The 115,343-nt window shown below is 57.7% G+C and carries 90 protein-coding genes and 1 pseudogene; 54 read left to right on the top strand and 37 right to left on the bottom strand.

The genetic code is table 11. The features are described 5' to 3' along the window. Positions 1 to 205 precede the first annotated feature (205 nt). On the top strand, positions 206 to 1,711 hold the full coding sequence (proP, locus tag ACIOWE_RS00725) for a glycine betaine/L-proline transporter ProP (RefSeq protein ID WP_401386050.1): 1,506 nt from the start codon (positions 206 to 208) through the stop codon (positions 1,709 to 1,711). 137 nt (positions 1,712 to 1,848) lie between these two features. Here proP and ACIOWE_RS00720 read toward each other — a convergent pair whose 3' ends face one another. After that, positions 1,849 to 2,445 (bottom strand): nucleotidyltransferase domain-containing protein, encoded by a 597-nt coding sequence (locus tag ACIOWE_RS00720; protein ID WP_401386047.1) that lies wholly within the window; start codon positions 2,443 to 2,445, stop codon positions 1,849 to 1,851. A gap of 117 nt (positions 2,446 to 2,562) precedes the next feature. On the opposite strand from ACIOWE_RS00720, the gene ACIOWE_RS00715 reads away from it, so the two are divergent. Continuing rightward, positions 2,563 to 3,156, top strand: coding sequence for a hypothetical protein (locus ACIOWE_RS00715; protein WP_401386044.1), 594 nt, complete (start codon positions 2,563 to 2,565; stop codon positions 3,154 to 3,156). A 125-nt stretch (positions 3,157 to 3,281) separates the two neighbouring features. On the opposite strand, the gene ACIOWE_RS00710 is transcribed toward ACIOWE_RS00715, so the two are convergent. Further along, positions 3,282 to 3,890, bottom strand: a complete 609-nt coding sequence (locus tag ACIOWE_RS00710) for a TetR/AcrR family transcriptional regulator (protein WP_401386041.1) — start codon at positions 3,888 to 3,890, stop codon at positions 3,282 to 3,284. A 157-nt stretch (positions 3,891 to 4,047) separates the two neighbouring features. Here ACIOWE_RS00710 and ACIOWE_RS00705 point away from each other — a divergent pair, with 157 nt between their 5' ends. From ACIOWE_RS00705 to ACIOWE_RS00695, 3 genes are all read left to right on the top strand, one after another. Continuing rightward, positions 4,048 to 5,430 (top strand): aspartate aminotransferase family protein, encoded by a 1,383-nt coding sequence (locus tag ACIOWE_RS00705; RefSeq protein ID WP_401386038.1) that lies wholly within the window; start codon positions 4,048 to 4,050, stop codon positions 5,428 to 5,430. A gap of 290 nt (positions 5,431 to 5,720) precedes the next feature. Continuing rightward, positions 5,721 to 7,424 carry an amidase gene (locus ACIOWE_RS00700; RefSeq protein WP_401386035.1) on the top strand — a complete coding sequence of 568 codons (1,704 nt, stop codon included), beginning with the start codon at positions 5,721 to 5,723 and terminating at the stop codon, positions 7,422 to 7,424. A gap of 182 nt (positions 7,425 to 7,606) precedes the next feature. Then, on the top strand, positions 7,607 to 8,902 hold the full coding sequence (locus ACIOWE_RS00695; protein WP_401386465.1) for an OprD family porin: 1,296 nt from the start codon (positions 7,607 to 7,609) through the stop codon (positions 8,900 to 8,902). Positions 8,903 to 8,915: 13 nt separating this feature from the next. On the opposite strand, the gene ACIOWE_RS00690 is transcribed toward ACIOWE_RS00695, so the two are convergent. The 15 genes from ACIOWE_RS00690 to ACIOWE_RS00620 form a co-directional block, all read right to left on the bottom strand. Further along, the gene (locus ACIOWE_RS00690) at positions 8,916 to 9,389 is read right to left on the bottom strand and encodes a hypothetical protein (RefSeq protein WP_401386032.1); all 474 of its coding nucleotides are present in this window, start codon (positions 9,387 to 9,389) and stop codon (positions 8,916 to 8,918) included. A 109-nt stretch (positions 9,390 to 9,498) separates the two neighbouring features. Beyond that, on the bottom strand, positions 9,499 to 9,873 hold the full coding sequence (locus ACIOWE_RS00685; RefSeq protein ID WP_401386029.1) for a hypothetical protein: 375 nt from the start codon (positions 9,871 to 9,873) through the stop codon (positions 9,499 to 9,501). Positions 9,874 to 10,048: 175 nt separating this feature from the next. After that, a complete protein-coding gene (locus ACIOWE_RS00680; RefSeq protein ID WP_401386026.1) occupies positions 10,049 to 11,902 on the bottom strand; it encodes a polyurethanase in 1,854 nt (617 codons plus the stop codon). A gap of 196 nt (positions 11,903 to 12,098) precedes the next feature. Then, positions 12,099 to 13,787, bottom strand: coding sequence for a polyurethanase (locus tag ACIOWE_RS00675; protein WP_401386023.1), 1,689 nt, complete (start codon positions 13,785 to 13,787; stop codon positions 12,099 to 12,101). A 64-nt stretch (positions 13,788 to 13,851) separates the two neighbouring features. Then, positions 13,852 to 16,929 (bottom strand): autotransporter domain-containing protein, encoded by a 3,078-nt coding sequence (locus tag ACIOWE_RS00670; protein ID WP_401386020.1) that lies wholly within the window; start codon positions 16,927 to 16,929, stop codon positions 13,852 to 13,854. A 216-nt stretch (positions 16,930 to 17,145) separates the two neighbouring features. Further along, entirely contained in the window at positions 17,146 to 20,097 is a 2,952-nt protein-coding gene (locus tag ACIOWE_RS00665; RefSeq protein ID WP_401386017.1) for an autotransporter domain-containing protein, read from the bottom strand. A gap of 180 nt (positions 20,098 to 20,277) precedes the next feature. Further along, a complete protein-coding gene (locus ACIOWE_RS00660) occupies positions 20,278 to 21,645 on the bottom strand; it encodes a TolC family outer membrane protein (RefSeq protein ID WP_401386014.1) in 1,368 nt (455 codons plus the stop codon). A gap of 2 nt (positions 21,646 to 21,647) precedes the next feature. Further along, positions 21,648 to 22,997 (bottom strand): HlyD family type I secretion periplasmic adaptor subunit, encoded by a 1,350-nt coding sequence (locus tag ACIOWE_RS00655; RefSeq protein ID WP_401386011.1) that lies wholly within the window; start codon positions 22,995 to 22,997, stop codon positions 21,648 to 21,650. Next, positions 22,994 to 24,772: a type I secretion system permease/ATPase gene (locus ACIOWE_RS00650; RefSeq protein WP_401386008.1), complete on the bottom strand. Its 1,779-nt coding sequence runs from the start codon at positions 24,770 to 24,772 to the stop codon at positions 22,994 to 22,996. Before ACIOWE_RS00650 ends, ACIOWE_RS00655 begins: the two co-directional genes overlap by 4 nt. A 218-nt stretch (positions 24,773 to 24,990) precedes the next feature. Then, entirely contained in the window at positions 24,991 to 25,404 is a 414-nt protein-coding gene (locus ACIOWE_RS00645) for an AprI/Inh family metalloprotease inhibitor (protein WP_401386005.1), read from the bottom strand. A 93-nt stretch (positions 25,405 to 25,497) separates the two neighbouring features. Beyond that, complete coding sequence (locus ACIOWE_RS00640) at positions 25,498 to 26,961, bottom strand: serralysin family metalloprotease (RefSeq protein WP_401386002.1); 1,464 nt, start codon at positions 26,959 to 26,961, stop codon at positions 25,498 to 25,500. A 462-nt stretch (positions 26,962 to 27,423) separates the two neighbouring features. Beyond that, the gene (locus tag ACIOWE_RS00635) at positions 27,424 to 28,509 is read right to left on the bottom strand and encodes a polyamine ABC transporter substrate-binding protein (RefSeq protein ID WP_401385999.1); all 1,086 of its coding nucleotides are present in this window, start codon (positions 28,507 to 28,509) and stop codon (positions 27,424 to 27,426) included. Between the two features lie 54 nt (positions 28,510 to 28,563). After that, a complete protein-coding gene (locus tag ACIOWE_RS00630; RefSeq protein WP_201238101.1) occupies positions 28,564 to 28,908 on the bottom strand; it encodes a cupin domain-containing protein in 345 nt (114 codons plus the stop codon). A 30-nt stretch (positions 28,909 to 28,938) separates the two neighbouring features. Next, positions 28,939 to 30,345 carry an NAD(P)/FAD-dependent oxidoreductase gene (locus ACIOWE_RS00625; protein ID WP_401385996.1) on the bottom strand — a complete coding sequence of 469 codons (1,407 nt, stop codon included), beginning with the start codon at positions 30,343 to 30,345 and terminating at the stop codon, positions 28,939 to 28,941. A gap of 52 nt (positions 30,346 to 30,397) precedes the next feature. Then, positions 30,398 to 31,213: a nuclear transport factor 2 family protein gene (locus ACIOWE_RS00620; protein ID WP_201238099.1), complete on the bottom strand. Its 816-nt coding sequence runs from the start codon at positions 31,211 to 31,213 to the stop codon at positions 30,398 to 30,400. Positions 31,214 to 31,476: 263 nt separating this feature from the next. Here ACIOWE_RS00620 and ACIOWE_RS00615 point away from each other — a divergent pair, with 263 nt between their 5' ends. After that, positions 31,477 to 31,749: a DUF1652 domain-containing protein gene (locus tag ACIOWE_RS00615; protein ID WP_034154176.1), complete on the top strand. Its 273-nt coding sequence runs from the start codon at positions 31,477 to 31,479 to the stop codon at positions 31,747 to 31,749. Between the two features lie 53 nt (positions 31,750 to 31,802). On the opposite strand, the gene ACIOWE_RS00610 is transcribed toward ACIOWE_RS00615, so the two are convergent. Next, a complete protein-coding gene (locus ACIOWE_RS00610; RefSeq protein ID WP_401385993.1) occupies positions 31,803 to 34,277 on the bottom strand; it encodes a UvrD-helicase domain-containing protein in 2,475 nt (824 codons plus the stop codon). Between the two features lie 278 nt (positions 34,278 to 34,555). On the opposite strand from ACIOWE_RS00610, the gene ACIOWE_RS00605 reads away from it, so the two are divergent. Then, on the top strand, positions 34,556 to 35,251 hold the full coding sequence (locus tag ACIOWE_RS00605) for a pirin family protein (RefSeq protein WP_401385990.1): 696 nt from the start codon (positions 34,556 to 34,558) through the stop codon (positions 35,249 to 35,251). Positions 35,252 to 35,325: 74 nt separating this feature from the next. Here the strand turns inward: ACIOWE_RS00605 and pgm are convergent, their stop codons facing one another. The 4 genes from pgm to ACIOWE_RS00585 all read right to left on the bottom strand — a co-directional run bounded on the left by pgm (position 35,326) and on the right by ACIOWE_RS00585 (position 41,568). Then, positions 35,326 to 36,972: a phosphoglucomutase (alpha-D-glucose-1,6-bisphosphate-dependent) gene (gene pgm, locus ACIOWE_RS00600; RefSeq protein ID WP_401385987.1), complete on the bottom strand. Its 1,647-nt coding sequence runs from the start codon at positions 36,970 to 36,972 to the stop codon at positions 35,326 to 35,328. 105 nt (positions 36,973 to 37,077) lie between these two features. Continuing rightward, positions 37,078 to 38,478, bottom strand: coding sequence for a PLP-dependent aminotransferase family protein (locus ACIOWE_RS00595; RefSeq protein ID WP_401385984.1), 1,401 nt, complete (start codon positions 38,476 to 38,478; stop codon positions 37,078 to 37,080). 49 nt (positions 38,479 to 38,527) lie between these two features. Next, the gene (locus ACIOWE_RS00590; RefSeq protein ID WP_401385982.1) at positions 38,528 to 39,994 is read right to left on the bottom strand and encodes a hypothetical protein; all 1,467 of its coding nucleotides are present in this window, start codon (positions 39,992 to 39,994) and stop codon (positions 38,528 to 38,530) included. A 551-nt stretch (positions 39,995 to 40,545) separates the two neighbouring features. Continuing rightward, entirely contained in the window at positions 40,546 to 41,568 is a 1,023-nt protein-coding gene (locus tag ACIOWE_RS00585; protein WP_201238093.1) for a zinc-dependent alcohol dehydrogenase family protein, read from the bottom strand. A 270-nt stretch (positions 41,569 to 41,838) separates the two neighbouring features. On the opposite strand from ACIOWE_RS00585, the gene ACIOWE_RS00580 reads away from it, so the two are divergent. From ACIOWE_RS00580 to ACIOWE_RS00560, 5 genes are all read left to right on the top strand, one after another. Further along, the gene (locus ACIOWE_RS00580) at positions 41,839 to 42,753 is read left to right on the top strand and encodes a LysR family transcriptional regulator (protein ID WP_242489501.1); all 915 of its coding nucleotides are present in this window, start codon (positions 41,839 to 41,841) and stop codon (positions 42,751 to 42,753) included. A 232-nt stretch (positions 42,754 to 42,985) separates the two neighbouring features. Then, a complete protein-coding gene (locus ACIOWE_RS00575; protein WP_401385978.1) occupies positions 42,986 to 44,725 on the top strand; it encodes a dipeptidase in 1,740 nt (579 codons plus the stop codon). Positions 44,726 to 44,998: 273 nt separating this feature from the next. After that, a complete protein-coding gene (mexE, locus tag ACIOWE_RS00570) occupies positions 44,999 to 46,252 on the top strand; it encodes a multidrug efflux RND transporter periplasmic adaptor subunit MexE (RefSeq protein WP_201238089.1) in 1,254 nt (417 codons plus the stop codon). Positions 46,253 to 46,267: 15 nt separating this feature from the next. Beyond that, entirely contained in the window at positions 46,268 to 49,447 is a 3,180-nt protein-coding gene (locus ACIOWE_RS00565) for an efflux RND transporter permease subunit (protein ID WP_401385974.1), read from the top strand. Then, positions 49,444 to 50,865, top strand: coding sequence for an efflux transporter outer membrane subunit (locus ACIOWE_RS00560; RefSeq protein WP_201238087.1), 1,422 nt, complete (start codon positions 49,444 to 49,446; stop codon positions 50,863 to 50,865). The genes ACIOWE_RS00565 and ACIOWE_RS00560 overlap by 4 nt, the downstream gene beginning before the upstream one ends. A 114-nt stretch (positions 50,866 to 50,979) precedes the next feature. Here the strand turns inward: ACIOWE_RS00560 and ACIOWE_RS00555 are convergent, their stop codons facing one another. Genes ACIOWE_RS00555 through ACIOWE_RS00545 form a run of 3 tightly spaced genes read right to left on the bottom strand, consistent with a single transcriptional unit; the run spans position 50,980 to position 54,263 of the window. Then, positions 50,980 to 51,921 (bottom strand): biotin/lipoyl-binding protein, encoded by a 942-nt coding sequence (locus ACIOWE_RS00555; RefSeq protein WP_401385971.1) that lies wholly within the window; start codon positions 51,919 to 51,921, stop codon positions 50,980 to 50,982. Positions 51,922 to 51,925: 4 nt separating this feature from the next. Next, positions 51,926 to 52,126, bottom strand: coding sequence for a DUF1656 domain-containing protein (locus ACIOWE_RS00550; RefSeq protein WP_401385968.1), 201 nt, complete (start codon positions 52,124 to 52,126; stop codon positions 51,926 to 51,928). Further along, complete coding sequence (locus ACIOWE_RS00545; RefSeq protein WP_401385965.1) at positions 52,116 to 54,263, bottom strand: FUSC family protein; 2,148 nt, start codon at positions 54,261 to 54,263, stop codon at positions 52,116 to 52,118. Before ACIOWE_RS00545 ends, ACIOWE_RS00550 begins: the two co-directional genes overlap by 11 nt. 160 nt (positions 54,264 to 54,423) lie before the next feature. Between ACIOWE_RS00545 and ACIOWE_RS00540 the strand changes: the two genes are divergently transcribed. The 3 genes from ACIOWE_RS00540 to ACIOWE_RS00530 all read left to right on the top strand — a co-directional run bounded on the left by ACIOWE_RS00540 (position 54,424) and on the right by ACIOWE_RS00530 (position 58,861). Continuing rightward, positions 54,424 to 55,479: a tetratricopeptide repeat protein gene (locus ACIOWE_RS00540; RefSeq protein ID WP_401385962.1), complete on the top strand. Its 1,056-nt coding sequence runs from the start codon at positions 54,424 to 54,426 to the stop codon at positions 55,477 to 55,479. A 212-nt stretch (positions 55,480 to 55,691) separates the two neighbouring features. Continuing rightward, entirely contained in the window at positions 55,692 to 57,194 is a 1,503-nt protein-coding gene (locus ACIOWE_RS00535; protein ID WP_401385959.1) for an ATPase domain-containing protein, read from the top strand. Continuing rightward, positions 57,191 to 58,861 carry an ATP-binding protein gene (locus ACIOWE_RS00530; protein ID WP_401385956.1) on the top strand — a complete coding sequence of 557 codons (1,671 nt, stop codon included), beginning with the start codon at positions 57,191 to 57,193 and terminating at the stop codon, positions 58,859 to 58,861. Before ACIOWE_RS00535 ends, ACIOWE_RS00530 begins: the two co-directional genes overlap by 4 nt. Positions 58,862 to 58,939: 78 nt before the next feature. Here ACIOWE_RS00530 and ACIOWE_RS00525 read toward each other — a convergent pair whose 3' ends face one another. The 5 genes from ACIOWE_RS00525 to ACIOWE_RS00505 are packed head-to-tail and all read right to left on the bottom strand — an operon-like array spanning position 58,940 to position 65,484. Then, entirely contained in the window at positions 58,940 to 59,317 is a 378-nt protein-coding gene (locus ACIOWE_RS00525; RefSeq protein WP_401385954.1) for a response regulator, read from the bottom strand. Between the two features lie 44 nt (positions 59,318 to 59,361). Then, a complete protein-coding gene (locus ACIOWE_RS00520) occupies positions 59,362 to 60,576 on the bottom strand; it encodes an ATP-binding protein (protein ID WP_401385951.1) in 1,215 nt (404 codons plus the stop codon). Then, complete coding sequence (locus ACIOWE_RS00515; RefSeq protein ID WP_401385948.1) at positions 60,570 to 61,163, bottom strand: chemotaxis protein CheB; 594 nt, start codon at positions 61,161 to 61,163, stop codon at positions 60,570 to 60,572. The genes ACIOWE_RS00520 and ACIOWE_RS00515 overlap by 7 nt, the downstream gene beginning before the upstream one ends. Beyond that, the gene (locus tag ACIOWE_RS00510; protein ID WP_401385945.1) at positions 61,160 to 61,993 is read right to left on the bottom strand and encodes a CheR family methyltransferase; all 834 of its coding nucleotides are present in this window, start codon (positions 61,991 to 61,993) and stop codon (positions 61,160 to 61,162) included. The genes ACIOWE_RS00515 and ACIOWE_RS00510 overlap by 4 nt, the downstream gene beginning before the upstream one ends. Continuing rightward, positions 61,993 to 65,484, bottom strand: coding sequence for a response regulator (locus ACIOWE_RS00505; RefSeq protein WP_401385942.1), 3,492 nt, complete (start codon positions 65,482 to 65,484; stop codon positions 61,993 to 61,995). The genes ACIOWE_RS00510 and ACIOWE_RS00505 overlap by 1 nt, the downstream gene beginning before the upstream one ends. A gap of 265 nt (positions 65,485 to 65,749) precedes the next feature. Here ACIOWE_RS00505 and ACIOWE_RS00500 point away from each other — a divergent pair, with 265 nt between their 5' ends. The 14 genes from ACIOWE_RS00500 (at position 65,750) to ACIOWE_RS00435 (ending at position 84,492) form a co-directional block, all read left to right on the top strand. Beyond that, positions 65,750 to 66,109: a response regulator gene (locus ACIOWE_RS00500; protein WP_401386463.1), complete on the top strand. Its 360-nt coding sequence runs from the start codon at positions 65,750 to 65,752 to the stop codon at positions 66,107 to 66,109. Between the two features lie 175 nt (positions 66,110 to 66,284). Continuing rightward, a complete protein-coding gene (locus tag ACIOWE_RS00495) occupies positions 66,285 to 70,100 on the top strand; it encodes a hypothetical protein (RefSeq protein WP_401385939.1) in 3,816 nt (1,271 codons plus the stop codon). A 96-nt stretch (positions 70,101 to 70,196) separates the two neighbouring features. Next, positions 70,197 to 71,489 (top strand): glycosyltransferase, encoded by a 1,293-nt coding sequence (locus ACIOWE_RS00490; protein WP_401386460.1) that lies wholly within the window; start codon positions 70,197 to 70,199, stop codon positions 71,487 to 71,489. A gap of 134 nt (positions 71,490 to 71,623) precedes the next feature. Beyond that, positions 71,624 to 72,490, top strand: coding sequence for a phospholipase (locus tag ACIOWE_RS00485; protein ID WP_401385936.1), 867 nt, complete (start codon positions 71,624 to 71,626; stop codon positions 72,488 to 72,490). Positions 72,491 to 72,608: 118 nt separating this feature from the next. Then, the gene (locus ACIOWE_RS00480; protein ID WP_401385933.1) at positions 72,609 to 73,514 is read left to right on the top strand and encodes an AraC family transcriptional regulator; all 906 of its coding nucleotides are present in this window, start codon (positions 72,609 to 72,611) and stop codon (positions 73,512 to 73,514) included. A gap of 342 nt (positions 73,515 to 73,856) precedes the next feature. After that, entirely contained in the window at positions 73,857 to 75,167 is a 1,311-nt protein-coding gene (locus ACIOWE_RS00475; RefSeq protein WP_401385930.1) for an ABC transporter substrate-binding protein, read from the top strand. Between the two features lie 186 nt (positions 75,168 to 75,353). After that, positions 75,354 to 76,280 (top strand): carbohydrate ABC transporter permease, encoded by a 927-nt coding sequence (locus ACIOWE_RS00470; protein ID WP_201238073.1) that lies wholly within the window; start codon positions 75,354 to 75,356, stop codon positions 76,278 to 76,280. Between the two features lie 8 nt (positions 76,281 to 76,288). Then, positions 76,289 to 77,119 (top strand): carbohydrate ABC transporter permease, encoded by an 831-nt coding sequence (locus ACIOWE_RS00465; protein WP_003225143.1) that lies wholly within the window; start codon positions 76,289 to 76,291, stop codon positions 77,117 to 77,119. 166 nt (positions 77,120 to 77,285) lie between these two features. After that, complete coding sequence (locus ACIOWE_RS00460) at positions 77,286 to 78,389, top strand: ABC transporter ATP-binding protein (RefSeq protein WP_401385927.1); 1,104 nt, start codon at positions 77,286 to 77,288, stop codon at positions 78,387 to 78,389. 18 nt (positions 78,390 to 78,407) lie between these two features. Beyond that, positions 78,408 to 79,880, top strand: a complete 1,473-nt coding sequence (locus ACIOWE_RS00455; protein WP_401385924.1) for a mannitol dehydrogenase family protein — start codon at positions 78,408 to 78,410, stop codon at positions 79,878 to 79,880. Between the two features lie 132 nt (positions 79,881 to 80,012). Further along, positions 80,013 to 81,509, top strand: a complete 1,497-nt coding sequence (gene xylB, locus ACIOWE_RS00450; RefSeq protein ID WP_401385921.1) for a xylulokinase — start codon at positions 80,013 to 80,015, stop codon at positions 81,507 to 81,509. 13 nt (positions 81,510 to 81,522) lie between these two features. Continuing rightward, entirely contained in the window at positions 81,523 to 82,461 is a 939-nt protein-coding gene (locus tag ACIOWE_RS00445) for a carbohydrate kinase (RefSeq protein ID WP_401385918.1), read from the top strand. Positions 82,462 to 82,508: 47 nt separating this feature from the next. Further along, entirely contained in the window at positions 82,509 to 83,129 is a 621-nt protein-coding gene (locus ACIOWE_RS00440; RefSeq protein WP_103305000.1) for a hypothetical protein, read from the top strand. 160 nt (positions 83,130 to 83,289) lie between these two features. Then, positions 83,290 to 84,492 (top strand): hypothetical protein, encoded by a 1,203-nt coding sequence (locus ACIOWE_RS00435; protein WP_401385915.1) that lies wholly within the window; start codon positions 83,290 to 83,292, stop codon positions 84,490 to 84,492. 173 nt (positions 84,493 to 84,665) lie between these two features. Here ACIOWE_RS00435 and ACIOWE_RS00430 read toward each other — a convergent pair whose 3' ends face one another. Beyond that, positions 84,666 to 85,967, bottom strand: coding sequence for an OprD family porin (locus tag ACIOWE_RS00430; protein ID WP_401385912.1), 1,302 nt, complete (start codon positions 85,965 to 85,967; stop codon positions 84,666 to 84,668). A 374-nt stretch (positions 85,968 to 86,341) separates the two neighbouring features. On the opposite strand from ACIOWE_RS00430, the gene tssI reads away from it, so the two are divergent. From tssI to ACIOWE_RS00365, 13 genes are all read left to right on the top strand, one after another. Then, positions 86,342 to 88,582, top strand: coding sequence for a type VI secretion system tip protein TssI/VgrG (tssI, locus tag ACIOWE_RS00425; protein ID WP_401385909.1), 2,241 nt, complete (start codon positions 86,342 to 86,344; stop codon positions 88,580 to 88,582). A gap of 3 nt (positions 88,583 to 88,585) precedes the next feature. Then, on the top strand, positions 88,586 to 89,872 hold the full coding sequence (locus ACIOWE_RS00420; RefSeq protein WP_401385906.1) for a VRR-NUC domain-containing protein: 1,287 nt from the start codon (positions 88,586 to 88,588) through the stop codon (positions 89,870 to 89,872). Between the two features lie 31 nt (positions 89,873 to 89,903). Further along, positions 89,904 to 91,016 carry a type VI immunity family protein gene (locus tag ACIOWE_RS00415; RefSeq protein ID WP_401385904.1) on the top strand — a complete coding sequence of 371 codons (1,113 nt, stop codon included), beginning with the start codon at positions 89,904 to 89,906 and terminating at the stop codon, positions 91,014 to 91,016. Between the two features lie 174 nt (positions 91,017 to 91,190). Then, positions 91,191 to 92,279 carry a DUF3396 domain-containing protein gene (locus tag ACIOWE_RS00410; RefSeq protein WP_401385901.1) on the top strand — a complete coding sequence of 363 codons (1,089 nt, stop codon included), beginning with the start codon at positions 91,191 to 91,193 and terminating at the stop codon, positions 92,277 to 92,279. Between the two features lie 245 nt (positions 92,280 to 92,524). Beyond that, complete coding sequence (locus ACIOWE_RS00405) at positions 92,525 to 93,304, top strand: PoNe immunity protein domain-containing protein (RefSeq protein WP_401385898.1); 780 nt, start codon at positions 92,525 to 92,527, stop codon at positions 93,302 to 93,304. An 8-nt stretch (positions 93,305 to 93,312) separates the two neighbouring features. After that, entirely contained in the window at positions 93,313 to 94,260 is a 948-nt protein-coding gene (locus ACIOWE_RS00400) for a PoNe immunity protein domain-containing protein (RefSeq protein ID WP_401385896.1), read from the top strand. 8 nt (positions 94,261 to 94,268) lie between these two features. Next, positions 94,269 to 95,207 (top strand): type VI immunity family protein, encoded by a 939-nt coding sequence (locus tag ACIOWE_RS00395; RefSeq protein WP_401385893.1) that lies wholly within the window; start codon positions 94,269 to 94,271, stop codon positions 95,205 to 95,207. A 55-nt stretch (positions 95,208 to 95,262) separates the two neighbouring features. Continuing rightward, a complete protein-coding gene (locus ACIOWE_RS00390) occupies positions 95,263 to 96,036 on the top strand; it encodes a PoNe immunity protein domain-containing protein (protein WP_401385890.1) in 774 nt (257 codons plus the stop codon). Between the two features lie 70 nt (positions 96,037 to 96,106). Continuing rightward, positions 96,107 to 96,877, top strand: coding sequence for a PoNe immunity protein domain-containing protein (locus tag ACIOWE_RS00385; protein ID WP_401385887.1), 771 nt, complete (start codon positions 96,107 to 96,109; stop codon positions 96,875 to 96,877). 40 nt (positions 96,878 to 96,917) lie between these two features. Then, complete coding sequence (locus ACIOWE_RS00380) at positions 96,918 to 97,577, top strand: hypothetical protein (protein WP_401385884.1); 660 nt, start codon at positions 96,918 to 96,920, stop codon at positions 97,575 to 97,577. Between the two features lie 73 nt (positions 97,578 to 97,650). Next, a complete protein-coding gene (locus ACIOWE_RS00375; RefSeq protein WP_401385881.1) occupies positions 97,651 to 98,424 on the top strand; it encodes a PoNe immunity protein domain-containing protein in 774 nt (257 codons plus the stop codon). 33 nt (positions 98,425 to 98,457) lie between these two features. Beyond that, positions 98,458 to 99,264, top strand: a complete 807-nt coding sequence (locus ACIOWE_RS00370) for a PoNe immunity protein domain-containing protein (protein WP_401385878.1) — start codon at positions 98,458 to 98,460, stop codon at positions 99,262 to 99,264. Further along, positions 99,261 to 99,794 (top strand): hypothetical protein, encoded by a 534-nt coding sequence (locus tag ACIOWE_RS00365; RefSeq protein WP_401385875.1) that lies wholly within the window; start codon positions 99,261 to 99,263, stop codon positions 99,792 to 99,794. The genes ACIOWE_RS00370 and ACIOWE_RS00365 overlap by 4 nt, the downstream gene beginning before the upstream one ends. Before the next feature lie 81 nt (positions 99,795 to 99,875). Here the strand turns inward: ACIOWE_RS00365 and ACIOWE_RS00360 are convergent, their stop codons facing one another. After that, entirely contained in the window at positions 99,876 to 100,172 is a 297-nt protein-coding gene (locus ACIOWE_RS00360; RefSeq protein WP_401385872.1) for a hypothetical protein, read from the bottom strand. A gap of 490 nt (positions 100,173 to 100,662) precedes the next feature. Between ACIOWE_RS00360 and ACIOWE_RS00355 the strand changes: the two genes are divergently transcribed. Together ACIOWE_RS00355 and ACIOWE_RS00350 are read left to right on the top strand one after the other, a co-directional pair. Next, the gene (locus tag ACIOWE_RS00355; RefSeq protein ID WP_401385869.1) at positions 100,663 to 100,932 is read left to right on the top strand and encodes a DUF2790 domain-containing protein; all 270 of its coding nucleotides are present in this window, start codon (positions 100,663 to 100,665) and stop codon (positions 100,930 to 100,932) included. A 90-nt stretch (positions 100,933 to 101,022) separates the two neighbouring features. Next, positions 101,023 to 101,421 carry a hypothetical protein gene (locus ACIOWE_RS00350; protein ID WP_401385866.1) on the top strand — a complete coding sequence of 133 codons (399 nt, stop codon included), beginning with the start codon at positions 101,023 to 101,025 and terminating at the stop codon, positions 101,419 to 101,421. Here ACIOWE_RS00350 and ACIOWE_RS00345 read toward each other — a convergent pair. Continuing rightward, positions 101,418 to 101,687 carry a DUF1652 domain-containing protein gene (locus ACIOWE_RS00345; protein WP_401385863.1) on the bottom strand — a complete coding sequence of 90 codons (270 nt, stop codon included), beginning with the start codon at positions 101,685 to 101,687 and terminating at the stop codon, positions 101,418 to 101,420. The two genes, ACIOWE_RS00350 and ACIOWE_RS00345, sit on opposite strands and share 4 nt — an antisense overlap. A 371-nt stretch (positions 101,688 to 102,058) precedes the next feature. On the opposite strand from ACIOWE_RS00345, the gene eco reads away from it, so the two are divergent. Together eco and ACIOWE_RS00335 are read left to right on the top strand one after the other, a co-directional pair. After that, positions 102,059 to 102,544, top strand: coding sequence for a serine protease inhibitor ecotin (gene eco / locus ACIOWE_RS00340; RefSeq protein WP_401385860.1), 486 nt, complete (start codon positions 102,059 to 102,061; stop codon positions 102,542 to 102,544). A 21-nt stretch (positions 102,545 to 102,565) separates the two neighbouring features. Continuing rightward, a complete protein-coding gene (locus ACIOWE_RS00335; protein ID WP_201238059.1) occupies positions 102,566 to 102,871 on the top strand; it encodes an NIPSNAP family protein in 306 nt (101 codons plus the stop codon). Positions 102,872 to 102,901: 30 nt separating this feature from the next. On the opposite strand, the pseudogene ilvA reads toward ACIOWE_RS00335, so the two are convergent. Beyond that, a pseudogene (gene ilvA, locus ACIOWE_RS00330) lies at positions 102,902 to 103,935 on the bottom strand (threonine ammonia-lyase, biosynthetic); the annotation flags it as partial. A gap of 208 nt (positions 103,936 to 104,143) precedes the next feature. Between ilvA and ACIOWE_RS00325 the strand changes: the two are divergent. Then, positions 104,144 to 104,479, top strand: coding sequence for a DUF2834 domain-containing protein (locus tag ACIOWE_RS00325; protein ID WP_401385857.1), 336 nt, complete (start codon positions 104,144 to 104,146; stop codon positions 104,477 to 104,479). Positions 104,480 to 104,692: 213 nt separating this feature from the next. After that, positions 104,693 to 105,166 (top strand): hypothetical protein, encoded by a 474-nt coding sequence (locus tag ACIOWE_RS00320; RefSeq protein ID WP_401385854.1) that lies wholly within the window; start codon positions 104,693 to 104,695, stop codon positions 105,164 to 105,166. Between the two features lie 45 nt (positions 105,167 to 105,211). Here the strand turns inward: ACIOWE_RS00320 and ACIOWE_RS00315 are convergent, their stop codons facing one another. Beyond that, complete coding sequence (locus ACIOWE_RS00315) at positions 105,212 to 105,985, bottom strand: class I SAM-dependent methyltransferase (RefSeq protein WP_401385851.1); 774 nt, start codon at positions 105,983 to 105,985, stop codon at positions 105,212 to 105,214. Positions 105,986 to 106,144: 159 nt separating this feature from the next. Here ACIOWE_RS00315 and ACIOWE_RS00310 point away from each other — a divergent pair, with 159 nt between their 5' ends. The 4 genes from ACIOWE_RS00310 (at position 106,145) to pncA (ending at position 108,659) form a co-directional block, all read left to right on the top strand. Further along, positions 106,145 to 106,678: a tetratricopeptide repeat protein gene (locus ACIOWE_RS00310; RefSeq protein WP_401385849.1), complete on the top strand. Its 534-nt coding sequence runs from the start codon at positions 106,145 to 106,147 to the stop codon at positions 106,676 to 106,678. 64 nt (positions 106,679 to 106,742) lie between these two features. Continuing rightward, positions 106,743 to 107,225, top strand: a complete 483-nt coding sequence (locus ACIOWE_RS00305) for a sigma-70 family RNA polymerase sigma factor (RefSeq protein ID WP_401386457.1) — start codon at positions 106,743 to 106,745, stop codon at positions 107,223 to 107,225. Further along, entirely contained in the window at positions 107,225 to 107,983 is a 759-nt protein-coding gene (locus tag ACIOWE_RS00300; protein WP_401385846.1) for a transcriptional regulator, read from the top strand. The genes ACIOWE_RS00305 and ACIOWE_RS00300 overlap by 1 nt, the downstream gene beginning before the upstream one ends. A 49-nt stretch (positions 107,984 to 108,032) precedes the next feature. Further along, positions 108,033 to 108,659, top strand: coding sequence for a bifunctional nicotinamidase/pyrazinamidase (gene pncA / locus ACIOWE_RS00295; protein WP_401385843.1), 627 nt, complete (start codon positions 108,033 to 108,035; stop codon positions 108,657 to 108,659). Positions 108,660 to 108,797: 138 nt separating this feature from the next. On the opposite strand, the gene ACIOWE_RS00290 is transcribed toward pncA, so the two are convergent. Next, positions 108,798 to 110,099, bottom strand: a complete 1,302-nt coding sequence (locus tag ACIOWE_RS00290; protein ID WP_401385840.1) for an ATP-binding protein — start codon at positions 110,097 to 110,099, stop codon at positions 108,798 to 108,800. A 4-nt stretch (positions 110,100 to 110,103) separates the two neighbouring features. Continuing rightward, positions 110,104 to 110,805 carry a response regulator transcription factor gene (locus ACIOWE_RS00285; RefSeq protein WP_103305035.1) on the bottom strand — a complete coding sequence of 234 codons (702 nt, stop codon included), beginning with the start codon at positions 110,803 to 110,805 and terminating at the stop codon, positions 110,104 to 110,106. A gap of 265 nt (positions 110,806 to 111,070) precedes the next feature. On the opposite strand from ACIOWE_RS00285, the gene ACIOWE_RS00280 reads away from it, so the two are divergent. After that, positions 111,071 to 112,228, top strand: coding sequence for an efflux RND transporter periplasmic adaptor subunit (locus ACIOWE_RS00280; protein ID WP_401385837.1), 1,158 nt, complete (start codon positions 111,071 to 111,073; stop codon positions 112,226 to 112,228). A 15-nt stretch (positions 112,229 to 112,243) separates the two neighbouring features. Beyond that, a complete protein-coding gene (locus ACIOWE_RS00275; protein ID WP_401385834.1) occupies positions 112,244 to 115,342 on the top strand; it encodes a multidrug efflux RND transporter permease subunit in 3,099 nt (1,032 codons plus the stop codon). Position 115,343: the final 1 nt, after the last annotated feature.

Below are 115,343 nucleotides of genomic sequence, written 5' to 3'. Positions count from 1 at the left end.
GCGATCCCTTTCAATCGGGATCGCGGGTTTTGTCGTTTTCGCCAGGCAAGATCAACAGATCGCAGCCTTCGGCAGCTCCTACACGGGGAAAAAAAGCAGTTAGCGGTGAATTATTTCGTGTCCGCATGTATCTGACCCAAAGAGCACGCGCCATCAAATAGATGGCATCGAAGCGGCAAATGGATCAGCAACAGAGAAAACCCGGATGAAATCACGTAAAAACAGCGTCAAACCGATCGGCCTGAAAGACATCACCATCGTCGACGACGTCAAGATGCGCAAAGCCATCACGGCTGCGGCCCTCGGCAATGCCATGGAATGGTTCGACTTTGGTGTGTACGGCTTCGTCGCCTATGCGCTCGGCAAAATCTTCTTCCCCGGCGCAGACCCTGGCGTGCAAATGATCGCTGCACTGGCGACCTTCTCGGTGCCCTTCCTGATTCGGCCATTGGGTGGCCTGTTCTTTGGTGCATTGGGCGACAAGTACGGACGACAGAAAGTTCTCGCGGCGACCATCGTGATCATGTCGCTGAGCACCTTTGCCATCGGCCTGATTCCGTCGTATGACTCGATCGGCATTTGGGCGCCAATCCTGTTGTTGCTGGCGAAAATGGCCCAGGGTTTCTCGGTCGGTGGCGAGTACACCGGCGCCTCGATCTTCGTTGCCGAGTACGCGCCGGACCGTAAGCGTGGTTTCCTCGGCAGTTGGCTCGACTTCGGCTCGATTGCCGGTTTCGTATTGGGCGCCGGCGTGGTGGTGCTGATTTCCACCATCATCGGTGAAGAGAAGTTTCTCGAATGGGGCTGGCGTCTGCCGTTCTTCCTCGCCCTGCCCCTCGGCATGATCGGCCTGTATCTGCGTCACGCCCTCGAAGAAACCCCGGCATTCCAGCAGCACGTGGAAAAACTTGAACAGGGCGACCGCGAAGGTCTGGCCGGCGGCCCGAAAGTCTCGTTCAAGGAAGTCGCGACCAAACACTGGCGCAGCCTGATGACTTGCGTCGGCGTGGTGGCGGTGACCAACGTCACCTATTACATGCTGCTCACCTACATGCCGAGCTACCTCTCGCACAACCTGCACTACAGCGAAAACCGTGGTGTGCTGATCATCATCGCGATAATGGTCGGCATGTTGTTCGTGCAGCCGGCGATTGGTTTTATCAGCGACAAGATCGGCCGCAAACCTTTCATCGTCGTCGGCAGTATTGGCCTGTTCATTCTGGCGATTCCGGCGTTCATGTTGATCAACAGCGGCAAGATCGGCCTGATCTTCTCCGGGTTGCTGATGCTCGCGGTGTTGCTGAACTTCTTCATCGGCGTGATGGCTTCGACGCTGCCGGCGATGTTCCCCACCCACATTCGTTACAGCGCACTGGCGGCGTCCTTCAACATTTCGGTGCTGATCGCCGGTCTGACCCCGACCGTGGTGGCGTGGCTGGTGGAAAGCACCAACGACCTGTACATGCCGGCGTATTACCTGATGGTGATTGCCGTGGTCGGGCTGATCACTGGCGTGACCATGAAAGAAACCGCGAACAAACCATTGCGTGGCGCGGCGCCGGCGGCTTCCGACCTGGAGGAAGCTAAGGAACTGCTGCAAGAGCATCACGACAACATTGAGCAGAAGATCGAAGACATCGACGCTGAAATTGCTGAGCTGGAAGCCAAACGCAAAAACCTGGTTCAGCAGCATCCGCGAATCAACGAGTAAACATTTCATCACCTTGTGGCGAGGGAGCTTGTCGAATCGTCGCACCGTCCCGCTGGAGTGCGCAGCGGTCCTGCTTTTTGGGGGCCGCTACGCGTCCAGCGGGAGCAAGCTCCCTCGCCACAATGTCATTCGGCGTTTTAAAGCCTGTTTGTCCATTCATGGTCCGGGTGCAGTAGCGCCAGGTGTCGAGCCAACCATTGCCGATCTTCGAAAGGCAGATTCGGCAATGCCTGGTTGAAGTCGATTTGATCCTTGGGCCGGGTATGTTTGGCCTTGAACAGCAGTATGGCCGCAGGTTTCAGATACGGAATACCTGTGGCGCTCAGGGCGACCATTGCCGCACGCGGGTAAACCAGCGACGTGTCTCTTTTGTAGACCCAGATGTCCGACGTGCCGAACTCCAGCATCACGTCCACCCGCCAGGCATTGGCGGCGGCGTCGAAACCCCAGACCTGAAATATCTCCTCGCCGGGCATCCGCTCTACCGGCAGCAACGCAAACGTGCCGTCTCTGACGGTGTAGAACTGCAAGGGCGCCAGCGCTTGCCTGAACAGCAGGAAATCATCACGCAGGACGGTGAACTCCAGATCACCGTGATCGCGAGTCTGTCTGCCCAGCCACAGATCCAGCGCCCATCCGCCCACCACGCTCCAGGGGCGTGAGACCTGTCTCAGGCGTTGCGCCAACTCCTCCGGCGTCCACGGTTGCCATGCTTGCTGATCCGGTACCGTCATGTGCCCTGCTCCTTGTTAAGCGCATCCGGCCGCCATGGTGCCATGAGTTTCATCGCGCACCTGCCCCGGGATTTTTATCAGCTAGCCTTGATTGCTGATCGTCATCAAGGAGCTGTCATGTTCAAGTTCATCAAAACCACCGTGATCGGTGGACTGCTGTTTATTCTGCCGTTGGTGCTGATCTTCATCCTGATCGAGAAAGCCATTCATCTGCTGCGCGGGCCGATGCAAAAGCTGCTGCCGATGTTCGAGGGTCATGATGTGGCGGGCGTGACAGTGGTGACGTTGGCCACGTTGGCTGGCTTGATCGTCCTGTGTTTTCTGGCAGGACTTCTGGCCAAAACTTCGGCGGCAGCCCGGGCGATTGAGGCGACTGAAGACAAAGTGCTGAGCAATCTGCCGGGTTATCAGTTGCTCAAGGACACCACGGCGCGGTTTGCCGGCATGGAGCACGCCGAGGAGACGAAGGTCGGCATGATCGCCGAGGAGCAAGGCTGGCGCCTGTGTCTGGTGGTAGAGAGTGTCGGCGACTGGATGACGGTTTACATGCCTGATGGCGGGACTGCCGGCGGCACGGCTGGGGAAGTTCGCTTGCTGCGCGCCTGCGAAGTGATCATGACCGACCTGTCATGGCTGAGCCTGGCGGCAGGATTGCGTCGGGGCGGACGTGGTTTGCTCGAGCAGATGCAACCGTGGTTGCCGAAAACCTGATTTCTGAATGTTGAAGGCCCCTGTGGCGAGGGAGCTTGCTCCCGCTGGGTCGCGAAGCGGCCCCTGTTTTTAAAAGAAGGCCTGCTGCGCAGTCCAGCGGGAGCAAGCTCCCTCGCCACAGTTGATCACCCCAGGCTCAGAATGCCGTGGCAGATCAGCCCGAGCACGCTGCGCATATGCCCGGCATGCGCTTCTCGATCTGGCGCCACTTCCGTCGCCAGACGGATGAACGCCATGTTCGCGTACTGGTTGAACAGCGTAGCCACCACGTCGATATCGATCGATTCACGCACTTTGCCCTGGTGCTGAAAATGCACCAGCAACGCTTTGGTCTCTTCGATCACCGCCGCGTTCCACGGACTCAACGCCTGCGCCAGCTCACCGGTGAGTAGAAACGGCGCCAGTTCACGCCACAACGAGGCGGGCATGGCTTGCAGTTGGTAATCGGTCATCAGGCCTTCGAACTCGCACAGCGCCTCCAGTGGATCGCTGTCATCGTCGAGGTTTGCCCGCGCGTCGCGCATGGCCTGCTCGTCCGGTTGCTTGAGCAGTGCCAGCAAAATCTCCTGTTTGCCGCCGAAGTAGTTGGTCACCGTTGGCGCGGAAACCGCGGCGGCATTGGCGATCTGTTCAAGCGTGGTCGCGCCGAAGCCGTTGCTGATAAACAGCTCCAGTGCTGCCTGCGCAATGACTTCCCTGCGCTGTTCCTTTTGCCGTTCTCTGAGTCCGCTCATGTCATGCCTGCTGTGCCTTGCCAATGCCGCTCAGCGTACGGATATCTTTTTCCATCGACAAATATTTTCTTTACAAAAATATTTTTAAGTGACAAATATTAGCCGTGCACCGCTGGAATGAACGCACTCACTTGCCCAATTCTTTTGGAGATCAGTCATGTCCGCCGAACTCGATCCGACCCGCAGCACCCGTGATTTTCAAGCCGCCGATGCCGCTCACCACATTCACGCGTTTGTCGATCAGAAGGCGCTCAACGAAGAAGGCCCACGGGTGATGGTCAGCGGTGATCGCCTGGCGTTGTGGGACAACGACGGCAATCGCTATCTCGACGGCATGTCCGGCCTGTGGTGCACCAACCTCGGCTACGGGCGCAAGGATCTGGCCGCCGCCGCGACCGCGCAACTGGAGCAACTGCCCTACTACAACATGTTCTTCCACACCACTCACCCGGCCGTGATCGAACTGTCCGAGCTGCTGTTCAGCCTGCTGCCGAAGCACTACAGCCACGCGATCTATACCAACTCCGGCTCTGAGGCCAACGAAGTGCTGATCCGCACCGTGCGCAAGTTCTGGCAGGTAATGGGCAAGCCCGAGAAGAAAATCATGATAGGCCGCTGGAACGGCTACCACGGCTCGACCCTCGCGGCGACGGCGCTGGGCGGCATGAAGTTCATGCATGAGATGGGCGGCACCATTCCCGATGTGGCGCACATTGATGAACCGTACTGGTTTGCCCACGAAGGTGATCTCAGCCCTGAAGAATTTGGTCTGAAAGCCGCTCGCCAACTCGAAGAAAAGATCCTCGAACTGGGTGCCGACAAGGTCGCAGCCTTCGTCGCCGAACCGTTCCAGGGCGCTGGCGGGATGATCATTCCGCCCGCCACTTACTGGCCGGAAATCCAGCGCATCTGCCGTAAGTACGATGTGCTGCTGTGTGCAGACGAAGTGATCGGCGGGTTTGGTCGCACCGGTGAATGGTTCGCCCACCAGACGTTCGGTTTCGAGCCCGACACGCTGTCGATCGCCAAAGGCCTGACCTCCGGTTACATCCCCATGGGGGGATTGATCCTGTCGCGGCGCATGGCCGAGGCGCTGGTGGAAAAGGGTGGCGTGTTTGCTCACGGTCTGACTTATTCCGGGCACCCGGTCGCAGCGGCGGTGGCGATTGCCAACCTCAAGGCCTTGCGTGATGAAGGTGTGGTCACTCAGGTGAAAACCGACACTGGGCCTTATCTGCAGAACTGCCTGCGCGAAGTGTTCGGCAACCATCCGCTGGTGGGTGAGATTCAGGGTGTCGGGCTGGTGGCGGCGTTGCAGTTCGCTGAAGACAAGGCGACTCGCAAGCGTTTCGCCGACGAGAACGACATCGCCTGGCGCTGCCGCACGATCGGTTTTGAGGAGGGTTTGATCATTCGTTCGACGTTGGGGCGGATGATCATGGCTCCTGCCCTGATTGCCAACCGCACAGAGCTTGATGAGCTGATCGACAAGACGCGGATTGCGGTGGATCGCACAGCCCGGGAGTTTGGTGTCCTGTGATCGACTGAGCATCACCCGTCCTTGTGGGAGCTGGCTTGCCAGCGAAGAGGCCAGCACAATCGATATTGAATTGACTGACCCACCGCCATCGCTGGCAAGCCAGCTCCCACAGGGGATTGCGTTTCACCCACAAAAATTTGGCGGGGTATCGATCCACCGATTACTCCGCGCCCGGCATGGTGTTAAATAGGCGCCAGTCTTAACCTTGTCGCTTAAAGCCGTGCCACGAGAACCGCTATGAACACCCATTCCAAAAAGAACGCCGCCCCACTGCAAACGGCGGTGACCGCATGATCGAAGTCACCGAAGTTTCCATTGCCCAACTGCGCGCCGCACTTGAATCCGGCCAGACCACCTCGGTGGAACTGGTGCAGGCCTATCTCGCTCGCATCGATGCCTACGACGGCGCCGACACGCCGACCGCACTGAACGCGGTGGTCGTGCGCAATCCGCAAGCCCTGAGCGAAGCACAAGCCTCTGACGCACGCCGCGCCAAAGGCGAAATCCTCAGCCCGCTTGACGGCATCCCTTACACCGCCAAGGACAGTTATCTGGTCAAAGGTCTGACCGCAGCGTCCGGCAGCCCGGCCTTCGCCGATCTTGTCGCCTACCGCGATGCGTTCACCATCGAGCGCCTGCGTGCGGCCGGGGCGATCTGCCTGGGTAAAACCAACATGCCGCCGATGGCCAATGGCGGGATGCAACGCGGGGTGTATGGCCGCGCTGAAAGCCCGTACAACGCCAACTACCTTACCGCGCCGTTCGCTTCCGGCTCGTCGAATGGCGCCGGCACCGCCACCGCCGCCAGTTTCGCCGCGTTCGGTCTGGCAGAAGAAACCTGGTCGAGTGGTCGCGGACCTGCGTCGAACAATGGCCTGTGCGCCTACACCCCTTCGCGTGGGGTGATCTCGGTGCGCGGCAACTGGCCGCTGACGCCGACCATGGACGTGGTCGTGCCTTACGCACGCACCATGGCCGACCTGCTTGAGGTCCTCGACATTGTCGTCGCCGAAGACCCGGACACCCGTGGCGACCTCTGGCGCCTGCAACCGTGGGTGCCGATCCCCAGCGTCAGCTCCGTGCGCCCCGCCGCTTACGCCGAACTCGCGGCCGACCGCAGTGCACTGGCCGGCAAGCGTTTCGCCGTGCCGCGCATGTTCATCAACGCCGACCCTGAAGCGGGCACCAGCGAAGCGCCGGGCATCGGTGGCCCGACCGGTCAGCGCATCAACACTCGCGCTTCGGTGATCGATTTGTGGAAACAGGCGCGCGAGGCCCTCGAAGCGGCTGGCGCTGAGGTCATCGAGACTGACTTCCCGCTGGTGTCCAATTGCGAAGGCGATCGCCCCGGCGCGCCGACTGTGTTCACCCGAGGGCTGGTATCGAAAGAGTTCCTTCACCATGAACTGTGGGATCTGACCGCCTGGGCGTTCGACGACTTCCTGCAAGCCAACGGCGATCCGAAGCTCAATCGTCTGGTCGATGTCGACGGGCCGAAAATCTTCCCGCACGACCCGGGCACTCTGCCGAACCGTGAAGGCGACCTCGCCGCCGGCATGGACGAATACGTGCGCATGGCCGAGCGCGGCATCACGCCGTGGAACGAAATTTCCACGGTGCCAGATGGCCTGCGCGGCCTGGAGCAGACCCGGCGCATCGATCTGGAAGACTGGATGGACAAGCTCGGCCTCGACGCCGTGCTGTTCCCGACGGTCGCCGACGTCGGCCCGGCGGACGCAGACGTAAACCCGCAGTCAGCCGATATCGCCTGGAGCAACGGCATCTGGGTCGCCAACGGCAACCTCGCCATCCGTCACCTCGGCGTGCCGACCGTCACCGTGCCCATGGGCGTGATGGCCGACATCGGCATGCCGGTCGGCCTGACCTTCGCCGGTCGCGCCTACGACGACTCGAGCCTGCTGCGCCTGGCCGCAGCGTTCGAATCGACGGGCAGCAAACGCCAGATCCCGCCACGCACCCCGCCGCTGCCGTAACGGCGATCTCAATGTAGGAGCTGCGGCACGCTGCGATCTTTTGATCCAGATCTTTAAAATCAAAAGATCGCAGCGTGCCGCAGCTCCTACACGGATTGGTGTTCGGCACAGCACATAACCTCAATCCCTTCGCACAGAATCCACTGATCATCAGCGTCAACTCATTATGTTGGCCACCGACGATGACCGAATCCGCGACTGCGCGTTTCACCCTGTTATTGCTGCTCTGCGGGCTGACCGAAACGGCTGTCGCCGACGGTTTTTTCGACGATGCCAAGTCGCAGGTTCTGAATCGCAACTTCTACCTGAGCAACGATTACCGCTCACCCTCGTCCACCGGAAAAAACTACAAACAGGAATGGGCGCAAGGGTTGATCGGCACTTTCTCATCTGGATTCACCCCGGGAACTGTCGGGTTTGGTATCGATGCTCACGCCTTCGCCGGCCTGAAACTCGATGGTGGCAAAGGTCACTCCGGCACCGGCCTGTTGCCGGTCGACAGCGATGGCCGCAGCGCCAACAACTATTCCAGTGCCGGTGGTGCCTTGAAACTGAAGGCCTCGCGCAGCACGTTGGCGTTTGGCGAAATGACCGTGGAAACCCCGGTGTTCGACACCAGCGACAAACGCCTGCAACCGGAGTACGCCACGGGACTTCTGCTCACCAGTCGGGAAATCGACAACCTCACGCTCCAGGCCGGGCATTTCACGGCGTTCAAGAATCAGGACAGTGCTTCCGGCAAGGGTGATTTCTACGGTTACGGCGCCAACACCGAGGCGCAAGCCATCAGTTTCCTCGGTGCCGACCTGTTCGGCGACAGTCCGTTGGGCGGTGCTGTCTATGCCTCCGAGCTGACGGACACCTGGCATCAGTACTACGGCAACCTGCACTTCAAGCAGTCGGGCGTGTTGCTCGATGCCAACCTCTATCACACCCGCGATACCGGCCGGGCGCTGGCCGGTGCGATCGACAACACCGCGTTCAGTCTGTCGGGCAAGTACGCCTTCGGCCCACATGCGGTAATGCTCGGCTGGCAGCGGATCGACGGTGACACGCCTTTCGATTTCGTCGGCGGCGACTCGATCTACCTCGCCAATTCGATCAAATACGCCGACTTCAACGGCGCCGGCGAACGTTCGTGGCAAGCGCGCTACGACCTCGACCTCGGCGCGTTCGGTATTCCCGGTCTGAACTTCATGACCCGCTACGTCAGCGGCGATCACATCGACGGCACCCACGCACCCAAGGGCGGCGCCTACAACCCGTTCGATGCCGACAGCGGCGAGTTCCAGCCGCAGCAAGGCAATGGCGGCAAGCATTGGGAGCGCGACATCGATTTGAAATACGTCGTCCAGTCGGGCGCAGCAAAGGATTTGTCGGTGCAGGTGTCGCATGTTTCGCACCGGGCGAACAGCGCTCAGGCGGGGGATGACATTGACCGGATCTACGTAGTGGTTCAGTACCCGCTGGGGTTCTGATTACAGCCGGCCTTCACTCCGGCATCGACTGGATGATCTCGGTCAGATCTGCTCTGGTCATTTCGTTGGCTTTGATCGCCGCCGCGATATCGCTTCTGGACAAGGGGAAGCGCTTGAAGACGTCTTTCAACGTATCGGCGTCGATGGTTTCCAGCCACAGCGGATCAATCAGGGAGCCGCGATATTTGGGCTCCATCGTGACGGTCTCGTGCTCGATCGGACCTTTGTGATTGAAGTACACCAGATAACGGGTAAACCCTTCCGGGTAGCTCTTATCTTCATAGAGCGTGGTGCCCATCGGCAGCACGTAGCTGTGCTCATCACCGTTACGCCCGCCGATGAGCATGGGCTCCTTGGTTCTGATCATTGGCATGCCACGCGTCACTGAAGCGTAAGTGACCACGTAGTAAAGCCAGGCCAATGCGCCTGCGTTCGCAGCTATCAGCAACGTTGCGCAAAGCACGATCAGTCGAGTGGTCTTTCTCAAGGGGGCACCGCCAGTCCATTGTCAGGGTGAGCGGATATTACAGGGCTGAAGGCTGTTGGAGATCAAAAGATCACAGCCTTCGGCAGTTGCTGGAGTGAATTCGAGTGGGTTACTGGTCCAGGGTCATGCCCGGGATGCTGTTGTCGCAGCTCAGGTATTGACCGCCACGCCGGGCCAGCTCGCCTTGCAGGCGCTGACAACGTTCCCGCTCCTGTTGCGCCATGCGGTCGATGCTCAGGTTGCCGGTGGCTTGCGGCTGTTTGCCGTCACCGAGGCGAATCGTCACGAACGGTTGTTCGGGCTGGATCTGAAAACGGCTTTTTTCTTCGACCGGTTCGATCACTGCGCTTTTGCTCGGGCTGGGCAATTGCTCAGTGGTGATTCCGTAGCGGCTCAGAATCGAGCTTTGAGGCAGATCGGCACTGGCATTGGCCGATAACAGCGCCAGCCCTGCAACCCCGATAAACCTCTTGAAACCTTTCACGTTTGAATCTCCTGTACTCATGGGCGGCTAGCTATAGAACGTGCGCACACGCGCAGGCTTTAGGCCGCATTTCCTGTTTTGCACAGAGTTTGAGTCAGGGAGTGGTTAATGAGTCACTTCGAATACCGATTTGTGGCGAGGGAGCTTGCTCCCTCGCCACACGTTAGCGGTTGCTTCAGGCGATAACGATGCCGTCAGCGTTCAGGCTGTTAAGTGCCACGCCGACCAATGTCACCGAATCGCCGCCGAACTTCAGCACGGTATCCTGCCCCACCGCCGTGGCATGGGCGCGGAAGTCGTCGCCGGGCAACACGCCCTGCACGCCGAGGAACACCAGTTTGTCGTTGGACGTGAAACCCACCACCCGATCCTGCCCGAACGCGCCGTTGAACAGGAACGTATCCGCCCCGCCCCCCGACTCCATCAGGTCATTACCGGCGCCGCCGACAAATACGTCATTGCCCGCGCCGCCGATCAAGTGATCATTGCCATCGAGCCCGAACAACCAGTCACCGCTGGCATGTGCCTTCAATGTATCGACGCCATTGCTGCCTTTGACGCTGGATTCGTAGGCGGTGACATTGTTGCCAACCTTCAAGCCGCTGGCCGTGACGCTGTGGGTCACATCGTCCTTGAACAGCCCCCAGAGGAAGCCCGGCTCCTTGGTGACAATCGCGCCGATGTCGCGGGTGATGCTGATCCCGCCGTTGGCATCGCGGATGTACAGATTGCCCGCGCCGTCATTGGCAAAGTCGAAGGTATTCACCGACTTCTGCAAGTCGAGGGTGTTGCTGCCCTGCCCGCCAAGAATGATGTTGTAACCGCCGCTGTCGCGGAACGTGTCGTTGCCGGCGCGGCCCTCAAGGTAGTCGTTGCCGCTGCCGCCCTGGATCAGGTCGTTGCCATCGCTGCCAATGATGAACGTGCTGCCCTTGTGGGTTTCGGCGTTGCGGTTGAGGTCCTGCACCCAGGTATTGGCGCGCGCAGGGTCCGACAGGTTGGCGACGATAATCGTCGAGTCCTTGCTGGTCAGGTCGTAGAACTTCGACTCGATCACCCGGTTCATGCCATCGCCATAGGCCGTGGGCAAATGCGAGATCCACGTCGGAATATTGAGGATCGAGTACGGCAGCAGATTCCACGCGGTCGATGCGTAGTGATCGTTGAAGCTGACGATATTGTCGGTGGCCGATTCCTTCGGCGCATCGTGCACGCCGATCGAGGCGCCGGTGAAGGTCGAGCCATCCAGGGCGCGGAACACCGGGTCGTTTTCGTAGCCGACGTTGAGCACCTTGTCGGTGCTGCTTTGGGTCGGTGAGGCGTAGGCGATGTAGTTGGAGTCCTTGAAGAACCCGCCCCACTTGCCGCCGCTCAAATCCGCCATGCTGTTGACCGCCAGCCCGCCGAGGCTGTGGCCGCTGACCAGCACGTCCTTGCCGGTGAGGCCATTGGCCTTGGCAAACGCGACCACGTCATTGAGCAGATTGCCGAACGCTTCGCCGACGTAGTTTTTCGCGTAATCCTTGGGACCGAACGCCGCGAGTAAATCGTTGATGACGTCGCCGATGGAATCGACGATCAGGTTCTCGCGCGGGCCGCTGGTGCCGCGAAAAGCAATGCCGATTTCCGTGAGGTGGCCCTGGGCGTCGTACTTGCCGAGAATCTCGACCTGAGCCGTGGTGTAACCGGCCTTCTCGCCAAAGAAGGTTCCGCGTGCGTCGGTCTTGCCGTCATAGCCCAGTTGCGAGGCGGTGATCGGCGTCCAACCGGCCTTTTTCACGGCGTCGAGCGCGAGTTTTTCTGAATCGGGGTTCCATGGAATGCCGGGAATGACGCCTTGGGAATCGGTCCCCCCCAGCAACGCCGTGACCAGCGTCGCGGGCAGGCCAATGCCGAAGCCATTGTGCTGATAACCGGCGGCAAAGCCGTTATCGAGGTTGTGGTAGGAATACAGCGTGATCGCCATGGCATCGCTGAACAGCGCCTTGGAATCGGCTGTAGTGAAGTTTTTGTAGTCATACACACCCATTGCTATTGCCTCTCTTTTGTTGGAATTGTCAGAGATAGCTCACAGCCAGGGCGCCCCACGGGGACGCCCCGGAGCATTTCAAAACTACTTGCTGCTTTAACTGTGGGAGCGAGCCTGCTCGCGAAAGCGGTGTGTCAGCTACAAAAATGTTGGCTGACATGCCCTCTTCGCGAGCAGGCTCGCTCCCACATTGGATCTATGCGAAGACGAAACTCGAGTCCGACAGGTTAGCCACGCCAACCCCGACCAGCGTCACGGCATACTCGCCAATCTTCAGCACGGTATCGCTGCCGGACTGCGACGCATGCTGCTTATAGTTGTAGCCCTGCCCCGCGCCTTCGACGCCCATGAACACCAGTTTGTCGCTGCCCTGATAGCCGTTGATGGCATCGAAACCGAACGCGCCGCTGAACAGGAAGGTGTTGTTGCCCCCCACCGCCGTCATCACGTCGTTGCCGGCGCCACCGACGAAGGTCACATGGCCCTTGTCGCTGATCAGCTTGTCGTCGCCGCCCAGGCCAAACAACCAGTCACCGTCGGCGCTGGCGTGCAACGCATTGCCGTAGCCATCGCCGCTCAGCGAATGGTTGTATTGCGTCAGCTCGCTGCCATTGGTCAAACCCTTGGCCGTGACGCCCCAGGTGATTTCCTTGCTGCCCCACCACGAACCCGACTCCTTGCTCACCAGCGCGCCGATGTCGCGGGTCAGGCTGATGCCGCCGTAGGCGTCGCGCACGTACAGCGTGCCGTCACCGTCGTTGGCGAAGCTGAAGTTCTGCAACGGTTTCTGCAATTCAAAGGTGTTGTGGCCCTGACCACCGAGCAGGATGTTGTAGCCGCCGTCATCGCGGAAACGGTCATCACCGCCCAGGCCTTCAAGGAAGTCGTTGCCCGCCCCGCCCTTGAGCCAGTCGCTGCTCTGCGTGCCGATGATGAAGGTGCTGCCCGTGTGCGGCTCGCCGCTGCGGCCCAAGTCCTCAACCCAGGTCTTGCCCCGGGACGCCTCTTCAAGGTTGGAGACGATGATCGTCGAGTCCTTGTGGGTGAGGCCGTAGAACTTCGAATCGATCACCCGATTCAAGCCGTCGGCATAGCCCAGCGAGCTGTGCGCCGACCAGTTCAGCGGGTTGACGATGCTGAACGGCACGAGGTTCTGCGCGGTCGACGCATAGTTGTCGTTGAAATTGACGATGTTGTCGGTGGTCGAGTCGTGCGGTTTGTCGTGTTTGCCCATCGAGGCGGTACTGAACGTGGTGCCGTCGAGCACGCGGAACACCGGATCGTTCTCGTAACCGATGTTCAGTACGTTGGTGCCGGTGCTGCTCTGGGTCGGCGAAGCAAAGGACACGTAGTTGGCGTCCTTGAAGAATCCGCCCCAGTTGCTCGCGCTCAACTCGGCCACGCTGTTGACCCCGAGACCGCCGAGGCTGTGGCCGCTGATCAACACGTCCTTGGCCGCGATGCCGTGAGCAATGGAAAACGCCGCGACAGCCTTGAGCAAATTGTCGAAGGCGTTTTTCGCATATTGGGTCGCGTAATCCGACGGCCCGATGGCCGCCAGCAAATTGTTCTTCATGTCACCGAAGGTGTCGCTGTAGCCCAGCCCACCGGTGCCACGAAAGGCAACGCCGATGCCGATCAACTTGCCAGCGGCGTCGTACTTGCCGAGCACTTCGGCTTCAGCACTGGTAAAACCGTCCTTCTCGCCGAAGAACGTGCCCTGCGCACCGACCTTGCCCTGATAGCCCAGCGCCGTCGCACTGACCGGCTTCCACGCGGTGCCCGGCAACGCTTGCCCAGTCGGCGTGTAGGCATACAGCGTGAGGGCGATGGCATCGCTGTACAACGCTTTGCCATCGGCATTTTTGTAATCAAACAGTCCCATGTTGTGCTCTCTCCTCCTTCAAATCAGTGCCGGCAGTCCCCTCCGGAACTGCCAGCACACGCCTTTAGAACTGCCAGTCGAGAGTCAGACCTACACCGTGGTCCTTCTCGTTGTTACCGATCAGTCCGTTGTAATCCAGGTTGACCCGGACATCGCGATTGAGCGCCAGCCCGGCACGTACGCCGACCACGGCAGCATCGCGATCCATCGACACACTCTGCACAGTGAACGCGCTGTTGCCATTGGCGAACGCCAGGTGGCTGTCAGCATCGACGCTGCTCAGGTTGTGCTGCCAGCCGAGGCTTGCGCCCAGTTCCAGCTGATGTTTTTCCGACAGCGCGAAGCTGCGCTTGGCGCGCACGCCAAGGGTCGACAGCACCACATCACGATTGTCTTCACCGCCCTTGAGCGCCGCCGCATCACCCTTTTCGGTGAAGCTTTCGGTGTTCAAATGCACGTACGACAAATTGGCGAACGGTTCCAGGTTCATTGGTTGCAAGCGCAGATCGTAAGCCGCTTCGGTGAACACTTGGGTCGTCGCGGCATCGTGCTTGGTCTTTTGTTTACTGCCGATGTCCCCAATCTGCAGGTCACGCTTCACATCCACGCGGTGCCAGCTGTAAGCCGCACCGGCGGTCAGGCGCAGGGCATCAACTTGATGCCCCAGATACGCACCCAAGTGGTAGCTGTCGACGGACGCCGACGAATGCGTGCCGCTGCCCATGCTCACCGAGCTGTCGCTATAACCGGTAACGAAACCCAGACGCGTATCTTCAGCAATCAAGCCGTCAACACCGGCCAGCAAGCCACCGATGGAGCTGTTGGAGTCGGCATTGTCATGCCCGCCATCGCTCTTGCCCCAGGCGCCCAGCACCTTGACCCAGGCGTTGCTGCGATCATCCGTCGGCGCACCGGCATCGAACAGATCACGCTCGCGCAGACGCTCGCCCACCGCTTCACGCAGATAACGGCTCTCGTTGATCAGCATCGTGCCGATGGCCGGATGAATCTCGCCGGACAATTGCTGGAAGGCTTGCTGCGCCGACGCCGCGTTTGGCGACAGCAGCAGGGTTTCGAACAGCGCATTGCCTGCGCCCAGACGCTCGGCAGCAGCACCGACGGCGCGCTGGTTCGGCGTCAGGCCGACGCTGGCGAACGACGCTTCGTTGCGCCCCACCGCCAGTTGAATGCCGCTCGCCGAGTACGCCAGCGTACCGCCGAGGAACGCGTAATCCGGCAGCACCTGACCGAAGCGCCCTTCTATGCCGCCCGCCGCTTGCAGGATGTTGTACTGGGTGCCGAGCAGGCTTTTGACTTCGCCAGTGGTGAGCAGCGTCGGGCTGTTTTCCAGCGACATGGTGACGGTCGCGCCTTCAATGACTGCCTTACCGGTGGCGATGATCTGGTCGCTGCTGGTCGGCGACAGTTCTACCGCGTAGGTCGAGCCCGGCGCGAAAGTCACGTCACCGGCCACGTTCATCGTGCCGATCGAATTGCCCGGGGCCACGGTGCCGCCCTTGCTCACCGACAGCGCGCCGATATGGCCGTTGCCGCCGAGGATACCGCCGTCATTTACGGTGACCGCCGAGGCCAGCGAACCGTTGATTGCCAGCCGTCCCTGATTGACCAGGGTCGGGCCGCTGTAAGTGTTATTGCCGGTCAGCACCAGGGTGCCGAGACCTTGCTTGGTCAGGCCGCCGTGTCCGGAAATGTCGTTGCGCCAGGTGTCGAGGCCGCAGGTGATGTCGGTGCACACGCGTTCGGTCGGTTTGCCCTGATCGATGATCGCGCCGATGCCCGGCAGATCCGCGACAAACTGGCCGGAGCCGTAAGCGCCCTGAATACGAAACTCTTCAGGAATGTCCTGCTCGGTGACGAACATCGACGGGCCATTAATGCCCTTGCGCAGGTTGATCATGCCCCAGCCGTACAAGGCGTCGACACCCGGTGCGCCGAGGTCGGTAGCGGTTGTGCGCAAGACGCTGGCGACCTGATCGCCGCTCATGTACGGGAAGCGTTCCATCAGCACTGCCATGGAACCGGCCACATGCGGTGCGGCCATCGAGGTGCCGTTGTAATTCTTGTAGCCGGTGGTCAGGTTGTCGGCGTTGGTGCCTTCGATGATCGAGCTGTAGATTTTCGTCCCCGGCGCCGAGACGCAGAAGCTCGCGGTGTAACCGCAACGCGAGGAGAACGTGCTCATGATGTACGGATTGCCGCTGGCCAGATCCGGGTTCTGCTGCAACGCGGCGACGGTGATCCAGTTCGGCGCGATGTCCGGCACGAAATAGCCGAGGCCGGCGATGGCGTCCGGGTTGTTGAGGTTGTAGTCGTTGCCGGCGGCGAAAATGGTGACGATGCCGCTGCGCGCTGCAGCGATTGCACCGTCATAGGCACCGCCGGGTTTGGTGCCGAGCAGTGTGCGAATCTCGTTGAACTGCACCTGCGCGTCGTTGACGGTGAAGTGCGGGTACGCCGGGTTGCGGCCGCCGAGGTCGAAACGGTCAGTGATGCCGATGCCCCAGCTGTTGTTGATGATCCGCGCACCGCTGGCGATCAGCGCATCCCAACCGGCCTTGTACACCGCGCCGTCGTTACCGCGGACGATGCCATCTTCCGGGCCCGGGTCGCCGTTGTCGGCGCTGATGATTTGCGCGCCGAACGCCACACCGTGCATCGGCCCGCCGTCACGACTGCCCGCCGCGATACCGCCGACGTGGGTGCCGTGGGCGCCGAGTTTGCCGTCGGAGCCGACCGAGGGCGAGCCGTCATAACGGAACGCATCCCCAGCTTTGACCGGGATGTAGGGGTCGGTGTATTCGCGGATACCGCTGGTGACCAGGGTGATGACCTTGTTGCTGCCGGAAAACTCCGGGTGTGCGGCGTACACCGGTTGATCGAAGATCCCCAGTTTCACGCCTTTACCGGTGTAACCGGCGGCGTAAGCGTGATCAGCGCCAATCGCGCCCAAACCCCAGTCGGCCTTGAATTCGGCGCTGCGCCAACTCGACGGATCGCCAGTGCGACCGTTCTCCACGTAAGGCGCAGCGTGCGCCGTACCGATTGCACACAGCACGGCGAGCGTGAGCGTTTTCAGGGCAAAGCGGCCACCCGTTTGCGCGGGGGTTTTATTCTTATTCATCCAGCGACCTTCCTTAGTGATGTTGCGAAAAATCCGTATCTCTCAAAAGCTGAAAACACTTCCTGTGGCGAGGGAGCTTGCTCCCGCTCGGCTGCGCAGCAGTCGCAAGACCTGCACATGCGGTTCCACTGGAAAAATGTAGGGGGCCGCTTCGCGCCCCAGCGGGAGCAAGCTCCCTCGCCACAGATAAAGCACCTCCTACAAGGTGGTGATCGGTTAAAACTGCCAGTTCAGGCTCAGCCCGACGCCGTGGCTCTTCTCGCGGCTGGCCAGTTGTCCGTTGTAATCAAGGTTCACCCGCACGTCTTTGCTCAAGGCCAGGCTGGCCTGCACGCCGACCAGCGCGGCATCGCGCACCAGCGCTGAACTCTCAACGCTGTAAGGCGTGCCACCGCTGGCAAAGCGCAGGTGCTGCTCGGAGTCGATGTTGCTCAAGCTGTGCTGCCAGCCGAGGTGGCCGCTGACATCCAGTGATTGCCGAGTCGACAGGTTGAACGTCTTGAGCGCCCGCACACCGAGCGTGCTCAGCACGGCGTCACGCTGATCGCCCGAGCTTTTCAGCGCCGCCGCGTCGCCCTTCTCCGTGAGCCCTTCAGTGTCCAGATGCACATAGGCCAGATTGGCGAACGGCTCAAGCGCCACCGGTTGCAGGTGCAGTCGATAGGCCGCTTCGCCAAACACTTGGGTGGTGGCGGCATCGACCTTGGCTTTCTGTTTGGCGCTGACGTTGGCGTATTGCAGATCACGCTTCACATCGGCGCGATGCCAGCTGTACGCCGCGCCGGTGCTCACGCGCCAGGCACCGATTTCATGCCCGGCGTAAGCGCCTAGGTGGTAACTGTCGACCTTGGCGGACGAGTGCGTGCCCGAGCCCATGCTCAATGAACTGTCGCTGTAACCGGTGACCAGACCGATGCGTGTCTGCTCGTCGAGCGCGCCATCGACACCGGCCAGCAAGCCGCCAAGCGAAGTGCTGTAACCCGCCGTGTCATGGCTCGAATCGGTCGTGCCCCAGGCACCCAGTGCCTTGATCCAGCCGTTGTTTTGTGTCGCCGAAGCATCGTGCAGGCGCTCGCCCACGGCATCGCGCAACTGGCGGCTGTCGTTGATCAGCATCGAACCGAGGGCCGGGTAAATCTCGCCACTCAGTTGCTGTAAAGCTTGTTGCGCGGAAGCAGCATCTGCCGACAGCAGCACGCTTTCGTAGACTGAATTGCCGGCCCCCAGACCCTCAACGGCGGCGGCCACCGAGCGCTGATTCGGGGTCTGGCCGACGCTGGCAAACGTGCTCGCGTTGCGCTCGATGTCGAGTTGGATGCCGTTGGCGGTGTAGTCGAGATTGCCGCCGATGAACAGGTAGTTCGGCAGCACGGCGCCGAACTGGCCCTGAATGCCTCCGGCCGCTTGCAGGATGTTGTACTGACGCCCCAGCAGGCTTTGCGTCTCGGTGGTGCTGAGCAAGGTCGGGCTGTTTTCCAGCGACAGACTGACCGTGGCGCCGCTGACGGTTGCTGTACCACCGGCAACGATACGGTCGCTGCTGCTCGGTGACAGCTCAACGGCGTAGGTCGAGCCCGGCGCGAAGGTAACGTCGCCCGCCACGTTCAAGGTGCCGATCGAATTGCCCGGCGCGACGCGACCGCCACTGTTGGCCGTCAATGCCGCGATCCGCCCGGAACCACCCAGCGTGCCGCCGTCATTGACGGTGACCGCCGACGCCAGCGAACCATTGACGCTCAACAGGCCGCCATTGACCGTGGTCGGGCCACGGAAGCTGTTGTCGCCGGTAAGCAACAAGCGCCCGGCGCCGGATTTGATCAGACTGCCCTGATAAACCCGCGTTGCGGCTGCCGCATCACGCGCCGTGCCGATGGCGTAATCGGTCTGATCCTGCTGACTGGCGCCCGCCGCAACGCCGTTCTGCCAGCCCTTGTCTTGCAGGGTCTGCTGCCAGGCCGAGTGTTCGGCGAGGTCTTCGCTGTGGCGCTGAAGCAGCGCCTTGTCGGAGATGTCATTGCTCCAGACATCGCTCTGCCCGGCGGCCAGATTGGCGTCAAACGCACCGAGCAATTGTCCCGGCCCGCGCATCGCCCGATTCAGGTTGGCCACGCCCCAGCCAACACGTTCGGTGGGCGCCTCAGTGACTGAACCGTCGAGTTGCGTGGCGGTGGTCAGCAGGGTTTCGAGCGCCTGCTGATTGTTCATGTACGGGTAACGCTCCATCACCAGCGCCAGCGCGCCGGTCGCGTGCGGCGCCGACATCGAGGTGCCGGACTTGATCGCGTAGCCACCGTCGGGGATGGTGCTGTCGATCTTCGCCCCCGGCGTGGTAATGCACCAGTATTTGGCGAGGCCGCACTGATTGTACTTCTGCTGGTTGCTCTGATCGAGGCCGGACACCGCCAGCCAGTGACCTTCAAGATCCGGCTGAAAGTACGGCAGCGCCGAGCGCACGCTGGCATTCGGATAACCACTGTTGCCGGCGCTGAACACGTTGATCACGCCGCGCCGCGACACGTCCGCCGCCGCATCAAGCCAGGTGCCTTTGTTCCAGTGTTGGGCGTAGGCCGCGTGCAGATCGGCCATTGTGCGATAGCTGACATCCGGCGGCTGACTGCCCCAGCTGTTGTTGATGGCGCGCACGCCGGCATCGGCCAGCGCGTCGTACGCCGCTTTGAAATAGCGCGGATCGGGGTTGGGGCCGAACAGGAAACTGTCGTTCTTGTTGGTGTTGCCGACGTAGATCTGCGCGTTGTACGCGACACCATGCATGCCCGTGCCATCGCGGGACGCGCCCATGGTGCCGACGACGTGGGTGCCGTGGGAATCGTTGTTGGAATTGAGGGTGCCATCGACGTTGAACGGCGAACCATCGACATAACTTCCGCTGGTCAACACCGGGTGATAACGGTCAGTGGCGAACTCGGGGTGGGCGGCGTAAAAACCGGAATCGAGGGCGCCGATCTTCACGCCTTTGCCGGTGATCCCGGCGGCGTAGGCCTGGTCGGCCTGCATGCGTTGCAGACCCCAGTCACGCAGGAACTCGGCGCTGCGCCAACTGGCGGGATCACCGGGTTTGCCGGTTTCCAGGTACTGCGCCTGGGCCTGCGCCACAGAAACTGCGAGCAACAGCGTGCCGACCGAAATCGGCTTGATGCGTACGTCCATGTTCACCACTCACTTTCTTATTGTTGTGCAGGAGCTGCCGTTAGCTGAAATCCGAAAAGACAGATCAAGAGATCGCAGCCTTCGGCAGCTCCTGCAGGAGTTATTTGCTGCCGGAAATGTCACTGTCCCGCTTCATGTAGGAGCTGCCGAAGGCTGCGATCTTTTGATCCTGACCTCTGGTCAGCGGGTTTTCGGGCCTTGGCCGAAGGCCTCATCCACCCGCGCCAGATCCTGTTCATTCAGGGTCCCGGCGTAGTAATGCAATTTCGTCCATGCCATCAGATAGTCGTACCGCGCCTGCGCCAGATCGCGGCGGGTGGTGAACAGTTGTTGTTCGGCGTTCAACGCGTCGAGGTTGGTCCGTTCACCGCCGAGGATGCTTTGCTTGGTCGACACCACCAGCGCTTCCGCCGAGGTCAGCGCTTTCTGGTAAGCGCGCAGTTTGTTGACACCGGACAGGCAGGCGCTGAACTGGCGACGCAGTTCTATCAGCGTCTCGCGGGTCTTGCCGTCCAGTTCATATTCAGCCTGTTCCATGGTGCGGCTGGCTTGCCGAGTCGACGCAGACACCCCGCCGCCGGCATACAACGGCACGCTCACTTCGAGGCCGATGGTGTTGGTTTCGTAACGCTGGTTGTAGGTGTTGCCGCTTTCCGATTCGTTCTGGCGCATCGAGGCATAGGCGTTGACCTTCGGCAGATGCCCGGCACGGTTGCGCTCGACTTCGTAACGAGCCACTTCCACGGCCTGGCGTTGCGAAGCCAGATTGGGGTTATTGCTGATCGCCATTTCGTGCCAGGTGTCGTAATTGGCCGGCATCAGTGCGAAGGTCTGGAAGTTCTGAGCCAGCGGCGCCAGATCAGCGATATCCACCGCCGGCACACCGACCAGCGCACCCAATTCACGCAGCGCCGCGTCTTGTTCGTTGCGCGCTTCGATCTCCTCGGCCGTCGCCAGCTCATAGCGCGATTCGGCTTCAAGGATATCGGTGCGCGTGCCCTCGCCTTGCTTGAACATGTGCTCGTTCTGCTGGAACTGCTGCTCGTAGGCCTTCTTCTTCGCCTGGGCGATGTCGATCTGGTCCTGGGCAAACAAGGCTTTGGTGTAGTTGTCGAGCACCCGCACCAGCAGTTCCTGGCTCTTGCCGCGAAAGTTTTCGTCGGCGAACAACGACTGCGCGACACCCTTGCGATACGCCGCATAGGCTTCGTAATCGAGCAGCGGTTGTTGCAGGGTCAGCGCCGAGCCGTAACTGCTGTAGTTGCGGTCTTCAGTCCGATTGCGGGCGCGGTCATCGAGGGACGTCGCCTTCGAGGTGTTGCGGCCCTTGTTGTAGGTGTAACCGATTCGCGGCAACAACCCGGCGCGACCGATGGCGCGGTTTTCCAGGCCAGCGTCGCGCTCCTTGATCGCCCCGAGGAACACCGGGTCATTGCGCAACGCCTGTTCGTAAATCTCGAACGGCCCCATGGCCGCCACTGCCGAGTGACTCGCGAGCAGCATCAATGCCGCCCCGAGCATGGAAAGCTTATTCATACAGCCGGACATCCTTATTCTTCGGTCAACGCAGAGCCGGCCCGGTCGAGCAGCGGTTTGAACAGATAGTTGAGGAGTGAACGTTCGCCAGTGCGCACGAACATTTCTGCCGGCATGCCGGGCTTGATCACCAGACCGTTGAGTTTTTCCATGGCCTGGTCGCTGACGCTGCTGCGCAACACGTAGTACGGCACGCCGGTTTTTTCGTCGACCATCTGGTCGGCGGAAATCAGGCTGACTTCACCCGGTACACGCGGGGTTTTGCTCTGGTTGAACGCGGTAAACAGGATGTCCACCGGCAAGTGCGGACCGACCTTGTCGATCAGATTGATCGGCAAGTGCCCTTCGACTTCCAGGGTGGTGCCTTGCGGAACAATCTCCAGCAGGGTTTCGCCCTGACGGACCACGGCACCTTCGGTGTGCACGCCGAGGTTGACCGCCACACCGTCAGCGGTGGCGACGATCTCGCTGTGTTGCAGGTCGAAACCGGCGGAGGTCAGTTGTTCGGACAGGGTGACGCTCTTCAACTGCGCGTCGGCCAGTTGCGTGCGCACTTCCTTCTGATATTCCTCGCCGTGTTGTTGCAGCTTCAGGCGCGACTCAAGAATGCCCTGCTCGACACGACCGCTTTCACCGGTGTTTTCCGCCAGTTGCTGCTGCACTTGCGAGAGTTGGCGCTGATATTCCATCAAGCGGTTGCGCGGGATGTAGCCGTTGTCGGCCAGCGGTTGCAGGTTGCTCAACTGTTGTTGCAACGAGTCCGCCTGAGCATTGAGGTCGGTGCGTGCACGGCGCATGCCGGCCAGTTGCGCGGTGGCGCCTTCGATGCTGGCGCGCAACCCGGCCTGCTCGCGGTAATACGCTTCGCGGCGGCTACTGAACAACTGCCGCTGACCTTCCAGCACCAGCGCCAGACGCGGGTCCGGGTCATTGCTCAACTCGGCGGGAAAGGTCACTTGCTTGAGGTTGTCGCGCTCGGCCTGCCAGCGCGCCAGGCTCGCCCACGCCATGCGGTACTGCGCTTGCAGCGACTGCACATCGGCGGCAACTTGCGTCTGATCGAGTCGGAACAGTGGCTGGCCCTGCTTCACGATCTCGCCTTCGCGCACCAGAATCCGGCTGACCACACCGCTGCTCATCGACTGCACGGCTTTACGTTTGCCCGAGACCACCACGGTGCCCTGCACCGGAATGCCCTGATCGAGCGGCGCCAATGCCGCCCAGGTGAAGAAACTGCCGGCGCCGACAATCGCCAGAATCCAGCCCATGCGGGCGAAAAATTTCGCATCGCGCTCTGGGCGTTCGGTGACGTACGCGTGTTCCATGCTCGCTTCGTTTTCAGTGTTCATGCTTGCGCTGGTCATACACCCGAATTCCTTGTCGTGGGCTGGTACTGCCGGCTCATGCTGAGCCCACCCGGTGCTTGCGCAGGTTTCTCGCGTTGCTGCTCATTGGCGGCGCCGGACAGCGCCTTGAGCACGTCCTGACTGGCGCCGAAGGCTTGCAGACGACCGTCGTTGAGCACCAGCAATTTATCCGCCTGGGCCAGCACCGAAGAACGGTGCGTCACCAGCACCACCGTGGTGCCCTGGGCCTTGAGCTGCGCGATGGCGCTGGCCAATGCCGCTTCGCCGACGGTGTCGAGGTTGGAGTTGGGTTCATCCAGCACCACCAGACTTGGCGTGCCGTACATGGCGCGGGCCAGTGCCACGCGCTGCTTCTGGCCACCGGACAAGCCGCTGCCGTCCTCGCCCAATTGCGTGTCGTAACCTTGCGGCAGGCGCAGGATCATTTCGTGGACGCCGGCCTGTTGCGCGGCGGCAACGACTTTCTGCGGATCGGCCTCGCTGAAACGCGCGATGTTCTCGGCGATGCTGCCGCTGAACAGCTCGATGTCTTGCGGCAGGTAGCCAATGTACGGGCCGAGCTGATCGCGATTCCAGCGATGAATATCGGCGCCATCCAGACGCACGGTGCCGCCAAGGGTTGGCCACACGCCGACCAACACGCGAGCCAGCGTCGACTTGCCGGAACCGGAAGCACCGAGTACGCCCAGCACTTCACCGGCGCCCAGGTTGAAATTGACCATGTGCAAGGTTGCCGCGCGTTGCCCCGGTGGGCCGGCGCTGACCTGTTCAAAGGTGATCTGGCCTTTCGGCGCCGGCAGCGCCATGGCGTCATCGCTCGGCGGGAAAGCTTGCAGCAGCGCGTCGAGACGACGGTAAGCCAGTTTCGCCCCGCTCCACTGTTTCCATACGGCAATCAACTGATCGATCGGGCTCAACACCCGGCCCATCAGGATCGAACCGGCGATCATCATCCCGGCGGTCATGTCGCCCTTGATCACCAGCAATGCACCGAGCCCCAGCACCAGCGATTGCAGGCACAGGCGCAGGGTTTTGCTCAGCGAGCTGATTACCGCACCAGTGTCACTGGCCTGATTCTGCAGGCCAAGAAAGCGCGAATGTACCTGGAACCAGCGTTTGCGCAACGAACCGAGCATGCCCATCGCCTGAATGGTTTCGGCGTTGTGCAGGTGGCTGGTGGCCAACTGGCTGGACTTCTGCGAGAAACCGGCGGCTTCGCCCAGCGGCTTCTTGGTCATGTATTCGTTGAGGCAGGCCAAGGCAATCAGCAACAGCGCACCCGCCGTCGCCAGCACGCCAAGCCAGACGTTGAACAGATAGATCACGAACAGATACACCGGGAACCACGGCGCATCGAAAAACGCGAACAGCGCGGGACCGGTGACGAATTGGCGAATGTGGGTCAAGTCGCCCAGCGATTGCCCGGCGTTACCCTCGCCCTTGAACAGGTTACGTTCGAATGCTGCCTGATAGACCCGCAGGTTGAAACGGCGCTCCAGTTGGCTACCGATCCGGATCACGATGAAGCTGCGCACCACCTCCAGCAGGCCGATAAAGGCGAAGAAACCGACGACCATCAGCGACAACATCGCCAGGGTGGTTTCGTTCTGCGAGGACAGTACCCGGTCGTAGACTTGCAGCATATAAATCGACGGCACCAGCATCAGCACGTTTATCAGTGCAGTAAAGCAACCGACGCTGATCAGAATGCTTTTATAGTCAGCCAAGGCCTTGAATAAGGGAGCGGTGGCTGGGGCCTTCGCCATCTTCATTGATTCTTCCTGAAAAATATCTCTCGTCGATCTTTGACGAGACTTCAAATGAGTTATCCGAGCAATGCCGGAATTTGCTTTTTTTGTGGGCGCTTACAAATTCATAACAACTTTCGCGATTTAATGCGGTGCAGTTGTTATCGAGAAAGCTGCTTATAACCACACAGCGCTACCTTATATAAGCCTTGTCGGCTACTTGATAATTACGACTATGGCGCCTAACGCTCCAAAGTAATGACCAGGCCCGACTTCAAAGTAGCAAGGTAATGCTCGTCACGCTGTCGGCTGAAGAACAGGATTCTTGAGCCGTCTTTGCCGGTGATGGAAATACCGTCCGGTTCGGGAAACCAGCCGATAGGCGTTTCTTCGAGCCAGGCTGCAAGGCAATCGGCACCCTTCCCGACAGTCTGGTTCAGCGCCAGCTCTACAGCGCAGGTATTGGATGGTTTGTCCTGCAGCTTTTGCGCTTCAATGGTGTCTTCGCGAGTGTTCAGCGTCGCCCGCCATTGACCGGCAAATACCGAGGGTTCTTCGAGTCTGAGGCTGCTTGCCATGCTTGCTTCTCCGGTAACCATCATCAGCGTCGCCATCAGCCACGCCAGCGTCTTGTAGGTAAAAACGTTTCGACTCATAGGAAATTTCACTCCGGCGCGTAGCCTTGCCCACCGGGCCTAACGATGCAAGCGAAGAAAGCGGCGCATCACGCGCCGCCCTCCTGTTTCACATCAAGCCACGATGTCGCTGGTCGCTGCCTGGCCAACGGTGCTGACCTGGAAGTCGGCCACGCCATGCCCGGAGAAGTCCACCGAGAGCAGGCTATTGCCGCCCGACGACGTCAGCACTGCATCACCGGCTGCACCGGTGAAGGCGTTGACGAAGTGCAGGCCGGCGCCTTTGGTGATGCCGGTCAGATCGATTTTGTCCAGACCGCTGACGAAATCGAGGATCTGATCGATCGCACCCGGCTTGGAGTCCGAACTGGCTGCGAACACAAAGGTGTCCGAACCCGCACCGCCCCAAAGCTTGTCGGCACCGCCAGCCCCGTAGAGGATGTCGTTGCCGGCACCGCCCTTCAGTTCGTTGGCCACGCTGTTGCCGATCAGCAGGTCGTTGCCCGAACCGCCGATAGCGTTCTCGATGATCGCGCCCTTGGCGATGGACACGTTGCCCACCAGGCCGCCAACGTCGGAGAACGAGGCGTCATTGAGGTTGATCTTCTGGTTCTGGGTGAAACCCGAGAAGTCCAGAGTGTCCTTGCCGCCCGCATCCCACACCGAGAACACCACTTTGTCACTCGACGACGAAGCGCTGAGGAAATCACGACCGGTGTTGGAGTTGAAACCGTAGGTGGTGTCACCGGTACGGGTGGTGGTGTTGGCACCGTAAAGTTTCTGGATGGCTGCGATATCGTCCATCAGCGGGCCGGAGGAATACGCTTCCACACCGCCCTTGCTGAAGTTCTGGCTGGTATTGCTTTCGCTCCAGTAGCTCATGACGCTGTAGCCGCGGGTGTCTTGGCCGTAGGTCGCGTCATTGTAGGTCGGGTTGCCATTACCGGCGTTGTAGTCGCCAGGGTGAGCAAGGCCCAGGGTGTGGCCGATTTCGTGAGTCAGGGTCTGACGACCGTAGTTGTTCAGATCCGGCGTCTTGTTCGGCGTATAGCTGCTGTTGGTCAGGTACCACGAGGTGCCGTCATAACCGGCGCCAGTCCCTGGCAGATAAGCGAATGCCGCTGCACCGTCGACGCCGCCGCTGTAGTTGGCGAAGGTCATATGCGCGTCACCACCCGTAGCCTTCTCGGTGAAGGTCACGTTGGCCACATCGGCCCAGGATTGCATGGCGAGCTTGGCCTGGGCTTGTTGTTGCGCATTGAACTGGCTGAACCCGGTGATCCCGTGCTTGTTCATCGTGCTCGACGATGCCGAAGTCAGGAACGTATAGGTGAGTTCAATCTTGCCGCTGCCGTCCTTGTCCTGGTAGGCAGCGCCGTCGCGCAGCAACTGGGTTGCGGCTTGATCGACGGAGTAAGAAGGTTTGCCATTGACCGTGAGGTTGCCGCCACGATCGTACTGGTGGCTGAAGCTATTGATCTGGTTCCAGGCAGAGCTGGTTGCAGCCAGAGGTTGCGCCGCCGACAGCAGAAAAGCCTGTTCGGCGGTATCAATAGCATTAGCTTTAACTTTCGACATAAACACACTTCCTTGTTTAGCAATGGAACAGTTTTTGTCCGATAGCGACAACCCCTGGCGAGATTGTCCTATCACTCGCCCAATGAAGGCATCAGAAACCTGACACAATTTGAAATCTGACGTAAAGCATTTTTTTTAGATCAAATTGAACTGTTCCGGGAAACTCCCGTAAACAAAGCATGCGGGGTCGAAAGAATGTTTTAGATGGCGATTTCTCGCCTAATTGTCTGACGATTTTCTATTTAATTATTAAATATCGGTAAGTTGTTTTTTGTTAGATGCGTCTCACTTTTCTGCACTTTATTAGTGCGATGACATTGAATTGATATCAGCCATTAACCTGTCACCGAGAACAAATGTGGGAGCGAGCCTGCTCGCGAAAGCGCCGTGTCAATCAACATCAAGTTAACTGAAAAGACGCCTTCGCGAGCAGGCTCGCTCCCACAGGGAATTACATACAAATCAGCTTCCAGTGCGGATCTTGTTCCATACGCGCGTGCGAATCCGGTCAATATTCAGCGGCATCGCCTCCAGCGCGAACAACTTGCCCATCATCTCCGGGCTCGGGTAAACCTTGGTGTCGTTCTTGATCGCCGGGTCGATCAGGCTGTCGGCCTGTTCGTTGCCGTTGGCGTAGTGCACCGAGTTGCTGATGTCGGCCATCACGTCGGGGCGCAGCAGGTAGTTCATGAATGCGTAGCCGGCCTTCTCGTCTGGTGCGTCGTTAGGCATGGCAACCATGTCGAACCAGATCGCCGCACCTTCCTTGGGAATCGCATAACCGATTTCGATGCCGTTCTTCGCTTCTTTGGCGCGGCTCTCGGCTTGCAGGATGTCGCCGGAGAAACCCACGGCTACGCAGATATCGCCGTTGGCCAGATCACTGGTGTACTTCGAGGAATGGAAGTAGCTGACGTACGGCCGAACTTTCATCAGCAGCGCTTCGGCCTTCTTGTAGTCCTCGGGATTCTTGCTGTGGTGCGGCAGGCCCAGATAGTTGAGCGCCGCCGGGAGCAATTCCGGGCCGTTGTCGAGGATTGCCACGCCGCACTTCTGCAGTTTTTCCATGTATTCGGGTTTGAAGATCAGATCCCAGGAATCCACCGGTGCGTCGTCGCCCAGTACCGCTTTGATCTTGGCGACGTTGTAGCCGATGCCGGTGCTGCCCCACAGGTACGGGAAGCCGTGCTCGTTGCCCGGGTCATTGGTTTGCAGAGCCTTGAGCAACACCGGGTTGAGATTCTTCCAGTTCGGCAACTGACTCTTGTCGAGTTTTTTCAGCGCCCCGCCTTGAATCTGCCGGGCCATGAAATGGTTGGACGGGAACACCACGTCGTAACCGGAGTTGCCGGTCATCAACTTGCCGTCAAGGGTTTCGTTGCTGTCGTAGACGTCATAGGTGACGCCGATGCCGGTCTCTTTCTGAAAGTTCTTGGTGGTGTCCGGGGCAATGTAACTGGACCAGTTGTAGACCTTGACCGTCTCGGCGGCATGACTGATGGAGGCAGCCAGCAACAGCGGCGCCAAAGCGAGGGTTTTCTGGATCATGGGTCGATTCCTGTAGAGGCTATTGTTGTTGGCAGGCAATCAAAGGATCAAAAATCAGAAAATCAGTACGTAGGTCTTGCGCACGGTCTCGTGGATATCCCAGATACCGAGGGTGTTGGCCGGCAACATCAGTGCGTCGCCACCTTGTATGTGCAGGGTTTCACCGCCGTCGTCCGGGGTGAACGTGCAGCGCCCGGAGATGAAATGGCAAAACTCCTGAGCGGTGATCTGCCGGCGCCAACGACCGGGCGTGCATTCCCAGACGCCGGTTTCCACGCCGTCGTCGCGCTCGACACTGGTGGTCGAGGCAATGGCGACGGGTTCGCCGAGGGGCACGGCAACCGGGTTGGATTCGTCGAGTGTCAGCGTCGCGGTGTTTTTGAACTGGGTGATGCTCATGGCGTTACCTGTCTTTGAAATAAACAACGTTCAGTGCATGAAACCTTCCATGAAACCGGCCACCTGGCTGGCGAGCTTGCGCCGCCATGGCGCTGTCGCCGGATTAGCCAGGGTCTGGTCTTCATGGACGAAGCTTTTGATGATCGCGTTGTAACCGAGCCAGCGGCACGGCTCCGGCTCCCAGGCGCGCAGTGCGTGAATGCCACCGTCGGGCAGCACCCATGGCTGGTTAACCAATTCGCTGTCGCGCTCAAGAATCAGATCCGCCAGGGTGCGGCCGCCGAGGTTGCTGGCACCGACCCCCTCCCCGCCATAACCGCCGGACAACGCGATGCCGTTGGCACGGTCGCAGAGCATGTGCGGCTTGAAGTGCCGGGACATGCCGAGATTGCCGCCCCAGGCGTGAGTGATTTGCACGTTTTTCAGTTGCGGGAACAGTTCGCCGAACAGATAACGGCGTAGCTCGACCTCATCGCGGGTCAGGTCGAAGTTGTGGCGCAGCTTGCCGGCAAACTGATAACCGCCACGTGCACCGAAGATCAAACGGTTGTCGGCGCTGCGCTGGCCGTAGGTGACCTGGCGGCTGAATTCACTGAAAGCCTGGCCGCGACTGAGGCCGATCTCGTCCCAAGTGGCGGCGGACAATGGCTCGGTGGCGACGATCAGGCTTTGTACCGGCAACTGATAGCGGCCCAATGGCGGCAATGTCACCGAATAACCTTCCACGGCCGGGACGATCCAGCGACTGCGCACACTGGCCTTGGCCGTGCGCAAGCTACCCGACTGCCAGTGGGTGACCGGGCTGTTTTCGTAGATCTTCACACCCATGCCCTGCACGGTGCGCGCCAGACCACGCACCAGTTTGGCCGGGTGAATGGTCGCCACGTGCGGCGCATAAATGCCGCCGTATGGCTTGGCAACACGGATCTGCTGCGCCAGTTGCTCGGGGCTGAGCCAGCGGTAATCGTCGTCGGTCAGTCCTTGGGCGTGCAACTCCGCCAGGTAGCGGCGAAGACTGGCTTCCTGCTCCGGGTAACGCGCCGCGCAGTACAAGACCCCACCCTTGCGGTAGTCACAGGCAATGCCTTCGCGCTCGAGGACGACTTCCACTTCATCGGGGATGCTGTGCAGCAGGTCAAACGAAGCGCGGCGCTGTTCTGGAGACAAACCGGCGAGCAAACGGTCCTCGCCGAGCAGATTACCCATCAGCCAACCGCCGTTACGACCGGAGGCGCCGAACCCGGCGGTTTGCGCCTCGATGATGGCGATGTCCAGGCCCGGGGCAAGTTTCTTCAGGTAGTACGCCGTCCACAGCCCGGTGTAACCAGCGCCGATAATCGCCACATCGACGTCCAGATCCCGCTCAAGCTCGGGCCGCGCGGTCAGCGGCTCGTCGAGTTGATCCATCCATAAACTGATAGTGCGCCATGCTGGCATGCAAGACTCCGCCACTGAAAACCTTCGATGGCGTCGATCCTAGTGCGCCAGCTCAGGGGATGTCTTGCGCGCGTGTCCGCAAAGAAATTTGTTTGGCGTAAGCCTTCGGCGACTGCCCGGTGTGCTGACGAAAACAGCTGTAAAACGCCGACAGCGAGTTGAAACCGGCCGCGAAGGCCAACTCATCGATGCGCACAGGCGGCGTGGCCGCATCGAGGGACTTGAGCAAATGCTGCAGGCGCGCCTGATTGACGTAGCGATAGAAGCTTTGCCCCAGCACTTGATTAAGCAGGTAGGAAATCTGATTGCGGCTGTACCCGCACTCCTTCGCCACCCGTTGCAGATCGAGCTCGGGATCGAGATACGGTTGCTGCCGTTCGAAATATTGCTGCAGATCGTCGGCCATAAAGCTCAATTGACGGGGTGACAGCCCCAAACGACTGACTGCCGGGCGCTGACTGGCTTTCTCGTTGTCGCCACTTTGCGCGCGCACCAGCGAGGCGTATTCGTTGACTCGCCAGATCAGCCCGTCCTTGACGGTGATCGCCTCGCTGGAACGGAACGACACCAGCCCGTCACCACCGCGCAGCGTCACTTCGTATTGAATGAACGCGGTATTGCCATCCACGCGAATCCGGTCGCAATGCTCAAGCGCTTCGTCGGATTCCCTGGGCATGCTGACCCGCACGTACTCGCGCAACTCGTCGAGACCCAGCACGCGGTTCTGAAAGAAATCGTTGTACTGAATGTCCGGGTGATACAGCGCCATGACGCTGTCGAGGTCACGGTGTTTCCAGCTCAAGTGGTAGCGCATGACCGTGGCGGCCGTGGCCTGAGTCTGTTCTGGGCCGTCATCGTCGGCGTGCATAAAGGGCTCGGCGCAAAAGAATCGAGCTTGCCCAAGTTCGCCACGGGCAGCAATCACTAATCCATAGTGGCACTTTGGCGACAAAGACGTAGGCCGTGACTTACATCAAAAAATGCGAAGCAATCGCAAAACGAACTGAAAAATCTCACAGGAATTTCACATCCAGATGCTACTTTTAATGGCAGTCACTGGTTGAGCCAATGAAGGCTCTTCCCACCTAACGTGAGCAAAAGGAAGCGCTCGATGAAGAAGGCGGGCAACACATGAATAAAGGGTCAAGCAAAGTCACGTTCCCCAATGCATGCCAACTGATGCGCTGGCATTTTCATCCCATGGGTTTCGAAGCGACGATGGACGCACCGGGCAGCATGATCGCCCGCCTGTTTGATCGCGCCAGCGGCGAAACCATGATCGCCATCGCCGGCATCCCGTGCGCCACGGTGATGAATGCGGCGGACGTCGAGCGAATTATCGAGGCTGTGGAGGATGAGCTGGAAGCATTCATTCCTCCAGAGTCTCTCAGGAGTTACGCATAACCTTTTGATTTACAACAAAAAAGCCCGCAGCGATGCGGGCTTTTTTTTGTGGCTCATGCCATTTTCTTTTCGGGCCGGTGATCGGCGAAGAACGGCTTGCCCTTTGTCACCCGATCAGACGCACGGGGCATGTTCACCGCCTGAACCTCCTGCGGCTCGACGTACCAGTAACAGTGGCTGACTGCACGAGTGATGCCGACGTAAGCGAGGCGCAAAATTTCGTCCTTCTGCGCGCTGTCATACGGCTCGCTGTCGCCACTTTTACCCAACCCGGCCATGCGGTAGACCTGATTCTTGTACGGTGAACTGGTCAGATGCTGACAGTCACCAAGAAGAAACACCGCGTCAGCCTGCAAGCCCTTGGCGCTGTGATAGGTCAGTTGTTTGATGCGCCTGGCTTCGTACGGCAAGCTCGAATCAACATTAACTACCGACTGAATATGCTCCTCAATCAATGACTTATCGCTGCTTTTTCGATAAAGCATCAAGATTGAATGGCCTTGCCGATAGTGTTCGGCGAGCCGTAGCCCCAAGGCCTGGTCGTCGCGCTCCAGCACATTGACGGGCTGTAACGGCTTCGGGTCGCCGCAGGCCTTGGCCTTCTTCCCCGGGATCGCCGGCGCTGCCCGCACGATGTGCTCGGCCGCGTCGATGATGTGTTGATGACTGCGGTAGTTGTCGCTGAGCATGACCCGAGTGGTGCTCGGCGACGGGAATTCCTTGGTGAACTCCATGAAGTAACTCGGCGAACTGCCGCGCCAGCCGTAAATCGACTGCCAGTCATCGCCCACGCACAGCAGCGACGAACGCTGCGCACCCCGGCCGACATGCATGGCCGGCCCACGACTACGGATTTCGCTGAGACTGGCGCGAATCCACGAGACGATCTGTGGCGACACATCCTGAAATTCATCGATCATCAGGTGCGACATCGGTCGCAGCAGCTCATCGCTGAGCAGCTTGAGATTTTCCGGCGAATGCTCGCTGAACAGCGCAAACATGCGGTTGTAGGTCATGACCGGCGGTTTCTGATCGAGCAAATGATCTTCCAGTGCGCGCCAGAACAGACTCAATGCCTCGAAGAAAAACCGGTCCGGGTCATCCTTGGCGAAACTCATGCGGCCGACGGCGTCTGGCACGTCCAGCCCCAGGTTCTCGATGAAGCCTGCCGCAGCAACAAAACAGTCGAGCAATGGCGCTGAAGCCAGCTCGCCTTTGACTTTGTAATCGAAGCCGGGGCCAGCGCTTGCATCACCCGCCAAAGCAGTCAGAACGCGCTTTGATGATTCGTAACTATCTATCCAGATCAATGGCTTACGACAGAAAGCTTGAAACAGGGTGCGCTTTACTGCCCACTCTGCGCGCACGGAAAGCTTGGCATTGGGCCGGTTGAGTTGCGGGTTTTCTCGCGGATCGAAACCAAGCACCACCCAGGCATCGAGGCTGGGAATGTAGCCATGACCGTGGAATTTCGCGCCATTGATCTCGAAAGTCTGGCGATTCGGTTCGATGCCCTTGATCGGCCAGGCACCGGCACGAAACCACTGATCTTCGATGACATCGCAAAGTTCTTCGTCGCGCTTGGCCGCCAGTTCGGTAACGGCCATGCGCTTTTGCACATCCGGGTGATCGCGTTCCAGCTCCTTGAGCTGCAACCCCACTTTGGCCATTGGCTGAATCAACTGGCGAAAGCGCTCGTCCTGAGTGAATAACCGGTGATAACAGGCATTGAGCTGCTGGCGTTGCGCATCATTAATGCGCAGGTCGAACGGATTACTGTCGACCTCCTCATCAGCACCCTGCGCGCGATGGCTGAGGTTCTCGAATGCCTGCAAACGCTCGAAGCCCGGCAGGCTGCGGACCATTGGCAAAATGCGCGAGTGAAAGGTTCGCACCAGTTCCCGCGCCTGTTTCAAGCTCAGCGCATGGCCCCAGAGCGCGAACAGCTCGATCAGTTTATTGATGAAATCCTTGCGCGACTCGCGGGTGAATGTCACCACGGTCATCGAATCGAGCTCAAAGCCCAGATAATGGCTCAGCAACAGAATTCGCAACACCAGCGTGGTCGACTTGCCCGCTCCGGCGCCGGCGACCACGGAGGTTGAGGGTGTCTCGCTGAAAATCATCTTCCACTGCGCAGCGCTCGGCTGAGCCTGCGCGGGCAGCAAACGGGCGACATCGGTTTTGATGCGTTTCTTCAGTTCAGGCGTCAGCGGCAGACGCCAGTCATCGAACAAGTGATTATCGATGCTCGGCGGACGATGCTCGGTGCTGCGGCTGTCGCGTATCAACAAGACCTGTCGGCCTTCCTCCAGACCTTCGAGCTTGCCCTCGTTATAGCCGTACTCAACGCCTGCCGTGTGCCCACTGCGAAAACCGTCAGCCTGACCATGCAGCCAGGAGGCGCGATGCTGAGCGCGCAAGCGAGTCAAACCGTGGCCGAAGAAGCGTGCGGCCAGGCGCTTGAACCATGGCATCTCGGCCAATGGACGAAGTTCGGGAGGAAGATCGGGGGTGTGTTGCGCCACGCTGACGGGCTCCAGTGTGTAAGGCTGTTGAGGGCTATGGTGTCTGTATTTACCGTCGAGTTCTAGCGAAATGCTTACAGGTCATTGGTTTAGGCGATGAATTGAAGGTGGGATGAGATCGTTTCGACGTGAAATCCAATCAAGTTATTCGATACCGATACCGCAGTTTTTACGCTTTTTATCGATGATCGCCTGATAGATGATCGCCGTCATACACCACCGGACTTGCGCCAGATGCGGCCATCGCATCCCGCGACGAGCCTTTTCAGGAGACGATCATGCTTGAACTCAGACCTTTCAGCTCGCTGGGCGGCGCCCATCATGGCTGGTTGGATGCCCATCACCATTTTTCGTTCGCCGAGTACTACGATCCGCAACGCATGAACTGGGGCAACCTGCGGGTTTGGAATGATGATGTGATTGCTGCCGGTACCGGTTTCCCGCAACACCCGCATCGCGACATGGAAATCATCACGTATGTGCGTGAAGGTGCGATTACCCACCAGGACAACCTCGGCAACAAGGGCCGCACTGAAGCCGGCGACGTACAAGTGATGAGCGCCGGCACCGGCATTGCTCACAGCGAATACAACCTGGAAGCGCAGGACGCGAAGATTTTCCAGATCTGGATTCTGCCGACCGAAACCGGTGCCCCGCCATCGTGGGGTGCGAAACCGTTTCCGAAAGGTCAGCGCGAAGGTTTTGTGACCCTCGCCAGCGGCAAGGACGGCGACGACCAGAGCCTGCGCATTCGCGCCGATGCACGCTTGGTTGCGGCGAATATCAAGGCTGGAGAAACCGCCGAATATCATCTGGATGCGGGCCGTCGTGCGTATCTGGTGCCGGCCACAGGTGTGATTGAAGTCAACGGGCTGCGTGCACAAGCTCGAGACGGTGTGGCGATTGCACATGAGCAGGTGCTGACGGTCACCGCGATTGAAGACAGTGAGATTGTCTTGGTGGACCTCGCCTGATTGCATCAATGGCAGGCAAAAAAAGGGGCAACCGCAATGGTTGCCCCTTTTTTATGGCGCGTATTCGCTGAACATCATTTGCTGGCGATAGCACCATCCACCAGAGTCTGCGCTTCGGCCACCAGTTGCTTGAGGTGATCATCGCTGATGAAGCTTTCGGCGTAGATCTTGTAAATGTCTTCGGTGCCCGAAGGGCGTGCTGCAAACCAGCCGTTCTCGGTCATCACTTTCAGACCGCCAATCGCTTGGTCATTGCCTGGCGCGTGGCTGAGAATGCTCTGAATTTTCTCGCCCGCCAGTTCGGTCGAGGTGACTTGTGCCGGCGACAGCTTGCTCAGCAGCGCTTTCTGTTCCGGGTTGGCCTTGGCGTCAACGCGTACCGAGAACGGCTCGCCCAGTTCATCAGTCAGTGCGCGATAAGCCTGGCTCGGATCACGACCGGTGCGCGCAGTCATTTCAGCCGCGAGCAATGCCGGGATCAAACCGTCCTTGTCGGTGCTCCATACACCGCCATCCTTGCGCAGGAACGATGCACCAGCGCTTTCCTCGCCACCGAAACCCAACGAGCCGTCGAACAGACCGTCAGCAAACCATTTGAAACCGACCGGCACTTCATACAGGCGACGACCCAGACGCTTGGCAACGCGGTCGATCAAGCCACTGCTGACCACGGTTTTACCCACGGCTGCATCGGCACGCCACTGCGGGCGGTTCTGGAACAGGTAGTCGATAGAGACGGCCAGATAGTTGTTCGGCGCGAGCAAACCACCGGAGGGCGTGACGATGCCGTGGCGATCATGATCCGGGTCGCAGGCAAACGCGACGTCGAAACGCTCTCTCAGGCCGATCAAACCTTGCATTGCATGGCTGGACGATGGGTCCATGCGAATCTGACCATCCCAATCAACGGTCATGAAACGGAAAGTCGAATCGACTTCCTTGTTCACCACGTCCAGGTCCAGACGATAGTGCTCGGCGATGGCCGACCAGTAACGCACCCCTGCTCCGCCCAACGGGTCGACACCCAGATGCAGTTTGGCATCACGAATGGCATCGAAATCGATCACGTTGATCAGATCGGCAACGTAGGTATTAACGTAGTCGTGGCGATGAGTGGTGCTGGCCTTGAGCGCCTGTTCATAGCTGATGCGTTTCACACCGGCCAGTTTGTTGGCCAGCAGTTCGTTGGCCTTGGCTTCGATCCACTTGGTGATGTGGGTGTCGGCCGGGCCGCCATTGGTCGGGTTGTATTTGTAGCCACCACTTTGTGGCGGGTTGTGCGACGGCGTGATGACGATGCCATCGGCCAGGCCCGAAGTACGGCCACGGTTGTAGCAGAGAATGGCATGGGAAATGGCAGGAGTCGGCGTGTATTCATCACCTTCGGCGATCATCACGGTCACACCGTTGGCCGCGAGGACTTCCAGAGCACTGGCTCCGGCCGGTGTCGACAGCGCATGAGTGTCGATGCCAACGAACAACGGGCCGGTAATTCCCTGGGCTTCACGGTACAGGCAGATCGCCTGGCTGATCGCCAGAACGTGCCACTCATTGAAACTCAAGTCGAAGGAACTGCCGCGATGACCGGAAGTGCCGAACGCCACGCGCTGCGTGGAAATGGAAGCGTCAGGCTGGCCGGTGTAATAAGCCGTTACCAGTCGCGGGATATCGACCAACAATTCTGCCGGTGCCGGTTTGCCCGCAAAAGGACTGAGAGTCATGCAAAACCTCTGAAATAGAGTGGTTCAGGAATAGAGCGCAGTTTACTGGCAGTTTGACCGCAGTGCGATGGGATCTATCCGGAACACTCCCGATGTTTTTTAACGTTAGTCATCGGGCGCCAGGCGCAATGCATCGCCCAACAACCCGACGACATCCGCCAGATCGTGCTCACCATGGGTCAGCGAGCTCAGTCGCAGATGGTGCTCATGCAGGCCCTGCAGACTGAACAACTCCCCAGGCGCAATCACGATTTGCTGCTGGAGCAGACGCTGAAACACGTTGCCCATGTTCACCGGTCGCAACGAGCGCACCCAGACAGTCGCCCCGCCCTGTGACTCGTCAATCGCCAACGCATCGCCCAGCCGCTCGCGCAATAACTGGATCAATTGCGTGCGCCGCTCCTTGAGCATTCGGCGTAGCACGGACAAGTGCTGATCCAGCCGACCGCCGCCCAGCAGCCTGGCAATTGCCTTCTGGCGGATCGGCGACAAGCGGAACGCGCGCAGCAGGAAATGCCGTTGCAACTCACTCCGCCAATGGTGCGACAGCACAAAACCGAAAGGCGCCTCCGTACCGACGAACTTCTCGAACGTGGAAAACACCAGCAAACGATCAGGATCAAGCCAGTCGCGCAAGCGATGGGATTCGTTGCCTTCATCGAGTTCGCTATAGCAGTCGTTTTCCAGCACCCAGGTGCCATGGCATCCGAGCAGATGCGCGATCGCCTGTCGATTGGCCCGCGACAGCGGGCTGCCCTGAGGCATGCTCAGCGCCGAAGACAACAGGATCAAGCGCACCGGCTCACTCTTGAGCAATGACTCCAGACGCTGGGGATCAATCACGCCCCCCGCCAACAGCGGCAGCTCGATAACACGCACTTCGGCAGCGTCCAGCAAACGCAGGATCACCCAGTCACACGGAGATTCGACCACCACGGTGGCCCGTCGCAGCTCAAGCACCGAGATCAATATTTCCAACACCCCGCGCAGATCCGCACCGATATAGACGTCATCGGCATGCCAGCAATTCACCGTTGACGAGGTATAACGCGCGGCCAGTACCGTACGCAGTTCCAGCTCGCCGCAAGGCTGCGCCAGTAGTTGCGGCTGGCGCGGATATTGGCGCAGCAGTTCGCGTTCAAGTGTCAGCAACGGGCTGTCCAACGGTTGCAGTGAGGCCGGGTCGTCGGCGCTCAATACACACATGCCGGGGCGCCTGGCGTTGACATACACGGTTTCAAGCAAGTCGCTGCCGCTACGGGGCGACTCCAGGGCAGACTGCGCTTGCGCGTAGTAACCGGACTTTGCTATCGAATAGACCCGACCTTCTTTTTCCAGTAGCGAATAGGCGTACTGGACGGTCGATATGGACACATTCAGTCGATCAGCCAATTGCCGCAATGAGGGCAAGCGTACTGCCGGACCGGCCCCCGATTCGTCGATCAGCAGTGTCAGATAGCGATACACCGCCTGATAAACGAAGTCGTTTTCCCGTGATGCTTTCACAAGTCCGCACCCGTGGGCATGGATTCATGCTCTGGCAAATGGCTCACGCTTAGCCTTCCGCCGATCGATCGACTGGCGCGCCAGTACCCGCCTCGCCTGGACTTGCAGTCTGCGATGCTGGCTCGCCGGGGGCGGGTATGCGGATCGGCCCCATGGCGTAAAGACGCACAATCAATTTGACCGGCAAGCCACTGACATCCGTCATCCATTTCAAAACCTGATCCGACGCATGCAGCCCCTGCATCGCCCGGTGCAGGTCCGGCATTGCCACCAACATGCCCGGATGACAATTGCGCAGAAATCTTTCAAGTCCGGCACCGGCATCGATAAACGGTGCAAACATCAGGCACACCAACTGGATCTCGTTGAGATCAAAGTTTTCCAACAGGCAGGCTTCCGCGTGCTGGCGCAGTTGATCGGGGTCCTGCAGATTGCCGAAACTGGCGAGCAATTGTTCGCAAACCGGCTCTGGCACCTGCTTGCGGCGCATCGTCAGCAAGCAGCTTTGAAGGTAATCGCTGATTCCGGCCTCATAGGTTCGGCCCTCGATGAAGCGCGCCTGCAAGCCTCGTAAATGGGCGACCACCAAAGGATCTGCGAACTCGTCGTCACCTTGATAAAGCGTCAGTTCATCTGCCTGAAATCCAAGAAAGTCACTGAGCAAGGGCCAGCGTTCTTCGAGTTTGCCGACAATCATGTCGTTGATGTTGATGAAGCCGGTGCGTCGACAGGCTTCGAATTGACCTTCGGGGCGCCACGCTACCCGCTCTTCGTCCGTATAGAACTCGCGGTAGTAATCCCCCCCAAGCCCGTCAAGCAGCGGAAACAGCGCTTCGTAGCCTGCGGTAGTCACCAACGGATCGGCAATGGCCGCTTTTTGTACGGCGCGACTCAAGCCATCAAGGAAATGAATCTGGCGGCTCGCGCATTCACTACCGATCATTGCATCGACGCCGTTGTCCCAGCGGGCGACCTGCCCGTAGAACTCGGCGGTGGCCAGATAGGCGTCATCCCACAATTCGAGCGCCTCGCTAAAGCTGCGACGATGACCAATGAGCAGGAGGTTGACCCGATTGGCTTCCCGCCCCTCGTCACAGACCGGCGCCTGATGGTCGAATGGCAGTACCTGACGATGATCCACCATCAGCAACTCGACACGGGGATCGTCGTAAAGGAACAGCGCGCCGTAGCTGCGGTGCATGTTCTGCAGTGCCATATGGCTGTTGCCGTTCCAGCGTAAATTGGCGACCCGCAATTGGAAGGTGGCGGGGGCACGCCCGGCGATGCTCAACTGCGCCGCCCGGAGCAGGGCCAGTGTGTAACAGCTGTCGCGTGAACCGGTCTGGATCACCATCACCTTGAAATGACCGATGTTCTCCATGCCGCCCGCCGCCACGGCCAATCGCTGGATCAACAACTGCAATGCCGTGCGTTCCGCGCGGGAGAAGAAACTCAGCAATCGCTGCAATACTTGCTGATAGACATAGTTCATTGCCTGATCATGGATCGTGCTCATCGGTATTTACCCGGTATAAAAAGTTTCATGACGCACAGACCAATATCTCGGCCGTACGGCAATTCATCAATAAGTAATAGACGCTCAAATGCTAACACTTACGAATCTGTAGTTATTTGAAACACTTGAGCTTTGAAAAGCCAAGTATTCACTGACAGACCGCCTCAAGCACCTGTAATTACTGAGATTTTTCTAAAATTTATTATTCCTAGGAAACTTCCCACAACGTCCCACGACAAGTGAGTACAAGAAAAAGAGAAGCAGTTTGCGAATAGCCCTACAACAATTAAACAGAAGTTTTCTCGACAAGCAGTTCCAGCCGCCTGATATTGCGCGGAACAAATTGAATGCACAGCCATGGCTCATTCCTTGAGATGAAAGTAATCATTCAATTATCAGGGCTTATATTGCGATTAGAAGATACAGATCGAGGGTAAAAACCAGTTCAGTTGCTGAACAGGCTCGGTTGCAGGCAGCGAGATCGGTTTTTCAGAGGGGGGATAAACACAGAAGAGTCCGTGGTGCCACGGACTCTGATGGAGGGGAGATTCTTATGCCGGTTCGACTTGCAGAGCCACCCGTTCGCGGCATGGGCATTCGTCCATGTAGCGATGCGCTTCGACGAACTCGTTGAACGGGAATACACGAGTCTTGAGCGGCACCAGCACACGATCAGCAGTCAACTGGTTGATGTCACGCAAGGCACGTTGCAGAGCGACGTGATCCTGGGTGATGCCCAGTTCCGGTTTGCCGGTGAAATTACCAATGCAGTGCACGAAGAACTGGATATTCTTCTGGAACGCTGCGCAGGCCGGGAACGGCGTCTGGTTGCCACCTTGCAGGCCGTACAACACCAGGCTGCCACGCGGCGCCAGCACATCGCCGAGCAGCGACATCTGCGGGCCACCGAGACCGTCGAAAACCACGTCGACACCACGGTTGTCGGTGATCTTGTTGATTCGCATCAACAGATCTTCCTCTTCGGTGACAATCACCTTCTCCGCGCCGAGAGACAGCAGGTATTCGCGCTCCTCCGCGTCCTTGGTCGCGGCAATCACCCGCACACCCATGGCCTTGCCCAGTTGGACAAAGGAAGGGCCGGCGCAGTGACTGGCATCAGTGACCAACGCAAACTGACCGGGTTTGACCCGCGCCAGATCGGCATAAGCGAAGTAGGCGATCAGCAGCGGTGTGTAATGCACACTGGCTTCGATCGGGCTGAGTATGTCCGGATACCGAGTCAGCGCGGTACGCGGCAGTACGATCGATTCGCCATAGACCGGATAGTCGTTTGGACTCTCGGCCGGAAAACTCGCGACCTTGTCACCCACGGACAAATCTTCGACATCGGCGCCGACCGCCGTGACCACACCGGCCATTTCATGGCCAAGGCCCGACGGCAGGCGTGCCTGGGACGAGGCCAGGTTCTGACGCCAGAGCGTGTCGTACCAGCTGATGCCGATCGCCTCGACACGCACCTGCACTTCGCCAGGACCTGGCTGAGCGGCCGCATGCTCTTCGCATTTGAGCACCTCGGCCGGACCAAACTTGTGAAAACGGATCGTGCGGGACATCGCAAACCTCGTCAAAGTAACCTCTAATGCCATGAACTCTATCTGGGCTTTTGACCCAAGACTATCAGTGGCTATTAATAGTCGACATGCCTGTCATTGATTCCGCAGTATGGGCGGCATGGGCAAAATCCATGAAAAAACTCTTGCCACCGTGTGAGTAAAGCTGAATTTTCCGGTGCAGAGTACCAGCCTTTCCCCGTAAGATTCATGCCGGCCATTGTTCTCATATGGCCGCCCTCGTCAAGCTTGATGACTCTGCCAGGACTCCAGATGAATCGTAATGACCTGCGTCGTGTCGACCTGAACCTGTTGATCGTATTCGAAACATTGATGCACGAACGCAGTGTGACCCGTGCCGCCGAGAAGCTTTTCCTCGGTCAGCCGGCAATCAGTGCAGCGCTCTCGCGTCTGCGTAGCCTGTTCGATGACCCCTTGTTCGTGCGCACCGGTCGGAGCATGGAACCGTCCGCCCGCGCGGTGGAAATCTTCGCCCTGCTCTCGCCTGCCCTCGACTCGATTTCGACCGCCGTCAGCCGTGCCGCAGAATTCGACCCGGCCACCAGCACCTCGGTGTTTCGCATCGGTTTGTCCGATGACGTCGAATTCGCCCTGCTGCCGATGCTGCTCAAACGCCTGCGCGCCGAATCACCGGGAATCGTCCTCGTGGTGCGCCGCGTCAACTACATCCTGATGCCAGGCCTTCTGGCTTCCGGCGAAATCTCGATCGGCGTCAGCTACACCACCGACCTGCCGGCCAATGCCAAGCGCAAAGTCTTGCGCCGCAGCCAGCCGAAACTGTTGCGCGCCGATACCGTGCCCGGCCCGCTAAGTCTTGATGACTACTGCGCGCGACCGCATGCACTGGTTTCATTCGCTGGCGATCTCAGTGGTTTCATTGATGAAGAACTGGAGAAACTCGGGCGCAAGCGGCACGTGGTACTGGCTGTGCCGCAGTTCAATGGATTGAGTACATTGCTCGCGGGCACCGATATCGTTGCGACTGTGCCGGATTACACGGCGGATGCGTTGACGGCTGCCGGAGGTGTCAGGGCGGAAGATCCGCCGCTGCCGACGCGTACGTTTGAGCTGCATATGGCTTGGCGTGGGTCGCAGGATAATGATCCGGGTGAGAGATGGTTGAGGTCACGGATTCAGATGTTTTTTGGGGATCCGGATAGTCTCTGACTGAATTGTGCACCGATGGGGAAGAACCTTCGATCGACGGAAAATTCTCCAATTAAAAAGCCCGGGCCTACGCCTCGGGCTTTTTCGTTTGTGCGCCGCTTTTGCATTTCTGTGCGACAGTTCCCCTTTCAGGACTCCCGCAACGCTCTGGCACGGTGTTAGTTTGTAAATGCATGTGTCTCAGCGTTGAGACACGCTTTACTCACTGTCCTGCAAAGGAATGCCCTTCATAATGAATTTCCCTTTCAAAAAACTGGCCGCAACGACCTTGATGCTGGCTGGACTAGCGGCTTTTACCGCGCCGGCTCAGGCCAACATTACCCCGCAGCAGAGCGCTGAAATCCTCAAAAGCTTCAAGGCCGAGTCGACCACGGATTTCCGTCAGTTCCTCGGTAGCCTGGCCAAGAGCGATCTGGCGAAAGCCGCCGACATTGGCTCGGCCATCAGCGCGTTCCTGGACAACAAGTCCCTGACCGCTGAACAGCAGAACGAGATCTACCGCCTGCTCGGTATTTACGCCCGCGTGAAATACAGCGCTGCAGCCACCGAGACCCTGCGTGAGCTGGTGGAGATTCCGACCTATCGCAAGGACGGCGTAGCCCAGCACGACAATCCGGAATTCATCAAGATCGGCGAAAAGATCAAGAGCCTGGCCGAGTCCTTCCATCTGAATTTCCGCAACATCGACAACCGCGTGTATGAGATTTCTCTCGAAGGTAGCGGCGATGAAGTTGTCGGCATTCATGCCCACGCCGACGTGGTGCCGGTGACGCCGGAGAACTGGGTGCTCAAGGATGGCACCCGCCTCGATCCATTCAAGATCACGCTGATCGGTGATCGCATGTACGGTCGTGGCACCGAGGATGACAAGAACGGCATCGTCGTCACGCTCTATGCGATGAAAGTCATCAAGGATGAAAAGCTGCCGCTGGCACGTAATTTCAAACTGTTGGTGGACACCACCGAAGAAACCACCGGCGATGCGATCCCCTACTACTTCGAACGTAATCCGACGCCCAACTACAACCTGGCACTGGATGGTGGCTACCCGGTAGTCATTGCCGAGAAAGGTTACGGCACGGTCATGGCCAACTTTGCCAAGCGCAAAGGTGAAGGCAAAGGCGCGGAAATCATCTCGATGACCGGCGGCCTGGCGACGAACCAGATTCCTTCGGTTTCAGTCGCCACCCTGATCACCGACAAACCGGCCGAACTGGCTGCCAGCCTGCAGAAGGCCGGCGACGAATTTGCCAAGCGTAATGGCGGTGATTTCCAGGTGAGCGCCAAGGTTGACGGTAAAGACGTCAAACTGACGGTGACGGGCGTATCCGCGCACTCCTCCGAACCCGAATCGGGGGTTAATCCGGTCGCGCGAATGCTGGTCTTTATTAATAGCCTTGATGGCAAGGTCGCCTTCAAGCACAACCACATCACCGATGCCGCGCGTTACGCCGCTGATAACTGGGGCCTGGATTATTTGGGCAACAAACTCGGTGTCGGTTTCTCCGACGCCTTCATGGGGCCGCTGACAACGTCGCTGACCTATGTCGGCATGGATGACAAAGCCTTCAAACTCGCGGTCAACCTGCGCGTGCCGAAGGGCAAGTCGCCAGAGAAACTCAAGGCGGAAATTGCTGAGAAACTGGCGTCGTGGAGCAAGAAGAGTCACGTTGCCGTCGCCTTCGACTATTCGATTGCCGAGCCGATGTACCGCAATCCTGAGGGTGAGTGGGTCAAAGCGCTTTTGGCAGTATCGACTGAAAACCTCGGCATGAAACACGAGTTCGGCACCTCCGCTGGCGCCACCTCCGTGCATGAATTGCCGAACGGCGTGCAGTTCGGTCTGGCCAAGCCGGATGTGAAATACACCGGCCACACCGACGGTGAATTCAAGACCGTGGAGCAATTCCAGCTGGATCTGCAGATCGTCACGGAAATGATCGGCCGCATCGGCCAGTTGCCGAAACTCTAAGACCTCTGTGGCGAGGGAGCTTGCTCCTTCGCCACAGTTTTTTAATCGTCACGTAATCCTCGCCGCTCAGCCTTGCTCCTGACTTTTGCACACGGAGCAACACAGAATTGCCCTCAAAGAGATTGATAGCCTCCTAACGAAAGGTGCATGCTAGAGGGCTCGCTCGGGTCTTATATCATTCCGAATGATAGTTACCTTTGCTTCATTCGATTCGTGCCATCACACCCCGCCGAGCATCATCCGCCCATCTTCAATACATTGGCGGATGCATCCATGGAACAGTCACTCAAACATTTGCGCTTCCCGTTGGCCATGTTGGCCGTACTGGTGATGAGCGCCTGCGGCAAGACTCCGGAGACTGCCGCCACCATGCCCGCTGCCAAAGTCAGCGTGGCCAAGGTGCTGGAACAACCGGTCAACGAGTGGGACGAATTCACCGGGCGCCTCGAAGCACCGGAAACCGTTGAAATCCGTCCACGGGTCTCCGGCCAGATCGACGATGTCGCCTTCACTGAAGGTGCACTGGTCAAGAAAGGCGACCTGCTGTTCCAGATCGACCCCCGTCCGTTCCAGGCTGAGGTTCGCCGCCTCGAAGCTCTGGTCGCCCAATCCCGCGCCAACGCCACCCGCAGTGAAAACGAAGCTGGTCGTGGCGAACGTTTGCGTGCCAGCAATGCGATCTCCGCCGAACTGGCTGACTCGCGCACCAGCGCTGCACAAGAAGCCCGCGCTGCCGTCGGTGCCCTGCAAGCGCAACTGGATCTGGCCAAACTGAACCTGAGCTTCACCCGCGTGACCGCGCCAATCAGCGGCCGCGTCAGTCGTGCCGAAATCACCGCCGGTAACCTGGTCACCGCCGATACCACGCCACTGACCAGCGTTGTTTCCACCGACAGGGTTTACGCCTACTTCGACGCCGACGAGCGTGTGTTCCTCAAATACACCCAACTGGCCCGTAACGGTCAGCGCGGCGCGACCACTCCGGTGTACATGGGCCTGTCCAACGAAGACGGCAACCCGCACCTCGGTCAGATGAACTTCGTCGACAACCAGGTCAATCCGAAAACCGGCACCATCCGTGGTCGCGCAGTGTTCGACAACAGCGACGGCACCTACACCCCGGGCCTGTATGCACGCCTGAAACTGGTCGGCAGCGGTACCTACAACGCCATGCTGATCAACGACGAAGCGGTCGGCACCGACCTCGGCAAGAAGTTCGTGCTGGTCATGGATGCGGACAACAAAACCGCTTACCGCGCCGTCGAACTCGGTCCGAAGATCGAAGGCCTGCGCATCGTCCGTACCGGCCTGAACAAGGACGACACGATCATCGTCAAGGGTCTGCAACGCGTTCGCCCTGGCTCACCGGTCACTCCTGAAGTGGTGCCGATGGCCAGCGAGCAAACCATCGCGGCACTCGCTCAACAACGTCAAGCGCTGGAAGCCAGCAACCTGCCCAAAGTCGCCCCTGCCAAAGGTGCGTCCGGTGCGGTTGTGAAGCTGGCTGCTACGACCCCACGCGGTTAAGGGACGACAACTCCGATGAATTTTTCCCAATTCTTCATTTCACGGCCGATCTTCGCAGCGGTGCTGTCGCTGTTGATCCTGATCGCCGGTGCGATCTCGCTGTTCCAGCTACCGATCAGCGAATACCCGGAAGTCGTGCCGCCAACCGTGGTGGTACGTGCGAACTTCCCGGGTGCCAACCCTAAAGTCATCGGTGAAACTGTGGCGGCTCCTCTGGAGCAGGCCATCACCGGCGTCGAGAACATGCTCTACATGTCCTCGCAATCCACCGCTGACGGCAAGATCACCCTGACCATCACTTTCGCCCTGGGCACTGACCTGGACAACGCGCAGGTGCAGGTGCAAAACCGGGTGACCCGAACCGAGCCGAAGCTTCCCGAGGAAGTGACGCGTATCGGTATCACCGTCGACAAGGCTTCGCCCGACCTGACCATGGTTGTGCACTTGACCTCGCCGGACAAGCGCTACGACATGCTCTACCTGTCCAACTACGCGATCCTCAACATCAAGGATGAGCTCGCTCGCCTCGGTGGTGTCGGTGATGTGCAGTTGTTCGGCATGGGCGACTATTCGCTGCGTGTCTGGCTCGATCCGAACAAGACCGCTTCGCGTAATCTGACCGCCACTGACGTGGTCACCGCCATTCGTGAACAGAACCGCCAAGTGGCTGCTGGCCAATTGGGCGCGCCCCCTGCCCCGAATGCGCAAAGCTTCCAGCTGTCGGTCAACACCCAGGGCCGTCTGGTGACTGAGGAAGAGTTTGAAAACATCATTATTCGCGCAGGCGACAACGGTGAAATCACTCGCCTCAAAGACATCGCTCGCGTTGAACTGGGTTCCAGCCAATACGCCCTGCGCTCGTTGCTGAACAATCAGCCGGCGGTAGCGATTCCGATCTTCCAGCGTCCCGGTTCCAACGCCATCGACATCTCGAACGAAGTTCGCGGCAAGATGGAAGAGCTGAAGAAAGGCTTCCCGCAAGGCATGGACTACAGCATCGTCTATGACCCGACGATCTTCGTGCGCGGCTCGATCGAAGCGGTGGTTCACACCCTCTTCGAAGCGCTGATCCTCGTGGTACTGGTGGTGATCCTGTTCCTGCAAACCTGGCGCGCTTCGATCATTCCGTTGGTGGCGGTGCCGGTATCGTTGATCGGTACGTTTGCGGTCATGCACCTGTTCGGCTTCTCGCTCAACGCCCTGTCGCTGTTCGGCCTGGTACTGGCCATCGGTATCGTGGTGGACGACGCCATCGTGGTGGTGGAGAACGTTGAACGGAACATCGAACTGGGGCTCAACCCCTTCGATGCGACCAAAAAAGCCATGGGTGAAGTGACTGGGCCGATCATTGCCACGGCGCTGGTGCTGTGTGCGGTGTTTATTCCAGCGGCGTTCATCTCCGGCCTCACCGGGCAGTTCTACAAACAGTTCGCTTTGACCATTGCGATCTCGACCGTGATCTCGGCGTTCAACTCGCTGACCCTGTCGCCAGCATTGGCCGCTGTGTTGCTAAAAAGCCATGACGCGCCGAAAGATCGCTTCTCCAAGGTGCTCGACAAGATATTCGGTGGCTGGTTGTTCCGTCCGTTCAACCGCTTCTTCGACCGTGCCAGCCATGGCTACGTCGGAACCGTGCGCCGGGTTATCCGTGGCAGCGGCATCGCTCTGTTCCTGTACGCAGGTCTGATGGTGCTGACCTTCTTCGGTTTTTCCAACACGCCGACCGGTTTCGTACCCGGCCAGGACAAGCAATACCTGGTGGCCTTCGCGCAACTGCCGGACGCCGCGAGCCTGGATCGCACCGAAGACGTGATCAAACGCATGTCCGACCTCGCCCTGAAACAGCCAGGCGTGGAAAGCGCCGTAGCGTTCCCGGGCCTGTCGATCAACGGCTTCACCAACAGCCCGAACGCCGGCATTGTGTTCGTGACCCTGAAACCGTTCGACGAACGTAAAGACCCGAGCATGTCCGCCGGCGCGATTGCCGGTGCCTTGAACGGCCAGTACGCGAACATTCAGGAAGCCTACATGGCGATCTTCCCGCCACCGCCGGTACAAGGTCTGGGCACCATTGGTGGTTTCCGTCTGCAAATCGAAGACCGGGGTAACCTGGGCTACGACGAGCTGTACAAAGAAACCATGAACATCATCAACAAGAGCCACAGCGTGCCGGAACTGGCTGGCCTGTTCACCAGTTACACCGTGAACGTACCGCAGGTCGATGCTGCTATCGACCGGGAAAAAGCCAAGACCCACGGCGTGGCCGTCAGTGACATCTTCGACACCCTGCAGATCTACCTGGGTTCGCTGTATGCCAACGACTTCAACCGTTTCGGTCGCACCTATCAGGTCAACGTTCAGGCCGAACAACAGTTCCGCCTCGAATCCGATCAGATCGGCCAGCTGAAAGTCCGTAACAACAAAGGCGAAATGATCCCGCTGGCGACCTTCATCAAGGTCAGCGACACCTCGGGTCCGGATCGCGTGATGCACTACAACGGCTTCATCACCGCAGAAATCAACGGTGCGGCGGCCCCCGGCTACAGCTCCGGTCAAGCGGAAAAGGCCATCGAGAAACTGCTCAAGGATGAACTTCCGAACGGCATGACCTACGAATGGACCGACCTGACCTACCAGCAGATTCTGTCCGGCAACACCGCGCTGTTCGTGTTCCCGCTCTGCGTACTGCTGGCGTTCCTGGTGCTCGCGGCTCAATACGAAAGCTGGAGCCTGCCATTGGCGGTGATCCTGATCGTACCGATGACCCTGCTGTCGGCCATCACCGGTGTAATCATCTCCGGCGGTGACAACAACATCTTCACCCAGATCGGCTTGATCGTACTGGTGGGACTTGCCTGTAAGAACGCGATTCTGATCGTCGAGTTTGCCAAGGACAAACAGGAAGAGGGTCTCGACCCGCTCGCTGCGGTACTTGAAGCCTGCCGTCTGCGTCTGCGGCCGATCCTGATGACCTCCTTCGCCTTCATCATGGGTGTGGTGCCTCTGGTGTTCTCCAGCGGTGCCGGCGCCGAGATGCGTCACGCCATGGGTGTGGCGGTGTTCTCCGGGATGCTCGGCGTGACCTTCTTCGGTCTGTTGCTGACGCCAGTGTTCTACGTGCTGATCCGTAACTTTGTCGAACGCAGTGAAGCCCGCAAAGCGGCCAAGGCCCTGAAATTGGAGGCGCAACAATGAGTCTGAAAGTCTTCCTGCCGAGTCTGCTGGTGCTGGCCCTCAGCGCCTGCGCCGTCGGCCCCGACTACAAGACCCCAGCCACGGAGGCGGCCAACATCACGACCGCCACCGACGGCGCCGCCGGGCAAAAGAACTTCGACCGTTCGAAATTCGAAGGCATCTGGTGGCAGCAGTTCGACGATCCGACCCTCAACCAGTTGGTGACTCAATCGCTGCAAGGCAACCGTGAATTGCGTGTGGCGTTCGCTCGCTGGAAAGCCGCCCGGGCGATCCGCGACGACGTCAGCAACGATGCGATGCCAACCATCACCAGCCGCGCCAGCAGTGATCTGGCCAAGGGGCAAATCCCTGGCCAGACCACCAAACGGGTCAACAGCGAACGCTATGACCTTGGCTTGGACATGGCCTGGGAACTGGACTTGTTCGGCCGTATCCAGCGCAATCTGGAATCGGCCGATGCCGAGCAGCAAGCGGTCGAGGCTGATCTGTACCAACTGCAAGTCACCATGATTGCCGAACTGGTGGACGCTTACGGCCAGCTGCGCGGCGCACAGCTGCGGGAAAAGATCGCCGTGGCCAACCTGAACAACCAGCAGGAGTCACGCAAGATCACCATCAGCCTGCGTGATGCCGGCGTTGGCGATCAGCTCGATGTCGAACGTGCCGATGCGCGTCTGGCCTCGGTCGAAGCCAGCGTGCCGCAATTGCAGGCGGAACAGGTTCGGCAGAAAAACCGCATCGCCACCCTGTTGGGTGAGCGTCCGGACAAGCTGACCGTCGATCTGAGTCCAAAAGACTTGCCGGCAATCGCCAAGGCCCTGCCAATCGGTAACCCGGGCGAGCTGCTGCAACGTCGTCCGGACATCCTCAGCGCTGAACGCAAACTGGCTTCCGCCACGGCGCGCATCGGTGTCGCCAAGGCAGATCTGTTCCCACGGGTCAGCCTCAGCGGTTTCCTCGGCTGGACGGCCGGACGCGGTTCGCAGATCGGCTCCTCGGCGGCCAACGCCTGGGCGCTCGGCCCGAGCATCACCTGGGCGGCGTTTGACCTTGGCAGCGTTCGGGCCCGGTTGCGCGGCGCCGATGCGGATGCCGAAGGCGCGCTGGCGACCTACGAGCAACAAGTGCTGCTGGCCCTGGAAGAATCGGAAAACGCCTTCAGCGACTACGGCAAACGTCAGCAACGGCTGATCTCGCTGATCCGCCAGAGCGAATCGAGCCGCAAGGCTGCCGATCTGGCAGAGATTCGTTATCGCGAAGGCACCACTGACTTCCTCGTGCTGCTCGATGCTCAGCGTGAACGTCTGAACGCCGAAGACAGCCAGGCCCAGGCCGAAGTCGATCTGTATCGCGGCATTGTCGCGATCTACAAGGCCCTTGGTGGTGGCTGGCAGCCGGAAACAGTCGCCAGCAAGTAACGTCCAGTTTTTAAAGAGCTCCTTTGGTTGGCCGCAACCAACCAATTTTTTGCCCCGCGTATCATTCGGTCGCGGGGCTTTTTTGTGCCTGAAGATTCACCCCTGCGGGTGAGGTTATTCCAGGATGGTGACAGTGGCCGTCGTGCCTGCGCGCAAGCGGTTCTTGCCGCCATAGTCACTATCGATGTCGATCCGCACCGGAACCCGTTGCGCCAGTTTCACCCAGGTGTAACTCGGGTTGATGTTCGCCAGCAGACGACTGCCCGGGGCGTTTTCCCTATCCGCGATGGCGAAAGCGATGCTTTGCACGCGACCGCCGAAGGTTTCCCCGCTCATCAACTGAATTCGCACGCGATCGCCCTCCTCGATCCGCGGCAATTTGGTTTCCTCGAAGTAACCGCTGATGTAGAACGAGTCGCTGTCGACCAGCGCCAACAGTGCGCCACCGGCCACTGCGTAATCGCCCTCACGGGTCAGCAGGTTGGTGACGTAGCCGCTGACCGGCGACTCGACACGGGTACGCTGTAAATCCAGTTCGGCCTGAGTCAGTGCCGCAATCGCCAATTGCACATTTGCCTGCGCCAGTCCGAGGTTGGCCTGATTGCGCAACAGATCAGCCTGAGCCACCGCCACGTCGGTACTGGACTTTTCCCACTCTTCCCCGGAGATCGCAAAACCCTGCTTGAGCGTACGGCGCCGGCGCTCTTCACTTTGACGCTGTTTGAGCAGCGCTTCGCTGGCAACAATCGCCGCTTGCGACTGGCCCAAGGTTGCTTTGGCCACTTCCACCGAGCGCCGCGAATGTTCTACCGCCAACGTGTAGCGCGCCGGATCGATCTCCATCAGCAGTTGCCCCTTGTCGACGTGCTGGTTGTCCTGCACTGCCAGGCTGACGATACGGCCGGAAACGTCGGCCGACAACGTCACCACGTCCGCCCTCACCCGGGCATCCCGGGTCCAGGGCGCACGGGTGTAATGTTCCCAGGCAAACCAGCCGAGTACGATGGCCAGCAGCACCACCGCCAACGTCATTGATCGAGCGAGTAACACTTTCAAGGCATCAGGCTCCCATCAGCAAAAGCAGCGTGGCACAGACGCAGGCATACAGTGCCCCTTCGAACAACGCCTCATGCCAGACCAGGCGCAGCACACCCAGACGGCGCAAGCTCCAATCCAGCAGCATGAAAATCGGTATGGCCAGCAACAGGGCCTGAGCAATGGGTGGCAGATAAACGCCGCCAATCTCGAAATCAATGGGCAAGGGCCGGCTCTCCTTCCGAGGCATTGCGTTGCAGGTACTCGCCGTGGCGCTGCAGAAACGACACGACGATCAGCAGTGCCACGCGCATGCGAAACACCGACCACAGGTGTTCATGACTGGCGACGTGCAGATCATCCAGCTCATCGCCCAGTGCGTGCAGCGTATCCAGCAACGGCGTCAGCTGCGCATCCTGTCGCCCGGCGACAAAGCGTCCGGTCTTGCGCAAGGCCGAAGACAGGTGCTGACTGAACACGTCCGTGAGCAGCGCATTGTTCTGCGCCTGCTGCCTGAGCTGGTGCATCGCCACACCCAGTGCCACGCAGCCCAGACTAATCTCGTACAACTGTTGCATGGCCCGGTCATTTGCCGCCGGCAGCAAACCCAGCATGCTGGTCAAACGATCGACCATGCGGCTTTCGAAGGCGAATTGCTGCTCATCGGTGGCTGGTTTTTTAGTCAGCTCATACACCTGCTCACGCGATTCGTTGAACAAGCGACGAAGGCGCCAAACCGGGCGAAACGGGAAAATCCACGCGTAGACGATCAGGGCGAGCATCGCTGCGCTGACATAGGCACCGGCAAATTCAAACCATTGGATCGACGTGTTCTGCCCGGTGCCGATATTCTGCGGGCCAAGCATGAGGAAACTCGACAAGCCCAGCCCCATGCCGATCCCTGCAGTCGCCGGGCTCGCCAAACCGACCGCGATCACATAAAGCAGCGGTGCCAGCAACAACGCCAGCCACTCGAAGTCACTGATCGCCGGCACCAGCATGAATTGATAGAGCGCCGATACCACGAGTGCCAGGCCCAAACCACGGGCATAACTCTGTGCCGCCATCAGCGGGCGCGGAAATGTCGCCATGAGCGAACAGAGAATCCCCACCAGAATCATCCCGCCCCGCGCACCGTCCCAAGCGGTTTCGATCCAGATCAACCCAGCGACCAGCAACGCGGTAAAGGCACGAATGGCGTTCATCGAGGCCAGAGTGAAATCCAGATGCAGGGGGCTGGCCTGACCGCGATAAAGGCAACTGGCCTCGCGCCCCTCCTGAATGGCATCGCTCAGCTCGAGGATCTGTTCCAGTTGCTGCAATAGACGCGCCTGCTCCCAGCGCAAGGCCCACGCCAGTGAACGCAGGGTGGCGCTCATGTCTTCGGTCAGTTGTTCGGCCTCATACGCCAGGGCTTCGAATTGCTGTTGCAGCGTCACGAAATGATGGCGCTTTTCGGCGGGGAGTGACCGGCCCTGCTCCGCCAACTGGTCGAGAAGCGCCAGCTCTTCGGCCCGCAGGCGCTGCACTTCCAGCGGCAGATCGCCCTCCCAGCGCTCGGTCAGCAGTTCGCGTTGATGCCTCAAGGCGGTCAGGCGCGAAGTCAGCAGCATCAATTGATTACCCAGCAACAGCACCAGGTTATTCGCGCTGCGCAACCGCGGCGCATCGAAGTACAGGTGACGGCGCAACCCTTCGAGGGCACTGATCTCACCGAGCAATTGCATTTGCCGACGTTGAAAGTCGGCTTCGCTCTCTTGCGTGCGAATGACCGCAGCGGAATGACTGGCGACCAGTCTGATCACCTGATCGACCTTGGCGAAATACCCCTTGGCGACAGCTTCCGGGCGCGCCGTGAGCAGACTGACCACACAGACACAGGCCACGGCCAGCAACGTTTCGGTCACGCGGGTGACGGCCAGCAGAAAAGTGCCGTCCTGATCGGGAATGGCCAGCAACGCCACCACCACGGCGGTGTAACCGCTGAGCACAAACGCCTGGGAACTGGTGTAGCGCAGCAACGTACCGCCCGCCGTGCAGAGCGCCAGCCACAGGGCCAGTGTCGTGATGAACGGCAGCGGCGCCTGCGGAAAGATTGCCATGATCAGCACCGCCACCGCGGCACCGAGCGTGGTGCCGATCACCTGGCCAAAACTGCGTGCCAGTGCCATGCCGGCCAGCGGTTGACTGACAATGACCACGGCCATGATCGACCACTTGGGCTGATCGAGATCGAACAGGAACGCCAGATACAGCGTCAGCAACCCGGCCGCAATAGTGCGCAGGGCAAACAGCAGGACGGCTTGACCGGGATGGATCACCGCCTTGAAATAATTCAGCAGGGATTGCATGGGCACACTCATTCAAGCGACTCCTGCAAGCGTAGACACTGCAGCGAAAGCCTGACGGGTTACACAGTCGACAGCACTTGTAGGGCGATTCGCATGCTCAGGGTTTGACTCAAGGTCCGAGCTGACCGAAGCTTGCCGCTCTGCTCAAGTACGCCTGCTTTCGGAAACCTGCATGCCTCAGTCTCGCCGCTATCTGCTTATCAGTCTTGGTCTTGTGCTTATTGTCGTCGTGGCATGGCTATCTGTGCGCAGTACCACTCCGGTCATCCCCGACGCGATAAAACATGGCTACAGCGAAGCGCTGGGCGCCGCCCGGACCGGTCAACCCGGTGCAGCGCGGCAGTTATATCAACAGCTGGGGCGCCCGGACTTGTCGGTCAAACGCCGCGTCTGGCTCCACGGCGAGCTGCCCAACTACCCAAGTCCGCTGGCATTGAAACTCGCCGACGCCGACCTGCAGAACGAGGCACCCGAGGTACGGCTGGCAGCGATCAAAAGTGTGGTGGGTCTGGTACCGGGCGGGCAACGCAGCCTGTTACTTGGCCCGATGCTCGAAGATGACGATCAGACCGTGCGTTTTGCTGCCATAAACGCCCTGCTCGGCTTGACCCCGGACGAGCTGGGACTGTATTTCGCGCCGCTGCAACAAGCGATCGATGGCTGGGAGCAAGCGCTCAAGGACCAACCGGAAAGCGCCGCGACTTACGCCCAACTGGCGCGCCTTTATATCCACAACGCCGAGTTGAAACAGGCGCAGCAAGCACTGGACAACACGCTGCGTCTGGAGCCGGGCAACTTGCAGGCACTGGTGATGCAGATCGATGTACTCGATCGTCAGGGACAAACTGATGCGGCGCGGCAGTTGCTCGCCCAACAGCTTAAGGCGCAACCTGACTCGGCGTATCTGCAACACGCCCTCGGTCTGTGGCTGTTGCACCACGGCCAGCGTGAATACGCCCTGCTCGGTTTGTCGAAAGCGGTCGAACTGGAACCTGACAACAAGGATTACCGCTACGACCTCGCCACTACTCTGCACAGTGCAGAGGAGCTGGAGGCGGCGCAGAAGCAACTGCAGGAAATCGTCCAGCGCCACCCGGCCGACCGCAAGGCGCGGGTGTTGCTGATCAACTACTGGAAAGAAAGCGGCCAGTTGCAGAACGTGCAGATTCTGCTGGCTCAGCTCGAGCAGTTGAACCCGGATGATCCGGCGTTGCAGCAAGGTCTCTGAATCGGATAGATGTGACCTGTGGCGAGGGGATTTATCCCCGATGGGACGCGAAGCGGCCCTCCTCTGCCCAGAGCCTGTTACCCATGCCATCGGGGATAAATCCCCTCACCACCAAGAAAAAGTGGAACTGCCATCACTGCAACGGGTCAAGTAAATCAGGCCGCTCAATTCAGTCAGCGGTCTCGCTTCCCCTAGTCATGAGAGGGCATTTTTTGTCTACATCTAACGAGTTGATCAGTGCGAAAGCCGCTACCGGCATTGTGGGTCTGGATGACATCCTGGCCGGTGGCTTGTCTCGCGGTCATGTTTTCTTGCTGGAGGGCGAGCCCGGAACCGGTAAAACTACGGTCGCCTTGCATTTTCTCCGGGCCGGCGCGAAGGCTGGCGAACGCTCGTTGTACATCACGCTTTCGGAAACCGAGCATGAACTGCGCCAGGGTGCGCTGTCCCACGGCTGGGAGCTTGACGACAACATCCATATCTTCGAACTGACGCCACCGGAAAGCCTGCTCAATGCCGAACACCAGCAGAGCCTGCTGTATTCCTCCGATCTGGAACTGGGCGAAGCCACCCGGCAGATATTCGAAGCGGTCGAACGCTTCAAACCGACCCGCGTGGTGCTCGACAGTCTGTCGGAGATCCGCCTGCTCGCGCAAAGCTCCTTGCGCTATCGTCGGCAGATCCTAGCGATCAAGCATTATTTCGTGCGCTATAACGCCACGGTTTTGCTGCTCGATGACCTGACCACCGAATCCCTCGACAAAACCGTGCACAGCGTCGCCCATGGCGTGATCCGGCTCGAAGAACTCACGCCCAACTACGGCGCCGAGCGGCGACGGGTACGGGTGGTCAAGTACCGTGGGCAAAAGTACCGCGGCGGTTTTCACGATTTCACCATCATGGGCGATGGCGTCCATGTGTTCCCACGACTGGTGGCGGCGGAGCATCGCGGCGATTACCCGCGTCTGCAGTTGACCAGCGGCATCAAGGAATTGGACGCATTGCTTGGCGGCGGGATCGAAACCGGCTCCAGCACGCTGATCCTCGGCCCTGCCGGTACGGGTAAATCGCTGATCTCGATGATCTTCGCCGCCGCCGCAGTGGCGCGCGGGGAAAAAGCCGCCCTGTTCATCTTCGACGAAGAACTGGAACTGCTTTTCGAGCGGATGAAAAACATCGGCATCGACCTCAAAGCCCTGCGCGCCACCGGCAATCTGCTGATCGAGCAAGTGGACGCCGCCGAGCTGTCACCGGGCGAGTTTTCACATCGAGTGCGCAGCTGCGTCGATGATGCCAACATCAAAACCGTGGTCATCGACAGCATCAACGGCTATCAGGCCGCGATGCCCGAAGAAAACGCCCTCGTGCTGCACATGCACGAACTGTTGCTGTACCTGAACCGCAAAGGCGCGGCCACCTTCATGACCGTTGCCCAGCACGGTCTGGTTGGCGACATGCAAGCGCCGGTCGACATCACTTATCTGGCTGACACGGTGATTCTGTTGCGTTACTTCGAAGCAATCGGCAAGGTCCGCCGCGCTATCTCCATCATCAAGAAACGCACCGGTAGCCACGAATCGACCATTCGTGAATACCGTATTTCGAAGCAAGGCATGACCATTGGTGAACCGCTGGAAGCCTTCCAGGGCGTGCTTCGTGGCGTACCGACCTACCTCGGCGCGAGTAATCCGCTGTTGCAGGAAGAGAGCTCGTGACAGTGTCTGTGCCGCTGGCCGAGCGCGCGCTGATTCTGGCGCCATTGGGCCGCGACAGCCAAATTGCGCTGATGATTCTCAACGAGGCGGGTTATGGAGGCCTGATTACGCCGGACCTTGCCACACTGTGTGCGCAACTGGAGCCCGGCGCCGGTCTGTTGCTGATCGCTGCCGAAGCCTTGCGCGGCCCGGAGTTGGAGGCGCTGTTTCTGTATCTGGAACAACAACCGGCGTGGTCGGATCTGCCGATTGTTCTGCTCACGCATCATGGCGGACAGGAACAAGGGCCGTCCTCGCGCCTCAGCGATTTGCTTGGCAACGTAACGTTTCTTGAGCGCCCGTTTCATCCGGCAACGCTGGTCAGCCTGGTGTCCGCCGCCCTTCGCGGTCGTCGACGACAGTACGACGCCCGCGATCGCCTGATCGACCTGAGTGAAAGCGAGCGGCGCCTGCAATCGACCCTGGAAACCCTCGAGCAGCAGGTCGAAGAACGCACCGCACAGCTGCGGCACAACGAAGAAGCGTTGCGTCAGTCGCAGAAGATGGAAGCGGTCGGTCAGCTCACGGGCGGTATCGCCCACGACTTCAATAACATGCTCACCGGCATTATCGGCAGCCTTGAACTGCTGCGCCGGCGCTTGGCCCGAGGGCGCACTGATGACCTCGACAGTCTGATCGATCTGGGCGTGACCTCGGCCAACCGCGCCGCCGGCCTGACCCATCGTTTGCTGGCGTTTTCCCGTCGGCAGTCACTCGATTCCAAAGCCGTGCAGATGAATACCTTGGTGCTGTCGATGGGCGAGCTGTTGCAGCGCAGCCTCAACGAAAGCATTCAGCTGGATATGCGTCTGGATGAAAAGCTCTGGGTCGCCGAGGCAGACCCCAATCAGCTGGAAAGCGCCCTGCTCAATCTGGTCATCAACGCCCGCGACGCCATGCCCGAGGGCGGCCTTCTGGTGGTCGAGACCAGTAATCAGGTGCTGCGCCGTGACTTCACCGAGGCCTATCCCAATCTTGAACCCGGCGACTACGTGATGCTGAGTGTCACCGACAACGGCAGTGGCATGCCGCAGAGTGTCATCAACCGTGCGTTCGATCCGTTTTTCACCACCAAGCCCATCGGTCAGGGCACAGGACTTGGCCTGTCGATGATCTACGGCTTCAGTAAACAGTCACGCGGCCATGTGTCGATCGACAGCGAGATTGATCAGGGCACGACGGTCAAACTCTATCTGCCGCGTTTCCGTGGCGAAGAACTGGAACAACCGACCAGCGATACCGAGCAAGTCCCGCATGCAATCGACGGCGAAACCGTCCTGATTGTCGAAGACGACCCGGCCGTGCGCTTGCTGGTCAGCTCGGTACTGGGTGAACTCGGTTATGCGTTTGTCGAGGCTGGGGATGCTGATGGCGCCGTACCGATTCTCAACTCGGCGCAGCGTATTGATCTGCTGATCAGCGACGTCGGCTTGCCGGGCATGAACGGTCGGCAACTGGCAGAGATCGGTCGGCAATACCGGCCGGGCTTGAAGGTATTGTTCATCACCGGGTACGCCGAACATGCGGCGGTGCGGGGCGGTTTCCTCGACTCGGGGATGCAGATGATCACCAAGCCGTTCACCTTCGATCTGCTCACCGCCAAAGTGCGGGAGATGATCCGCGGCTGACCCCCTCAAAAAACTTGTAGGAGCTGCCCGAGTCTTCGGCAGCTCCTACAGGGAGATATTAAGGTCAGGCGCCTTGGATCAGGCCAGCAACTCCTGAATCTTTTCCTGCAACACGTCCAGGTCGAACGGCTTTTCCAGAATCGGCGCCCTACGCGTGATCGGGCTGCCGGTTTCGCGGATTTCCTGCGGGTAACCGCTGATGAAAATCACCTTGAGATCGGGCCGCAGCTTTACCGCGGGCTCGGCGATCTGTACGCCGGAGATGCCGCCAGGCAAGCGATAGTCAGTGATCAACATGTCCAGATGAGGTTTGCTCGCGAGGATTTCGAACGCCTGCTCGCCGTTTTCGGCCTGCAGCACGCGATAGCCCTGCCCTGACAGGTAATCCGTCAGGATCATCAAGATAACCGGTTCGTCCTCGACGACGAGTACTACATCTTGTGCATCTACGCTCATGGGAAGCCTTTGTTCGGTCAATAGCTGCTGATACGACCGTGTGGTCACTCAGAGGTTGCGTCGGGTTTGCCGTTTTCCTCGATCGGCAGACAAACGCGAAACAGGGCGCCCTCGTTGATTTGACTCTCGACGACGATGGAACCGCCATGGGCGGCGACGATCTGCTCGGAAATGAACAGACCCAACCCGAGTCCGGCGACTACCGTCTTGGCGGAAACCCGTTCGAATTGTTGAAAAATGCGCTTCTGGTTCTCTTCACTGATGCCGATGCCGTGATCCTGAACCTCGACCCGCGCCTGATTACCCTGGCGGTAGACACGTACCTGCACCGGGCTTCTGCCGCCGTACCGCAAGGCGTTGGTCAACAGATTGGAAATCACTTGCTCGATGCGGAATTCATCCCAGCAACCTTCCACCGGACTCTCGGCTTCGAAGGAAACGGTGGTTTCCGCCGCTTCAATCTGCTGCGCGAAGTTCTGTAACAGATTGCTCACCAACTGCGCCAGATCGAAACGGTTCGGCCGGATCGACAATTTGCCGGTGCGAATCCGCGAGATATCGAGCATGTCTTCGATCAGGCGGATCAGGCTTTTGATCTGTCGTTCGTCGCGATCAACCATGGCGTGCATCTTGTCCAGGGTGAAAGCGGCAGCGTTGTCCCGCGCCAGGTGCATCTTGCGCAATTGGGTTTCGAGTATCAGGCCATTGAGCGGCGTGCGCACTTCGTGGGCGACGATTGACATGAAGTCATCGCGCATACGCACCGCCTGCTCGAGTTCCGACTGCGTGCTTTGCAATTGTTGCAGCAGCGCTTCCTGTTCGCGGCGGGCCTGCTCCAGCGCTTCGACCTGTTGCTTCATGGCCTTGCTCTGGCGATAGAGATCGACGAAGACATTGACCTTGCTCTTCACCGCGTGGATATCCAGCGGTTTGTGTAGAAAGTCCACCGCCCCGCTCTCGTAGCCCTTGAACGCATAGTTCAGTTCACGGCCGGCAGCGCTGACGAAAATGATCGGGATGTTCTTGGTTTTTTCGGTGCCGCGCATCAACTCCGCCAGTTCGAAGCCGTTCATGCCGGGCATCTGCACGTCGAGAATGGCCATGGCGAATTCGTGTTGCAGCAGCAGCGACAGTGCTTCGTCCGCCGACAGCGCCTTGTAGACGGTGCGGTCTTCGCGTTTGATCAGCGCTTCGAGAGCCAGCAGGTTCTCGGGCAGATCGTCGACGATCAGCAGTTTTGCCTGGATATTACTTAGCATGCGATTCGTTCCAGCTCGACTAGCAGACGGCCGATGCCGTGAATGGGTAAGACATGATCCGGCTGCTGAACGTTCAGCGCAGCCTGAGGCATGGTGGCGACCTGGGCGTCAGCCGGGTCCTGCACGATGGTCAGCCCGCCATGACGTTTGACCTTGGCCAGTCCGCGCGCGCCATCGTGATTGGCGCCGGTCAGCAGCACAGCCGCCAGCTTCGGCCCATAGACGTCGGCGGCGGATTCAAACAGGTAGTCAATCGACGGCCGGGAATGATGGACGCGCTCTTCAAGACTCAAGGACAGACTGCGATCCTGCTCCACCGACAGGTGATAACCGGGCGTGGCGAAATACACCGTGCCCACTTCGATGTCCTGCTTGTCCGTGGCCTCTTCCACCGGCATCGCCAAGCGCCGGGCAAACACCTCGGCCAACTGGCTGCGACGCTCTTCCGGCAGGTGCAGGACGATGATGATCGGCAACACAAAGCCCTTTCGCAGCGGCCCGAGCAACGTCAGCAAAGCCTCAACGCCACCTGCCGAAGCGCCGACCACAATAGCCTCGATTCGAGGCAAATCTGCCGTGTCGTTCATAATTTGCGGTAGATCCGTTCCTGCTTCACCAGCGGTTCGAACTGGTTGGCAAAACTGGAAAAATCCAGCGTCTCTTTGCTGCCAAGCACCAGAAAACCACGGTGACACAGCGATTCGTGAAACAGCCCGAACGCCCGGTCCTGCAGCTTCTTGTTAAAGTAGATCAACACGTTGCGGCAGGAAATCAATTGGGTTTCGGAGAACACACTGTCGGTCGCCAGACTGTGGTCGGCGAACGTCACGTTCTCGCACAGGCTTTTGTCGAAAATCGCGTAGCCATACGCAGCAGTGTAGTAGTCGGCGAATGAACGCTGACCACCGGCCTGCTGATAGTTAGCGGTGTAGGCCCGGACGTTCTCCATCGAGAAAATCCCCTGCTTGGCCTTGTCCAGCGAGCGCGGGTTGATGTCGGTGGCATAAATGATCGTGCGATCGAGCAAGCCCTCTTCGCGCAGCAGAATCGCCATCGAATAGACCTCCTCACCCGTGCTGCACCCGGCAATCCAGATCTTGATCGACGGATAGGTTCTGAGCAGCGGCACCACTTCCTTGCGAATGGCAAGGAAGTGCGACGGATCACGAAACATCTCACTGACCGGGATCGTCAGCAATTGCAGCAACTGCATGAACGCGGTCGGATCATGCAGGACTTTTTCCTGCAAGGCCGAAATGGTCGCGCACTCGAACTGGTTCAACGCGTGCAGCACCCGACGCTTGATCGAAGCACCGGAGTAATCGCGGAAATCGTAGCTGTACTTGAGGTAGATCGCCTCAATCAACAGCCGCAATTCGATTTCGCTGTTGCGTTCCACGGAATCACTGCACTCCACTAAATACGTTCCATCTTCGGTAACCACACGCGAATCAGCGAGAACAGACGATCCAGATCGATGGGCTTGGCCAGGTAATCGTTGGCGCCCGCTTGCAGGCAGCGCTCCTGATCATCCTTCATGGCCTTGGCCGTTACCGCAATGATCGGCAGTTTGCGCCAACGCGGATCCTTGCGGATTTCAATGGTGGCTTCGAAACCATCCATTTCCGGCATCATCACGTCCATCAGCACCAGGTCGATGTCCTCGACTTCATTCAATTTATCAATCGCTTCACGACCGTTACGGCCGATCACCACGACTGCGCCTTTGGTCTCCAGCGCGCTGGTCAGGGCGAAGATGTTGCGTACATCGTCGTCCACCAGCAGCACTTTGCGCCCCTCGAAGACCTTGTCGCGACTGCGCGCAGTCTTGAGCATCTTCTGCCGCTCATGGGACAACTGCGATTCGACTTTGTGCAAAAAGAGTGTCACCTCATCGAGCAGGCGTTCCGGCGAGCGCGCACCCTTGATGATGATCGAGCGCGAGTACTTGCGCAGATCGGCCTCTTCATCGCGGGTCAGGTTACGACCGGTGTAAACGATGACCGGCGGGAACGAGCAGATGTCTTCGGTAGACATGCGCTTGAGCAATTCGTTGCCGAGCATGTCCGGCAGCTTCAAGTCGATGACCATGCAATCGAAAATCGTTGTGCGCAGCAGATCCAGCGCGTCTTGCGCGAGGCCCACGGCGGTGATTTCGATGTCTTCGTCGCCGATCAGCAGCGCGATGCTTTCGCGCTGCAAATCGTCATCTTCCACCAACAACACACGTTTGACCTTCTGCGTCAGCTTCGCTTCGAGGCGGGCGAACACGTCCTTGAGCTCTTCACGGGTGGTCGGCTTGACCGCATAGCCGATGGCGCCCATGTGCATCGCTGCTTCAACCCGATCCTCGACCGAAATCACATGCACCGGGATGTGCCGGGTTTCGGCGTGTTCTTTCAGGCGTTGCAGCACGGTCAGGCCGGAGTGGTCCGGCAGACGCATGTCGAGCAAGATCGCGTCCGGCACAAACTCGCGAGCCAGGTCATATCCCTCGTCCGCGCCATGCGCGACCAGGCACTGATAACCGAGTTCGTGGGCCAGATCGTAGAGGATGTGCGCAAAGTTCGGCTCGTCTTCCACCACCAGAATGCAGCGGGTGGCAAATGGCGCCTTGTCACGGTCATCGGCAAAACGCGGGATGTGTACCGGCGCCAGCGGCGAAACCACCACAGCAGGTGCCGCGACAGCCGTTTGTGCGGGCGGAGTAAAGGTCAGCGGCGTCGACGAGACTTCGCTGGATTCGCTGTACTGCTGCGGCAATACCAGCGTGAACACACTGCCCTGCCCCGGTGCGCTGCTGACGCTGATCGAACCGCCCAGCAACGTCGCCAGATCCCGCGAAATCGACAAGCCCAGACCGGTGCCGCCGTACTTGCGGTTAGTGGTGCCATCGGCCTGACGGAAGGCTTCGAAAATACTTTCCTGCTGATCCGCTGCGATGCCGATCCCCGAATCGCGCACGATGAAAGCAATGCGCTCGTTCGGCTGGCCGCTGATGGTCAGGCTGACCGCGCCTTGTTCGGTGAATTTCACGGCGTTGGAGAGCAGGTTCTTGATCACCTGTTCCAGACGCTGACGGTCGGTAAACAGCGTCACCGGTGCATCCGGCAGCAGATCGACACTGAACGTCAGGCGCTTGTCGGCCGCCAACGGTTCGAACACGCTGCGCAGACCATCGGCCAGACGCGCGACGCTGGTGTTTTCCGGGATCACTTCAAGCTTGCCGGCCTCGACTTTGGAAATGTCGAGGATGTCATTGATCAGGTTAAGCAGATCATTGCCGGCGGAGTAGATCGATTCGGCGAACTTGACCTGCTCGGCGCTGAGATTGTCTTGCGGGTTTTCTGCCAGCAGCTTGGCCAGAATCAACGAACTGTTCAGCGGCGTGCGCAGTTCGTGGGACATGTTGGCGAGGAATTCGGATTTGTACTTGCTCGAACGCTGCAGCTCTTCGGCGCGCTCTTCGAGTTGCACCTGGGCCTGATTCAGCTCGGTGTTCTTCAGGTCCATGGCATCGCGCTGCTCGGCCAGAGTCTGCGCCTGCTCAGCCAATTGTTCGTTGGTCTGCTCCAGTTCGACTTGCTGGGTTTCCAGATGCGCCTGGGATTCCTTGAGAATCCGCGATTGCTCTTCGAGCTCTTCGTTGGCGGTTTTCAGCTCTTCCTGCTGCACCTGCAACTCTTCGTTGAGTTGCTGGGTTTCGGCCAGCACTTCCTGCAAGCGCTGACGGTAGCGCGCGGCTTCGATGGACGTGCCGATATTGCCGGCAATCAGTTCCAGCAACTCGACATCACGGTCGCTGAGCGGACGCAAGAAGCCCAGTTCGATCACGCCGTTGATCTGGTCGTCATCGCTGGTCGGCACCACCATCACACTGTGCGGCAAGCCTTCACCCAGCCCGGAGCTGACTTTAAAGTAATCGGACGGCACCGAATCCAGACGAATCAGCTTTGCCTGCTGCGCCACCTGACCAACGATGCCTTCACCGCTGTAGATCAATTGTTCATGTTGTTCCTGTTCGCGGGAGAAACCATACGTGGCCACGCGCTTGAGGCCACCGTGCTCTTCACGGACATACAGCGCCGCCACGGCAGTGCCGAGGTACTGCGCGCAGAATTGCAGAATATTGCGCCCCAGCAGATTCAGCGTGAGTTGCCCCAACACCTGCTCGGCCAGTTGGGTCTGGCCGTTGCGCAGCCACGCCTGACGTTCCAGACGTTCGGCACTGGCCTGCTGTGCCGCCAATGTGGCGCCGTAGCTTTCAGACAGGTTGACCAGATCGCGGCGACCGATATAAGCCAGCAACGCACTGATGGCGGCCACGAACAACAGATAAAGAGTGATGCTCCAGATCGTGGTGCGGCGCACATCTTCGTTGCGCGTGGTGCGCAACTGCTGCTCCATATCGATCACGTCTTCGAACTGCTTGCGGATCTCGTCAGTCAGGCGCTTGCCGCGCCCAGCCTTCACCGCGCCACGGTAGTCGCCACTGCTGCGCTGCAGGTCGATCATCGATTGCGCATAGGTCGCCCACTCGACCTGCAACGCCTGCAGACGACGCAGACGATCCGTCTGCACCGGGTTGTCGGCAGTCAGTTCGAGCAAGGTATTGAGTGCCACGTTGATTCGTGGCTTGGCCGTTTCATACGGATCGAGGAAATGCTCGTCGCCGCTGAGCAGAAACCCGCGCATGCCTGTTTCCAGGTCCACCGTGAGTTTCACGGCTTCGTTGGCGTTATTGATCACCCGGTCGGTGTGCTCGACCCACTGGATGACCGACAGCAGATAGGTGATCAGCGACACGAAGAACACGGCACTGAGCACGCCCACGCCCAGCGGCAGGCTGACGTTGCGACTCAGGAGTTTACGAAACCGTTGCTCATCAACCGAAGACGGAGAGGACATGGGGGCAGCCTTGTCGAACTGTTGAAAACCCGAGAGTTTGCCCCAAAACCGCGGTATGGATCCATTTTTCTGACGACTTTGGCAGCAAATTCCTACATTTGCCTGCGTCTTTGCCCACGCCAACAGTTATCCTTGCTCGTTCATTTACAGCTAATCTTTTTTTGTGTCGAACCGGGAACTTGTGGCTATGCGCCACTTACTCATGCAAGAGCCCGGCATTTCTGATCGACCGGCGCGCCCGACCCCCACCCTTGAGAGCCTTATTATGTCCGCCACCGCTTCCATCATCCTTGTCGTAGAAGACGATGCCATCGTGCGCATGCTGATCGTCGATGTGCTCGAGGAACTGGAGTTCAAAGTACTGGAAGCGGATGGCAGTGAGCAGGCGCTGGAGATTCTCAGCGATACGGCTCAGCATATCGATCTGATGATGACTGATGTCGGCTTGCCGGGGATGGACGGCCGTGAACTGGCCACTGAAGCACGCAAGCTGCGCCCCGCTCTGCCGATCCTGTTTGCCAGCGGTTACGCTGAAAGTATTGATGTTCCGAATGACATGCATGTAATCGGCAAGCCTTTTTCGATAGACCAATTGCGTGACAAAGTTAAAAGCATCATTCAGTAAGTAATTCAACCTCCCCCTTCAATCAAATTTGAAGGGGCACTCCGCCGCATGCTCCCCACAAAGATAACAACTCGCAAGCAGTTGAAAAACACACTTACATAACGCTTATTGATTAACAAACCCCAACAAAAGAGGATCACTCAAACATAGACGCCATACATAAAATGGATTTTTCATGAACGTAAAAAAATTGCACTACACAGCTCAACGCTTCTTATCCAGACCCATCTCCTACTCCGACTTCCAAAGCGATCACGCGCAAAGTGATATTCGTGAGCGAGGAGAAGTCATTTATAAACTCAAACAGCGCCTGGCGCTCCTTGCTCCAGCGCAAATACTTACGCTGGACGGCGCTACTCTTTCCCTGGAGTCGGGATCCTTACTTGAGGATGCTCTGCTCCCTGGCAGGCAGCTACTGCGACGCATGTCCGAACACGCCTCCTTCAAAAGACTGATCGCCACGTTGAGACTTTCCGAAGACGCAATCTTTGAAGTGACGGCCCAAGGCGAAATAAACGCGAAACACTTCAACAATATCGTCGGTTTTGCAAGCGCCTTCAAACTTGCACCTGATCTCAAAGAAGATCTGCAAATATTGATTGAAATGGCCGAATTGACCGGCGGCAAGATTTCCACCACAGACCAGATAGATTTAGTGCAATGGCTGGCTTTCCACAGCTATTTGATTCCGCACGATGCCGCCGAGGGTTCCCGGCTAGTGGAATTCATGGAGGCCAAAACGCCCGCGAGCCCGGAGTTGGGCAACTATTGGGAAATGATCCAGGCTGTAGAAGGCAATACAGCAACACTTTCTGCAACTCAACGGAGTGAGTTCCGCAAACTCATCTCCAGTTATCTGAAAAAACAATCGCTCCTGGAGCATTTGTCCGAGAACATTTTTGGCGGGCACGGGCCCTTCACACGCTCCGAAGCCGAGGAGGTTATCGAGAAGCTTGTTTCGAGCACCGTCGCCGCTCGCTGGGCGGACGCCTATGTACGCGATCTGGGCTGGTATGGCGCGCAAGCCAGCCAACCTCAGTCAGAAACGTCGCGCAAGCAGATTATTCTGACGTCTCTGCTGCTTGATCTGCATCCGCAAGTCGGTGAGCAAGTGCCGCGAAACCATGTTGCCGGTTTCGATTTTTATGCTGTCGAGCATCTGGAAAAATCCTTCCCCGAGATTCAAACCGACTTCGAAAACCACCTGATCAAGCATCACAGGGTGAACAAAAAGAATGTGGCACTGGCCGCTCATTTATTGCTGGCTGAGCCTGCGCCGGAGTTTCTGGTCAAAGATCTGCCTGCCACCCTCCTACTGGGCACGCCGCAATGCGTAGAGTTTTGCCGAATCGTGGCGGTGCAGGAGATCATATCGCCCGGTTCCACTCGATCGATGACTTATGCGCAACTGATGCAACTTTCGACTCTGGAGCCGATGACCGAGTCGCGCAGGATACTCGATGCTTTGGCCGCCGTAGACCCTTTGATTGATTGGGGCCTGCTCAACAACATTGTCTCGCCTGAGGACGTCAGGAAATCAATCCCTGACTCACTGAAGATCGCCACGGACGCCTATGCCCGACATGCGAAGACACTTGCCGAAAACGCTGAAACATTAACGCGCCCCCTGCCCACGCGCAGAAGCGTCGCACTGGACATCCTTGAGCAGGTCGCCAGGGGATGCACTTACCTTGAAGACGATGTCCTTCATCAATCGCGCAATCGGCCGCTGGAGGACGCTTACACTTCACTTCGCCTTTCGCCTGTCGAACTGCACATGTCCAACGATCTGGCGACCGGCGACTGGGATCTGAAAAAAGGGGAAAGTATTTATAAAGCGTTTCCCAACCTGTTGCGCAATCTGGTTTCTCCCGACGGAGAGTTCCATCGTCAGTTCAATCGGGCCTATGTCGTGCATGCGCAAGCCATGCACAGGCATTTGAAGCAGGCATTTTCCATGCTGCCGCTGCCTGAGCGGAATCGACTGCTCAAAGGCAAGGTAACCCTATTCACCGTCAGACCTTCGGTAGCGAAACTCCAATCGATTACGGGCATCACCGCCAATCCCGTCGCAATGGCCTTTGACTCGGTACTGAAGGTGACCGGGCGTAAACCGACAGAAAGTCATAAGGAAATAGATGAGGTCAAGGGGCGTTATGGGGTCGTGATCTATTGCGAGTTCGATGGCCAGGTTTCGTGTCATGAATTGTTCACCTTGCATGGCACCTGTCGAGAAAACACTGAGTTGGGAGCACTGATTCAAAGAGAAAAATTGTTGAACCCAACCGCTCGACGCCCTGGAATCAACTATTCGGCGCCCGCGAAAGTGCAACAGTTGCCCATGAATATCGAGTGTTATACCCATGGGGTTACGCCGGGACTCACCGGTGTCAGTTCGGGTGTAATTGACAAACTCGCAGAGCTGTCGGCTTCGCCATCGCCGGGACGGATCAACGGTTATTATCAGAGTTTCTACTCGTCAGAATTCGATCGTCTGGCGAACTTTGTACTCAAGCATAGACCTGTCGCGACCTACGACGAGTTGGTCAAAGAATGCTGGGGACAAACCAGGCTTGAAGCAATCAGGGAAAAACGGGATAAGGATCTGGATACCCTCCTCAATGTTGTCGTGCCTTTCAAATCCTGTATCGAAGATCTCAATTCAGATGACCTGGATCGACAAATGCAAGGGGCAGCAGCGTGCACTCTGGAAGTTGCAATGACCATCCTGTTAGTGGTCGGAGCCATCGCCAAGATTGCCAGCGTGACCGCCAAGACCATAAGTATTGCCACGAAGGCCGGCGAAATAGCTTTGATAGGGGGCGGTTTGGTCAGCAGCGTCATCAATCCGCTGGATGGAGTAACCGATTTACTTGTAAAGGGCGGAAAATTTTTACGTAAAGGCTGGCACAGCAGTGTGACTGCCGTCGAAGGCGCCCTTTACGATGCGCGAAAATGGTCGGGAAAAACGCCCTACCCGGCACTCTCCACGGCAGTCGATCCGGATATTATCCGTCTGGGTACACGACAATATGCACAAAACGCCACGGATGTTTTCCAGGTGTGGGGCATACGCCACACTGATGAATGGTACGCGTTGAACCGTTTGGGTGAGCCTTGGGGTCCCCCCTTGAGGAACCTTAAACTGTTGCCGGAATCATTATTCAAATTCTTCAGAAAACCGAATCCCATCCCCTACACTCGAGACTATGTGGGAAAAGCCTTACCCATTGCCAAGGACAGACTGGATGTTGCAATCAGACTTCTGGAGCGTCCAGGCGCCGACACTCGACTTGTTATCAAATACTTGTTCGGAACAAGTTCAGACGAAGCCGTTGAATACTTTCTGCAGTCGTTACGCAAAATGCGTGAAGAGTTTGATGCCATTTCGGTTGCCAACATGTCTTTCCGGCGGCGTGGCCCGGATGCTTTGGCATCGATTGACACAGAACACTATCAACTATGGTTGGCGGCGGAAAAGAACGGGGATCCGGTGAGCAACGCAGTGAAAAAATTTATAAAGATTTACCCCGAGCATCTCGATCACTTCTACAAAAAAGAAAAATTTGCGGACGCGAAAATCGCAGACATTTTGATTCACGAAATGTCGCACGGCACTAACGACACCCTCGATTTGTACTACGCGCGAAGAGCAAAAAACAACATGACTGATGTCGCCAGCCTGGTGGATCTCGCCAGAAAACCGGACATGGCCAAACCTGACTTTCGCACTCTTCATAGAGCAAATGATATTCACGAAACGGCTCATCTGAGTCTTTTTGATCAAAATCGCAATAGTCTGCCGAAGATCGTCCAGGACAACCCCGCTTTTCATAATGCGCAAAGCAATGAAGTCGCGGTTACATTGCTGAATCAGAGCCAAACCGACCCTGCGAAATTTTTATCGAACATGACAGTTATACAAAAAACGGTAGAAAAACATAACACGACTGATTCGATCTCCAAGCTGAAAATCAGTCTCTCGATATAAGGTTTCTGTCGTAGGCTGAGCCCCGCTTCAACGGCCGCTGTGGTTTAATTGCGGCCGTTTTTTGTTCCCCTCGCCCGCTGCAAAGGATTTCCGTTCATGTCTCAACCCGCCGCCACCAAAGTCCTGGTCATCGGATACGTCTGGCCGGAGCCCCACTCCTCGGCAGCCAGCGGGCATGTCATGCAGATCCTCGAAACTTTCTTGCAGCAGGGCTGGGACATCACCTTCAGTAGCCCCGCCGGCCCGGGCGAGCACAAGGCGGACTTGACTGCGCTGGGCATTCGCGAAGTACCCATTGAACTCAATAACAGCAGTTTCGACGTCTTTATCAGCGAACTCGCCCCGGATATCGTGCTGTTCGATCAGTTCATGATGGAGGAGCAGTTCGGCTGGCGGGTCGAGAAGCACTGTCCCGACGCCCTCCGCGTTCTGGAAACCTCTGACCTGCAAAGCCTGCGACATGCTCGGCATCAGCGGCTCAAGGACCGGTTGAACGCCGACAGCGATCAAGACGATTTCAGCAACTTGTTTGCTCCGGCACTGGGCGAAGAGTTTGAACTGATGGCCGACACCGACCTGGCCAAACGGGAAATCGCCGCGCTGTATCGCTGTGACTTGAACCTGATGATTTCCGAGGTGGAAATCGATCTGCTCGTCGGGCAATTCGGTTTGCCGCGCCAGTTGCTGCATTGGTGCCCGCTGATGATTGCCCCTCCCACCAATGCCCCAAAACCCTTCGCGGAGCGGGCGCATTTCCTCAGCATCGGCAACTTCCGCCATGCGCCAAACTGGGACGCAGTCCTGTGGATGAAGTCCACGGTCTGGCCGTTGATTCGCCAGCAACTTCCTCAGGCACAGCTGCATATTTATGGCGCCTACACGCCGCCCAAAGCCACGGCGCTACACAACGCAGCGCAGGGTTTTCATGTGATGAACTGGGCAGAAGATGCGTTGCAGGTCATGTCCGATGCGCGCATTTGCCTGGCACCGTTGCGATTCGGTGCTGGCATCAAAGGCAAGCTTGTAGACGCCATGCTATGCGGTACGCCGAGTGTCACCACACCAATTGGCGCTGAAGGCATGCATGGCGATCTGGCTTGGCCTGGGGCTATCACGCGCACGGCGACGGAGTTCGCCGACCATGCCGTTCAGCTTTATAAGGATGAGGGGCGTTGGCAAGCGGCACAAAAAGCGGGTGACACTTTGCTCGGCGAGCGTTACCAACAAGTCGTCCACGGTCCGGAACTTATTGAAAAACTGCGCCATTGCCAAGAGCATTTAAAAGCACTTCGAAACAGCAACTTTACTGGCAGCATGCTGCGTCACCACATGCACAAAAGCACTCAATACATGGCGCAGTGGATTGAAGCTAAAAACCAGAAAACATAAGCAACCAAAACTTCACCATTACATCCAGAATCAAAACGCGGCTTGGCAAACAACATAATAAAGATTTAAAACGTCCTGCAGGTAACGCACTAACACTTCCACTGTGCGCCTTTTAACTAATGCAGGATGCATACATGAACACTACTAATCAAGGCAACTACTCCAATCATAACTGGATGACGACCACCCCCCAATTTGACGCACTGTCTCTGAATGAAATGACTCTGCCGGGAACCCATAATGCCGGCAGCGACTGGAAAGCCAGCTACCCTCTTTTCGGCCCACCTCGCCACTGGCTCGCCTGTCAGCATGACTCGTTTTATGCGCAATTGAGTCATGGATCCCGAGCTCTGGATATTCGCTTGATGAGCCAGCCTTCTGCAAAGGGACTGGGCAAATTCCGAATGCATCATAATGAGCACCCCAACTCTCGAACGCTGGGCCACCTGATGTCCGACATCAATCAGTTTCTCGGTGAAAACCCTGACGAGTTCATTGTTGTAGATGTTCATAAAATGTCCGGCCCAACGTTTGACTTCCGCTATTTCAACGAAGTGGTTCAGCACCTGTTCGGCGACAGAATCATTCCACCAAACAACGCACGCCTTACATTGGGGCAACTCAAAAAAATCAGCTCCACACAAAGAGTATTGTTTGCCACCCCGACTCACAGCGAGTTGTCACACGAAGTATTTTTTGAGCAGATAAATCACAAATGGATTGGCACCGGCATCGTTAATGCCGATGAACTGAATAAATATATCTCTGAAGTAATGGAGTATCCGCCTGGCAAGTGGGCACTTTGGTCTCTTTCCGCAACCAGTTACGCTACTTTCGGAGGCCCTGTGGATATTCATGAACATTTAAATATCTGGTTCGATCCAAAAAACAGTGACTGGGCGATGAAATGCAACATTATCAATGTCGACTTCATTGAGGAGAGCAACGTCGTTGCTTACTGCCACATGGCCAACCTGAAAAGGGCAGCCGGAAAGCGGTAATCAGCTGAACCCCACACGACCGCATTCCATAGGGTGTCACGCGAAGCTGAGACGGGCTGGCACTGCCGGTGTAGAAAGAGGCATGATCAGCCAGCGATAACAAAAAAAGCGCTCAGCCATGACTCGAACCGCACGCGTGACCGACCCCTCTTACGAGTTGATGGATGACCACAACGGGTTATCCATCATCTACCGCCAGCACGGCTTCCCCTGCCCACTGGTGCGCTGGCATTTCCACAAGGAATACGAGCTGCACCTGATCGTCGCCAGTTCCGGCAAGGTATTCATCGGTGATTACATCGGCAACTTCTACCCGGAAACGCTGTTTCTGACCGGGCCCAACCTGCCGCATAACTGGATCAGTCAGGTGGCTGAAGACGAAGTGGTGGAAAAACGCGACATGCTCGTCAACTTCACGGACGAGCTGTTCGAAAGCGGTCACCAGATATTCGCTGAACTGAAAACACTGGCACCCTTGTTGGATCGGGCGCAATACGGCATCGAATTCCGCGGCAAACAGACGATCCGCCAGGCCATAACGCTGATGCAGCGAATCGCCGACACCCGGGGCATCACCCGGCTCGGGCACTTTTTCATTCTGATGGAGTTGCTGGCGGCCAGTGACGACTATCAGTTGCTGTCTGGCGCCACCACCCCTCAATTGGCCGATGAACACAATATCGACCGCACCAACCGCGCCGTCGATTACATTTTCAGCCATTACGCCCGGGATATCTCGCTGGAGGAAGTGGCTGAACACCTGGGCATGACGCCGACCTATTTCAGCCGTGTGTTCAAACAGGCCACAGGGCGCAACTTCATCGAGTTCGTCAATCGCTTGCGCATCAGCAAATCCTGCGAGTTGCTGGCGGACGGCGATAAACCGGTGACCGATGTGTGCTTTGAGTCGGGTTTCAACAATATCTCCAACTTCAATCGGCGGTTCCAGCAGCTCAAGGGCATGACGCCTTCGCATTATCGGCGCCTCGCGGTGCAGCGCCTGACTGAACAAAACCTCGGCTGATGCGCAGCTCCCCTGTAGGAGTGAGCCTGCTCGCGATAGCGGAGCGTCAGCCAACATATCTGCAAACTGTCACACCGCTATCGCGAGCAGGCTCACTCCTACAGGGGGGGTGTCGGCATTAGAAACCTGTACGCATTCGATAGCATTTCCCCGCTGAAAACCCCTTCCCTGCGTTGGCCACGCCAAACCCCAGTGCAAAAAAGTATCAATCGAAGTGCGACGGATGATTTGTCAGACCCACGATTGAAGGCTGTAATCAGTGCACATTCTTCCTGCATTCGGAAGACACAAAAACAATAACCGTCCTTCTGCCACCCGCCGGGTGCAGAAAAGGAGTGCACGATGCAACCCACTGCAAAAGCTCTGCTTGCTCTCACCTGCATGACCCTCAGCAGCGTCAGCCTTGGCGCCCAGACCCTGACCATCGCCACCGTCAACAACAGCGACATGATTCGCATGCAAAAACTCTCGAAAACCTTCGAGACCGAGCATCCGGACATCAAGCTCAATTGGGTGGTACTGGAAGAAAACGTCCTGCGCCAACGCCTTACCACCGACATCGCCACTCAGGGCGGCCAGTTCGATGTGTTGACCATCGGCATGTACGAAGCGGCACTGTGGGGCGCCAAGGGTTGGCTCGAACCGATGAAGGATCTGCCGGCCAGTTACGCCCTCGACGACGTGTTCCCGTCGGTGCGTGAAGGCCTGTCGGTGAAGGGCTCGCTGTATGCCCTGCCGTTCTACGCCGAAAGCTCGATCACCTATTACCGCACCGACCTGTTCAAGGACGCTGGCCTGACCATGCCGGAACGTCCGACCTGGGAACAGATCGCCGGTTTCGCCGAAAAACTCACCAACAAAGATAAAGAGCAGTACGGCATCTGCCTGCGCGGCAAGGCTGGTTGGGGCGAGAACATGGCGCTGATCACCACCGTCGCCAATGCCTATGGCGCGCGTTGGTTCGATGAGAAATGGCAACCGGAATTCAGCGGCCCCGAGTGGAAAAACGCACTTAACTTCTACGTCGACACCATGAAAAAATCCGGCCCGCCGGGCGCGTCCAGCAACGGTTTCAACGAAAACCTGGCGCTGTTCAACAGCGGCAAATGCGCGATCTGGGTCGACGCCAGCGTCGCGGGCTCGTTCGTCACCGACAAGACCCAGAGCAAGGTTGCCGATCACGTCGGCTTTACCTTCGCTCCGCATCAAGTCACCGACAAGGGCTCGGCGTGGCTGTATTCGTGGGCGCTGGCGATTCCGACCAGTTCCAAGGCCAAGGATGCAGCAAAAGAGTTCAGCGCCTGGGCCACGTCCAAGGAGTACGGCGAGCTGGTGGCCAAGACCGACGGCATCGCCAACGTACCGCCGGGCACTCGCGCCTCGACTTACAGCGACGCCTACATGAGCGCAGCGCCGTTTGCCAAGGTCACGCTGGAGTCGCTGAAAGCCGCCGATCCGAGCAAACCGACGCTGAAACCGGTGCCGTACATCGGCATTCAACTGGTGACCATTCCTGAGTTCCAAGGCGTCGGCACCCAGGTCGGCAAACTGTTCTCGGCAGCGCTGATTGGCCAGACCACGGTGGATCAGGCCCTGGCGGCCGCACAGCAAACCACTGAACGCGAGATGAAGCGCGCCGGTTATCCCAAGTAACCCGTTCCTGCTTCCAATTGTGGCGAGGGAGCTTGCTCCCGCTGGGCTGCGAAGCGGCCCCAAATCCGGTAGACGCGATGCAACAGACAAACCGCATTTGCCGGTTCACGACTGCTTCGCAGCCGAGCGGGAGCAAGCTCCCTCGCCACAGAGAACTCGCTGCATTACGAGTAAGTGATCATCACCATGAATACTTCAACTGCCAAAGCCCACCTCGACCTGTCGCAACCCCAGCGCAAGGTCCGCGTACGCAATCCCGGCTGGTTTCTGGTCAGCCCTTCAGTCGCCTTGTTGCTGCTGTGGATGATCGTGCCGCTGGGCATGACCATTTACTTTTCGATGATTCGTTACAACCTGCTCGACCCGGGTGTGAACGAATTCGTCGGACTGGAGAACTTCACTTACTTTCTGACCGACTCGGGCTTCCTGCCGGGCGCCACCAACACCCTGCTGCTGGTTGGCAGCGTGTTGCTGATCAGCGTGGTGTTCGGCGTACTGATCAGTGCGTTGCTTGAGGCCAGTGAGTTCCTGGGTCGCGGCATCGTCCGGGTGATGTTGATCTCACCGTTTTTCATCATGCCCACGGTCGGTGCGCTGATCTGGAAAAACCTGATCTTCCACCCGGTGTCCGGGATCCTCGCCTACGTCTGGAAACTGTTCGGCGCGCAACCGGTGGACTGGCTGGCGCACTACCCGCTGCTATCGATCATCATCATTGTTTCGTGGCAATGGCTGCCCTTCGCCATCCTCATCCTGATGACCGCCATGCAGTCCCTCGATCAGGAACAAAAGGAAGCCGCGCGCCTCGACGGCGCCGGCCCGATCGCGATCTTCTGGCACCTGACCCTGCCGCATCTGGCCCGGCCAATCGCGGTGGTGGTGATGATCGAAACGATCTTCCTGCTGTCGGTGTTCGCCGAGATTTTCACCACCACCAACGGTGGACCGGGCTACGCCTCGACCAACCTCGCCTACCTGATCTACAACCAGGCGCTGGTGCAGTTCGACGTCGGCATGGCCTCGGCGGGCGGTTTGATTGCTGTGGTCATCGCCAACATCGCCGCGATCATTCTGGTGCGGATGATCGGCAAAAACCTGACTGACAAAGCCTGAGGCCTGCCATGACTCTTCAACAATCCCGCCGGCTGCAAAGCCTGCTGCTCGGCACCCTGGCCTGGGCCATCGCGATCGTGATTTTCTTCCCGATCTTCTGGATGGTGATGACCAGTTTCAAAACCGAAATCGACGCCTTCGCCACGCCGCCGCAGTTCATCTTCACGCCGACGCTGGAGAACTACCTGCACATCAACGAGCGCAGCGACTACTTCAGTTTCGCCTGGAACTCGGTGGTGATTTCCTTCAGCGCCACCGCACTGTGTCTGCTGATCGCGGTGCCGGCGGCCTACTCGATGGCGTTCTACGAAACCCAGCGCACCAAAGGCACGCTGTTGTGGATGCTCTCGACCAAGATGCTGCCGCCGGTGGGCGTGCTGATGCCGATCTACCTGCTGGCGAAGAGTTTCGGCCTGCTCGACACGCGCATCGCGCTGATCGTGATCTACACCCTGATCAACCTGCCGATCGTGGTCTGGATGATTTACACCTACTTCAAGGACATCCCCAAAGACATCCTCGAAGCCGCCCGCCTCGATGGCGCCACGCTGTGGCAGGAAATGGTTCGCGTGCTGCTGCCCATCGCCAAGGGCGGTCTCGCCTCGACCGTGTTGCTGTCGCTGATCCTGTGCTGGAACGAAGCGTTTTGGTCGCTGAACCTGACCTCGTCGAAAGCTGCGCCACTGACTGCGTTGATCGCCTCGTATTCAAGCCCTGAAGGTTTGTTCTGGGCCAAGTTGTCGGCGGTCTCGACCCTGGCCTGCGCGCCGATCCTGATCTTCGGCTGGATCAGCCAGAAACAACTGGTGCGCGGCCTGTCGTTCGGCGCCGTGAAATGAATCTCCCGAACCTACTGCAACCCCCTGTGGGAGCGAGCCTGCTCGCGAAGGGGCCGTGTCAGTCACCATCTTTGGTAAATGACACACCGCATTCGCGAGCAGGCTCGCTCCCACATAAAAGCTCGCCCGGCCCAAACGAATAACAATACTGTGGAGGCCCATCATCATGGCCAACCTGAAAATCAAGAATCTGCAAAAAGGCTTCGAAGGTTTTTCCATCATCAAGGGCATCGACCTGGAAGTGAACGACAAGGAATTCGTGGTCTTCGTCGGCCCGTCCGGCTGCGGCAAATCCACCCTGCTGCGGCTGATCGCCGGCCTGGAAGAAGTCAGCGGCGGCACCATCGAACTCGACGGCCGCGACATCACCGAAGTCAGCCCGGCCAAGCGCGATCTGGCGATGGTGTTCCAGACCTATGCGCTGTACCCGCACATGACCGTGAAAAAGAACATGTCGTTCGCCCTCGATCTGGCCGGCGTGCCGAAAGCCGAAGTGGAGAAAAAAGTCGGCGAAGCGGCGCGCATCCTTGAACTGGGACCGATGCTGGAACGCAAACCGAAACAGCTTTCCGGTGGTCAGCGTCAGCGTGTCGCCATCGGCCGCGCCATCGTGCGCAACCCGAAAATCTTCCTGTTCGACGAACCGCTGTCCAACCTCGACGCCGCGTTGCGCGTGCAAATGCGCCTGGAGTTGCTGCGCCTGCACAAGGACCTGCAAGCGACGATGATCTACGTGACCCACGACCAGGTCGAAGCGATGACCATGGCCGACAAAGTCGTGGTGCTCAATGGCGGCAAGATCGAGCAAGTCGGCTCGCCACTGGACCTTTATCACAACCCCGCCAACCTGTTCGTTGCCGGGTTCCTTGGCACACCGAAAATGGGCTTCCTCAAAGGCAAGATCGCCCGCGTCGACGCTCAGGTCTGTGAAGTCTCGCTGGATGCCGGCACGCGCATCATCCTGCCGTTCAATGCTAACCATCTGAGTGTCGGCAGCGTGGTGACGCTGGGCATTCGCCCGGAACATCTGGAGCTGGCGCAACCGGGCGACTGCACCCTGCAAGTCACCGCCGATGTCAGCGAGCGGCTGGGCAGCGACACCTTCTGCCACGTCAAGACCAACGCCGGCGAGGCGTTGACCATGCGCGTGCGCGGTGATCTGGCCAGCCGTTATGGCGAACAACTGAACCTCTATCTGGACGCCGCCCACTGCCATTTATTCGATGCCGAAGGTGTGGCGCTGACCCGTCCGCTGCGCGCTGCCGCCTGATTTTTCGAGACTTGCCCAATGAAACTGAACAGACAAAACCTCAACCGCCTCGCCGCCGAAGTGCTACTGCCGGCCTACAGCCTCAGTGATACCCGTCAGGGCATCGCGCACATTGGCGTCGGCGGTTTCCACCGGGCGCATCAGGCGTATTACACCGACGCGCTGATGAACACCGGCGAAGCACTCGACTGGGCGATTTGCGGCGTCGGCCTGCGCGCCGAAGACCGCCGCGCCCGCGACGATCTCAAGGAGCAGGATTACCTGTTCACCCTGTTCGAGCTCGGTGACAGCGACGACACTGAAGTGCGAGTGATCGGCGCGATTCGCGACATGCTGCTGGCCGAGGATGGCGCCCAGGCATTGATCGACAAGCTCGCCGACCCGCAGATCCGCATCGTCTCGCTGACCATCACCGAGGGCGGCTACTGCATCGACGACAGCAACGGCGAATTCATGGCGCATCTGCCGCAGATCCAGCACGATCTGAACAACCCGGACTCGCCGAAAACCGTGTTCGGTTTTCTCTGCGCGGCCCTGGAAAAACGCCGGGCGGCCGGCGTTCCGGCCTTCACTGTGATGTCCTGCGATAACCTGCCGCACAACGGCGCGGTCACCCGCAAGGCGCTGCTGGCGTTTGCCACTCTGCGCAACAGCAATCTGTGCAGCTGGATCGACGCCAACGTCAGTTTCCCCAACGCGATGGTCGACCGCATCACGCCAATGACCAGCACCACGCATCGCCTGCAACTGGCCGACAAACACGCGGTGGATGACGCCTGGCCGGTGGTCTGCGAGCCGTTTGTGCAGTGGGTGCTGGAAGACAAATTCGTCAACGGCCGGCCGGACTGGGAAAAAGTCGGCGTGCAGTTCACCGATGATGTTTCGCCGTACGAAGAGATGAAAATCAAACTGCTCAACGGCAGTCATCTGGCGCTGACGTATCTGGGTTTTCTGAAAGGCTATCGCTTTGTCCACGAGACCATGAATGACCCGCTGTTCGTGCGCTACATGCGGGCGTATATGGACCTGGATGTCACACCACAACTGGCGCCGGTGCCGGGCATCGACCTGACGCAATACAAGGACACGCTGGTGGCGCGGTTTTCCAATCAGGCGATTGCCGATCAGCTTGAGCGGGTGTGTTCGGACGGTTCGTCGAAGTTTCCCAAGTTCACCATCCCGACGATCAACCGGCTGATCGCCGATGGACGCGAGACCAAGCGTGCGGCGTTGGTGGTGGCGGCCTGGGCGTTGTATTTGAAGGGTGTGGATGAGAATGGCGATACCTATTCGATTCCTGATCCACGGGCGATTTTTTGCCAGGCATTGGTGGCGGATGATGCGTTGATGACTGAGCGATTGTTGGCGGTCGAAGAGATTTTTGGCACGGCGATTCCGCGGGCGGCGGAGTTTGTCGCGGCGTTTGAATGGTGTTGCAACAGCTTGCGCGAAGATGGTGTGACCCGGACTTTGGAGCGGGTGTTGGCTTGATTGAAGCGGTGATGCGACTGACGCCTTCGCGAGCAGGCTCGCTCCCACAGGGGAACGCATTTCAAAATGTGGGAGCGAGCCTGCTCGCGAATGGCGTCACCCGGATGGAACTGACGCCCTGAGGATCTTACTGTGACAACCCGACAACTCTTCCTCGGCATCGACTGCGGTACCCAAGGCACAAAAGCGATCATCCTCGATGCTGCCAGCGGCGAAGTACTCGGCCACGGCGCCGCCGCCCATACAATGATCAGCGGTGCCAACGGCCGTCGCGAGCAAGACACTCGCCAGTGGCTGGAAGCCTTCGCCCTCGCCACCCGCCGCGCACTGCTAGCGGCGAATGTCGATGGCCAGTCGATCCTCGGCATCGGCGTTTCCGGCCAGCAACATGGGCTGGTGCTGCTCGACGATCAAGGCGAAGTCCTGCGCCCGGCCAAGCTCTGGTGCGACACCGAAACCACCCCTGAGAACGACCGCCTGCTCACGCATCTGGGCGGTGAAAAAGGCTCGCTCGAACGCCTCGGCGTGGTCATTGCGCCCGGCTACACAGTGTCGAAACTGCTTTGGACCAAAGAACAACATCCGGTCGTGTTCGCACGCATCGCACGTATTTTGTTGCCCCACGACTACCTCAACTTCTGGCTCACCGGTCGTGCCTGCAGCGAATACGGCGACGCCTCCGGCACCGGCTATTTCAACGTGCGCACACGCCAGTGGGATTTGCAGTTGCTGCGTGACATCGACGCCAGCGGACGTCTGCAAGCGGCGCTGCCTGAACTTATCGATGCGCACGAAGCCGTCGGTACAATCCTGCCAGCCATCGCCGAACACCTCGGCATCAACCCTGACGCACGGGTCGCAAGCGGCGGCGGCGACAACATGATGGGCGCGATCGGCACCGGCAATATTCAGCCCGGCGCGATCACCATGAGCCTCGGCTCCTCCGGCACGGTGTACGCCTACGCCGAAACCCCGAAAGTCAGCCCGGATGCCAGCGTCGCCACATTTTGCTCATCGAGCGGCGGCTGGCTGCCGCTGATCTGCACCATGAACCTGACCAACGCCACCGGCGCAATTCGCGAATTGTTCGAGCTGGATCTCGACCGGTTCAATGAACTCGTTGCCCAAGCCCCCATCGGCGCCGAAGGCGTCAGCCTGCTGCCGTTTTTCAATGGTGAGCGCGTCCCCGCCCTGCCCCACGCCACCGGCAGCCTGCACGGTTTGATGCTGGATAATCTGACTCAGGCCAATCTGTGCCGCGCCGCTGTCGAAGGCACAACGTTCGGATTGCGCTACGGACTGGATTTGCTCCGCCAGAATGGTTTACAAAGCCGCAGCATTTGCCTGATCGGCGGCGGTTCGAACAGCGCGGTGTGGCGGCAGATCGTCGCCGACATCATGAACACCCCGGTGATCTGCACCGAACAAAGCGAAGCCGCCGCCCTCGGTGCCGCGATTCAGGCGGCATGGTGCAAATCCTGGTCGAACGGCCACGAAAACACGTTGGCCGACCTGTGCCAGCGCTGCGTGAAACTCGACCTGAGCAGTGAAACCCTGCCGATCGCCGCCAATGTCGCGGCGTTTCAGCAGGCTTACGAACGCTATCAACAGCATGTCGCAACCCTATAAAGAGCAAACAATTATGTATTTGGTGTGTGGCGAAGCCCTGTTTGATTTCTTCAGCGAAGACGATGCCAGCGGTCTGGCTTCGAAAGTGAATTTCAAGGCGATTGCCGGCGGCTCGCCGTTCAACGTCGCGGTGGGCCTGCGTCGTTTGGGCGTGGACTCGGCCTTGTTCGGTGGTCTGTCCACCGACTACCTCGGCCGCCGCTTGCAGCAGGTACTGCAGGAGGAAGGCGTACGTCCCGACTATTTGGTGGACTTCGCCGCGCCGACCACGTTGGCAATGGTTGCCGTCGGCGCCAACGGCTCGCCGCATTACAGTTTCCGCGGTGAGGGTTGCGCAGATCGGCAGTTGAGCCTCGCGCATTTGCCATCGCTGGGTCCTGAAGTGCGCGGTTTGCACATCGGCTCGTTTTCGCTGGTGGTGCAGCCGATTGCCGACACCCTGCTCGCACTGGTTCAGCGTGAAAGTGGCAAACGCCTGATCACCCTCGACCCCAACGTGCGCCTCAATCCCGAGCCGAATATCGAACTGTGGCGCGAACGGATTGCCACGCTGGTGCAACTGGCGGATCTGATCAAAGTCAGCGACGAAGACTTGAGCCTGCTCTACCCCGAGCAGGATCCGCAGCGCGTCATCGAAGGCTGGCTGGAGCATCGCTGCCAGGTCGTCTTCCTCACCCGTGGCGGCGAAGGCGCCAGCGTGTTCAGCCGCGCCCATGGTTCATGGTCGGTGCCGGCGTGCCCGGTGAAGATCGCCGATACCGTCGGCGCCGGCGACACCTTCCAGGCCGCGTTGATCACGTGGCTGACCGAGCACGGTCTGGATTCGGTCGAAGGCGTGCAGCACCTTGCTCGCGAGCAGATCGACGCCATGCTCAAGTTCGCTGTGCAAGCGGCGGCGCTGACCTGCAGCAAGACCGGTCCGGATTTGCCCTATCGTCACCAATTGAGCTGAGCGCGTAGACTGTCGCCCTTTTTAAGCGCATGACGGGATAACGGCTTTTGAACTCAGGGCAGACGGTTGGACTACTGGTACTCGCGGCACTGTTGACGGGTTGCGGCACCTCGCCGCCCCGCTCGCCGGAAAACATCTGCGAGATCTTCCGCGAAAAGAGTGATTGGTACGACGCCGCGCAGGTCACGCAAAAGCGCTGGGGCGTACCGATCCAGGTGCCGTTCGCGATCATGTATCAGGAATCCGGCTACCGTTACGACGCCAAGACCCCACGCAAATACCTGCTCTGGGTGATTCCGTGGGGCCGCGTTTCAACCGCGTCGGGTTATGCGCAGGCCAAGGACGAAGTCTGGTCCGACTACCAGAAAAGCACCGGCCGCAACTGGGCCGACCGCGAAGACTTCGACGACGCCATCGACTTCGTCGGCTGGTACATGGACAAAACCACCAGCATCAACGGCGTCTACAAATACGACGCCTACGGCCAGTACCTCAACTACCACGAAGGCTGGGGTGGCTATCGCAACAAGACTTACGCCAGCAAGGCGTGGCTGATGCCGACGGCGCGCAAGGTGCAGAACCGTTCCGATATGTATGCCCAGCAATATGCTGGTTGCAAGGAAGACCTCAACCGAGGGTTCTGGAGCCGGTTCTGGCATTGGCTATAAACACCGCCCCTCCTACAGTTTCCGGGAAAAGTCGTTCGCTATACCTGAAAAACTCCCTTGTCTAGTTGTCAGAGTTGACAGCTAGGCAAGGGAGTTTTTTGTTTGTCTACTGGGATCAGGAGCCATTGGCAATCAGTGGTCACCCATGGAAGGAATACCTATGAAGCTGTTATTGAAACCGCTCATCACTGCCGTCTCATTACTACCCATGTTCGCCCTGGTAAACAGTGCGCAGGCTGGCCAACCGATACCTGTTGGCCCCGACTCAGGAGATTGCAGAGCATCTGGCGTGATGGAAACAACCAGAGTGCTGGGTTTCTGTGTCGTCAGCGGAGTGAAAAAAGCCTGGTTCTTGAATGCAAATCCGACCGAGTTGATCAACCTCAAACCTTTGCAGGCCAATCGCTCCTGCGACAGTAGTTTTTTGTCACAGAACGTCATGACGGGCACCTGTGATCAGCTTTTGGGGGCGGTATTGGGCAAAGTACCCGTGTTCTGGCGCGTTGCCTCCCCCAAAGACCCGCCCAAGCGCCTGCAGCCCTTGCCACTTGATACGGGAGCCGAACTTCGCGCCTCGACACTCTTTGGCAATGTGGCGGGCCAAAGTATTACCCTCCTGGGTAACACCGCTGTGGTATGGCGCTTTGAGAAAGGCGGTGAACCGGTCCAGGTTTCGGCCCGAAATGATAATTGCCGCGTCGCCGCTATCGCTGATTCCAATGCCGATGGCTCGACGCTCGTGGCGCTCAATTGCCCACACCTGCTGGGAAACCCGAAGGCCACTGTCGCTACGTTCAATGGCTCAACGTACGTCATGAAATCGCTGAAACCACCCCCGGCGGCGACGTATTGCGAGGTGGTCGGCATCAATGGCCAGGGTCAAGCGGCTGGCACTTGCCATTACGCCAATCACGTAACTACCGCAAACTACTGGTCGGGACCTGATGCCGAGGCGAAAACACTGGAGTCAACGGAAAACTATCCGGTGGAGGTCGTATTCTTCAACAACAACGGCGTCGCCATCGTCAAGGTTCTGGTGGCACAAAATCATGAAGTCCCGGCATTCTGGCGCACTTCAACACCCGATGCAGAGCCTCTGCCCACCCCGCAAAACTTCGAGAATTGCCGGGCTGACGCGTTGGCCCTGAGCGTTGATACAACGCTCATGACTTGCGCCTCTGGAGACCTTTCCGTCCCCAACACCGTCTTCACCTGGAGCCCGAATGGTGGCCTGAACAGTATTCCGCCCGCAGTGGGAACTGACGAATATGCAGGAGAGGCGATTTCAAACTCGGCGCTGGAGGCTGTTGGCTCCTTTCAGGCGGGCCCCAGCATAAGAGCCTTTATCAGCACACTGCCCTGACCTGACCTGACCATTGCCAAGAGATCTCAATCGCGGCTTCTGGAGCCGGTTCTGGCACTGGCTATAACTCCCACAGGGATCTTCGGTGAACACAGATTTTGCGACCACCGGATAAACCTGTGGGAGCGGGCTTGCCCGCGATGGCGGCGGGTCAGACGCCGAAAGCCCGACGGTTACAACACCGAAAAGTTGTAACTCACGATCAACCGGGTCTCATCCACATCCCGGGCAAACTTCTCGTAGTTGGTCCGATACGTCGCATTACGCAAACGCAGACTCACATCCTTGAACGTGCCGGTCTGAATCACGTACTTCAACTCGCTGTCGCGTTCCCACTCTTTACCTTCCTGATCGCTGCCCAGCACCTTGATGTGATCGCCGTTGACATAGCGCGTCAGGAAACTCAGGCCATTGATGCCGATTGCCTTGAAGTCATAGTCATAACGCAACTGCCAGGAACGTTCCTGTGCGGCGGCGAAGTCGTTGACCTGCACGTAGTTGACCAGATACGGGTTACTGCCATCGAGGTACGGCATCGAGTTATCGCCGTTCATGCGCTGCCAGCCGCCACTGAAGGTATGGCCGCTGATGGCGTAGGACAGCATGCCGCTCAACGCCCGGTTATCAATGGAGCCGGCCTTCGCATCGCCACTGTCGGCACTTTTCAGCAAGCGCAGATCAGCCTTCAACACACCGTCGCCCAACTTCTGATTGGCCAACAGGCCGACGAAGTGCTGGCGATAGGTGTCTTCAAGTTCAGCGTAGTGATACTGCGCGGTCAGGCGATCGTTGATCTTGTAGTCGAAGCCGTACATGTCGAAATGGTCGGCGGTGGTGTTGCACGCGTAGCGCTTGTTCTTGCAGTGCACGCGGATGTCTTGCGAGTCGGTGGAGTCGCGCGCGGTGTACTTGTCCAGACGCGCGGCCATGAAGGTGAGGTCCTTCACTTCCTTTGAAGTCAGCAGCGCACCGTTGAACATCGTTGGCAGCAGACGGCCATCGTTGTACTTGAGCAGCGGCAGATCCGGCAGCAGCGCGCCGTACTTCAGCACCGTGTCCGAGACCTTCACTTTCGCGGTCAGGCCCATTTTCGCGTATTGATCTTTCGAGCCGCGAGGGTCCTGCCCGCTCGACGGCAGCAAACCGCTATTGCTGCTGTCGGCGCTGGAGTCGAGTTTGAAGCCGAGCATGCCCAGCGCATCAATACCGAAACCGACAGTGCCTTCGGTGTAACCCGATTGCAGGTTGAGAATGAAGCCCTGCGCCGACTCTTCCCGCTTCGATGCGCCCTGATCGTTCGAGGTGTGCCCATCACGGAAATCGCGGTTGAAGTACACCGTGCGCGATTCGATTTTCGCCGTGGTGTCTTCAAGAAAACCGCGGGCCTGAACCTGTGCGGCAAAACCGGCGCACAGCACAACGGCTCCGAAGCCAAACGACTGGCGCGGGGTGATGAGGGGAAATGGGGGACGCATGAAAAACTCCAACAATGCAGCGTTTGCGCAAGGCGCAATAAGCCAGAAAAATAGCTCCCGTCCCGGATCAAAATTGAGCCGGGAGAAAGTGAACACGCAGGGGTGAGGCGCAATGATGGCAGATGGCTTTAACGTGCCACAGGCGACTTTAGTCTGAAACTGACTGGCTATTCTTCAATGCCCGGCTGGGTTGATATCGCCGGCCGACCGGCGCAGGCATCCACGAAACGCCCGGTTTCATTGACCAAAACCCGCTATCTAAGGGTTTGCCCTATGCCCCGCCAGTGCCGTGCGTACGGCATTTGCGCCTTGAACGAGGCGGTTTAATCCTCCATCATCCGTCCCCTGCTTATTCAACGGACGGAATTCAAGGCATGCTGGACGCCAATGCAACCCACATCACCCTCACGCTCGAAGGCGCCAACGCCGACCTGCAAGTCCTCAGCTTCACCGGTCGCGAAGCCCTCAACGAACCGTTCCGTTTCGACCTCGAACTGGTCAGCGCCCGCCCCGACCTGAAGCTCGAAGAGCTGCTGCACAAGCCCGGTGTGCTGACTTTCGGCGCCACGGGCGAAGGCAAGATTCATGGCCTGGTGTACCGCATCGAGCAAGGCGATTCCGGCAAGACCCTGACCCGCTACAGCATCAGCCTGGTGCCGCAACTCGCCTACCTGCGCCATAACCACGACCAGCAGATCTTCCAGCAGCTCACAGTGCCGAAGATCATCGCCCAGGTTCTCGAAGATCGCGGCATCCTCGCTGACGCCTACAGCTTCCAGCTCAGCGCCCAGTACCCGGAACGCGAATACTGCGTGCAGTACGACGAGTCCGACCTGCACTTTATTCAGCGCCTGTGCGAAGAGGAAGGCATCCACTTCCACTTCCAGCACAGCAGCAGCGGCCACAAACTGGTGTTCGGCGACGACCAGACCGTGTTCCGCAAACTCAAAGCCGTGAGCTACCAGCAAGACTCCGGCATGGCCGCCGACAAACCGGTGATCAAGCGCTTCAACCTGCGCCTGGAAACCCGCACCACCCGCGTCAGCCGCCGCGATTACGACTTCGAAAAACCGCAGATCCTCCCCGAAGGCACGGCAACCAGCCCCTTCGCCCCGGACCTCGAAGACTACGATTACCCCGGCCGCTTCACCACCCGCGAGCGCGGCAAGCACCTCTCGACCCGCGCACTGGAACGCCACCGCAGCGACTACAAACTCGCCGAAGGTAAAGGTGACGAGCCGACCCTCACCAGCGGCCATTTCCTTACCCTCGCCGAGCACCCGCGCGCCGAGTGGAACGACCTGTGGCTGCTGCTCGAAGTCTTCCACGAAGGCAAACAGCCGCAGGTGCTCGGCGAAAACGTCACCAGCGACGTCACCGACAACAAAAGCGATTTCCACCAAGGCTACCGCAACAGCTTCCTCGCCACGCCGTGGGACGCGCACTACCGCCCTGCCCTCGAACACCCGAAACCGAAAGTCCTCGGCAGCCAGACCGCCATCGTCACCGGCCCGTCCGGCGAAGAAATCCACTGCGATCAATACGGCCGCATCAAGGTGCAATTCCACTGGGACCGCGACGGCCAGGCCGACGACAAAACCACCTGCTGGATGCGCGTCGCCAGCGGCTGGGCCGGTAGCGCCTACGGCGGCCTCGCCATCCCGCGTGTCGGCATGGAAGTCCTCGTCACCTTCCTCGAAGGCGATCCCGACCAGCCACTCGTCACCGGCTGCCTGTACCACAAGGAAAACGTCGTCCCCTACGACCTGCCGGCCAACAAGACCCGCAGCACCTTCAAAACCCTCAGCTCACCGGGCGGCAAGGGCTACAACGAATTCCGCATCGAAGACAAAAAAGGCATCGAGCAGATCTACATCCACGCCCAGCGCGACTGGGACGAGAACATCGAGCACGACCAGAAGATCCGCGTCGGCAACGAACGGCACGACACCGTTGAAGCCAACACCCTGAGCGAGTTCAAGGTTGAAGAACACCGGATCACCCATCTGGATCGCGTCAGTGAAATGCGCGCGGATGATCACCTGACGGTTGGCGTGACCCAGCATGTGAAAGTCGGTACGGCGCAGTTTGTCGAGGCTGGGACGGAAATTCACTACCACGCTGGCGAGAAGGTTGTGGTTGAGGGGGGGATGGAGCTGACCGCCAAGGCTGGTGGGAGTTTTGTGAAGGTTGATGCGGGTGGTGTGACGATTAGTGGGGCTGAGGTGAAGGCTAATACTGGCGGCGCGCCGGGGGTTGGGACCGGGATCGGGATTTTGATTCCGTTGATTCCGGGGTTGGCTGCGGCGGATAAAGCAGGAAAATTGCTGCAAAGCGCGCCGCGTAGTCATAAGGCGCGCTATCAGCTACTCGATGAAAAAACCGGAGAACCCGCGGTAGGTAGTGCGTACACACTCAGGCTTGCAGATGGGACTCGAATCGCAGGTTATGCCGACCATGAAGGCAAAACTTTTTTAGCGCGTACTGCTGAGCCATCACCAGTGGAACTGTTGACACCAGAACGAAAACCGGAAAAGAAAAAGCCGTTGATCCGGGTCGGTGAAACCGCACCTACCGAAATGGTAATGGACTACCTGAATGCCAAGGAGGGCTGATAAATGGCAGTAGCTGAATCGTCAGAAACGCTGAAGAAATGCACATCAACTAGCATTGAGGGGCAAGTCACTATAGGTACAGTGTCTCCGCGGAATCAGTCTTACCTTATGGACAAGGCTCAGTATGGTCTTTTATATCCAAAGCTTTCTTTCAAGCGCTTGAAAGACGGCAGCGAGTCGGACGCAGAACTCAAGCAGCTCGTCATGAGTGGTCTCATCAAAGTCGACGAATATCTTCGTGATTTCTTCTTCGAATATAAAGCGGAAGTCAGCTTTGATATGAGGCCGCCTCCTCCTCAAGCCCCTATCCCGTATCTTAGCTCGTCGCTGGTAGGTGGAAAAAAACCGGATCCTGATCGTCGCCATACCATGACGTTCTTCCCAAGTAACTCAATGGGTGGATTTTTACGTCGGCCAGATGTCGTCATCGTCAAAAATGCCCAGATTCGTTGGCCAGGATTAGAATGTCTAGACCACGACGGGGCCCCTCATAAAAACAATGTTGAAAGAGTTGTTGAAGTAAAATTTCCTGGCGATGTTCTGGGAAGAGGCCAGCGAGTGGACTATGAGCGCATCGCCGGAGATCTTGATCGATTTGCAGTATTGGAAGTAAAGGATTGTCGGAGCAAAAAAGAGCGCGAGGCTGACAAGAAATTCAACAGAGAGCACAGACCCACACAAGCTTACGATCCTAACAAATGGACGCTACCGCCCATCCCTGAGCGTCCGCCTAAAGAGGCGCCCACACCTGTCCCGGTCTACGGTCCCGAACCAATTCCAAAACCTGCACAGGTAGAACGTTGGACGCAAAAAATCGATGCGGCGGTGGACAGTCTCATTGAACAAGGAGGACGGGGTCTCCGTGACCTTTCGCAAGATGTTGAAGAACATCTTGCAGAGGCAGCCGCCTGGATCAGTTCTCAAAGCGAGTGGCTACGTCTTGAATCACAGAAAGCTTGGGAATGGGTTGGCGAGGCCGGCGGTGAAGTGATGCGTTGGACAGACGATCAGATACGCGAAATCTGGTCAGAAATACAGAAATATACTGATTTGACACTGGAAGCCTTACGCGAAGTTGATTGGGTGCATTGGCTGGTATTTGTAGGCTCTGCTGTTGCAACTGCCATCGTAATCATAGTTGTCGGCGAGGTCGTTGTAGCGCTCGGGATTCCAGCAAGTCTTATCGCTGGGCTGATGATGATAATAAAATTTGCGGTGAGGTTCTGGCCCGAATTGTTTAAGGTGTTGAACCAAGCGATCACCATGCCCGCACTTCGCCCCGCATTTTAATTATTAGCCGAGAACGATCGTGAACGAAATAATGGAAAACCTCAAAAGTCGCGCCGAAGATTTGTCATTTGAGCTCTCGGACGGTACACCCGTGGTCAAGCTTGGCTTGATCGCAACACTTTACTTCAAGAATGGATACACAACTGAAGTTAAAACATCTGTAATGGATTGCTTCCGTGCTTTTTATGAAGAGTTCGGGGCCCACTTGAAAGGACAGATTAAAGATAAGTACACAAAGCTCACTCAACAAAACCTTGAAAAAAACGTAGAGAAAACAATACGCACCGGCCCAAATGAGCAGTACGAATGGCAACTTACTAGCGCCGCCAGTATTTATGAATCTGAAGAGTACGGAATATCAACCATGAACAGCCGGGAGTTGCACGGCGACCATGCTCGATCATATATAAAAATCGTACTACCCTGGCAACTTATAACCACCGAAGAAGGGTTATCTCGATATAATCACTGGATAAACTTCCTGAGCTCGAAAGTCAACGCCGAGCACGGATATGGTGGATTATCAACAATCCTTCCTTATGATTTCGATAGCTATTTGCCAATGGAGTTTGAGCTTGCTCAACGGTATCTAGGGCTGGACGTTGACTCAATGCCCCATAGTTTGACTATTCATTTGATCGACTTTATTAAAGGGGTGAACTGGCAAACTGTGCTAGGAGAGACCTTTGTTCAGAAACTTGGGGGAGAGGATGCTCTGCGCCAAGCGCTTGAAGGGCGCGGTGATGTTCATATAGAACGATACGATAGTGGCTTGATTATCCGAGCAGGAGATCATCCTCAACTCGGTGCAATCGAGGACGGCGCACCGTCCTCTTACTTGGCCGTCAACAAAATAGTTAAATCACTGCGCATCCCTACCCCCAGTCAGTTGCATAATTATTCCCCACATGGGAATTGCTTCGAAAAAGACAGCACTGCACATTGGTACGCTCGGTTCGACCGGGAAGACAACGTCACTACTCCAGCTCGTGTGGAGTCAGGAAAACCGTGCCCGAAAGAAGGTATCTGGTTCACTCCTGCACGCGCCAATTCAAGTCGTTACTTTCAACAAGGTGAACTGATGCCAAGTTTTAATGACTCAGATTGGGGCGATACATTATGGTACTGGTCGAGCGAAAAATAGCATTGGGCATAAAGCAGGTCTTTTAATCGGCATCTAAGACCAGTGACGGACGCCAGCGGCATCGCTGGCTATAATGCTAGGGTGGAGGTCTATGCAAGTACTTAACATTTGTACAGGGCCATTCTCAAGTTGGTAGTGCACTTTCCGATTTGATGCCATTAAATGAGACTCTCCATGGACCGACTCTTAAAAGCCCTCAATGAGCAAGCACATAACTTGACGATTGAGCAGTCAGACGCCCTGCCGAAGGTTAAGCTCGGGCTGATTGCCACTCTGTACTTTAAAAAAGGGTATAGCTTCGATAAAAAGATCAAGATTAATGAATGCTTCGCTAGATTCCATGAAGAATTTGAATCTCATTTAAAAAGCATGGTTTATCGGCGCCGAAAAAAGCTTACAAATGACAATTTCACAAAGGCACGTGAAAGTATTCTTCAAACTGATCCAGATGATCAGTTCAGCTGGCTCATAGGTAGCTCGAGCAGCCCTGATGAGGCCGACAGCTATAGCATGTCAATGCTCAATTCATTTGAAGTGCATGGTGATAAAAAACGGTCATTTATAAAAATTGTATTGCCGTGGACTTTCTTAAATGAAGAAAACGGCGTGGAGCGCTTCCAGGATTGGATCACTTATCTTTGCGACCAAATTGGCGCGGAGCATGGATATGCAGGTCTCTCAAGCATTCTGCCTTACGACTACCATAGCTATATGCCAACAGAATACGAATTAGCTCAGCGTTATCCTGGCCTGCAAGTTGATTCAATGCCTCATTCGTCTGCAAGGGAACTGCTTGGTTACATCAAGGGAGTAAATTGGTTCACGATTGTAGAAAACGACCTTATCGAACGATTGGGTGGGGAATCAACGATTAGAAAGTCTTTCAGCGGTCGCAGTGACATAAATATTCTCAGCTATAAAAAAGGACTGATCGTTCGAGCTGGAGAGTGGCCTGAGCTTGGTTCCTCTGAGGAGTATCTCCCGGCAGCGTATGTTGCGGTAAACAACATTTTCAAGCCTCTACGTATACCAGTTCCGGATCAATTACATAGCTACTCACCCTATGGAAATTGCTTTGAGAAAGAGAGCACTGATAAATGGTATGCGCGCTTTGACCGTAATGACGACATCACCACTCCTTCCCGTATAGAGTCGAACCAGTCATGCACAAAAGAAGGTTACTGGTTTACCCCGGCAAAGCCAAACTCTCGCAAATACTTCAAGCTGGGAGAGCTAATGCCTAAAATTGATAATTCGGATTAGGGCGATACGCTTTGGTATTGGTCAGGTGAAGACTAAGCCCGCCCCCTACCCTCCGCTTAGATCTGTTTCAGGATCTGAGCGAAGTACACAAAGAGAATTCTGCCTTGACCTTACAGACGAATCGATCCATAAGAGCCACAAAACCTTCCATCACAATCAAGCCAATTAGAATGCCTTGTAAATGAACGGACGAAAGTTCTGATAAAAAATATGAAACTTTAAATTCGCTTAAGTTTAGTCGCCAAATGAAAAATAGACAAAAATTCTTTAATGAAGCCCACTACAACAACTTCTTAAAAAAGCATGACGATGCTGTCGAGCTTTTAAACACGACTAAATTCAAGTCCGACAGCCCCGAAGGTGAAACGACACTTCGCTCAAGATTCGCTCAACGTTTAGCACTCCGAAAGCTTACAGCCATGTATACAGCAGGCGAAGAAATCTCTTCGCTGATTCCACCATTGGAATATCTGATTGAAAAATATGAAATCCGGCAGGCGGCACTAGCCGTATCGGAACAGTCCCCTGAAATTTCACCGCTAGCAATAGACGAATGGCCACACGAATATGAAGAGTGCGTACAAGTCATAGGTCTCTGCATCCTATTGCATCGTACAGACCTGCTAACTCGCTTTGTTAAGTTGATAGACAATGCAGGATATGCTGGCGACGACACGTTATACGAAGATTTACTCTGTAAAATATTGCCTGGCAGAACTGATGTAGACCAATGGTATCACGATGTTTATTCTCCACTAATACAAGCCATATATACAAAAACAAAAGAAGAGGCTACAAGCCTTCTACAAAAATTTTGCGATCAATGGTATTCAGCCTTTAAACAAGCCCCTTGGCATGATACTCATCTGCAGGGCGAAGAAGGAAACTACATTGGATACTGGGCATTCGAGGCTGGAGCTATTGCCTTTTTGTATGACATCGAAGACAGAAAAATTGATCATATGATTTATCCAAAAGACCTCGTCACATACGCCCGAAACCAGCAAACCACGAAAAAATCGTAGGTTGGTGCTTGATGATGCATAGAAGACAACAGTATTTGAGCGAAAACCGCTATCAAAATTTCTTCAAGAACAAAGAAAAAACAACAGCGTTTTTTGAGAAAAATACATTTCAAGCAGACTCAGAAGATCAAGAAAAATCTCTTCGAGCCCGGCACTTCCAAAAAATAACATTTAAAGAAATACTCATTCGCTATACAGCGGGAGACGAGATAAACAATCTCATCCCACTGATGGAAAGCCTCATAAACAGCTATGAACTACTACAGAAAAAATTAGCAGTTTATGAAGGGATCCCAAACATAACACCATTGACAATTGATGACTGGCTAGACCAATACGAGGAGTGCGTCCAGGTTTTTAGTCTATGCATACTTCTTCACCGATCTGACTTGCTAAAGCGCTTCGTTTCGCTTATCGACCCCGCGGGCTATGGCGGTGATGACACACTGTATGAAGACCTGCTTTGTAAACTATTACCTGACCGATACGATGTTGACCGTTGGTATCACGACGTTTATACACCTTTAGTCCTCGCTATTTACGAAGAGGATAAACACGAAGCCTCAAATCTGTTAAAAAAATATTGCGAAAGTTGGTATCCAGCGTTCGAACAAGCACCTTGGCATGACTCTCACAAACAAGGCGATGAAGGTAGCTACTGTGGTTATTGGGCGCTGGAAGCAGGAGCAGTAGCGTTTCTTTACGGTATTGATGATCGCAATATAGACCACATGGTGTATCCGAAAGAACTGGTTGAATACGCAAGAAATCATCAAGTATCCAACAAATCTCAGACTGCTCGAATAGACGCTCGTCAACCATGCAGTAAAACAGGATTCTGGTTTACTCCGGCTGAGGCAGATTCTCGCCGTTACTTTAACCAAGGCGAGATCATGCCGAAGAATGAAGGCTCCAATTGTGGCGACACTATCTGGTATCGGTCTGGCGAAGAGTAACCGAAATAATGAAAAACCTCGAAAATCGCGCCAAAGATTTCTCATATGAACTCCCTGACGGTACCCCCGTGGTCAAACTCGGCGTGATCGCCACTTTATACTTTAAAGAAGGCTACACAGCAGGAAAAAAACTGAAGATTATTGACTGTTTTAGAAAATTCAATGATGAATTTGGAGCACACCTTAACGGATTACTTCAGGACAGCTACAAAAAACTGACCTCGGAGTCACTGGAAAAAGCATTCACCAAAATTCGCTCATCATCTGGTAATGAACGGTGCGAATTGCACCTGACAAGTGCGTCGAACACTAAAGAAGCTGCGGATTTTGGAATATCCATGCTTGGATCTCGCGAAGTTCATGAAGACAGCGACCGCTCATATATAAAATTAGTTTTCCCTTGGGATTACATTACATCAGACGAGGGGCTGACTACGTACAGGGTATGGGTAAAATACCTGTGCAACCAAGTCGAAGTAGAGCATGGTTACGGTGGATTATCAACGACACTTCCGTTCGACTATGATAGCTACATGCCTATCGAGTTTGAACTTGCTCAAAAACACATCGGCATAGATGTTGATTCAATGCCTCACAGCTTGGCCTCCGAGCTTATCGACTATATAAAAGGTGTTAACTGGCAAACCATAATCGGGAATTCGTTTATTGCGAAACTTGGCGGGGAACCCGCTTTGCGCCAGAAACTAAGTAACCGTAGTGACATTGATTTTGTCAACTATGACAATGGACTGATTATTCAAGCAGGTGAGTATCCGCAACTCGGCGCCGAAGAAAGAGATGAGCTCGACGCCTACATTGCAGTAAATAAAATATTAAAATCCGTGCGCATTACAGAACCAGATCAATTTCATCATTACTCTCCTCATGGAAATTGCTTCGAGGAGGAAAGTACCAAGCAATGGTACGCCCGCTTTGATCGAGAATGAATTATCGACTACCCATTTCGCGTAGAGTCAATTTAATCAGATATAGATTAATAACATGAAACAGAGACAAAAATTTTACAGTGAAAATCACTTCAGCACTTTTATGAGTGCACATGACGAAGCTCACGATTTTTATCGCACAAGAAAGTTCAAATCAGACTCGCTCGAAGAAGAGGAAATGCTTCGCTCCAGGTTTTTCCAGAGACTGACCTTGAATAAGCTGTTAGCGACGTACACGGCAGGAAGAGAGATATCCGAACTATCTCCACTGCTCGAGGATGTGATCGAAAAATACGAAATATATCAGGACAAACTGACAAAGAACGAACAGATTCCTGAAATATCACCGTTGGCGATCAGCGACTACCCCTACCAATATGAAGAATGCGTTCAAGTTATAGGGTTTTGTATTTTATTACATCGCACAGACCTCCTAAAACGATTTGTAGTACTAATAGACAACGCTGGCTATAAAGGCACCGATACGCTCTATGAGGATTTGCTTTGCAAGGTTTTACCTGGCAGGCACGACATAGACCAGTGGTATCACGACGTTTATTCGCCCCTGGTACAGGCGATATATTCAGAAACGGCAAAAGAGGCTACCCAACACCTTAAAAATTATTGTAGCCATTGGTATACGGCGTTCAAACAAGCTCCTTGGCACGACACTCATCATCAGGGGGAAGACGGTAACTACGTAGGTTATTGGGCTATCGAAGCAGGAGCAATTGCTTTCCTATACGACATAGACGACAGCAAAATCGACCATATGGTTTATCCAAGGGACTTGGTCGAGTATGCACGAAAGAATAAATCGACCGCTTGACCTATCAAATAACTCACTGAGCGCTTAAAAATTCCAGACAGGCATGAAATTCTACAACCAAGGAAGAAACGTGAACAAAAGGCAAAAATACTATAGCGAAAGCCACTATAGAATCTTCTTGAAAGAGTACGACGAAGTTATTGAGTTTTGCAAAACCAATAAATTTGAATCAGATTCTCCTGAACAAGAAGCGTCGCTTCGAGCACGCCATCTTCAAGATCTTCTGCTTGATAAAATCTTCGCCTGCTATACGGCGGGAGAGGAAATAGAAACCCTCATTCCGTTGCTTGAAGAGTTGATAGAAAAATACGAAATACGGCAGCACACACTATCTATTTATGAACAAGAACCCCAAATATCCCCGCTAGCCATAGATGACTGGCCGGATCAGTACGAAGAGCGTGTCCAGGTAATAGGCTTGTGTATTCTCCTGGACCGCACCGATTTATTGACGCGATTCGTAGTTTTGATAGATCAGGCGGGGTACGTCGGGAGTAACACCCTATACGAGGACCTATTAAGAAAAGTGCTGCCAAACAGACATGATGTTGACCAGTGGTTTCACGACATCTACACCCCCCTGATACAAGCCATCTACATGGACTCTAAAGAACAGTCCTCAGAGCGACTGAGAGAGTATTGCAACCAATGGTATGACGCTTTCATTCAAGCCCCTTGGCATGACACACATTTGCAAGGCGAGGATGGCAGCTATGTGGGCTATTGGGCCATCGAAGCAGGAGCGATTGCTTTCCTCTACGGCATGGACGACAGCCAAATCGATCATATGGTCTATCCAAAAGATCTGGTTGAATACGCCCGACGCAAGGCAAACACGTAAACTCTGCCCTCCCCAGAAAACGGATTTCGGATTCAACACCATGGAATTGCAATACACCATCACCCCCGAACACACACAGTCCAGAATCGGCAAACTGGTTGAGCAGGAAATACTCAAGGATGATCAACTGAGGGCCAGGCTACTTGGCAAACTGGCTCGCATTGAGGATCGTCTGCTCGCGCCGCTATTTTTTCTACTGGGGCTGGTTGGCGGCATGCTAGCCATCTATTTCCCTGCACGCGAGTTTAGTCCGGAGAAGCTCATCGCCTTGGTGCTCTTCACCGTGGCATACGTGGTGTGCTGGCGGTTCTTCTCCGAACGCCTTCTAAATCGCTTGCGCAAGCGGATTGCCGCCAACCGTGCGAAACCTCGCAAGCCTTTTCAAAAGGTAAACCTGCGTCTGATCGAATCAACGGTACGTGCCCGACTCAAGGCTGCTGAAGGTGCTTATCGCCTGGAATTCGATGAAGATGGTTTTACCTTGTTCTTTACCAAGGGCAAAGGCGCCAAAGGCGGACTTGCGTGGGGTCAGATTGTGCGGCTCAAGGTCACACCCGACTTCTACTCCGTTGCGTGCGCAAAACTGGACAGCAAGGGCAAGGCCTATCACATCCCTAGGCGCAGCGATTTGATGGACGCGGATACGTATCAGCAAGGCTTGGAATTGTTTTTGAGCCGGGTGACTGTCTCCGCTACATAGTTCGGTAGAAGTTTAAGCATGAATGCTGCGAAGCATGATTAAAACCCTCCAGATGCCTGAGTAAAATCGAGCGATGAACAAACGACAAAAATTCTTGACCGAAGCCAGGTATGTTGACTTTCTTGTCTACAGCGAAGAAACCAAAGAATTTTGGGATCACAACACATTCGAATCCGACAGCCCCGAGCAAGAAGCGTCATTAAGAGCAACACATTTCAAGAATGTAGCATTAAAGAAGTTATTGATTTCATACACTGGTGGGGTGGAAATAAGTGCGCTAGAACCAATGCTGGAAGAGCTGATAAGGAACTTCGAGAGACGCCAGGAAATGCTTGCCCTATCTGAAAAAACAGAAAGCATTTCTCCTCTAGCGATTGATGACTGGTTAGATGAGTACGAAGAGTTTGTTCAAGTAGCTAGTTTGTGCATCCTGTTACACCGCACGGACCTTCTTGAGCGATTTGCCGCACTGTTAGATGCAGCGGGTTATTGCGGCCAAGATGCCTTATATGAAGACCTGCTATGCAAGGTCCTACCTGACAGAGAGGACATAGACGACTGGTATCATGACGTTTATACCCCTCTCCTTCAGGCAATTTACGCTGATGACAAGGAAGTAGCATCTGACCTGCTAACGGAATATTGCGAACAATGGTACCCAGCGTTCAAACAGGCTCCTTGGCACGATTCCCATTTACAGGGTGACGAAGGAAGCTATGTTGGATATTGGGCTATCGAAGCAGGGACGATTGCCTATCTGTATGGCATTGATGACAGCCAAATAGACCATATGGTTTACCCAAAGGATCTGGTTGAATACGCTAGATCGCATGCTCCAACCGCATAAACTTCAAACGCACTTTCGTCACGGACTTGACACTTGAATAGCAGACAACAATATTTCACTACAGCTCGATACGAAAGTTTCAAATCCTACTTCGAGGAAGAGTTTGAATTCTGGAAAGACAAGCTATTCACGGCTGACTCTCCAGAGCAGGAGAAGTCTCTGCGAGCCAGAAATTTTCAGAGCCTGCACCTCCAGCACATTTTGATGCTTTACACCGCCGGAGAGGACATACAAAGCCTGATTCTTCCTTTGGAAACCCTGATTGCCAGTTACGAAGAACTGCAAAAATATCTGGCCATTTACGAGCAAATTCCCAACATCACGCCGCTCATCATCGACGACTGGCCTGACGAATACGAAGAATGCCTGCAAGTCATCAGCCTGTGCATCCTGCTGCACCGCACTGACTTGTTAAAACGCTTTGTCTCTTTGATCGACAATGCGGGATACGCCGGCATAGACACGCTGTATGAGGATTTGCTGACCAAGGTTCTGCCTGGGCGATTGGATATCGATCAGTGGTATCACGACGTCTCCACGCCGCTCATTCAGGCGATTTACGCTGAAGACAAGAGCGAAGCGTCGCGATTTCTCAGTGAATACTGCAATAACTGGTATTGCACCTTTGAACAGGCGCCATGGCACGACACGCACCTTGACGGTGAAGAAGGTAGTTATGTGGGTTATTGGGCTCTGGAAGCGGGGGCAATTGCTTACCTGTACGGCATAGACGACAGCCAACTCGACCATATGGTCTATCCGAAAGACCTGGTCGAGTACGCGAGAAGCCATAAGCCGACGACTCGCAATAACGTCCACGAAATCGGCCCCATCAAATGAACAAGGCGTTACTCCTAGTACTCATCACGCTGATATGTCGCCCGGCGTGGGCAGGCTCGCAGAAAACGCTGTTGACCTGCCCTCTTTCGGACGGAACCAAAATAGCGTTGCTCGCCACCGCCAGTACAGACGGCCAGCGTCTGTTTGTAAAATTCAACGGCAAAATCGAAACAGCCTTTACGGACATGCCTGACCAGGATTTTGCCGGTGACGTGATGTTGGCAAAGTGCACAGGCGCCACTTTGATTTTTGCGTTGAACTACGGATCGCCTTATACAAAAGGGGTCGTCCTGCGCAAAAACCCATCCAGCGGAGTGCTGGAGCGCATCGATTTTTCGGAGAAAGCCTTACCGCGTTTTTTGTACTTGAGCGTTCAACGGATGCGTCTTGTCATCCCCAACGAAGGCTATGAAGTGCCTGAGAAATACCTCGTTTATGACTATTTCGCCAGGAAAGGCCAGCCAGACGAGCTCAAAGGGGTTGATGTTCTGCCCAATCGAAAAGGATTTATGGTCATCGATCTGAAATAGCCTTCATGGGTAAGGAATATGGTCTTTCACAAACAGCTCAGCCTGCCCTCTTTCGACGGCAGGCTTTTTTGAGCGAAAAATTCAGGCCGGCGCCTTCCAGTTCAACATCAGCCGCTGCGCGACCTGCAGCAAATCGTTGCCATCCTGCGTCAGCAGGTACAGCGCGTGGGTGATGTGCGGAATGTCCTGCACGTCGGCGTGTTTGAAGCAGAGGCAATGCAGGGTTTCGAGCAGATCGGCCGAGGCGCGGACGCGCTGGACGGCGGCTTCAAGGATGTCTTTGGGATTGGCTTCGGAGTCGATGACCAGAGGCGCGCTTTCGGTGACACCGCTGTTGAGGGGGATGTAGCGATTGGGAGACGGAATCATAACTGGCATAGGTGATTACTCGATTGTTTCGAAAGTAACCGCTAGCACCGTGACCAAACAGTGGGAGGCGGCCGTGTACAGGCTTGGTCAACCGAGAACAATCAAACTCAGCTCGCCCGAAGGCGTCCTGCACACAGCCACCACAGCAATGCACTACACGGACATAGATGTCTGCGGCGCAAATGATGGCACATATGCAATTGATTATTCTCAAGTGACCAAACCTGAATCGCTGATTTTGCAGCGACGCCAAACCATAACCGCCCCACTCCAGCCGCCGAAAGCAGACAAGGCATCTGCTCTTGTAGGAATACGCCACCCGTTCCGCAGAAATCGCCCTGCCCTCTGACAGCCGGCGTTCAGGTGGGTTAACCATCGCTTAACGCTGCGGTCAAAGACTCTGAATGACCGCACACCCTCAGCCCTTGGCTGACGCCCAGTGCGGCAAGTTCGGCCGGATTCACGCCGAACTCTCTTTGCGTCGCACGGGAGTCCTTTCATGAACATTCGCCCATTCCTGCTCACCACCGCCCTCGCCTGCACCGCATTCGTCGGGCTGGCTCAGGCCAATGACACTTCCACCACCTCCAAAGCCGTGCCTTATCAGTACGGCATGCCGCTGAATGTGGCGAAGGTGGTTTCGATGACCGAGCCGTCCACGATGCAGTGCAAGGTCATTACCGCCGACATGAAGTACATCGATAACGCCGGTAAGCCCGAGGAAATCAGCTACAGGAAATTATCTGACGCGTGCAACTTCCAGAACTGACAGAAACGTCTGATTTGCGGCTTTGCGGTAGGCGTGAGGGGTTTTGCGGAGTTATGCTCGGGGCCCTCCTCACTGCCGCAAGGATTCGCCATGCAGTTGTCGTTTCGCACGTTGTCGACGTTCACCGCTTCGTTATGTTTTCTCTTGGCGCTGGTCTGGGGCTTCGTGCCGGACATGTTGTTGGCAATCTGGAGTATCGAATATTCCGAGGGGGCAGGATTTGTCGCGCGACGCAGCGCGGTGCTGTTCGCGGCGCTGGGAGTGATGTTTTATCGGGTGCGCAGAGCGCCGGTGTCGATTGCGCGCAATGCGTTGAGCAACGGCTTTATCGTCGGCTGTTTTGGATTGGCGGTGCTGGGTTTTGCGGAATGGCTTAACGGCCACGCCGGCCCCGGCATTTTGCTCGCGGTGCTGGTCGAGTTCGCGCTGGGCCTTGGTTTTGTGCAGGCCCGGCGCGTGACGGTCGAACTGGGTGAAACGGTCAGTTAAATGGCTCTGGAGCGTGGGCTGTAGTGATATGGCGTTGCTTGTTGCGCCAGATCCGAACGTAGCCCGGCGATCAGCATATTGATTTCGCGACAGCTATTCAGGTGGCTGGCATCGATGCCGCTGACGTGCAGATCGACCTGGTCGGTCTGGTGATCGCCGAAGACCTTGACGGTCATCGACAAGTCCGGCGACAGCGTGCATTGGCAACGTTTAGGCAGAAAGCTGCTTTCAATGATATTGCGTAGTTCCAAGGCAGACAGAAACATGGTGAACCTCTCCTTATTGATGAAACTGCCAATCAACTCTTCACGTTGACCGCTTTTGCTGCCCCTGCACGGGTGTGTCCCCGTTATTTCCCTGGGTGCGGCAAACGGTTGTACGGCGAAATGCCTATTGGAGTGTAGGCGCCCGAACCCGGTGCGCTGCACCAAATAGACGCATAAACCATGCCTTTCATCGGATCATTTCGACCCTTTTGAAATCAAGTACTTGGCGGCCAAGCCAGCAAATGGCCAGTTGCAAAATGCAAGAATCGCCCACCTGAGCACTGCAATTTGCAAGTCGACGCCGGTTTGCATTCAACGCCTGTGAGGGTAAGAATGCCCGTCAATCACACTACACCCGCAAGGAGGCTTCCATGGGTTCTTTCCGTGCTTACGCGACCACCGGCCTGATCATCGCCAGTCTGTCCACCTTCGCCCACGCGGCCAAACTCGAAGACGTCGCGCCTTACCCGAAAGCTGAAGCCGGTTTCACCCGCCAGGTCATTCATCTGCCCAAGCAGGATCAGGAAGAGAACTTCCAGGTCGAGATCCTCGCGGGCAAAACTCTCGAAGTGGATTGCAATCGCCAGCGTCTGGGCGGGGTGCTGGACGAGAAAAACCTTGAAGGTTGGGGCTATCCGTTCTACCGACTGGAGAAAGTCATCGGCCCGATGAGCACAATGATGGCCTGCCCGCCCGGCTCGCAAAAGAAACGCGCATTCGTGCCGGTCGTCGGTGACGGTTTCATGCTGCGTTACAACAGCAAATTGCCGGTGGTGGTGTACGCCCCGTCGGACGTTGAAGTGCGCTATCGCATCTGGTCCGCGTCGGACAAAGTCGGCACTGCCATTCAGGAATGACCTGAGCAAGGAGCGTCAAACTTGATTACCTGCCACGTCAAATACGTGATCGATCCTTATCAATTGACCGAGTTCGAGGCCTACGCCAAGGCCTGGCTCGGCATTGTCGAACGCTTGGGCGGCACTCATCACGGCTACTTTCTGCCGTCCGAGGGTGCGAGCAATATCGCCTATTGCCTGTTCAGTTTTCCGTCGCTGGCGGACTACGAAAGCTACCGACACATCGCACTGACCGACCCGGAAAGCACCGCGCTGGTGGAATCTCTGGTTGAGAAGAAGTTCATCGTCAGCTACGAGCGCAGTTTCCTGCGCCCGATGCTGCCCTGATCGCCATTACGCAGGGGCGCCGCACACAGCGGCGCGCTCGGCGACATGGCGCAAACTGTCGAAGTTGATGTTGGCGCCCGAGTCAATCGCGACGAAGGTCTGACCGCGCACAGCGGTTCGTGCCACGTACTGTTTGATCCCGGCCACGGCCAATGCGCCGGAAGGTTCGGTGATCGAGCGGGTATCGTCGTAGATGTTCTTGATCGCGGCGCAGAGGTCGTCGTTGCTGACGGTGATCACTTCGTCCACGCAGAACCGACACACTTCAAATCCGTACTCACCGATCTGCGCCACGGCCACGCCGTCGGCAAAAGTGCCGACCGTGGGCAGCACCACCCGTTCGCCCGCTTGCAGGGCGGCTTTCAGGCAGGCGGAATGTTCGGATTCGACGCCGACAATGCGCACCTGCGGGCGCAGGTATTTAACGTAAGCGGCGATTCCGGCGATCAAGCCGCCACCGCCCACCGGGACGAAGATCGCATCCAGCGCGCCTTGGTGCTGACGCAGGATTTCCATTGCGACCGTGCCTTGTCCGGCGATCACGTCCGGGTCATCGAAGGGTGAAACGAAGGTGCGTCCGGTCTGTTCAGCGAGTTGCAGCGCATGGGCCAGGGCAAACGGAAAACTCTCACCGTGCAGCAGTGCTTCGGCGCCACGACTGCGCACACCGACGACTTTGAGTTCGGGCGTCGTCAAGGGCATGACGATGGTTGCCGCGATGCCTAGTTCCCGCGCCGCCAGCGCCACACCTTGCGCATGATTACCGGCGGATGCGGTGATCACCCCGCGTGCTTGCTGCTCTTCGCTCAACTGCACCAGTTTGTTGTAGGCGCCACGGATCTTGAAGGAGAACGTCGGTTGCAGGTCTTCGCGCTTGAGCAGGATGCGATTGCCCAGTGCTTCGGACAATGCCGGTGCAACCTGCAACGGCGTCCGCACGGCAATGTCGTACACCGGCGCGGCGAGGATCTTCTTCACGTAGTGCTCAAGCAGGGTTTGCTGGTCGAGGTTGTAGGGCATGGTCGTCTCCTGACATTTTGATCAGAACCCGGGAGACAGAAAATGAAAACCCGCCTCTAGGGCGGGCTGGGTGCTGCAGTCGTGAGCTAGCCCGCCAAATGAGGAATGGCGGTAATAATGCTTGGCTGGCAGCGCAATACGGTGGAAGTCATGGGCTGGAAATTAGCCCGAGCGCTGCTGGCAAGTCAATGGCCAATTTTGCCGAGTCACGCTAGGCTAGCGATTCTGCTCGTCACTTCAAGGAATGAACGCATGATGTCGATCGCCCTGCCCCTCACCGCACTCCTGGCTTTTAGCGGTTACACCGTTTCGGTCATGCTCCAGGCTGAACAGTCGTTGATCGACTTCGGCATCAGCCTGATGTCGCGGCCGGATACCGCGCAAGTGGTAATTGATCTGTACCTGCTGGCGACGCTGGCCGGGGTGTGGATGGTCAAGGATGCCCGGTCGCGTGGGCAGACGTTTTGGTCGGTGCTGCCTTATCTGCTGCTGACGGCGGTTTTTGTGTCGATCGGGCCGTTGTTGTATCTGGTGGTGCGTGGGGTTCGGGAGCGCAGGAAAGTGGTTGATGCAACTCAATTGAGCTGAGCTGGATCATGGGTTGATGCTGAATCAGTCTTCGCGAGCAGGCTCGCTCCCACAGGGAATAGAGTTGCGCCGGCAAGATGTCGTTGGGTTAATGAAGTTGTCAAGCTGTTGCTACCTGTCAACTCTGACAGTTATGTCGCCAGTCCTGATGCAGTAGTTTGAACATTCACCGGGAGTGCACTCCCGCTTGTTCATGCATCAGGAGCGTTGGCAATGACTGATTCAAAATCAACAACTGACGATACGTTTACTGCTGAGGTGAATGGGAGTGGTCACCCGCTGTTCAGTGCGAGAGAGACGAGTCTGACCCGCAGCTGGCGACCAGGGCCAGGCGATTATTGGCACGGCCACGGCGGACAGCCGATCTCGCAACCTAATCATAATGCATACCTGAATGTGTTCGTCCCAGAGAACCCCACGGTAGGCACCCACCAGATAACCGAAGATGGCAATGATTATCGAGCAAGCTATGCCCTCGGTAACCCGGGTGATATTGACGAGTACCATGCAGTCTCAGGTGAAATAACCCTGAGCGTTGTGCCGACGGCCGGCGATGAACGACTGGAAGGTGAGGTCAAATTCATTGCCGTAAATGTCGATGGACAACGACAGGTCACAGTCACGAATGGCAAGTTCAAATTGAGTGCTGAGAACGCTTCCACGAGTGCAACCTCGAATCCCAAGTAACACATGTCACTGGGGCAGCTGTGTACCCGTCGCGGCCCGTTTGCCTCAGCCACGTTTCACCGCAACAAATGCGGCGGTTTCGTAGGGCACCGTTATCACGTCTCTACCGCGCAGTGCCGGGTCCGAGGCGATCAGAGCGCGAATCTGCTCATCGACCTTCGCCCGCTGTGCTTCCGGCAGCGCGGCGATGAAGCTGGTGGAGCGCACGCGGTTGAAAATCACGTCCTCCGGCGAGCCGGTGTGCCCATGGTGAAACTGCTGTAATTGCAGCGGTCCGAAGGCTGGATGCGGAAACGCCGTGCGCCACGCGCCGGTGTAATAGCGCGGCGTGTCACCCTCCAGCGCGTTGACGATGGCATCCAGTTTCGGCACCCAACTGATTTCGGTGTCGCGCAGGTTCCAGATCAGCCCCAGCTTGCCACCGGGCTTGAGTACCCGGGCGATTTCGGTCAGCGCCTCGGTGCTGGCGAACCAGTGAAAGGCTTGCGCGCAGATCACCACATCGACTGAAGCGTCCGGCAACGGCAGATCGGTCGCCGTGCCGCTCACGGCCAGTACATCGGGCCAGGCGTCAGACAGTTTTTCCAGCATCTGCGGCACCGGTTCAACCGCGATCACTTGCGCGCCGGTCGCCACCAGCCGCCCGGTGAACTTGCCGGTGCCGGCGCCCAGATCGATCACGGTTTTATGCCCATCCAGGCCCAGCGTCGCGGCCAACCACTCGCTGACCTGCGGCGGATAGTCCGGCCGTCCTTTGACGTAGGTGTCGGCAGCGGTTTTGTAGCCGGCGGCGGCTGAATGATGGACGTGATCGGTCATGGCAACTCTCCTTACGACAAAACATCGGATCGACGGCAGACGCTCCCGAGCATAGCGCTTGAATTTACGCTGAACTTGAACAGTCACTGATAAAGCAATGAATAAAAATTCACCCTGAGGTGTTCAAAGTCAGACATAACCCTCTATGGAGCCTTGCCCATGACTATCCGTTCCGTTATGTTCGCCGCCCCGTTGCTGCTGGTCGCTGCAATGTCCAGCCATCTGGCGTTTGCCAATGGCGATGAGGACGAGCCGGTCAAGAAGCCCGAGTGCCCCAAAGGCCAGGTCTGGGACAGCAAAACCCAGAAGTGTGTGCTGCAAACCAGCCGCCTGCTGCCCGACGCCGACCGCACCGACTATGCCTACCGCCTCGCCAAGGACGGTCGCTACGAGGAAGCACTGGCGCTGCTCGACACCCTGCAACAACCGAACACCGCCAAGGCCCTCAATTATCGCGGTTACGCCACGCGCAAACTGGGGCGCACCGACGAAGGCATCAGCTATTACCTGCAATCGGTGAAACTCGATCCGCAGTACGCGCAAGTCCGTGAATACCTGGGCGAGGCTTATGTGATCAAAGGTCGCGTCGACCTTGCGCAGGAACAGTTGCAGCAGATCAAATCGATTTGCGGCACGTCTTGCGAGGAGTACCAGGACCTGGCGGAAGCCATCAACGATTCATCGAAAACCTGAGCATTTATTAAGGACAGCCATCATCGTCAGCGATCAGGCATTCAAAGCAGAACTCGGACAGCACCTGGCGCGACTGTGGCGCTACGGTTTGTTGCTGTCGCGCAATCGGTACGTGGCCGAGGATCTGGTGCAGGCGACGTGTGTGCGGGCGCTGGAGCGGTCGGCGCAATACGTCGCCGGCACGCGCATGGATCGCTGGTTGCTGAGCATTCTGCATTCGATCTGGCTCAACGAAGTGCGCGCCCGCCGCGTGCGTCAGGGCAGCGGCCAGGTCGATGCCGACGGGCAACTGGCGTTCGACGGTGAATACGCGGCGCAGACCCACGTCATGGCCGCGCAGGTGATCCGCCGGGTCGATGCGTTGCCGGAAACCCAGCGCGAGACGGTGTATCTGGCCTACGTCGAAGGCCTGTCGTATCGCGAAGTCGCCGAGATTCTGCAAGTGCCGATCGGCACGGTAATGAGTCGCCTGGCCACCGCCCGCCTGAAACTCGCCGAATACCCGCCGTTGCAAGCGGTGCCGAAGACCACCGGAGGAGACCGCTGATGAACACACCTTCGGATGAACAACTGGTGGCGTATCTGGATGACGAACTCGACCCGGATTATCGCCAGCGGCTCGACGCCGCCATCGCCGAGGATCCGCTGCTCAACTTGCGCGTGCAATGGCTGAGCCGCAGCAGCCTGCCGTACAAAAATGCCTACGACGAACTGGCGCAACAGGCGCCGCTGGATCGCCTGCAAGCTCGGCTGGATGCCATCCCCTCACCTGAAACGCCGGGCTTGAGCCGACGCTGGTTTATCGGTGCGGCGGCGGCAACACTGGTCGCCGCTGGAGTGCTGGCCGACCGTTTGCTGCTTGGCTGGCAGGCGCAGCAAGCACATGACTGGCGCGGTTTGGTCGGTGACTATATGGCGCTGTATGTGCCGCAGACCCTCGACCACTTGCCGACCGACGAAGCGGCACAGCGCGCACAGTTGCGCACGGTCGACGCCCGCCTCGGCCTGAATCTTTCACCGTCTGCATTGAAGCTGCCGGGCGCCGAATTCAAGCGCGCACAAATGCTTGAGTACGATGGCGTGCCCATTGCGCAGATCGTTTATCTGGATGCCAGGCATGGCCCGCTGGCATTATGCGTCACACGTTCGAACAGCGGCGTTCAACCGTTGGCCCACGAGCGTCGACATGAAATGAACGTGGTGTTCTGGACCGAGCGTGAACATGCCTGGATGTTGATCGGTCGTGACAGCCACGCCGCGCTGGAAGAGAAAGCGAACTTGTTGAGAAGCCGTTTGGCTGCCTGAGAAAACCACCCCTATGCTGAAAAAGTGATTTTCCAAGGAGGATTCCACGATGTCTTTTTCATCCCGTACTGTATTGCTGGTCATCGACGTGCAAAACGACTTCGTCCCCGGCGGTCGACTGCCCGTGCCTGAGGGTGATCAGATCGTGCCGCTGATCAACAAGCTCTCGCGCCAGTTCAAACAGGTCGTCATCGCCCAGGATTGGCATCCGAAGGGGCACGCCTCTTTCGCCTCCAGCCACCCCGGCCGCAAACCCTACGAGGTGATTCAACTGCCATACGGCGAGCAGACGCTCTGGCCTGATCACTGCGTGCAAACAACCGGCGGTGCGGAGTTTCACTCGGGTCTGGACCTGCCCCACGCACAACTGATCATTCGCAAGGGCTGCAACCCGGACATCGACAGCTATTCGGCATTTCTCGAAGCTGATCGGCGCACCACCACCGGGCTGTCCGGCTATTTGAAAGAGCGCGGCATAGATACCGTTTATATGGTCGGGCTGGCACTGGATTTTTGCGTGATGTTTTCGGCGCTGGATGCGCGGGCGGCGGGGTTCAATGCCTTTGTGGTGCTGGACGCCTGCCGGGCGATTGATCTGGATGGATCACTGGCGGCGGCGATGGACCGGATGCAGAGCGCCGGGGTCCACTTGATTCAATCAACCGAAATCTCCTGACACCCACCATTTCCCTGTGGCGAGGGAGCTTGCTCCCGCTGGGTTGCGAAGCAGCCCTCTGCGTTCTTGCAATCAAATCGCGGGAGCAGGTTTTACGACGGCTGCGCCGCCGAGCGGGAGCAAGCTCCCTCGCCACAATCAGGCAGGTGTTGGCAACCACAGTCGGAACCGTGCCCCGCCTAACGGCGAAGATTCTACTGTGAGCGTTCCACCTTGGGCTTCCAGGGCCCGGCGGCTGATGGCCAACCCCAGGCCGAAACCACCGGTGGCCCGGTCACGGCTGCGGTCCAGTCGATAGAACGGCTCGAAAATCCGCTCGCGCTCATCATCGGGAATGCCGATGCCGTCGTCGTCCACCCAGATTTCACAACCGCCGGCATTGACCTGCACGCCGATCTGGATACGCCGTTCGCAATAGCGCATGGCATTGCGCAGCAAGTTCTGGATTGCCCGCGCAGTCAGGCGCGGATCGAGGGAAAAGCGTTCGAGCTGACCGTGCAGCAGCACGTCAATCACAATGTCCGGCGACTCCAGTTCTTCATCGACACTGCCCAGAATGCTGTCGATGAACTCATCCAGCGACACCTCAACCTGTTCCGGCAACTGCGCCGGATTCTGCAAGCGGCTGTAAGACAGCAGTTCCAGCACCAATTCATCCAGCTCGCGGATATGCGCGACCAAGCCCTGCAAGCGTTCGCGACTGGCGGCTGGCAAGTCGTCCGACAGCGCCAGCGCCAGGCCGAAGTCGAGGCGCGTCAATGGCGTGCGCAGTTCGTGGGAGACCGCGTTGAGCAGGTCGCGCTGCTGGTTGAGCAGGTTCTCGATGTCACCGGCCATGGTGTCGAAGACATTGGCCAGACTGCCAATATTCGAACTCGGGGCGATTTTCGTGCGTTCGCTCAAATGACCTTTACCGAAGCGTTCGGCAGTGCCTTTGAGGCGCTCCAGGTCACGCCAGTGCGGACGCAACCACATCAACAGGCAGGCGAGCAATGTCGCGCCGATCAATACGTTGATGCTCCAGTACAACAGATTGACGTCCATCGGATCGGGCGGCACAACCATTTGCACGACCGTGGTGTCGTCCAGCGGCGTTACCGCGAGCGTGCGCCAGCCCCAGTCACCGATGCGCACCATGTTTTCGCCGCGCCGCAGTCGCTCGCGCTCGACGTTGGTAAAGTCAGCATCGTCGATGCGCGCCAGCACGATGTGCAGCGGCTGAAAGTCCTTGTCCATCGACGCTGCGAGGGCTGGCCACTGGTCCTGTGGCACCGCTCGAAACTGCTTGGTGATCAGCGATTGCAGGCCCCGGGAATAATCAAGGTTGTAGGTGACGAAGCGGTCCCGGAACGCCATCACCACCAGATCCGGCACCAGATAGATCGCGGCGCTGTACGACACAATCGTCACCAGATACAGACGAAACAGGATGCGAAACATCAGTTCAGCATTCCCATTCGGAGCGGCTGAACAGATAGCCTTTGCCCCACACGGTCTTGATCTTGCGTGCTTCGCCGGCATGGTCGTCGAACTTGCGCCGCAGCTTGGAAATCGCCACGTCCACCGAACGGTCAGTGCCATTGAACTCGATGCCGCGCAGGCGTTGCAGAATCTGGTCGCGGCTAAGTACTTCGCCAGCGTGTCGCGCCAGCACTACCAGCAAGTTGTATTCACCGCTGGACAGTTCGACCGGCTGATCACGCCAGGTCACCGTGCGTTCGGACAGGTCGATGCACAGATTGCCCATGACGATGCGGTCATTGACCGTCAACGGTTCGCCGAGGCTGCTGCGGCGCAACAAGGTCCGCACCCGGGCCAGCAGCACGCGCGGCTCGCAGGGTTTGGTGACGTAATCGTCGGCGCCCATTTCCAGCCCCAGTACCTGGTCGTGGCTGTCATCCCGGGCGGTGAGCATCAGGATCGGCAGCGTCGCCGAGTCAGCGCGCAGCAAGCGGCAGACTTGCAGCCCGTCGAGACCGGGCAGCATCAAGTCGAGGATCACCAGATCCGGCGGACTGACCCGCGCCCGTTCACGCACATGGTCGCCACGGCCGATAACGCTTACGGAATAGCCGTTGCGTTCCAGGTAGCTGGAAATCAGTTCGGCGAGGGCGGTGTCGTCTTCGACCAAGAGGATGTTGGGCATGGGTGATCCAGAAAGTGCTGTGGCGACCGATGAGGCCCATTCGCGAGCAGGCTCGCTCCCACACCTGGAATGCGATCCCTTGTGGGAGCGAGCCTGCTCGCGAAAGCTATCTATCTGTCGCAATAAATTTCAAGGGCTAAAGGATATACGCCCTCACCCGTCCCTGAGTAAAACCCTTACACAATTTCACACAGCGCCTACAAAACTTCACCGCTACTCTCGGCGACTGCCCGTAGGATGCGGGCATCAATATTGGGGGTAGTAAATGTCGAACAAACTGCTGGCCGGGCTCGGCCTGATTGCCATGGCGCTGACGCTGAGCGCCTGTGACTCTTCTTCGAACGCCGAAGAGCAGGCACCGCCAGCAACTGTGCGCATCGAGACCATCGAAACCCGCCCCCTGTCGATCAGTAGCGAACTCAGCGGCCGCATCGCCGCGCCGCGCATCGCCGAAGTGCGCGCCCGGGTTGCCGGTGTGGTGCTGCAACGCACCTATCGCGAAGGCAGCGACGTGAAAAAGGGCGACGTGCTGTTTCGCATCGACCCGGCCCCCTTCAAGGCAGACCTGGACAGCGCCGAAGCGACGCTGCGCAAGGCCGAAGCCAATGCGTTTCAGGCAAAGCTGCAAGAACAGCGCTATGCCCAGTTGATCGACGACAAGGCCATCAGCGCTCAGGACTACGACAACGCCCGCGCCAATGCCCGGCAAACGGCAGCCGATGTCGCCGCCAACAAGGCCGCCGTGGAACGGGCGAAGCTGAATCTGGGTTACGCCACCGTCACCGCGCCGATTTCCGGACGCATTGGCCGGGCGCTGGTCACCGAGGGTGCGCTGGTTGGGCAGAACGAGACCACGCCGTTGGCACTTATCCAACAGCTCAACCCGATTCACGCCGACCTCACCCAGTCGACCCGCGAGCTAAACGAACTGCGTCGAGCCTTCCGTTCCGGGCAATTGCAGGAAGTCGGGCAGGATCAGGTCAAGGCCACGCTGATTCAGGATGACGGCAGCCTCTATCCGCTGCCGGGCAAATTGCTCTTCAGCGACATCACCGTTGACCCGGGCACCGGCCAGATCATTCTGCGCAGCGAGTTCCCCAATCCCGATCTCGACCTGTTGCCCGGCAGCTTCATCCGCGTGCGTCTGGAACAGGGCACGATTGCGCACGGCATCACCGTGCCGCAGCGCGCCGTGCAACGTGACAGCGCCGGCGTCGCGCAAGTGCTGACCGTCGACGAGCAAATGCGCGTCGCCGAGCAACCGGTGCAACTGGGCGCCGTGCAGAACAATCGCTGGATCGTCACCGGCGGCCTGAAACCGGGCGACCGCATTGTCATTGAAGGCCTGCAACACGCCCGCCCCGGCGAGAAAGTCCAGATCGACGACACCCCTCTTCCACTTGCCCAGACCTCTGGTCAGTAAGCAGGACGCTTTTATATGCCGCAGTTCTTTATCGACCGCCCGGTGTTTGCCTGGGTGGTCGCGCTGTTCATCCTCTTGGCCGGTGCGCTGGCTATCCCGCAATTGCCGGTGGCGCAGTACCCCGACGTCGCGCCGCCACAGATCGAAATCTATGCTGTGTACCCGGGCGCTTCGGCGCAGACCGTCGATGAAAGCGTGGTCAGCTTGATCGAGGAAGAACTCAACGGTGCTGATCACCTGCTGTATTTCGAATCGCAAAGCAGCCTGGGCAGTGCGACGATCAAGGCCACGTTCCAGCCGGGCACCAACCCGGAACTGGCGCAGGTCGATGTGCAAAACCGACTCAAGGTGGTCGAGTCGCGTCTGCCGCAAGCGGTGAACCAGCAGGGTTTGCAGGTGGAAAAAGTGTCCTCCGGCTTCCTGTTGCTGATCACCCTGACGTCCAGCGACGGCAAGCTCGACGACGTCGCGCTCAGCGATTACCTGGCGCGCAACGTGATGAACGAGATCAAGCGTCTCGACGGCGTCGGCAAGGCTCAGTTGTATGGAGCCGAGCGGGCCATGCGCATCTGGATCGACCCGCAGAAACTCATCGGTTTCAACCTGACGCCGGCTGACGTCAACGCCGCTATCGTGGCGCAGAACGCTCAGGTTTCGGCCGGTAGCATCGGCGACTTGCCGAGCCCGTCCAGCCAGGAAATCACCGCGACCATTCTGGTCAAGGGACAGTTGTCGACGCCGGAAGAGTTCGCCGACATCGTGCTCAAGGCCAACCCCGACGGCTCCACCGTGCGCGTCGGCGATGTGGCGCGGGTCGAGATCGGCAGTCAGGAATATCAGTTCGGCACTCGCCTCAACGGCAAGCCGTCGACTGCGGTCGGCGTGCAATTGTCGCCGGGCGCCAACGCGCTGAACACCGCGACACTGGTACGGGCGAAGATGGACGAACTGTCGCGCTACTTCCCGGCCGGCGTGGAATACAAGATCCCCTACGACACTTCACCCTTCGTGAAGGTCTCGATCACCAAAGTGGTTTACACCTTGGGCGAGGCGATGTTGCTGGTGTTTGCGGTGATGTTCCTGTTCCTGCAAAACGTGCGCTACACGCTGATCCCGACACTGGTAGTGCCCGTGGCGTTGATGGGTACATTTGCGACCATGTTGGCGCTGGGTTTCTCGATCAACGTGCTGACCATGTTCGGCATGGTCCTGGCCATCGGTATTCTGGTGGACGACGCGATTGTCGTGGTGGAGAACGTCGAGCGGATCATGGCCACCGAGGGCCTGTCGCCCAAGGAAGCCACGCGCAAGGCAATGACGCAGATCACCGGCGCCATCATCGGCATCACTCTGGTGCTGGTGGCGGTGTTCATTCCGATGGCCTTCATGCAAGGCTCGGTCGGGGTGATTTACCAGCAGTTCTCGCTGTCGATGGCAACGTCGATTCTGTTCTCGGCCTTCCTCGCCCTGACCCTGACTCCGGCGCTGTGCGCAACGCTGCTCAAGCCGATTGGCAAGGGTGAGCATCACGAGAAAACCGGATTCTTCGGCTGGTTCAACCGCCGCTTCGAACAACTGACTAACCGTTATCAGGGCTGGGTCGGTTACGCGCTGAAGCGCACCGGGCGTTATCTGCTGATCTATGTCGTGTTGCTGGTCGGCCTGGGCCTGTGCTTCATGCGTCTGCCCTCCTCGTTCCTGCCGGTGGAAGATCAGGGTTACACCATCACCGACATTCAACTGCCGCCCGGCGCGACCAAGAACCGTACGGTGCAAGTGGCCGAGCAGCTTGAAGCGCACAACGCTGGCGAGCCGGGTATCAGCGACAGCGTGGTGATTCTCGGCTTCAGTTTCTCTGGCAGCGGGCAGAACGCAGCGTTGGCGTTTTCCACGTTGAAGGATTGGTCGCAACGCAGCAGCGATGATTCGGCGAGCTCGATTGCCGATCGCGCCAACATCGCGCTCAGCCAGATCAAGGACGCCATGGCGTTCTCGGTCTTGCCGCCGCCGGTGGACGGCCTCGGTACGTCCAGCGGTTTCGAGTTCCGTTTGCAGGATCGCGGCGGCCTCGGCCATGCGACGTTGATGCAGGCGCGCACCGAACTGCTCGCGGCAGCCGAGAAAAGCCCGGTGCTGATGAATGTGCGCGAAAGCGCGCTGGCCGAAGCGCCGCAGGTGCAACTTGAAGTGGACCGCAAACAGGCGAATGCCTTGGGTGTGTCGTTTGCCGACATCGGCAATGTGCTGTCCACCGCCGTGGGGTCGGCGTACATCAACGATTTCCCCAATCAGGGACGCATGCAGCGTGTGGTGGTGCAAGCCGAAGGCGATCAGCGCAGTCAGGTCGATGACTTGCTGAAAATGCACGTGCGCAACAACGCCGGGAAAATGGTGCCGCTGTCAGCATTCGTCCAGGCCAAATGGATTCAGGGCCCGGCGCAATTGACCCGTTACAACGGCTATCCGGCGATTGCCATTTCCGGCGAGCCAAAGCCCGGCCACAGCACCGGTGAGGCCATGGCCGAGATCGAACGTCTTGTCGCGCAAGGCCCGAAAGGCCTCGGGCAGGAATGGACGGGGCTGTCGTTGCAGGAGCGTTTGTCCGGTAGTCAGGCGCCGATATTGCTCGGCCTGTCGCTGCTGATCGTTTTCCTGTGTCTGGCAGCGTTGTACGAGAGCTGGTCGATTCCGACGTCGGTGTTGCTGGTGGTGCCGTTGGGTGTGCTCGGTGCGGTGCTCGCGGTGACGCTGCGCGGGATGCCCAACGATGTGTTCTTCAAGGTCGGGTTGATTACCATCATCGGTCTGTCGGCGAAGAACGCGATCCTGATCATCGAATTCGCCAAGAGCCTGTACGACGAAGGTCACGACCTGATCGACGCCACGCTGCAAGCCGCACGCCTGCGTTTGCGTCCGATCGTGATGACCTCGCTGGCCTTCATCCTCGGCGTAGTACCGCTGGCCATTGCCACGGGTGCCAGCTCGGCGAGCCAGCAGGCGATCGGCACCGGGGTAATTGGCGGGATGATCACCGCGACGCTGGCGGTGATCTTCGTGCCGGTGTTCTTCGTCGTCGTCATGAAGCTTGTACAAAAATTTACCAAGCACCACTAAC

This window comes from Pseudomonas sp. NPDC087598, assembly GCF_044743525.1.
Lineage (GTDB): Bacteria > Pseudomonadota > Gammaproteobacteria > Pseudomonadales > Pseudomonadaceae > Aquipseudomonas.
This window is presented reverse-complemented; position numbering and strand designations above follow the sequence as displayed.

What these genes read in the sequence shown, in the direction of transcription:
- proP (WP_401386050.1), top strand. Translation starts at nt 206, where the DNA reads ATGAAATCACGTAAAAACAGCGTCAAACCGATCGGCCTGAAAGACATC.
- ACIOWE_RS00720 (WP_401386047.1), bottom strand. Translation starts at nt 2,445, where the DNA reads ATGACGGTACCGGATCAGCAAGCATGGCAACCGTGGACGCCGGAGGAG.
- ACIOWE_RS00715 (WP_401386044.1), top strand. Translation starts at nt 2,563, where the DNA reads ATGTTCAAGTTCATCAAAACCACCGTGATCGGTGGACTGCTGTTTATT.
- ACIOWE_RS00710 (WP_401386041.1), bottom strand. Translation starts at nt 3,890, where the DNA reads ATGAGCGGACTCAGAGAACGGCAAAAGGAACAGCGCAGGGAAGTCATT.
- ACIOWE_RS00705 (WP_401386038.1), top strand. Translation starts at nt 4,048, where the DNA reads ATGTCCGCCGAACTCGATCCGACCCGCAGCACCCGTGATTTTCAAGCC.
- ACIOWE_RS00700 (WP_401386035.1), top strand. Translation starts at nt 5,721, where the DNA reads ATGATCGAAGTCACCGAAGTTTCCATTGCCCAACTGCGCGCCGCACTT.
- ACIOWE_RS00695 (WP_401386465.1), top strand. Translation starts at nt 7,607, where the DNA reads ATGACCGAATCCGCGACTGCGCGTTTCACCCTGTTATTGCTGCTCTGC.
- ACIOWE_RS00680 (WP_401386026.1), bottom strand. Translation starts at nt 11,902, where the DNA reads ATGGGTGTGTATGACTACAAAAACTTCACTACAGCCGATTCCAAGGCG.
- ACIOWE_RS00675 (WP_401386023.1), bottom strand. Translation starts at nt 13,787, where the DNA reads ATGGGACTGTTTGATTACAAAAATGCCGATGGCAAAGCGTTGTACAGC.
- ACIOWE_RS00670 (WP_401386020.1), bottom strand. Translation starts at nt 16,929, where the DNA reads ATGAATAAGAATAAAACCCCCGCGCAAACGGGTGGCCGCTTTGCCCTG.
- ACIOWE_RS00665 (WP_401386017.1), bottom strand. Translation starts at nt 20,097, where the DNA reads ATGGACGTACGCATCAAGCCGATTTCGGTCGGCACGCTGTTGCTCGCA.
- ACIOWE_RS00660 (WP_401386014.1), bottom strand. Translation starts at nt 21,645, where the DNA reads ATGTCCGGCTGTATGAATAAGCTTTCCATGCTCGGGGCGGCATTGATG.
- ACIOWE_RS00655 (WP_401386011.1), bottom strand. Translation starts at nt 22,997, where the DNA reads ATGACCAGCGCAAGCATGAACACTGAAAACGAAGCGAGCATGGAACAC.
- ACIOWE_RS00650 (WP_401386008.1), bottom strand. Translation starts at nt 24,772, where the DNA reads ATGAAGATGGCGAAGGCCCCAGCCACCGCTCCCTTATTCAAGGCCTTG.
- ACIOWE_RS00645 (WP_401386005.1), bottom strand. Translation starts at nt 25,404, where the DNA reads ATGAGTCGAAACGTTTTTACCTACAAGACGCTGGCGTGGCTGATGGCG.
- ACIOWE_RS00640 (WP_401386002.1), bottom strand. Translation starts at nt 26,961, where the DNA reads ATGTCGAAAGTTAAAGCTAATGCTATTGATACCGCCGAACAGGCTTTT.
- ACIOWE_RS00635 (WP_401385999.1), bottom strand. Translation starts at nt 28,509, where the DNA reads ATGATCCAGAAAACCCTCGCTTTGGCGCCGCTGTTGCTGGCTGCCTCC.
- ACIOWE_RS00630 (WP_201238101.1), bottom strand. Translation starts at nt 28,908, where the DNA reads ATGAGCATCACCCAGTTCAAAAACACCGCGACGCTGACACTCGACGAA.
- ACIOWE_RS00625 (WP_401385996.1), bottom strand. Translation starts at nt 30,345, where the DNA reads ATGCCAGCATGGCGCACTATCAGTTTATGGATGGATCAACTCGACGAG.
- ACIOWE_RS00620 (WP_201238099.1), bottom strand. Translation starts at nt 31,213, where the DNA reads ATGCACGCCGACGATGACGGCCCAGAACAGACTCAGGCCACGGCCGCC.
- ACIOWE_RS00615 (WP_034154176.1), top strand. Translation starts at nt 31,477, where the DNA reads ATGAATAAAGGGTCAAGCAAAGTCACGTTCCCCAATGCATGCCAACTG.
- ACIOWE_RS00605 (WP_401385990.1), top strand. Translation starts at nt 34,556, where the DNA reads ATGCTTGAACTCAGACCTTTCAGCTCGCTGGGCGGCGCCCATCATGGC.
- pgm (WP_401385987.1), bottom strand. Translation starts at nt 36,972, where the DNA reads ATGACTCTCAGTCCTTTTGCGGGCAAACCGGCACCGGCAGAATTGTTG.
- ACIOWE_RS00590 (WP_401385982.1), bottom strand. Translation starts at nt 39,994, where the DNA reads ATGAGCACGATCCATGATCAGGCAATGAACTATGTCTATCAGCAAGTA.
- ACIOWE_RS00585 (WP_201238093.1), bottom strand. Translation starts at nt 41,568, where the DNA reads ATGTCCCGCACGATCCGTTTTCACAAGTTTGGTCCGGCCGAGGTGCTC.
- ACIOWE_RS00580 (WP_242489501.1), top strand. Translation starts at nt 41,839, where the DNA reads ATGAATCGTAATGACCTGCGTCGTGTCGACCTGAACCTGTTGATCGTA.
- ACIOWE_RS00575 (WP_401385978.1), top strand. Translation starts at nt 42,986, where the DNA reads ATGAATTTCCCTTTCAAAAAACTGGCCGCAACGACCTTGATGCTGGCT.
- mexE (WP_201238089.1), top strand. Translation starts at nt 44,999, where the DNA reads ATGGAACAGTCACTCAAACATTTGCGCTTCCCGTTGGCCATGTTGGCC.
- ACIOWE_RS00565 (WP_401385974.1), top strand. Translation starts at nt 46,268, where the DNA reads ATGAATTTTTCCCAATTCTTCATTTCACGGCCGATCTTCGCAGCGGTG.
- ACIOWE_RS00560 (WP_201238087.1), top strand. Translation starts at nt 49,444, where the DNA reads ATGAGTCTGAAAGTCTTCCTGCCGAGTCTGCTGGTGCTGGCCCTCAGC.
- ACIOWE_RS00545 (WP_401385965.1), bottom strand. Translation starts at nt 54,263, where the DNA reads ATGAGTGTGCCCATGCAATCCCTGCTGAATTATTTCAAGGCGGTGATC.
- ACIOWE_RS00540 (WP_401385962.1), top strand. Translation starts at nt 54,424, where the DNA reads ATGCCTCAGTCTCGCCGCTATCTGCTTATCAGTCTTGGTCTTGTGCTT.
- ACIOWE_RS00525 (WP_401385954.1), bottom strand. Translation starts at nt 59,317, where the DNA reads ATGAGCGTAGATGCACAAGATGTAGTACTCGTCGTCGAGGACGAACCG.
- ACIOWE_RS00520 (WP_401385951.1), bottom strand. Translation starts at nt 60,576, where the DNA reads ATGCTAAGTAATATCCAGGCAAAACTGCTGATCGTCGACGATCTGCCC.
- ACIOWE_RS00515 (WP_401385948.1), bottom strand. Translation starts at nt 61,163, where the DNA reads ATGAACGACACGGCAGATTTGCCTCGAATCGAGGCTATTGTGGTCGGC.
- ACIOWE_RS00505 (WP_401385942.1), bottom strand. Translation starts at nt 65,484, where the DNA reads ATGTCCTCTCCGTCTTCGGTTGATGAGCAACGGTTTCGTAAACTCCTG.
- ACIOWE_RS00500 (WP_401386463.1), top strand. Translation starts at nt 65,750, where the DNA reads ATGTCCGCCACCGCTTCCATCATCCTTGTCGTAGAAGACGATGCCATC.
- ACIOWE_RS00495 (WP_401385939.1), top strand. Translation starts at nt 66,285, where the DNA reads ATGAACGTAAAAAAATTGCACTACACAGCTCAACGCTTCTTATCCAGA.
- ACIOWE_RS00490 (WP_401386460.1), top strand. Translation starts at nt 70,197, where the DNA reads ATGTCTCAACCCGCCGCCACCAAAGTCCTGGTCATCGGATACGTCTGG.
- ACIOWE_RS00485 (WP_401385936.1), top strand. Translation starts at nt 71,624, where the DNA reads ATGAACACTACTAATCAAGGCAACTACTCCAATCATAACTGGATGACG.
- ACIOWE_RS00480 (WP_401385933.1), top strand. Translation starts at nt 72,609, where the DNA reads ATGACTCGAACCGCACGCGTGACCGACCCCTCTTACGAGTTGATGGAT.
- ACIOWE_RS00475 (WP_401385930.1), top strand. Translation starts at nt 73,857, where the DNA reads ATGCAACCCACTGCAAAAGCTCTGCTTGCTCTCACCTGCATGACCCTC.
- ACIOWE_RS00470 (WP_201238073.1), top strand. Translation starts at nt 75,354, where the DNA reads ATGAATACTTCAACTGCCAAAGCCCACCTCGACCTGTCGCAACCCCAG.
- ACIOWE_RS00465 (WP_003225143.1), top strand. Translation starts at nt 76,289, where the DNA reads ATGACTCTTCAACAATCCCGCCGGCTGCAAAGCCTGCTGCTCGGCACC.
- ACIOWE_RS00460 (WP_401385927.1), top strand. Translation starts at nt 77,286, where the DNA reads ATGGCCAACCTGAAAATCAAGAATCTGCAAAAAGGCTTCGAAGGTTTT.
- ACIOWE_RS00455 (WP_401385924.1), top strand. Translation starts at nt 78,408, where the DNA reads ATGAAACTGAACAGACAAAACCTCAACCGCCTCGCCGCCGAAGTGCTA.
- ACIOWE_RS00445 (WP_401385918.1), top strand. Translation starts at nt 81,523, where the DNA reads ATGTATTTGGTGTGTGGCGAAGCCCTGTTTGATTTCTTCAGCGAAGAC.
- ACIOWE_RS00435 (WP_401385915.1), top strand. Translation starts at nt 83,290, where the DNA reads ATGAAGCTGTTATTGAAACCGCTCATCACTGCCGTCTCATTACTACCC.
- ACIOWE_RS00430 (WP_401385912.1), bottom strand. Translation starts at nt 85,967, where the DNA reads ATGCGTCCCCCATTTCCCCTCATCACCCCGCGCCAGTCGTTTGGCTTC.
- tssI (WP_401385909.1), top strand. Translation starts at nt 86,342, where the DNA reads ATGCTGGACGCCAATGCAACCCACATCACCCTCACGCTCGAAGGCGCC.
- ACIOWE_RS00420 (WP_401385906.1), top strand. Translation starts at nt 88,586, where the DNA reads ATGGCAGTAGCTGAATCGTCAGAAACGCTGAAGAAATGCACATCAACT.
- ACIOWE_RS00415 (WP_401385904.1), top strand. Translation starts at nt 89,904, where the DNA reads ATGGAAAACCTCAAAAGTCGCGCCGAAGATTTGTCATTTGAGCTCTCG.
- ACIOWE_RS00410 (WP_401385901.1), top strand. Translation starts at nt 91,191, where the DNA reads ATGGACCGACTCTTAAAAGCCCTCAATGAGCAAGCACATAACTTGACG.
- ACIOWE_RS00405 (WP_401385898.1), top strand. Translation starts at nt 92,525, where the DNA reads ATGAAAAATAGACAAAAATTCTTTAATGAAGCCCACTACAACAACTTC.
- ACIOWE_RS00395 (WP_401385893.1), top strand. Translation starts at nt 94,269, where the DNA reads ATGAAAAACCTCGAAAATCGCGCCAAAGATTTCTCATATGAACTCCCT.
- ACIOWE_RS00390 (WP_401385890.1), top strand. Translation starts at nt 95,263, where the DNA reads ATGAAACAGAGACAAAAATTTTACAGTGAAAATCACTTCAGCACTTTT.
- ACIOWE_RS00380 (WP_401385884.1), top strand. Translation starts at nt 96,918, where the DNA reads ATGGAATTGCAATACACCATCACCCCCGAACACACACAGTCCAGAATC.
- ACIOWE_RS00375 (WP_401385881.1), top strand. Translation starts at nt 97,651, where the DNA reads ATGAACAAACGACAAAAATTCTTGACCGAAGCCAGGTATGTTGACTTT.
- ACIOWE_RS00365 (WP_401385875.1), top strand. Translation starts at nt 99,261, where the DNA reads ATGAACAAGGCGTTACTCCTAGTACTCATCACGCTGATATGTCGCCCG.
- ACIOWE_RS00360 (WP_401385872.1), bottom strand. Translation starts at nt 100,172, where the DNA reads ATGCCAGTTATGATTCCGTCTCCCAATCGCTACATCCCCCTCAACAGC.
- ACIOWE_RS00355 (WP_401385869.1), top strand. Translation starts at nt 100,663, where the DNA reads ATGAACATTCGCCCATTCCTGCTCACCACCGCCCTCGCCTGCACCGCA.
- ACIOWE_RS00350 (WP_401385866.1), top strand. Translation starts at nt 101,023, where the DNA reads ATGCAGTTGTCGTTTCGCACGTTGTCGACGTTCACCGCTTCGTTATGT.
- ACIOWE_RS00345 (WP_401385863.1), bottom strand. Translation starts at nt 101,687, where the DNA reads ATGTTTCTGTCTGCCTTGGAACTACGCAATATCATTGAAAGCAGCTTT.
- eco (WP_401385860.1), top strand. Translation starts at nt 102,059, where the DNA reads ATGGGTTCTTTCCGTGCTTACGCGACCACCGGCCTGATCATCGCCAGT.
- ACIOWE_RS00325 (WP_401385857.1), top strand. Translation starts at nt 104,144, where the DNA reads ATGATGTCGATCGCCCTGCCCCTCACCGCACTCCTGGCTTTTAGCGGT.
- ACIOWE_RS00320 (WP_401385854.1), top strand. Translation starts at nt 104,693, where the DNA reads ATGACTGATTCAAAATCAACAACTGACGATACGTTTACTGCTGAGGTG.
- ACIOWE_RS00315 (WP_401385851.1), bottom strand. Translation starts at nt 105,985, where the DNA reads ATGACCGATCACGTCCATCATTCAGCCGCCGCCGGCTACAAAACCGCT.
- ACIOWE_RS00310 (WP_401385849.1), top strand. Translation starts at nt 106,145, where the DNA reads ATGACTATCCGTTCCGTTATGTTCGCCGCCCCGTTGCTGCTGGTCGCT.
- ACIOWE_RS00300 (WP_401385846.1), top strand. Translation starts at nt 107,225, where the DNA reads ATGAACACACCTTCGGATGAACAACTGGTGGCGTATCTGGATGACGAA.
- pncA (WP_401385843.1), top strand. Translation starts at nt 108,033, where the DNA reads ATGTCTTTTTCATCCCGTACTGTATTGCTGGTCATCGACGTGCAAAAC.
- ACIOWE_RS00290 (WP_401385840.1), bottom strand. Translation starts at nt 110,099, where the DNA reads ATGTTTCGCATCCTGTTTCGTCTGTATCTGGTGACGATTGTGTCGTAC.
- ACIOWE_RS00285 (WP_103305035.1), bottom strand. Translation starts at nt 110,805, where the DNA reads ATGCCCAACATCCTCTTGGTCGAAGACGACACCGCCCTCGCCGAACTG.
- ACIOWE_RS00280 (WP_401385837.1), top strand. Translation starts at nt 111,071, where the DNA reads ATGTCGAACAAACTGCTGGCCGGGCTCGGCCTGATTGCCATGGCGCTG.
- ACIOWE_RS00275 (WP_401385834.1), top strand. Translation starts at nt 112,244, where the DNA reads ATGCCGCAGTTCTTTATCGACCGCCCGGTGTTTGCCTGGGTGGTCGCG.